We start from the raw sequence: 114,194 nt of genomic DNA on the forward strand, positions 1-114,194 counted from the left end.
GCCGGACTCGCGGCACCGACTCGCCGATGGCGAGTAACCTTCGGGGGCACCTGGGGCCACTCCGCCGGGCCCGGCACCCGCAGGTGGCGGGTAGACCCGGCCGCCGGGGCGCTCGCCGCGGCGGCCCTGCCCACGGTGCTGGCCCTGGTCTCGCTCGCACCGGCGCTACACGTGGCGCTGGTCGAGCCATACCGAACCCTCGGCGGCACCTGGCAGGGCCCGCCGCCGGAGTTGCTCCTGCCCGCACCCGCGGCGGCGGACCCGACGCACGTACTCACCGCGTTGCTGCTGACCGCCGCCGCCGCACTGGCTGCTGTCGGTTTCAGCGGCGGTCGACGCAGTCGGGCGGTGCCGGTCATCCTGCCGGGCGCGGCGGTGACCCTGCTGATCACGCCCGTGGCGCTGAACCTCGCCTGGCCCGCGAGCACGCTCGCCGGGCTCACCGTGTTCACCCTCGCCATGCTCGGACTCGCCCTCACACCGCCGCCCACCCTGGTGGAGCGAGCCCGCTCACTCCGGCTGGCCCGGGTACTCGTCTTCGGCATCGGCCTCGCCGCCGGCAGCGCGGGACTCGCCGGCAGCCTGGCCACCGAGAACCTGACCCTGGTCACGCTCGGCGGCGCGGTGGGCGTGGGCACGGTTGCCGCGCTCTTCGGTGCCACCGGGCACGCCCGCATCCTCGGCTGGCTGTTCGCCGCCCTGATGGCGCAGCTTTTCGTGCTCACCACCGGTCTGGTCGCCGGTCTGAGCGCGCGCTGGTCGGCGTTCGGCGTCCTGGCCGTCGGGGCGGCCCTCCAGGTCTTCGCGGCCACCCTGCCGCGCCTGCGTCGTCCGGAGGCGGGGCGGGAGGCGGCCACGGTGGAGTGGAGCGGCTTCGCCGCCGCGCTGATTGCCCTGGCGCTGGCCTACGACTCACCCCGGCACATCGCGGCCCTGCTCGCCGCCGGGGGCGCCATCCTCGGCGTGGCGGCGGCCCGACCCGGCCGCCGCGACATCGAGCGGCGGATCCTCTTCTGGGCGGTGGTGAGCTGCGAGATCACCGCGTGGTGGATTCTCATGTGGGTGGCGGACGTGGCCCTGCCCGAGGCCTACACCCTGCCGTTCGCTGCGCTGGCCCTGCTCGTCGGCGTACTGGAGCTTCGCCAGCGCTCCGCGCTCAGCAGCTGGGTGGCGTACGGACCGGCCCTGGTGACCGCCTTCGCTCCGACCCTGGCGATCGTGCTGGCCACCGAGAGCAGCATGCTGCGCCGGGTGCTGCTGTTGCTCGGGGCGGTCGCGGTGCTGGTCTTCGGCTCGCTGCGGCAGCAGCAGGCACCGGTGATTGTGGGTGCCACGGCCACCGCGATCACGGCGATCCACGCGCTGTTCAGTCTCGGGCCGTGGCTGCTGCTGATCCCCGCCGGTCTCCTCCTGTTGGTCCTCGGGGCCAGCAACGAACGTCGCCGGCGGGCCCAAGAACGCCTCCAGACCGCCCTACGCGGCATGCGCTAACCCGCTGCGGCAGCCCGCCCGGACCCGGCTCAGCGGGGTGCGCCCGGACTCAGCTCAGCGAGGCGCGCAGGGCCGCGTTCTTCTCCGCGACCACCTGCTCCAGATCGGACTGGTACGCCGTCATCCGGTCGCGCAGCGCCCGGTCCTCGACGCCGAGGATCCGGACCGCGAGCAGCCCGGCGTTGCGGGCGTTACCGATCGAGACGGTGGCCACCGGCACGCCGGCGGGCATCTGCACGATGGAGAGCAGTGAATCCATCCCGTCCAGATACTTCAGGGCCACCGGCACCCCGATCACCGGCAGTGGGGTGACCGAGGCGACAATGCCCGGCAGGTGCGCCGCGCCCCCAGCCCCAGCGATGATCACCTTTAGGCCGCGGTCAGCGGCGTCACGGCCATACTCGATCATGCGGACCGGTGTCCGGTGCGCCGAGACCACCTCGACCTCGTACGCGACCCCGAACTCGTCCAGTGTCTCGGCGGCGGCCCGCATTGTCGGCCAGTCCGAGTCGCTGCCCATGATCAACCCGACTGTGCTCATCCGTGCCCCTCCCGCAGCCAACGGGCCGCCCGCGCCGCCCGGCGGCGCACCTCATCCAGGTTGTCGCCGAGTACGGTGACATGGCCGATCTTGCGACCTGGGCGCACCTGCTTGCCGTACAGGTGCACCTTGGCGCCCGGCTCAGCGGCGAAGAGGTGGTGCAGGCGCTCGTCGAGAGAGATCCCGCCCGGCTCACCGCCCAGCACGTTCGCCATCACCACCACCGGCGCGGCCAACGACGTGTCCCCCATCGGATAGTCGAGCACCGCCCGCAGGTGCTGCTCGAACTGCGAGGTCCGGGCCCCCTCGATGCTCCAGTGCCCGGAGTTGTGCGGCCGCATCGCCAACTCGTTGACCACGAGGCGGCTGCCCGTCGCCTCGGCTGGGTCGGCCACCTCGAACAACTCGACGGCGAGCAGACCCACCACGCCGAGGTCGGTGGCGAGGTCGATGGCGAGTTGCTGCGCACCGACCGCCAGCTCCTCCGGCAGCTCCGGTGCGGGGGCCAGGACCTCGACGCAGATTCCGTCCCGCTGCACGGTCTCGACCACCGGGTACGCGGCGACCTGCCCGAACGGGGAACGGGCCACCTGCACGGCCAACTCCCGGCGCAGCGCCACCCGCTCCTCCGCGATCAGGCGCACCCCGGTGGCCAGCAACGTGGCCGACAGTTCGGCCGCCTGGGCGGCATCCTCGACCAGCCACACGCCCCGGCCGTCATAGCCGCCCCGGGCCGCCTTGAGCACCACCGGCCAACCCACGGCGGCACCGAAGGATTCGAGGTCGGCCGGGGTCTCCACCGGCCGCCAGGTCGGATTCGGCAGACCCAGCGCCGCGAGCCGTTCCCGCATTACCTGCTTGTCCTGGGCGTGCACCAGCGCCTCGGCCGGCGGAAAGAGCTTGACGCCCTCGCCGGTGAGGGCCTCGATGTGCTCGGTGGGAACATGCTCGTGGTCAAAGGTGACCACGTCGCAGCCCTTGGCGAAGGTGCGCAGCACCGCGAGATCGGTGTGCTCGCCATACTGCACGTCGGCGGCCACCAGGGCGGCACCATCCTCGGGGGCGAGTGCGAGCACCCGCAGCGACTGGCCGAGGGCGATCGCGGCCTGATGGGTCATCCGGGCCAGTTGGCCGCCACCCACCATGCCGACAACGGGCAGACCGGTCTGGGAATCCATAGCCAGGACAGCGTATCCGGCCAGCGGAGCCAGCCCGCTACCCGGGCCCGCCGCCCGCCTACCGGCCCGTCAGCCGCGCCACCAGATCGTCAACTCCGGTTACCGGCCGGTCGCAGACAAAACCCCGACAGACGTACGCGGTGGCCTGCCCGTCAACCAGCTGCCGGCCGGCGAGTAGCGGCACCCCGGGCTGGTCCGGCCGCCCCGCCACCACCACGGCACCCGGTGGGGCGTACCGGTGCGCCGCGTGTACCAACGGCTCACCGGCCGGATCGGGAGTCACCACCGCGATCTCGTACGGGCCGGTGAGGAGCGCCGCACCGGCGGTGGCCGCGTACCCGGTGAAGCGGGCGTGCGCGGCGACGATCGGCGCCACGGTGGCCAGCGCCGCCTCCGCCGCCTCCCGGTAGCGGGTCTCACCGGTCAACGCCGCGTACGCGACCAGCGCGGCGACGATCGCCGACCGGCCGGACGGGGTGGCGTTGTCGGTGGGGTCCGCGGGCCGGCTGACCAGACGCTCCGCGTCATCAGCGGTGTCGAAGAAGCCGCCCTGCGGTGCGGCGAACCGCTCCAGCGCCACGTCGAGGAGCTGCCCCGCCAGGGTCAGCCACCGTCCCTCGCCGGTCAGCTGGTGCATCGCGCAGAACGCCTCAGCCACGCAGCCGTAGTCCTCCAGGACTCCGGCGGCCTCCCCGACCCGGCCGTCCCGCGAGGTCCGCCGCAGCCGCCCGGCCACGACGTGCACTGTTGCCAGGTGCTCGGCCGCGTCCCGCATGGCGCCGTCGGCGACGATCGTCACGCCCTCCATCAGGTTGGCGTCCGGCCCCGGAGCGTCCTCCGCAAAGCTGGCCACGACCTGCTGGAACTCGGCGATCGCGGTGATCGCAAGCCCATTCCAGGCGGCTACCACCTTGTCGTCGCGGGCCGGCTGCGGGCGGGTGTCGCGGACCATCAGCAACCGGTGCGCGACCTCCTGCCAGCGGGACCGCACCGCCGGCGCCGCATCGTCAACGTCCCGGGCCAGCCGAAGCACGCTGGCTGACTGCTCGGTGGCCGCCGCCCCGGTACCGGCCGCCCCGGTCGACGCGGCGGCATGGGGGGTGAACGAGCCCTGCTCGGTGACCGCGAACAGGTCGGCGGCCCACCGGCCGTCCTGCTCGCCCAGGGCCGCGACGAGCTGGGCGGGAGTCCAGACGTAGGTCAGCCCCTCCACCCCGGCGGCGTCGGCGTCCAGCGCGGAGGCGAACCCCTCGCCCGGTCGGTGCAGCTCGTCGGCGAGGAAGCGGGCCGTGTCCCGGGCCACGCGACGGGCCATCGGGTCACCGGTCAGCCGCCACAGGTGGGTGTAGACCCGCAGCAGCAGGGCGTTGTCGTAGAGCATCTTCTCGAAGTGCGGCACCAACCACTGCCCATCCACGCAGTAGCGGGCGAAGCCCCCGGCGAGTTGGTCGTACAGGCCACCCCGGGCCATCGCCTCCGCGGTGTGTCGGACGATCTCCAGGCTCCGCTGGTCGCCCGTGCGCTGGTACTGCCGCAGCAGGAAGAGCAGGTTCAGGTGCGGCGGAAACTTCGGCGCCCCGCCGAACCCACCGTTCATCTCGTCGTACTCCGCGCCGAGCCGGTCGGCAGCGGCGTTGAGCAGGTCGGCGGTGAACGGGGCGGACGGACCCCCGACCGCCTGGGCACCGCCAATCGCCTCGACGACCGCGGCACCCTGCTGGAGCACGGCGCTGCGCTGGTCCCGCCAGGCGGTGGTGACCGACTGGAGCAGCCGGAGGAAGTTGGGCTTCGGGAAGTAGGTGCCGCAGAAGAACGGGGTTCCGTCCGGGGCGGCGAAGGCGGTCATGGGCCAGCCGCCCTGCCCGGTCATGGCCTGGGTCGCCGTCAGGTAGACGGCATCGATGTCCGGACGCTCCTCGCGGTCCACTTTGATCGCCACGAAGCCCTCGTTCAGCAGCGTCGCCACCTGCTCATCGGCGAAGGACTCGTGCGCCATGACGTGACACCAGTGGCAGGCGGCGTAGCCGACCGAGATCATGATTGGGACGTCCCGCCGGCGGGCCTCGGCGAACGCCTCCGCGCACCATGGCCACCAGTCGACCGGGTTGTCCTTGTGCTGGAGCAGGTACGGGCTGGTGGCGTCGGCGAGTCGGTTCACGGGACGACTCTATCGGCGCGGACGGTCAGGAGGCGCCATCGGCCCGGAGGGGAACAACCCGGGAGCGCGCCCCGTTGACCAGGCCGCCGAGGACCGGACCGATCTTGTCGGCCGGCATGGGTTTGAAGAAGTGGTAGCCCTGGGCGGCCGTACAGCCGAGCTCGGCCAGCGCGCTGCGCTGCTCGGCGGTCTCCACCCCCTCGGCGACCACCCGTAGCCCCAGCTGCTGGGCAAGCCCCACTGTGGTGCGCACGATCGCCGCCGCCTCCGGCGAGTCGGCCATCCGGAGCACGAAGGAACGGTCCACCTTCAACTCGTCCACGGTGACCCGGGTGAGGAAGGTCAACGATGAAAACCCGGTACCGAAGTCGTCCACGGCCAACTGCACGCCCATCGTGCGCAGCGCGCCGAGCACCTCGTCGATCACCGCGAGCTCGCTCATCACCACCGTCTCGGTGATCTCCAGGACGAGGCGCCGCGCCGGCACCCGGTGGCGGCACAGCGCGTCTGCGATCTCGGTTGGCAGCCGCCGGTCGAGCAGGCTGCGGGCGGAGAGGTTCACCGAGATCGGCAGGTCCAGTCCGTCTCGGGCCCACTGCGCCGCCACGCCGAGGGCCTTGTCCAGTACGTACCGGGTGAAGGTGCCCAGCTGCTCGCTGTTCTCCACCGGACGGATGAACTCGTGTGGGTTCAGCCAGCCGCGTCGGGGGTGCCGCCAACGGATCAGCGCCTCCACCCCGGTCGGCGCCCCGGTTTCCAGGTCCACCGCCGGTTGCAGGACCAGCACCAACTGGTCGTCGGCGGCCAGCGCCTCGCGCAGCTCGGCCAGGAGGGCGAGCCGGTCGGTGCTGGTGGCGTCCCGCGCGGAGTCGTACGCGGCGACGCAGCCGCTGCCCTCCTTAGCCTGATGCATCGCGATGTCCGCCCGGCGCAGCAGCTCCGCCATGTCGGCGGTGCCGGCGCCCGCGACCACCACCCCGACGGCGGCCTCCACAGACATCCGGACACCCGCCACCTCGGTGGGGGCGGCGAGCCGTTCGGTGATCTCCCGGGCCTGGCGCAGCGTGTAGGCCATCGGGGCGGCGCTGTCTCCGGGCACCGATGTCAACAGGAGGGCGAACTCGTCGCCGCCGAGCCGGCCCAGCAGGTCCCCGCCGCGGGCCAGCCCGCCCAGTCGGTCGGCGGTCAGCCGCAGTAGCTGGTCACCGGCGGCATGCCCGAGCGTGTCGTTGACCTCCTTGAACCGGTTGATGTCCAGCAGCAGCAACGCCACTGGCCGGTCCCGGGCCAGCCGCCGCAGCACCTGGTCCCCCTTGCAGAGCATGGCCGCCCGGTTGGCCAGGCCGGTCAGCGCGTCACTCACCGCCCCCTGCAGGGAACAGGCGGCCATCTTGCGCAGCTCCCGATGGCTCGCCACGTCGTGCAGGGCGACGGCGAGGGCGTCACCGTACGCCGCGAAGACGTCGCGATCGCGGTCGGTGGGCGGTGCCGCCCGGGGGAGACGAACGCGGAGCTGGCCGCCGGCGGCGGTCCCACCGATGAGTGGCCGAACCAGCTCGCGTTCGTCCCCGTCGGTCGCCTCGGGGCCACCGATCTCCCGGGTGGAGAGCTGACCGGCGGCGTCGCCCCGGAACCGATGCCACCGACCGTCGCCGTCGGCGATTTCCACAGTGACCAGCTCGGCGTGGAACAGGGTCAGTGCGCCGCTCACCGCCGCCGTCGCCATGCCCCGCTCGTCGCGGTGACGGAGCGCCGCGGTCGCCTCGGCGAAGGCCCGCCAGGCCCGTCGCTCCTGATCGGCGCGGAGCTGCTGACGGTAGGTCTGCTGGAGCAGCCAGAGCGGCAGCGGGAGGATCACCAACCAACGTGGGTCCACCTCGATGAGGGCGACCACGACCAGGCCCACCACCACGTTCCCGACGAACATCATCAGTTTGCCCCGCAGCGCCTCCTCCAGCACGGCACGGACTGGGACGCCGTGCTGCAGGTTGACGGTGACCGCACCGAGCCCGACGCTGACGAGCAGGTAGGTGACCGCACCCGCGACCATCGCCAGCGCGAGCGGTGGGGTCGGCGCCGCCAGCAGCGGCCGCCCCAACAGGGTGGTGACGAGCCCGGCCGCCGCCGTCGCCACGGTCAGCGACGACGCGATCCGGGCGATCTCCAACGGCGGCCGGCGGGTGCCGAGCAACGACATCCCCGACCAGGCCAGGCCGACGCCGAGGAGGGTGGCTGCCGGAATCCAGCCGGCGGGCACCTGGTGGAAGCAGATGACGAGCGCCGCCTCGCCCCAGGTGAGGCTGACCGCTCCAGCCGCAGCCCGGAACTGGAGTCGGGCGAGCTGCGCGAACGCGAACAGGGCGACGGCGATCCCGAAGCGCGCGGGGCCGCCCAGCGGGTCGTCGCTGGGCAGACCGCTCGGCCGGGTGACCGCCGCCACGGCTGCGACCAGGGCTGTCGCCAGCGCCGCCGCGGTGAGCACGCGGGCCCACTCCGACCGGTCGGGGGGACCAGTCCGCGACTGGCCGGGCACAGTGGCGGTCACCGCCCCGCTCCGGTCCCGAGCTCTACGGCAGGACGACGGGCAGCCTCAGCTGTGCTGATCATCGGCGCCCCCTCCTACCCCAGGCCGACGAAACTTTCCGTCCCCGGCGGGAAGGCTAAGCCAATACCGGTTACCGCAACAGGGGGCTAGGGCGCCGATAGTCGTGAATCATGCGGCCGAGACCCATTCAGGGCTGTTGGGGCCCGGTGCCGGAGTTCAGTGATGAATCCCGCGCCGGGGCACCACCGGCCGCCTCACTGCCTGCCCCAGCTTCCTGGCCAGCGCCGGACGCGACGGAGGCAGCCACAGCGGAGTCGCCGGCAGGCGGAAACTGGTTGGGCAGCCGGCGCAGGCGGGCGTTCATGTTGCGGATCAGTAAGACGGTGGCGATCGCCAGCACGAGGATCAGGAACAGACCCATCGGGCCGGCCAGCCCGCCCGTGCGGGTGTTCCCGAAGTTGTTTTGGGCGAGCACCTCAGCGGCGGTCAGCATGGCGTCCTCCGTTGCGCGAGTGGTGACCAGACTAGCCCGCCCCCGGAGCAGGGCCGATGGAACCCCTCTGCCCGAGTAGGCCGGCTAGGCAATACCGGCGAAGAGGTCCGACTCGGGCAAGGGGCTGTCGACCAGGGACCGGACGAGTTGGAAGTCCTCCGTGGGCCAGGCGCGCTGTTGTACCTCCATCGGCACCTGGAACCAGAATCCATCCGGGTCGATCTGAGTCGCGTGGGCGCGCAACGCGTCGTCGCGGACCGGGAAGTACTCGGCGCACCCCACCCGGGTGGTGATTCTGGGGCCCTTGTCCGTCCGACCCTCCCAACGCGTGAGCCACTCCTCGTACGGCGACTCGAAGCCGGCGGCGAGCAGCGCCTCGTGCAGCACCAGGATCTTGCCCCTGGAGAAGACGATGTCGTAGTAAAGCTTGAGCGGCTGCCAGGGCTCGCCGAGATCGGGGTAACGGCCGGGGACACCGGCGGCGTCGAAGGCCGCAACGCTGATCTTGTGAGTCATGATGTGGTCGGGGTGGGGGTAGCCGCCCTCCTCGTCGTAGGTGGTGACGACGTGCGGACGGAACTCCCGCATCAGGCGCACCAGCGGGCCGGCGGCCTCGTCCACGTCCTGCAGGGCGAAGCAACCCTCGGGTAACGGTGGCAGCGGGTCTCCCTCCGGCAGACCCGAGTCCACAAAACCAAGCCAGGCCTGCTCGACACCGAGAATCGCCCGCGCGGCGTCCATCTCGGCACGGCGGATGTCGGCGATGTTGGCCCAGACGTCGGGCCGGTCCATCTTCGGGTTGAGCACGCTCCCCCGCTCGCCGCCGGTGCACGTCACGACCAGGACGTCCACCCCCTCGGCCACGTACTTCGCGGTGGTCGCCGCGCCCTTGCTCGACTCGTCGTCCGGATGTGCGTGGACGGCCATGAGTCGCAGTCGCTCTGCCAACGTCGGCGCTCCTCATCTCTGCCTGGCGGCCCTACCCAGCCGCCCGACTACGGAACAATCCCCCGCCGTCGGCCCGCCCACCGCACACACCCGCACCCCTGGGCACTCCACCGGCGCTGACCTGCGATGCTTGCGGCGCGCTGCTGGAGCTCTCGCGATGCCGGACCTGCCCACGAGGCGCCCACAAGCGGAACGTGCCCACGGTGCTGAAGTGACCGGACGGCTGGGAGAATGAACCTGCCACTCTTACCAAGCCATTCTTGCTGATGCCCCCGACAACGATGCCAGGAGATACCCACCGGTGAGCGAGACGCACGCCACACATGTGACCGGCGCGCCGGTCTTCCCGCCCGGTCGGTACGGCCGTCGGCGGGAACGCCGCCGCCGTCCGGTGCTGACCGCGCTGGTGGGGCTCGCCCTGGTGGCGGCCCTCGGCACGATCGTGGTCCGGCTCTACCAGCAGTACGGCAGCCCGGAGTATGACGCAACCGTGATCACCTATACCGACATCACCGACTCACAGGTGCTGATCGACTTCCGGGTCGCCGTACCCCCGGGTGGATCCGCGGTCTGTGTGCTGCGGGCCCGGGACCGGGACGGTGCCGAGGTGGCCCGGGAGCAGGTCACGGTGACCGCCCAGCCCGACGAGCGAGAGGTACGCGCGCAGCACCGCCTGGTGACCGAGGGACGCCCTTTCATCGGCGAGGTACTTCGCTGTCGTCGCCCGGCCTGACCTGCCCTGACGGCCGTGGCGGGGCGGCTTGGGAGGGGCTGGACGTTGATCGTCGGGCCGACGGCGTCGGCCGGCACTGGTAACTTGGAATTTCACCTGCCGCCAGCACGACTGAGGAGATCGCCTGTGTCCACTGGCAACGAGGCGCCCGCCACCTGGCTGTCCCAGGAGGCGCACGACCGCCTCCAGGCGGAGCTCGACGGGTTGATCGCCAATCGGCCGGTCATCGCCGCCGAGATCAACGCCCGGCGCGAGGAGGGTGACCTTCGGGAGAACGGCGGCTACCACGCCGCTCGCGAGGAACAGGGCAAGGCCGAAGGACGGATCGTCTATCTGAAGGAGCTGCTGCGCACCGCTCAGGTGGGCGAGGCACCGACCGCCGACACGGTCGCGCCGGGCATGGTGGTGACGATCTACTTCGATGACGACAAGGATGACACCGAGCGCTTCCTGCTCGGTTCCCGCGAGATCTCGTCGACCACCGACCTGACGGTCTACAGTCCCGAGTCCGCCATCGGGCAGGCGATCCTGGGCTGCCGCCCGGGCCAGACCTGCACCTACACCGCACCCAGTGGCGCGGACATCAAGGTCACCGTGGTCGCCTTCGAGCCCTTTGGCGGCTGAACGCGGCGGCTGACCCACCGGTGGAGACGTGCCGGTGGCCCCGGGGGGGGCACCGGCACGTCGGCGTTTCGCGCTTCCGCAGAGCCCAAGCCGGCGGCCTCACGCCTCGCCGGAGAAGACCACCTGGTAGCCACTGGCCCGCAGCACGCTGATCAGCGTGTCCGAGTGCTCGGTGCCGCGGGTCTCCACCGACAGCGCCACCTCGACCTCGCCGAGCCGCAGGTGCGGGTTGGCCCGTTGGTGCTCGACATCCACGACGTTCGCCCGCTGCTCGGCGATCTCGTTGAGCAACAAGGCGAGTTGGCCCGGTCGATCTGAGCAGCGGACGGTGACCCGCAGGTAACGCCCGGCCGCCGCGAGCCCGTGCTCGATCACCCGCAGCATCAGTAGCGGATCGATGTTGCCACCGGAGAGCACCGTCACCACCGGCGCCTCGACGTCGACCACGCCGGCCAGCAGCGCCGCCGCCCCCACCGCACCGGCCGGCTCGACCACCTGCTTGCCCCGCTCCAACAACATCAGCAGCGCGCGGGAGATGTCCTCCTCGCGCACGGTCACGACCTCGTCGACCAACGCGCGGACGTGCTGGAAGGTCAGCTCACCGGGACGCCCGACGGCGATTCCGTCCGCGATCGTGCCGAACGACGGCAGCCGCACCGGCTCACCCGCGGCCAGCGAGGGCGGGAAGGCGGCGGCGCTGGCCGCCTGCACCCCGACGACCCGCACATCTGGGCGCAGCGCCTTCATCACGACCCCGATGCCGGAGACCAGTCCGCCGCCCCCCACCCCGGTGACGATCGTGCGGACCTCCGGGCACTGTTCGAGGAGTTCCAGCGCCACCGTGCCCTGTCCCGCGATCACATCGCCGTGGTCGAACGGGTGGATCAGCGTTGCGCCGGTGCGCTCGGCGTAGGTCTGTGCGGCCACCAGCGACTCGTCAACCGTGTTGCCGACGAGTTCGACCTGCGCGCCGTACCCCTTGGTGGCCTCCACCTTCGGCAACGGTGCGTTCACCGGCATGAACACGGTGGCGTGCGTGCCGACCAGGTCGGCAGCGAGCGCCACGCCCTGGGCGTGGTTGCCGGCACTGGCCGCGACCACACCGTTGGCGCGCTCCGCCGCCGACAGCCGGGAGATCCGAACGATCGCCCCCCGCACCTTGTACGAACCAGCCCGCTGGAGGTGCTCGCACTTGAGCCACACCGGCCCGCCGAGCGCCGCGCTGAGGGGACGGGACGGTTCCACCGGGGTGGTCCGAACGACACCAGCAAGCAACTCCCGTGCGGCCCGTACGTCGTCCAGGCTGACCAATGTCGTCATGCCCTGATGGTGCCACCCGCCCCGACCAGGGCCGGGCCTGGCCACCGCCGCCGGTCCCCGCCGTTGTGGTGGAACCGGCGGCGGGGTCACCCCGCGGCCGGCGAGGGCGTCCCGCCCCGGGGATAGCCATTTGCGTGCCGGGCCCAGGGGGCCTGCATCTCGAACTGGCCGGCCACACCGAGCAGCAGAAGTTCGGACCCGGGCGGACCGACCAGCTGGACCGCCACCGGTAGCCCGTCCGGTCGGCGGCCGACCGGCACCACCAGTGCGGGCAGTCCGGCGACGTTCCACGGCGCGGTGTACGGGGCGTAGCGGAGGTTGGCCAGCACGTTCGCCCGCCAGGAACGAGCTGACCAGCCGACCGCCGCCGGGGGGATGCTCGCCAGGGCCGGGGTGAGCAGCAGGTCGATCGAGTGGTCGGTGAAGAGTCCGATCGAGCGCTCTCGCCAGGCCTCCCGGTCGGCTGGGCGTACGTACCCCCGGCGCTGCACCCACTCCCCGAGCCGGACGTGCTGGCGGCTGCGCTTCTGCAGGCTCCGCCGGTCCAGGCCAGCGGCCTGAACATCCGCGGCAGCCGCGGCGAACCAGGTGGCGAGGCCCTGTAGGCCGAGCGCCGTGGAGTAGCCCGGGTCGGCGGGCACGGTGTCGTGCCCAGCGGCGGCGAGCAGTCGACCGGCGGCGGCGACCGCGTCCCGGTTCGACGCGTCCGGCGAGAGGCCCCGCACCGGGGAGCGCAGGGACACGCCGACCCGGAGCCGGGCCGGCGGGACAAGTTTCTCCTGCCGACGGCCGGCGAGCGTCTGAAAGCCGACCGCCGCGTCGGCGACGGTGGTGGTCAGCACCCCGTGCTCGGTGAGGCCGAACCAGTCGTCCGCGCCGAGTTGGCAGGGCACCACCCCACGCCCGGGCTTGAGGCCGACCAGACCGCAGCAGGCCGCCGGGATCCGGACCGACCCGAGCCCGTCGTTGGCGTGGGCGATCGGCACCAGCCCAGCGGCCACGGCCGCGGCCGACCCCCCGGACGAACCGCCGGGGGTACGGCCGCGGTCCCACGGGTTTCGGGTCACCGCGGTCGAGTCGTCGGTCACCCCCCACAGGCCCAGCTCCGGCATTCGGGTGACGCCGAGAATCACCGCACCCGCACCGCGCAGCCGCCGGACCACCTCGTGGTCGGCCTCCGCCACCGGGGTCCGGGCTGCGGCCGAGCCGTTCCAGGTGGGCAGCCCGGCGACAGCGGTGTTCTCCTTCACCGCCACCGGCACCCCGGCCAGCGGAAGGTCAGCCAGGTCCTCCAGCTCGTCGACCTTCTCCGCCTCGGTGACCGCCGCACCGGCCCGCACCCGTCGGAACGCGGCCAGGTCGGGGTCGACCCGGGCGACGTGGTCGAGATGGTCGGCGACGACCTGGGTGGCGGAGATGTCGCCGCGGCGTACGCCGCGAGCAATCTGCTTGGCGGTCGCCCCCACCCAGGTCGGCACGATGTCCTGCACGGCCACCCTCCCCCAGCCCCGCGATCAGCCCAGCGCCTGCTCCAGATCAGCCAGCAGGTCGTCTACCGTCTCAATGCCGACAGACAGTCGCACGAGATCGCCGGGAACTTCAAGCGGCGAGCCGGCCGCACCGGCGTGTGTCATCCGACCCGGATGCTCGATCAGGGACTCCACCCCGCCGAGCGACTCGGCGAGCACGAACAGCCTCGCCCGGTTACAGATCTGTACGGCCTGCTCCTCGCCGCCGACCGCACGGAAGGAGATCATCCCACCGAAGCGACGCATCTGCTTCACGGCCACCTCGTACCCGGGGTGGGTGGGCAGGCCGGGGTAGCTGACCGAGGCGACCGACGGGTGCCCGTCCAAAAAGGTGGCGATCCGCTCGGCGTTGTCGCAGTGGCGATCCATTCGTACGCCGAGGGTCTTGATCCCGCGCAGGGTGAGCCAGGCGTCGAACGGCCCGTTGATCGCACCCATCGCGTTCTGGTGATAGCCCAGCTCGGCACCGAGTTCGGGATCGGCGACGACCAGCGCCCCACCGACCACGTCGGAGTGTCCACCGATGTACTTGGTCGTCGAGTGCACGACGACGTCGGCACCGAACGTGATCGGCTGCTGCAGGTACGGAGAGGCGAAGGTGTTGTCCACCACGAGCAACGCCCCCGCCTCGTGGGCGATCGCCGCGAGGGCGGCGATGTCGGCGATGCCGAGCAACGGGTTGGTGGGCGTCTCCACCCAGACGATCTTCGTCTGGCCCGGTCGAATCGCGGCCCGTACCGCGTCGGGATCGGAGACCCGGGCCGGGGTGTACGTCAGGCCCCAGCGCTCGGTGACCCGGGCGAAGAGCCGGTAGGTGCCACCGTAGGCGTCATCCGGGATGACCACGTGGTCGCCGGGGGTGCAGACCGCTCGCAGCAGGGTGTCCTCGGCGGCGAGGCCACTGGCGAAGGCGAGACCGACGGCACCACCTTCCAGCGCGGCCAGGCACTCCTGCAGGGCGTCCCGGGTCGGGTTGCCAGAACGGCTGTACTCGTAGCCCTGGCGGGGCGCGCCGACGGCGTCCTGCGCGTACGTACTGGTCTGGTAGATCGGGGGGATCACCGCACCGGTGCGGGCCTCCGGGGCCTGGCCGGCGTGGATGGCGAGCGTCTCGAAGCCGTTACTCATGACCGGAACGTTAGTCGGGCCCCGCTCCCCGGGACGCCGGTAGCCGTCGCCCTCCGGCGGTGGAGCCCGCTACCAGCAGGTGCACCGTAGCCCAGGCGGGTGGACCCCGCCTGGGCTACCCTGCCGAGGGATGAGCGGATGCGTGTTCTGCGGGATCGTGGCGGGCGAGGTGCCGGCGGTGCGGGTCGTGGACGAGTCGGACGGGGTGGCCTTCCTGGACACCCGGCCGGTCTTCAAGGGGCACCTGCTCGTGGTGCCGCGTCCCCACCTGGTCACGCTGGCGGACCTGCCGACAGAGGCGCTACCGGGCTACGTCGAGTTGGTTCGCCGACTCGCCGTCGCGGTCGAAGCCGGGCTGGGTGCGGGCGGCACGTTCGTGGCGATAAACACCAAGGTGTCGCAATCGGTTCCCCACCTGCACACCCATGTGGTGCCGCGGACCAAGGGCGACGGGCTGCGCGGCTTCTTCTGGCCCCGCACCCGCTACCGGGACGACGCCGAGGCGGCCAACCACGCCGACCGGATCCGGGCGGCGCTGCCGGGTGGCGCCTGAGCGCCGTCGTCGCGGGTAAGGAGGCCGTCGTCGCGGGTAAGGAAGGCGGGCCCGCCGGCGTTGCAGCCGGGGAAGGGTATGAGAGGAGTCCCACCGTGTTTCTGCGCCGTACGAAGGCCCAGCTGATCAGCCCGGAGGAGGCCCTGCCCGGCCGCCCGGTCGCGACGCCGGTCACCGAACCGCACGAGGTCTTGGGCACCCCGCTGACGGGCCCGTTCCCCGAGGGGACCGAGGTCGCCGTCTTCGGGATGGGGTGTTTCTGGGGTGCCGAGCGGCTGTTCTGGACGCTGCCCGGCGTGCGCACCACCTCGGTGGGCTACGCGGGCGGCTACACGCCGAACCCGTCGTACGACGAGGTCTGCTCCGGCCGGACCGGGCACGCCGAGGTCGTCCAGGTCAGCTACGACCCAACCAAGATCACTTATGAGGACCTGTTGAAGGTCTTCTGGGAGAACCACGACCCAACCCAGGGCATGCGGCAGGGCAACGACGTGGGCACCCAGTACCGGTCGGCGATCTACTCCACCACCGACGAGCAGCTGACCGCCGCGCTGGCGTCCCGCGACGCGTTCGCACCGGTGGTGGCCCGCGCCGGCAAGGGCGAGATCACCACAGAGATCAGCCCCCTCGGCGACTACTACCTCGCCGAGGAGCACCACCAGCAGCACCTCGCCCCGACCAAGAATCCCGGCGGTTACTGCAACCACGGCCCCAATGGACTGAGCTGTCCGGTTGGTGTCGCTCGTACCACTGACTGATGCGGGTGCGGGCGGGCCGCTTGGCCACGACCCGCCCGACACATCGCATTCCATAAATGGGTAGATCATCACATCGGGTGACGGCGGCAAATCCTCGCAGAGTGACCGCGCGTGACACGAACTGCCACCCTCATCCCCACAAACCATCACTCTGAGCAATGAGGGGAAGGAATTCTAGCAACCCTTTTACACGACCGTCATAGTCTCAACAGGCTAATCGCAATATCCTCTGGCAGCATGGGCTGACATGTGCGGACTTGCGGGAGAGTTTCGCCGTGATGGTTCCCGGGCCGATGTGGCCGCGGTGGAGCGCATGGCAGCCACGATGAGTGACCGAGGGCCGGACGACAGCGGGGTGTGGGCACAGGGAGCGATCGCCCTGGGACACCGCCGACTGAAGATCATCGACCTCTCGGCCGCCAGCGGACAGCCCGTCGTGGACGCCGCAGCCGGCCTGACCGGCGTCTTCAACGGCTGCATCTACAACTACCGGGAACTGCGGACCGAGCTACAGGCCAAGGGGCACCACTTCTTCTCCTCCGGAGACAGCGAGGTGGTGGTCAAGGCGTACGCCGAATGGGGCCCTGACTTCGTTGACCACCTCGTCGGCATGTTCGCCGTGGCGATCACCGAGCGGGACACCGGCCGGCTCGTGCTGGCCCGGGACCGGCTCGGCATCAAGCCGCTCTACCTGGCCGAGTCGCCGGGAGTGGTCCGCTTCGCCAGCACCCTGCCGGCGCTGCTGGCCGGTGGTGGCGTCAACACCGAGATCGACCCGGTCGCGCTCGCGCACTACCTGAGCTTCCACAGCATCGTGCCGCCCCCGCGCACCATCCTGCGCGGGGTGGCCAAGCTCCCCCCGGCCACCATCCGGGTCTACGAGCCGGACGGCCGCAGCCACGAGCGGGTCTACTGGAATCCGTCCTTCACCCGGCACCCCGAACGCGCCGGCTGGTCGGCGGAGGACTGGCAGGATGCGCTGCTGGGCGCACTGACCACCGCCGTACGGCGACGGATGGTCGCCGACGTACCGGTCGGCGTGCTCCTCTCCGGCGGCCTGGACTCGAGCCTGGTGGTGGCCCTGCTTGCCGGAGAGGGCCAGCGCGGCCTCTCCACCTTCTCCATCGGCTTCGACTCGGTCGGAGGTCGGGAGGGCGACGAATTCCGCTACTCGGACCTGGTGGCGAAGACCTTCGACAGTGACCACCACCAGATCCGCGTCCCGTCGCAGGACCTGGTGCCGCCGCTGGAGGCGGCGGTCGCCGCGATGAGCGAGCCGATGGTCAGCCATGACTGCGTCGCGTTCTACCTGCTCAGCCAGGAGGTAGCGCGGCACGTCAAGGTCGTCCAGTCCGGTCAGGGCGCGGACGAGATCCTGGGCGGCTACCACTGGTATCCGCCGCTGGCGCAGGTTGCGCGGGAGGAGGCGCTCGAGACGTACGCCCATGCGTTCTTCGACCGGAACGCGGCCGGGCTGGCGCGCGTACTCAACCCGGCCTGGCTGGCCGACGGTGACCCGGCACGCGAGTTCGTCGCCGCCCACCTGGCCCAGGCCGGGGCGCAGACCGCGGTCGACGCCGGCCTGCGGATCGACACACAGATCATGCTGACCGACGACCCGGTGAAGCGGGTCGACAACATGACCATGGCACACGGGCTGGAGGCCCGGGTCCCGTTCCTGGACCACGAGTTCGTGGAGCTCGCCGCGACCTGCCCGCCGGAGCTGAAGCTGGCCCAGGGCGGCAAGGGCGTGCTCAAGGAGATCGGCCGGCGGGTCCTACCGCATGAGGTCATCGACCGGCCGAAGGGCTACTTCCCGGTTCCGGGCCTCACCCACCTGGAGGGCAAGCTCCTCGACCGGGTCCGCGACGCGCTCTCGGCGCCGGAGGCTCGTCGTCGAGGGCTGTACCGCACCGACTACGTCAACGCGCTGCTCGACGACCCGAACGCCGAACTGACCCCGTTGAACGGAAACAAGCTGTGGCAACTCGGACTCCTGGAAATGTGGCTCCAGAACCACGGAATCGGTTGACCGTGTCGGGAACCCTCGCGACCGGGGTAGCGCTGGCAGATCAGCTCCGCGGCCGGAGCCGTCGGTTCGAGCGGGTCGGCCCCGGCGGCGACCCGGTGGCCGCCGCGGCAACCCCCGCCAGCCCGGCCGTCGCACCCGCGGCGGAGCACGTCGCCGACGCGCCCGCAGCGGGCGTCGTGCTCGACTGCGGCTGGGGCCGGTTGGTGTTCGGCCAGACCTACGCCGACCAGGCGGCCGTCGCCGACGTGTTGCGCTCGGAGGCTGCCGGCGCCCGGGACATCTGCATCTACCTGGACGACCCGCACGTACTCGTCTCCCGGCTGCCGGACGAGCTGTTCATCGACCCGTCGCTGACCTTCCGGCTGCCGCTGCACGGCGAAGGGCTCGCGGCCCCGGAGATCCCCGGCCTGCGGATCCGGCCGCTGCGGGACGCGCAGGACGCCGAGGACGTCAACCGGATCTATGCGGCCAACGGCATGGTGACCGCTCCGGTGGAGGTACTGGTCACCAACGCCGCCACCGACACTTTCCTGCACCTGGTCGCCGAGAACGCGACCGGCGAGATCGTCGGCACCATCACCGGGGTGGACCACGTCGCCGTCTTCGACGACCCGGACGGCGGTGCCAGCCTCTGGTGCCTGACCGTGGACTTCAACGCCGCGCCGCCCGGCACCGGGCAGGCGCTGATCACTGAGCTGGCGGCCCGGTTGGTCGACCGGGGACGGGCGTACGTGGACCTCTCGGTGCTCGCCGAGAACGAGGGCGCGATCCGACTCTATGAGCGGCTCGGCTTCTACCGCGTCACCGCGCTCTGCGTGAAGCGGAAGAACCCGATCAACGAACGGCTCTTCCTTCCCGCCATGCCGGAGGGGTACGACGAGCTCAACCCGTACGCGCAGATCGTCGCGGACGAGGCGATGCGCCGGGGCATCCGGGTGGAGGTGACCGACCCGACCTGGGGTGAGCTGCGGCTGACCAGCGGCGGCCGGACGATTCTCACCCGCGAGTCGCTCTCCGAGCTGACCTCGGCGGTGGCGATGAGCCGCTGTGACGACAAGCGGGTCACCCGCCGGATCCTCGCCCAGGCCGGGCTCTCCGTGCCGCGGGGCCGGACAGCCACCGGGGACGGGGACGACACCGCGTTCCTGGCCGACGTCGGCGAGTTGGTGGTGAAGCCGGCCCGGGGCGAGCAGGGCAAGGGAATCACCGTCGGGGTACGCACCGCCGAAGCCCTACACACGGCCGTCGAGATGGCTGCCCGATACTGCCCGGAGGTGCTGCTCGAGGAGTTGCGCGCCGGTGAGGATCTGCGCGTGGTCATGATCGATCATGAGGTGGTGGCGGCCGCGGTGCGCCGACCAGCGTCGATCATCGGCGACGGGGTGCACGACATCGCTGAGCTGATCAAGCGGCAGAGCCGCCGTCGGGCCGCCGCGACCGGCGGCGAGTCCCGCATCCCACTGGACGAGATGACCCGCGAGGTGGTCGCCGAAGCCGGGTACGCCCTGGCCGACCTCCTGCCGGAGGGCGAGCTACTGGTCGTCCGCCGGACCGCCAACCTGCACACCGGTGGCACGATCCACGATGTCACCGCGGAGCTGCACCCGGAGATCGCCGAGGCGTGCGTGGCCGCGAGTAGGGCGCTGGACATCCCGGTGACCGGGCTGGACCTGTTGGTACCCGCCGCGGAGGACCCCGAGCACGTCTTCATCGAGGCGAACGAGCGACCCGGCCTGGCCAACCACGAGCCGCAGCCGACCGCCGAACGCTTCGTCGACCTACTCTTCCCCGGGACCCGGGCCCCGCAACGCCTCTGGTCCCCGGCGGGTGCGGCAAGCTCTGGAGTATGACCCCGAACCAGCCCACACCCCTCCCGCTCGACCTCGACTACCTACGCCACGTCCTGGTGGAGCTACTGGAGATCCCGAGCCCGTCCGGGCGCACCGACCACGTACAGCAGTACGTGGGCGAGCGGCTGGCGGCGCTCGGGATCCCGTCCACGCTGACCCGACGCGGCGCGCTCAGCGCCTACCTGCCGGGCCCCCGGACGACTGGGGCCGACCGAGCGATCGTGGTGCACACCGATGTCATCGGCGGGATGGTGAAGCGGCTCAAGGAGAACGGGCGGCTGGAACTCCAGCCGATCGGCACACACAGCGCACGCTTCGCCGAAGGCGCCCACGTACGGGTCTTCACCGACCACCTGGATCGGGTGGTCACCGGTCAGGTGCTGCCGCTGAAGGCCAGTGGGCACCGCTACAACGACGCGGTGGACTCCCAGGGCATCGGCTGGGAGCTGGTCGAGGTCCGGGTGGACGAACCGGTGGATGATGTCGCCGGCCTCCGCGCGCTGGGGGTGGACGTGGGTGACTTCGTGGCGCTCCTACCCAACCCGCAGGTCACCCCCGCCGGATACGTGAAGTCCCGCCATCTGGACGACAAGGCGGGCGTGGCGGCGGTGCTGACCGCCTGCAAGGCGTTGGTTGACGCCGGAGTCACCCCGGCGGTCAGTGCACACCTGTTGATCACGGTCACGGAGGAGATCGGCCACGGCGCCTCACACGGGCTGGATCCGGATGTAGCCGAGATCGTCTCGGTGGACGCGGCCGTGGTCGCCCCCGGCCAGCAGTCCCGGGAGGACGCGGCGACCCTGGCGATGGGCGACGGGGTGGGTCCGTTCGACTACCACCTGACCCGCAACCTGGCGGCGATCGCCCGCGAGAACGGCGTCGACCTGGTCCGTGATGTCTTCGACAACTACCGTTCCGATGTCGCGGCGGCGGTCGAGGCCGGAGCGCACGCCCGGGTGGCGCTGCTCGGGTTCGGGGTGGACGCCACCCACGGCCATGAGCGCACTCACCTGGACGGGCTACGCCATCTGACCCAGCTGCTCTGCCTCTACCTCCAGAGCGACCTGGTCTTCCCGGAGTGGGATGCGGAGCCCGCGGGTGAGCTCGCGAACTTCCCGTCGCTGGCCGTGCAACCCGCGCAGGAGGACGGACCGCGCCAGGGCCCGATCGGCCTGCACCGCCGCGCCTGAGGACGCCCCCACCCGGCCGGACCAGCACTGGCGGACTTCGCGAATCCGATTCGCCGCCCCGCCAGCTTGTGATCGAAATCCGTTGCCCCGGACCCAGCGCTCTGGATAGCGTGACGGTACACGGGAAAGGAGGTGGTCCAGACTTGTATAGCAATCGGACTCGTGAGGTGGCTGCCCGCTAGCCGCTGTCCTCGACAGTCGCCCACCCCGCCGGGTGGGCAGCAAAGATCGTCGAGACCGTGTGGCAGCGGTGCGGCGAATCCATGACAGCCACCCGACCCCCGGGGTGCCGGCCCAGTCCAGCCGGCCCGCGCGTCAGCGCGGAAGCCCCGGGGGTCGTTCATTCCCCGGCAGTGCCAGTGCGGTCCGCACCACCAAGACGGTTCGCGCAGCCGAGACAGTCCGAGCCGGGGCAATCCAGCCGGTCAGCTCAGTCGGGAGGGCGGCATGTCGATGCGGGAACTGGTGGTGCTCGGGACGGCCAGCCAGACGCCGACCCGCGCCCGAAACCACAACGGGTATGTCCTGCGCTGGGACGACGAGGTAATCCTCTTCGATCCGGGTGAGGGTAGCCAGCGGCAGTTGCTGTACAGCACGGTGACCGCCACCGACCTGACCCGGATCTGTGTCACGCACTTCCACGGCGACCACTGCCTCGGGCTTCCCGGCACGATTCAGCGGCTCTCCCTGGACCGGGTGCCCCACCCGGTCGCGGTCCATTTTCCGGCAGGCGGTACCGAGTACTTCGCCCGGCTGCGGCACGCGTCGAGTTTTTACGAGACCGCCGAGCTGGCAGTCGCGCCGGTTGACACGGACGGGCAGCAGATCGCGATCCGCGGCGGCACGCTGGAGGCCCGCCGGCTCCGGCACCCCGTCGAGACCTACGGGTACCGGCTCATTGAGCCGGACGGGCACCGGATGTTGCCGGAGCGGCTCGCCGCCCACGGTATCGCCGGCCCGGCCATCGGCGAGCTGCTGCGCATCGGCCACCTCGACGTGGCGGGACACCGCGTCACCCGGGAGCAGATGAGTGTGCCGCGGCCGGGCCAGCGGTTCGCGTTCGTCATGGACACCGGCCTCTGCGACGCGGTGTACGCCCTCGCCGACAAGGCCGACCTCCTGGTCATCGAGGCCACCTTCCTGGCCTCGGAGGCCGCGCTCGCCGCCGAGGTGGGGCACCTCACCGCGGGGCAGGCGGCGCAGGTCGCCACCGAGTGCGGGGTACGCCGCCTCGTGCTCACCCACTTCTCCCAGCGCTACCCGGACCTGAGCCGCTTTGTCGCCGAGGCCCGGGAGCACTTCGCGGGTGATCTGGTGGTCGCCGAGGACCTGATGACCGTGCCGGTCCCGCCTCGACGGGTACCCTCGGCACGGTGACTGTCACGCTCCGCCCCGGGAGGGCGGACGACCTGCTCGCGGTCGGGGCGCTACACCAACGTTCCCGAGCCGCCGCCTACGCCCCCTTCCTGACCACCGAGACGCTGGCCGAGCCGACCCCGGCGGCGCTGGGGCAGTACTGGCATGAACGTTGGAGCCACGAGCGGGCCGACCACCTGCTGACCGTGGCGGAACGGGACAGCCAGCTGGTCGGCTTCAGTTACCTGGGCCCGGACGACCAAAGGGACCCCGCCACCGGGCTGCTCCACGCGGTCCACCTGGAGCCGGCGGAGCGGGGCCGCGGGCTGGGCCGGATGCTGATGGCCGCCGCCCTGGCCGAGATGCGCGCCCGTGGCTGGCGAGTCGCGGCGCTCTGGGTGTTGCGGCAGAACGGGCCGGCCCGTCGCTTCTACGAGCAGGGCGGGTGGCGGCCGACCGGCGTCACCGAAGAAGAACTGGTCGGCTCGACCCCCGCCGTACTGCTCCGCTACCGGCGGGAGTTGTAGCTCCGGTAGGACGAGGTGTCCGGCAGGGCCCCTGCCCACGCCCAGGTCGGCGAGGGCCCTGCCGGCTGACCCAGCCTCCGTCAGTGGGAACCGAGGTGGGCGAGCAGGTCCTGCCGGGTGAGAACCCCCTTCGGTTTGCCATCGATCAGCACCAGAGCGGCGTCAGACTTCTCCAACAGGGCCACCGCCTCGCTGACCGGCTGCCCGCCGCCGATCATCGGCAGTGGCGCGGCCATGTGCCGCTCGATGGTGTCGTGCAGCTGCGCCTGGCCGGTGAAGAGCGCGTCGAGCAGGTCCCGCTCCGCGACCGACCCGGCCACCTCGCCGGTTACCACCGGCGGTTCGGCCTTCAGTACCGGCAGCTGGGAGACGCCGTACTCGCGCAGGTAGTCGATCGCGTCGCGGATCGTCTCGGTCGGGTGCACGTGCACCAGCTCCGGCAGCCCACCCGGCTTGCCAGCGAGCGTCTCGGCGATGGTCGGCTCGCTGCCAGAGTTGTCCAGGAAGCCGTATCGGGCCATCCACGAGTCGTTGAAAATCTTGGACAGGTAGCCGCGCCCCCCGTCCGGCAGCAGCACCACGATCACGTCGTCCGGACCGGCCGCACGGGCCACCTCCAGCCCCGCGACGACCGCCATCCCGCAGGAGCCACCGACCAGCAGCCCCTCGGTCCGGGCCAGCCGGCGGGTCATCTCGAACGACGCCTTGTCGGAGACCTCAACGATCCCGTCGGCGATCTCCCGGTCGTAGGTCTCCGGCCAGAAGTCCTCACCAACCCCCTCGACCAGGTACGGCCGCCCGGTGCCACCGGAGTAGACCGACCCCTCCGGGTCAGCGCCGATCACCTTGACCCGGCCCGCCGACGCTTCCTTCAGGTAGCGCCCGACACCGGAGATCGTGCCACCGGTACCGACCCCCGCGACGAAGTGGGTGATCCGACCCTCCGTCTGCGCCCACAGCTCCGGGCCGGTGGTCTCGTAGTGGGAGCGGGGGTTTGCCGGGTGGGCGTACTGGTTGGGCTTCCAGGCGCCGGGGATCTCCCGGGCCAGGCGATCGGAGACGTTGTAGTAGGAGCGGGGATCCGCGGGCGCGACAGCGGTCGGGCAGACGACCACCTCGGCGCCGTATGCACGCAGCACGTCCTGCTTGTCCTGGCTGACCTTGTCCGGGCAGACGAAGACGCACCGATAGCCTTTGAGCTGGGCTACCAGCGCCAGCCCGACCCCGGTGTTTCCACTGGTCGGCTCGACGATCGTGCCGCCCGGCCGGAGGATCCCCGCCTGCTCGGCGTCCTCCACCATGCGCAGGGCGATCCGATCCTTGACCGACCCGCCGGGATTGACGTACTCCACCTTCACCAGGACGGTCGCCTGGATGCCCTCGGTCACGTTGCGCAGGCGTACCAGCGGAGTGTTCCCGATCAACTCGACGACGTTGTCGTAGTACTGCACCTGGTTGTGCCCTTCTCCTCCGGTGCCGCCGGATGGCGGCCGGGCAGACGAATACGGATGTCGCGCTCAGCCTACGTCCCGTCAGCCCGCCATCTCGCCCGGGACGACCGAAGCCTGCCGTGCCTCCCACTCCAGAAACCGCTCGGTCTCGGCGAGTACGCTGCCGGCGAGCCAGGTGACCATGACCGCGTCGTCGGCCAGCCCGAGCAGCGCCAGCCCAAGCTCCGGCAGCACATCGACCGGCGAGACGATGTACGCCGCGGCGGCGGTCATCAGCGCCAGCCGAAGGCCCCCGTCATACCGTCCCCGGACGGTCGCCAGGATCATCCGAGGCAGCGCCGCCACCCGCGCCCCAACTCCGGGCCCACCTCGTACGCCGACCACGAGCGCCCGGGCCAACGCGAGAAACGCCGCCCGTCGGTGCAGTGTCTTCCCCATCTGCTCACTCCTTCCCCTACGCCAGCGTGCCGCCCCGGCACAAGCCGGCCTGGTGCCGTTCCCGGCAGCAGGGAGCCGTCACGGCGCGGTGTTCGGTGGCGGGTTCGCGTAATGTCGGTGCATGGGGATCGCTGATTCCGTTGTCCCGGCCGGTCCACGCTGGCAGGTCGCCTGGCGCGTCACCCGACTGGTCGTGCTCGGCGCGGTCACCACGGCCGCCGCCGCCGCGACCGCGGGCGGTGTCCTGATCGGCCAGGCCCGGCAGGCGCGACGAAGCATCCCGCCGGCCGAGGCACCGCCACCGCGCTGCGATGGAGTCTACGGGGCAAAGCTGCCCGGCCCAGCGGTCACCATGGTCGTACTGGGCGACTCCTGCGCGGCCGGCTACGGCGTGCACCGCCGGCGGGAAACCCCGGGCGCGCTGCTCGCCACCGGGGCTTCCCGCCGGCTACACCGACCGGTCCGGCTGCACCGGTTCGCCGTGGTGGGGGCGCTCTCCGCCGTGCTGCGCCACCAGGTCGAGGCGGCGCTCGAAGCCCGACCCGACGTCGCTGTCATCCTGATCGGCGGTAACGATGTCACCAACCGCACCCCGCCCGCCGTGGCCGTGCGTTACCTGATCGAGGCGGTGACCACGCTTCGCGCCGCTGGCTGTGCGGTGGTCGTCGGCACCTGCCCGGACCTGGGGGCGATCCGCCCCATCCAGCCGCCACTGCGCTGGCTCGCCCGCCGCTGGAGTCGCCAGCTCGCCGCCGCCCAGACGGTCGCCGTGGTCGAGGCGGGCGGCGCGACGGTCTCGCTCGGCGACCTACTCGGACCCCGGTTCACCGCCGAGCCGGGCCGAATGTTCGCGTGGGACCGATTCCACCCGTCGGCTGAGGGCTACGCGATGGCCGCGGCAGCGCTGCTGCCGACGGTCCTCTCCGCCCTCGGGGCAGGGCCGGAGCGGGGGGCTGAGCCAGCACGGACCCGAGGCGTACGGTCGCTGCCGGAGGCCGCCCAGGAGGCAGCGCGGCACGCGGGGACCGAGGTCAGCGGCGCCCAGGTTCGGGGCCACGACCGCGGTCCGGCGGGCCGGTGGGCGCAGCTGCGCCGACGGGCCTTCTTCGGTGCCGTGACCCAGTCCGACCCGGTCGTGGACCCACCCCCCAGTGGAGGGGATGGCATGCAGGAGCGGAGCAATGAGCACGGGGTGGTGGCACCGTGACCGGCCGCTTCCGCTCGGGCCTCTCCCGTCGGCTCGGGCGGGCCACGGCCGGCTGCTTCGTCGCCGCGGCGGTGGGGGGTGCCGCCCTCCTCACTGGACAGGCATTCGCCGCCCGACACCGGCGCTACGCCCAACCCGAGCTGGGGCTCGCCCTGCGCGCCACGGTCGGCCAAGCCGACGCTCCCCCGCTGCGGCTCGTGCTTCTCGGGGACTCGTCCGCGGTCGGGGTCGGCGTGCGCCGGCTGGCGGAGACCGTCGGTGGTCAACTCGCCTACCTGCTCGCTGAGGGGCCGGCCGGGCGGCTGGTGCACCTCTCCAGCGTGGGCGTCTCGGGCTCCCGCTCCGCGGATCTGGCCACCCAGGTCGCTCGGGCGCTGCTCGGGGAGCGACCCGACGTGGCGGTGATCCTGATTGGCACGAACGACGCCACCACTCTCCATCGATCGACTGACGCCGCTGCCTGCCTCGGGGTCACGGTGCACCGGCTCCGTGCGGCGCGGGTCGAGGTCGTGGTCGGGACCTGCCCCGACCTCGGCGCGGTACGCGCGATCGCGCCCCCGCTACGGCACCTGGTCGGCTGGTCCGGTCGGCGGACGGCGCGCGCACAGACCCTCGCGGTGCTCACCGCCGGTGGGACGGTGGTGGATCTCGCCACTGAGGCCGGTCCAGTCTTCCGCGCCGATGCGGGCACGTTCTGCCACGACGGCTTCCACCCGTCCGCCGACGGGTACCGGGTCTGGGCGCACGCTCTCTTCCCCGCGGTTGCCGCTGCCGCGACGATGGCGGCTCGGCACGGTCGGCCGCGGTGACATTTCGCGGGTCCGGCACCGCTTCCGGCCGATGTTACTGACCGATTAGGTTTGGCCCATGCCGATTGAGTCGTCCCGCGACGCTGTCATCGTCGCCACCGCCCGCTCCCCCATCGGCCGGGCCCGCAAGGGGTCCCTGCGCGAGTTCCGCCCCGATGACCTCACCGCCACCATCGTGCAGGCCGCCCTGGACAAGATCCCCCAGCTCGACCGGAGTGAGATCGACGATCTGTACCTGGGCTGTGGTCTGCCCGGCGGTGAGCAAGGCTTCAACCTGGCCCGCGTGGTCGCCACCCTGATGGGGCACGACGACCTGCCCGGAGCCACCCTGACCCGCTACTGCGCCTCGTCCCTGCAGACCACGCGGATGGCGATGCATGCGATCCGGGCAGGCGAGGGTGACATCTTCGTCTCCGCCGGCGTCGAGACCGTCTCCCGGCACGCCCGGGGCACCTCCGACGGTCTGCCGCCGGAGGCACAGACGCTGGTCGGTGGGGGCTGGGAGAACCCCCGCTTCAGCGCCGCGCGGGAGCGTTCGACGGCACGCGCCAAGGGCGGGGCCGAGGTGTGGACGGACCCGCGTGACTCCGGCGACCTGCCCGACATCTACCTGGCCATGGGGCAGACCGCGGAGAACCTGGCCCAGATCCACGGCGTGACCCGGGCCGAGATGGACGAGTTCGGCGTACGCAGTCAGAACCGCGCCGAGCAGGCGATCGCTGCGGGGTTCTGGGCTCGGGAGATCACCCCGGTGACCACCCCGGACGGCACCGTGGTCAGCGCCGACGACGGTCCCCGACCCGGTGTCACCCTCTCCGCCGTCGCTCAGCTGGATCCGGTCTTCCGGCCCGACGGCCGGATCACCGCCGGCAACTGCTGCCCCCTCAACGACGGCGCCGCCGCCGTAGTGGTCATGAGCGCGCAGCGGGCGAGTGAGCTCGGGGTCACCCCCCTGGCGCGAATCGTCTCGACCGGCGTGACCGCACTCTCGCCGGAGATCATGGGACTCGGCCCGGTCGAGGCGTCGAAGCAGGCCCTGAAGCGGGCTGGGATGACCATTGGCGACGTGGACCTGGTGGAGATCAACGAGGCCTTCGCCGCACAGGTGATCCCCTCCTACCGACAGCTGGGCATAGCGGAGGAGAAGCTGAACGTGATGGGCGGTGCCATCGCCGTCGGTCACCCGTTCGGCATGACCGGCGCGCGGATCACCGGCACCCTGCTCAACGCCCTGAGGTGGCACGACGCGACGATCGGCCTGGAGACGATGTGCGTCGGCGGCGGCCAGGGCATGGCCATGGTGATCGAACGTTTGAACTGAGGTTTCGGGAGCCGGCCCGCTGTGGGCCGGCTCCGCTGGTGGCCCTCCACTGACTGCCCTCGGCGGGTCGCGCGGGCTACCCTCAGAGGGCCGCGCGGGTCGCCGTGACCACGCTGGTGGCCTGCGCGAGTACGGCGTCCGATGCCGTTGCGGCAAGCAGATCGGCCGTCACGACCCGCAGCTGATCCGGCAGGGCAAGGTCGTGATCGAGTCGGGGCACGACCCGGCGCGGCCGCGCCTCAGCGTCGGCGGCCAGATTCGCGAGCTCCTGCACAAGCCGGTGCACGAGGTCGGCCCGGGAGACATTTCCGCCGGCAGCGCTGGCGGCCCACCGTGGCTGTTGCCAGTGCCCCACCTGGCGCACGATCAACTCCACCGTCCGCCTCAAGTCCCCGGCCTGGTCCACGCCGCCGAGTCTACGCCGGCCCCGTCGGCAACCTGCTCGGCAACGTCGCTGACCAGCTTCGTCGCTGTCGGGCTCCCCGGGGAGCAGCGGCCCGCGATCGACACGTGGAAACGGCGATGTCCGGCCCGCTCACGGGCCGGGCATCGCCGTTGCCCGCGGAGACGATCAGTCGTCGCCCTGGAAATAGCTCAACAGTCGAAGGATCTCGATGTAGAGCCAGATGAGGCTCACCAGGATGCCGAAGGCGGCGACCCAGGAGTAACGCTGCGGCAGCCCCATCCGGACGCCGTCCTCGACCTCCTTGAAGCTCAGCACGAAGCTGAGCGCCGCCACGACGATGACGACGAGGCTGAATCCGATCGCCAGCGGGCTGCCGTCGCGCAGCCCGGTGTTGATGCCGAAGAGCGACAACACCAGGTTGATCATGATGACCGCGAAGAGGCCGGCCATCACCGCGACCATGCCCTTGACGAACTTCGGGGTGGCCCGGATGGCCTTGGCCCGGTAGAGCATCGCCATCAGGAAGAAGACGCCGAAGGTGGCCACGACCGCTTGGAGCACGATGCCGTCGTAGAGCGTCTCAAAGTACTTACTGACGGCACCAACAAGCACGCCTTCGACGACGGCGTACGCGACAACCAGCGCCGGGTTCGCCATCCGCGAGAACGAAATGATCAGGCCGAGCACCAGGCCGACCATGGCGGCACCGATCCACGCGACGCCGAGCAACGCCTCCGGGATCATCACCCACGCGGCGGCGGCGACCACGCCGAGGATGCCGAGTAGGCTGACCGTCTTCACTACCACGTCGTCAACCGTCATGGTGTTGACGGTCGGCGGCGCGGCCGGGTAGCCGGCCTGCGTCGGGTACTGCTGGGGGTAGCCGGGCTGTCCGTACGGCCCGGTCGGGGCGTACCCGGTGGCCCGCTCACGCTCGGCCGCTTGGCCGAGCCGGGCGAGCACCGGGTTCGAGGTCTTCACTGTCAGGCCTCCCTCAGGGGGTCGTTGCACGTCAACGTGCAGCATCAAGGATAAACGGCCAACAGGATTCGTGGAGATCGCACAGTGTGGCGGCGTTGGACGACGCTCCGACGGCGGCTGACCGCAGGTGCCCGGGGCGGGGATCGAACCCGCATGCCTTGCGGCAGCCGCTTTTAAGGCGGCCGTGTCTGCCATTCCACCACCCGGGCGGGTGTCACCGGCACGCCGACACGCGACGGTGCAGTGCCACCGTAGCCGGTCTGCGGCCAGCAGGCGTACCCGCGGTCCCGGGCGCCCGGGCTTCGCCCGCCCGTCGCGGGCGCCGCGCCGCCCGCCGAGCCCTGCACCGCCGCTAGCGGGGGCTGACCGGCTGGGACGCCTCGACGAACTCCTCGCGCGGATCATGCAGCTGGCCGAGCGCGACAGCCTCACGCTTGAGGAAGAACGCCAACGTCCAGTCGGCGACCACTCGAACCTTTCGGTTCAGCGAGGGGATCCGGCTCATGTGGTAGGTCCGGTGCATGAACCAGGCGGGCAGGCCCTTCATCTTGATGCCGTACACCTGCGCGACCCCCTTGTACAGGCCGAGGCTGGCGACGCTGCCGGCGTGCTGGTGCCGATAGGGGACCGGCTCCAGGCCTCGGATGACGTTGACGATGTTGTCGGCCATCCGGTTCGCCTGACGTACCGCGTGCTGGGCGCTCGGCGAGCAGTAGCTGCCGGGCTCCTTCGTCAGATCCGGCACCGCGGCGCAGTCCCCCGCGCTCCAGGCGTCCGCCAGCACCTGATCACCGTCAACGACCTGCAGTGTGGGCCGACAGGTGATCCGCCCCCGCTCGTCGCGGGGGAAGTCGGTCGCGTCCAGCATCGGCGAGGGCTTCACCCCGGCCGTCCAGACGATCGTGTCGGCCGGGAAGCTGTCTCCGTCGGAGAGCTTTACCAAGCCGTCAACGCAGGACTCCAGCCGGGTACCCAACCGAATGTCCATTCTGCGCCGGAGGAGCTGCTGCACCGTGTAGGCACCCATGTCCGGATCAACCTCGGGCAGCACCCGCTGCGTCGCCTCGACGAGCACCCACCGCATGTCGTCCGGGTTCAGCTCCGGGTAGTACCGCAGCGCGCTCCGGGTCATATCCTCCATCTCGGCGAGCGCCTCGATGCCGGCGTAGCCGCCGCCGACGAAGACGAAGGTCAGGGCCCGCTGGCGCAGCGCTGGATCCGGCGTGGCGGCGGCGACATCGAGCCGGTCCAGCACATGGTTGCGCAGGTAGATCGCCTCGCCGATGGTCTTGAACCCGATGCCGGACTCGTGCAGCCCGGGAATCGGCAGGGTCCGGGAGACCGAGCCGGGGGCGATGACCACCTGGTCGTACCGGATCTCGCGGGACGGACCGGCGATCGGCTGGACCGACGCGGTCTTGGTGGCGTGGTCGATCCGAGTGACCGCGCCCACGACGACGGTGCACCGGCGCAGCTCCCGCCGCAGCGGCACCACCGAATGCCGGGGCGAGATGCTCCCCGCCGCCGCCTCTGGAAGGAATGGCTGATAAGTCATGTGGGGCTGCGGGTCAACCACGACAACCTCAGCCTCCCGCGGGCCGAGCTTCTTCGACAGCCGCAGCGCCGCGTAGAGACCGACGTGTCCGGCACCCACCACAAGGATCCGCTTCGGATTCACTCCACTATCTTTCCCCGCCGACCCGGTAAATCCCCGGCCGCGGAGCCTGTTGTGACTGAGCACAACCCATGAACCCACCTAAACCGAACATACACCCCCTCAGCGCCGGCGGAGTAGCCATCCCAGTAGCACAGTCACCAGCACCGCCACCACCAGCCCGGCCACCGTCACCACCTGTAGTCCCTGCGCTCCACCGACCCACGCCAGCTCAACCAGGAGCACGGCCAGCACCGCCGTGCCGAGCAGCACGGCGACCGCCCGCAGCAGCCAGCGCAGAACCAGAGCCGGACCCACCACCGCGTCGTACGGCAGCACGGCCACGAGCGCGCACAGGGTGTGGCTGAGATAGAGCGCCGCCGCCACGGCGAGCAGCCGCCAGAGCGCGACCGGCCGATCGTAGCCATCAATGGCCACCACCCATCCGCCCACGGTCAGCAGGGCGACGACGGTCGGCCAGAACCGCCGTGGCCCCACCGCCGGCAGCAGCGCCACCACCGGCGCCACCAGCGGCTGACCCCGCAGGACCTCCACCGGATACGCGAGCACCAACCCGACCAGCGCACTGAGGAAGATGCCCGCCCGGAGCAACAACGGCAGCAGGGTGATCCGGGCTACCGCGCGCCGGGTCACGCGGATCCGGCTGACCACGGCGCTCATCGTCGCCCGCCCTCGGCTCGGTCCAGCCGGCTCACCGGGCCCCCGCTCTCGGCGCAGTCGCCAGCCGGGCCACGTCCCGCAGCACCTCATCCAGGCTGCCCGCGCCGGCCCACCGCACCACCGGCACGCCGTGTTCCCGCAGCTGGCGCAGCATCGTGTCCCGATCCAGCCGCCACAGCCGGTGCGCTGCCTCCGACCAACGCCGCTCCCGCGACGGAGCCAGATCAGCGGGGAGCGTGTCCACCGCCACGACGAAGCGCCCCGACCAGGCCAGCCGGGCCAGCATCTGCGCGGATCGTTCGTCCAGCAATGGCGTGAGCACCACCACCAACGCATCCGAGGAGAGCAGCTGCGCTCCGAAAACCGAGTCGTACAGCTCGTGCGGGGAGGACTGGGGATGCACGTCGAGCAACCACTCCAGCACCGTCAGGTAGTGACGGCGGCCGGTGGCCGGACGTAACCGACGGCCGGCCGGACCGTACTCCAGCATCGACACCCGGTCCCCCCGGTGCAGGTAGTGCTCCGCGATCGCCGCAGCGGCCCGAACCGTCGTGTCCAGCACCGAGGCAGCACCCCCGACGCCACCGGAGCGGCCCGCCTCGGCGAGCACGTCGAGCAGCAGTACCACCTCGGCGTCCCGATCGGAGAGGGTGGCCGCGACGTGCAGCTGCCGGGCCCGCAGCGAGACCCGCCAGTCCACCCGACGCAGCCGGTCACCGGGGCCGAAGACCCGTACGCCGGCCAGCTCACCCCCTTCGCCGGGGCGGCGCGAGTGGTGCGCGCCGACCAGGCCCGCCGCGCGGGGCATCGCCTCCACCGCGTCGAAGGGATCAGTCACCGGGTAGGTACTGACCGAGACCGCCTCGGCCACCACCGTGCGGGAGACCAGTAGTCCGAGCGCGGCGCAGGCCTGGACCCCGACGGGTCCCAGCGGATGCCGTCCCCAGCGGCGCACGGTGCCGGCGAGGTCCACCTCGACCAGGGCACCAGCCGGTACGGCGCTCGCCAGGGGACGGTCGACGACCGACTGTCCGCCGCGCGACGCGGCGGCCACCGCCGTACCGGCGATGGTCACCCGATCGATCCGCAACCAGCGCGACGCTCGGCCCTGCAGCAGCACGAGGTCATAGTCGACCGGTTCCGGATTACCGACGGTGACCTGCCCGGAGAGCTCGCCCCCCTCCACCTGGTTCCCCTCGGCGGCGGAGAGCTGCACCTGCGGCAACGCGGCGGGCCGGCGGCGCAGGGCGTACGCCGTGCCGATCGCGAACGGGGCGGCCAACACGACCAGGTCAACCCGCCCGAGCAGCACGCCGGCGATCAGGAGCAGACCGGTCAGGAGCACCGCCCGGCCGAATGCCCAGGTCGGCGTCCAGCCACCGGTGCGCTCCGGCGGTGACGGCGCGGTGGACGAGGGCATCAGCGGACGGGCAGGCCGGTGGCGTAGCTGGGCAACGCACCGCTGGCCGGAGCCGGGGTGTCCGCCAGCACCTCGTCCACAACGACGGCCGGAGCGACCCGACGCAGCCACAGCTCCGGACGGAGTGTGATCCGGTGTGCCAGCGCCGGCACCGCCACCTCCTTGACATCCTCCGGCACCACATAGTCCCGCCCGGCCATCACCGCCCGGACCCGCGCCAGCAGCAGCAGCGCCAGCGAGCCGCGCGGGGAGGCACCGACCAGCACCGAGGGATGCTCCCGGGTAGCCCCGGCAAGCGCGACCAGGTATCGACCGATCGAATCCTCCACCACCACGTCCTCCAGCGCGGCCTGCATCGCGCGCAGCGTCGCGGCGTTCACCACCGGCGTGATCTCCGCCTCCTCACGGCGGCGGGAAATACGGCGGCGCAGCACCTCCCACTCCTCGCCGGGCTCGGGATATCCGAAGGAGACCCGCAGCAGAAAGCGATCCAGTTGGGCCTCGGGCAACGGGTACGTGCCCTCGTACTCGACCGGGTTGGCGGTCGCGAGCACATGGAACGGCTCATCCAGCCGGTAGGTGACGCCCTCCACCGAGACCTGCTTCTCCTGCATCGCCTCCAGCAGCGCGGACTGGGTCTTCGGCGGAGTGCGGTTGATCTCGTCGGCGAGGAGCAGGTTGGTGAAGACCGGCCCGGCGCGGAACGCGAAGTCCCCGCTGCGCTGGTTGTAGAGGAAAGAGCCGGTGACATCGGCGGGCAGCAGGTCCGGAGTGAACTGGAGACGCCGGAAGTCGAGCCCGAGGGCCTGGGCGAAGGACCGGGCGGTCAGCGTCTTACCCAGCCCGGGCAGGTCTTCGAGCAACACGTGCCCGCCGGCCAGAATCCCGGCGAGGACCAGCTCCAGCGCCTCCCGCTTTCCGACCACAACCTCACCCACGGCGTCCAGCACCGCGTGGGCGAGGTGGCCGACCTCCGTGGCGGGTAGCTTCCGGTCCACGTCGTTCATCACAGTTTCTCCAGTTCGGCGACGATCGCCGCGAGCTCGCGCGGCGGCGGCGGGCGGCGAGGCGGGTGCTCCAGGAAGGTCGACAGCCGAGCACCGAGCAGTACGCGGGCGCGAGCGGGATCCGACCCGCGGGTCACCCCGTGCCGCAGCCGGATCCGTTCGTCGGCCAACTCGCCGAGCCGGGGCAGGATGGTCCCGTTGAATCGCTCGGCCCGGCTGGCCGCCCAGCCCAGCGGATTCTCCCAACTGTTGATCGCCACGCGCAGCGCGTCATGCTGGTCGCCACGGCTCCCGGGGAGCTCGGCCGGGTCGAGCAGGGCCGGGGGGACGGCCGGCGACGCCGGCGGTGGACGGAGCGCCCGGACAACCTGGCGCACCGCGAAGAGCGCGAGTACGCCAGCGACCAACACCGGCAACGACACCTGGAGCCCGACCGCACGCAGACCGGCGACCACCACGACCACCACGGCCCCGACGCCAGCCAGGTTACCCAGCAACAGCCGCAGCGGCCGGCCGCGAGCCGAACGCCGGTGTGGGCTCCGCTGCGGGCGCCGCTCCTCCTCGACGCTGAGCAGGTCGTCGATGCTGGTGCCACTCACCGCGCCACCTCCTCGTACCCGGTCCGGAGCCGTCGGGTGGTCACGACGGCCCCTCCCCGCTCGCGTCGGCCAGCGCGGTCAGCTCCCCGCGGAGCCGGCGCAACGCGGCCCGCGCCTGGTCCCGGGTACGCTCGTCCACCGGCCGGGTAGCGTAACGCGCCTCCCGGTATACATGTGCGAATTCGGCCAGCACGTCGGCGCTGGCGATCGCGGGCACCCCGGCGGCCGGATCGCCCCGTAAGAGGCGAACCACCAGCTCGGTGGGGGTGTCGCCAGCCAGTTGACGCACCCCGGCGCCGGCGGCGGCCTCCTCCAGCCGGACCCAGCAGGCGATCACCACCGTACGCGGATCGGTGCCGGTGTCATCGAGGTCAACCAGGCCGGCGTCGAGCGCGGCGACGACCTCCCGGGCCGTGCCTTCGGCCGTGCGCGGGACCCGCCGCTCGGACCGGCGCCGAGCACTTCGGCGCAGCACACTGCGCAGGAGCGTCCCGGCAAGGAAGCCGGCGACGGCCAGCCCGGCCAGCCCGAGCAGCACAAGGAGTGCGGTTCGCAGCCAGTCGGGGCGTTGCTGGCTGTTCAGCTCACCCGCGTCGCGTGGCTCTACCGGTATCGATGCGACCGGCTCGACCGTCGGGTACTCCGGGACGAGCGGCAGCTGTTCGGCCGCGGGAGGGACGCGGCTCGCCCCGAGCGATGAATGGGCGGCAGCGGCGGTGGCGGCGGCCAGCAGGAGCAGCACCGCCGCGATCGGCCACCACCGGCGCAGCAGACCGCTGTCGGCGGGAACCGAGGGTACGGATCGGTGCGTCCGGTCCGTCATCCCATTGCCCCGCAGCCCTTACTCCACCCCGGCCAGTCGCTTCGCCCGGGCGAACACGTCGTCCAGCATCCCTGGTGTCAGCCGCCCGGTAAAGGTGTTCTGCTGGCTGACGTGGTAGCAGCCGAGCAGATCCGGTGCGGCGCTCCCGGACCAGTGTGCCCCATGCCTGAAAGCGGGTCGCGGGCTGGGCGGGGGCATCCCGTACACCCGGCGCAGGGTTGGCCACCAGGCGGCCCAGGCGAAGGCGCCCAACACGACCACCACCCGCAGGGTCGGCCGGAGCAACGCGACCTCGCGGTGCAGCCACGGCTGGCAGGTGTCACGCTCGCCCGGGGTGGGCTTGTTGCCCGGTGGCGCGCAGCGCACCGCCGCGAAGACTCGGGTGTGGCGCAGGGTCAACCCGTCGTCGGCGGCGACGCTGGTCGCCTGGTTGGCCAGCCCGGCCCGGTGCAGTGCGGCGAAGAGGACGTCGCCGGAGCGGTCGCCGGTGAAGACCCGGCCGGTCCGGTTGCCACCGTGCGCGGCCGGCGCGAGGCCGAGGAGGGCGATGCGGGCCCTCGGGTCGCCGAAGCCGGGCACGGGGCGCCCCCAGTACTCCTGCTCCCGGAAGGCCGCGCGTCGAGTGCGAGCCACCTCCTCCCGCCACTCGACGAGGCGGGGGCAGGCGAAGCAGTCGCTGATCGCCGCATCGAGCGCGGTGAGGCTGGTCGCCGCCGCCGCACTCCCGGTTACCTGCTCGGCGGTACGTGGCCCGGTGGCGACCACGGGTACCTGCGGCACGCCCCGTGTCCCGGCGGGTGTTCCGCCGGGACACGCCGATCCGTGGTCAGCCAAGCTTCGCCCGGAGGAGTTCCAGAGTGCGGGCCCACGCCGTGGCGGCGGCCCGTTGGTCAAAGTTCTCCGGCCGGTCCTCGTTGAAGAAGGCGTGCGCGGTGCCCGGGTAGTCGTAGGTCCGGCAGGTGCCGCCACCGGTCTCGATCGCCCGACGAACGAACTGCACTCCCGGGTCGGCGGAGGTGCCGTCGGCGTCACAGCAGTGGATGGCGGCGGCCCTGCCCGCGTACTCCGTCCACTCCGGGCGCATCCCCTTTCCGGGCAGCCGGGGATAGAAGGCTGCGGTCGCCGCGATCCGCTCGGTCCGGGTAACGGACCAGAGCGCCAGGCTGCCGCCGGCACAGAAGCCGACGCAACCGATCTTGCCGGCAACCTCCGGCCGGCCTGCGAGGTAGTCCGCCGCGGCGGCGACGTCCGCCGCGGCGGCGTCCAACTGCCCGCTGTTGAGTAGTTGCCGGGGTTCGTCCGGCTTGTTGGCCGGCCCGCCATGCCGCAGGTCCGGGGCGAGGGCGACGAAGCCGGCCTCAGCGAAGCGGTCAACGACCGCTCGGACGTGCGATGCCAGGCCCCACCAGTCCTGGATCACAATGACCGCCGGGCTGGCCGTACCGCCGGGCGGTACCACGAGATACCCCTCGCCCGTACCATCGTTGCACCGGTACGTCACCATGTCGCCCATCGGCCGTCCTCCTAGCGGTCAGTCATCGTTGGCTGGTCGCCCAGTGGTCCTACGTGCCGGTAGCCTGCCACGCCACGCGGGCCCCGGGAAGACGCCGGAGAAGTGGCGTTCACCTCCCAAATACCAGTCGATGACCCCGGTACGGCGACGGCGGCGCGGTGTACCGCGCCGCCGTCGTCGTACTCCCGAACGTCGCTCAGGAGTTGGTGGTCAGGCAGAGCAGATAGCCCGTCTCGCCCGGCACGATGTTGCTGAAGATGTAGTATTCCTCGTTCTCCTGGAAGAACTGGTCACACGCTTCGCCGGACTCGGCCTGCGCCTCGGTCTGATCGTCCACCCGCCCGACCACCTTGTACGTCGCCTCGGCGGAGGCACAGTCGACGACCTTGCCACCGTCGACCTCCTCCAGCTCGTCGCCGATGGTCGTGGGTAGTTCGGCGATGCAGTCACCAGCCTTGGCTTCCGCGGTCTCGTCTGCCCCACCGAGCACCGTGCCGAGGCCGAACTTGAGGCCAACGATCACCAGGAACGCGGCGATCGTACCAACGATGCCGAGAACCTTCTTGCGGCCAGACTTGGGAGCTGGCTCTGGCGCCGGGGCCGGGGCCGGGGCCGGGTCACCAGCCTGGGCTGCGCCGGTTGGCGGCTGGGCGCCAACCGGCTGCGGGGCGTCGGGTTGGGCGGGGGGTACGACCTGCTCCGGCACGAGTTTTCCTTCCAGGGGTTAGTAGTGCGGAGGACACCGTAGACGATCAACAGCGCTGGTATTGACCCCACAGCCTCGTCCCTTCGGCCATTTCATCGCGGCGAGCGGTGGCAACCGCCTTTGGGACCGACGCTTCCGGAACGCTCATCCCGTTGGCGTGAGTGCGGGGGTGGGCGTAGTCGGTGGCGTCTCGGGTGTGGTCGGTGAGGCAGCGGACTCCGGTTGGACGGTGCCAGGTGGAGCGGGGAGGACCGGCGGGGACGGGCCAACTGTGGGCTGCGGCCTGAACGGCGCCGCCTCCGGGCAGTACGGGTAGCCGCGCAGCAGTGGATTGGCGTTGCCACTCAGGTTCTGCAGGTCAGGGCAGTCTGGGTAGCCGAGCCGGATCGGATCGCCGTTCTGGTCGAACAGCCGCGCGTACTCCACCAGCCGCCCCTCGCTGTCGTACACGAAGACGTCGCGGATGTGGTCGTACTGACTGTCAACGGAGATCGGGGCGTAGTAGTCACCCTCAACACGCCGATCCTCCAGATAGACCAGCGCCGCCAGCCCGAACCCGACGAGCACCAGGTTGCCGAGGACCAGCAGTCGTCCTGGCCAGGTTCGCGACCGGGCCTCCCAGCGACCGAGCATGACCGAGGCGACGACCAGGGCCGCCAGGGTCATCAGGCCAACCGACAGGTGGCCTTCGAACCTGGGCAGTAGTCCGATACTGCCATTGAGACCAGTAGTGAACACGGCCAGCAGCATCGCCGCGAGGTAGCCGCGCAGAATCCACCAGCCCGGGGCGAGAAGGTGCAGGAAGGCCCGCACCGTCGGATACCCGAGGCGTCGGCCGAGCTGCCGGTCGAGCGTGTTCAGCCGGGCATGGACCCGGTCGACGAAGGCGATCGGGTCTCCGGTCGCCGACCGGCGATCGGCTCCGACCCCGGCGGCGATGCGCAGCTCAACTGCGTATGCCTCCGGCTCGCCGAGCCGTTCGACCAGCGTCCCACCGGACTCGGCGGCCACCACGGCGAGGTGCTCTGGCAGATCTTCGGTCAGCTCGTCTCGGATCGCCGGCGGCAGGTCGGTCAGGGCGTCGCGTACCCGGACGACGTAGTCGGCTATCTCCTGCTCAGTGACGGTCATGCCGCCCTCCCCCGATCGTCGAGCAGCGTGTCCATGGTGGCGGCGAACGTGCGCCAGAGCTTGCCGGAGCGGGCGAACTGCTCGCGACCGGCGTCGTTCAGCGAGTAGTACTTACGGTGCGGACCGGACTCGCTGGGCACCACGTACGTGGTGAGCAAGCCCGCCGCGAAGAGACGGCGCAACGTGCCGTAGACCGAGGCGTCGCCCACCTCCGCCAGGCCGGCGTCGCGCAACCGGCGCAGAATGTCATAGCCGTAGCCATCCTCGTCCCGAAGCACCGCGAGAACAGCCAGGTCCAGCACGCCCTTCAAGAGCTGTGTGGTATCCACACAAAAAACAGTAGTGCTTAATGCACAGTAGTGTCAAACCAGGTGCTCCGACTGAACTCCACGCCAGGCCCCCGAGGTCAGGCGCACGACCCGCTCCTACCGCAGGCTGTAGCCGATACCGTCGAGAATGTCGTGCTCGGACGCGACCACGACATCCTTGCCCGCACGCTCCATGATCACGCGCAGCACCAGGGCACCCGCCGCGATCACATCCGCCCGGCCCGGATGCATCACCGGGATCGCCAGCCGCTGCGCACGGGTCGCGTTCAGCAGGTCGGCCGTCACCTCCGCCACCGCCCGATACGACACCCGGGCGTGGTGGATACGCTGCGGGTCGTACCCAGTCAGCCCTTCGGCGATGGCGACGACCGTGGTGACGGAGCCAGCGAGCCCGACCAGCGTGGCGGCTTGCCGACCGGGCACCGCGTCGAGCGCCCGGTCCACGGCAGCCACGATGTCCGCCTCGGCCGCCCTGATCTCGGCAGGATCCGGTGGGTCACCCTGCAGATGCCGCTCGGTCATCCGGACACAACCAATGTCCACCGAGATCGCTGCCGCCACCCCACCGGTGGGGGTGCCCACGACGAACTCCGTCGAACCGCCACCGATGTCGACCACCAGGTACGGCTCCCGGGTCGAGCCGGGCAGGCCACGAACTGCCCCGGTGAACGAGAGTCGCGCCTCCTCCTCCCCGGTCACCACCTCCGGGGCGACCCCCAGCGTCCGCTCCACCATGTCGCGAAAGTCGGCGGCGTTCTCCGCATCCCGGGAGGCCGACGTGGCACACATCCGCACTCGATCGACGCCCAACTTCTCGATCTCAGCGGCGTACTCCGCCAGCGCCACCCGGGTCCGCTCGATCGCCTCCGGGGCCAACCGGCCGGTGCGGTCGACTCCCTGGCCCAGCCGAACAGTCTCCAGTTGGCGGCTCAGCTCGACCAGGGGCGCGTCCGCTCCAGCGCCCGGATCCGGCAGATCGGCGACCAACAGGCGAATCGAGTTGGTCCCGCAGTCGATGGCCGCCACACGCGTCGTCACGCCCGCAACCCTACGGCAGCCCGGACGGCCCGCTCAGAGCCGCAGCAGCATTCGGGTGTTGCCGAGCGTATTCGGTTTGACCCGCTCCAGGTCGAGGAACTCCGCGACACCCTCGTCGTACGAGCGCAGTAGCTGTTCGTAGACCGGGTGCGGCACCGGCGCCCCATCGATCTCGGTAAACCCAAACATGCCGAAGAAGCGAGTCTCGAAGGTGAGCACGAAGATTCGCGCCACGCCCAGCTCCCGGGCCGCGTCGATCAGGTCGGCCACGATCCGGTGCCCGATCCTGCCGCCCCGACAGGCCGGGTCAACCGCCACCGTACGGATCTCCGCCAGGTCCTCCCACATGACGTGCAGGGCGCCACAGCCGACCACGTCGCCAGCGGGTGTCACCGCGACCCGGAACTCCTGCACCTGCTCGTACAGGGTCACGGTCGCCTTGCTGAGTAGCCGCCGGCCGTCGGCGTACGTGTCGATCAGCCGCCGAATTCCCCGAACGTCCGCTGTCCGGGCCCGCCGAAGTACGATCCCGCCGGCAGCGGTCATCTCACTCGTCCGCCGGCGCGGCCACGCATGGTCCTCCCGCCCACCACGGCTCGATCAGCCTCAGCACCTCGTCCCCGAACGGATTGACGCCGGGACCGGCGGCGAGCGCATGCCCGAGGTGCACGTGCAGGCACTTGACCCGATCCGGCATCCCACCGGCGGAGATTCCGGCGATCTCCGGTACATGACCGATCGCCTCCCGACGCCGGAGGTAGTCCTCGTGCGCGGCGCGGTAGCGCGCGGCCAGCTCCGGATCCGCCGCGAGCCGGTCGGCCATCTCCTTCATCAACCCGGCTGACTCCAGCCGGCTACAGGCCGCCGTCGCCCGGGGGCAGGTCAGGTAGAAAAGCGTCGGGAAGGGCGTGCCGTCGGCGAGCCGCGGTGTCGTCTCCACCACGTCCGGCGAGCCGCACGGACAGCGGTGGGCCACCGCCCGGGTGTCCCGGGGTGGGCGGCCGAGCTGTCCCGCCACCGCGGCCAGGTCGGCTGGGGTGGCCGGCTCGCGTCGCGGCAGGGGTACGGAGGAGGCCGCCGGCTCCTGCGGTGGTACGACTGTCACGGTGTCCTTCCTGGTTCGGTGGCGGCGCTCACTCGCCGGGCGATTCCTGATCCGCGGCCGTCACGCTCGACCACAGTGTGTCGTACCACCGGTCTTCCCCGGCCAGGCCGGGCGGCTGATCCGCCGCCTCGGCCTCCCCCGGCGGGGTGGAGAGCACGATCAACAGCTGCTCGCCCTCTCGGCCCATGAAGAAGCGTTCCCTGGCCTTGGCCTCAATGTACTTCTGGTCCTGCCACTTCGCCGCCTCGGCGGCGAGCTCCTCGATCTCCGCCCGCTGCGCCGCCTGGGCGGCCTCCATCCGGGCGATATCGGCCTGTTGATCAAGGTAGACCCGGACCGGGTAGGTGTAGCCGAGAGCGAGGGCGACCAGCACCGCGACCAGCACGGTCGCCCGCCCGGTGCCCCAACGGGGGCGGGGTGCGGAGAGCCGCTTCACCGCACCACCGGGAGCCGACCGCCGAACGGCGGGCCGGTTCGCCGAACGGGCTCCGTCGGCGCCCCGGACCGCGCCCGGGGTGCGGCTGTCGGTCGCCCGCGACTCGGCGCGAACGCCGCCCGCACGGACCGGCCGGGCACCGCCCGCCCGACCGGCCTGACCTGGCCGACGGGCCGGACGCTGTCCGCCCGGCGTGCGGCGCTGCTGCATCCTCTGGCCCCTCCCCCCGAAGGTTGCGCGTCTGTCAGGCAGAACGGTAACGCGGGAACGCGCCCGCCCCGGCGTACCGCGCGGCGTCAGCCAACTCCTCCTCGATCCGCAGCAGCTGGTTGTACTTCGCGACCCGGTCAGAGCGGGCCGGTGCACCGGTCTTGATCTGGCCGCAGCCGGTGGCGACCGCGAGGTCGGCGATGGTGGTGTCCTCGGTCTCGCCGGAGCGGTGGCTCATCATGCAGCGGAAGCCGGCCCGGTGAGCCAGGTCCACCGCGTCCAGGGTCTCGGTGAGCGAGCCGATCTGGTTGACCTTCACCAGGACCGAGTTGGCGGCGTTCTCGGCGATACCACGCGCGATCCGCTGCGGGTTCGTGACGAACAGATCATCACCGACGATCTGAATCCGGTCCCCGACGGAGGCCGTCAGCGTGCGCCAACCGGACCAGTCATCCTCGGCCAGCGGGTCCTCGATCGACACGATCGGGTACGCGTCGGCGAGCTTGGTGTAGTAGCTGCTCATCTCCTCCGCGGTCTTCGCGGCGCCCTCGAAGGTGTAGGTGCCGTTCTCGAAGAACTCGGTCGCCGCCACGTCGAGCGCGAAGACGATGTCGGTGCCGAGCCGGTAGCCCGCCTTCTCGACCGCCTCCGAGATCAGGTCCAGCGCGGCGGCGTTCGTCGGCAGGTTTGGCGCGAAGCCACCCTCGTCGCCGAGGCCGGTGGCGAGACCCTTCTTCTTCAGCACCGACTTCAGCGCGTGGTACACCTCGGTGCCGGAACGCAGGGCCTCCCGGAACGTCGGCGCACCGATCGGCGCGACCATGAACTCCTGGATGTCGACGTTGGAGTCCGCGTGCGCCCCACCGTTGAGGATGTTCATCATCGGAACCGGCAGCAGGTGCGCGTTCGGGCCGCCGAGGTAGCGGAAGAGGTTCAATTCGGCGGCGCCAGCAGCAGCCTTCGCCACCGCCAGGGAGACGCCCAGGATCGCGTTGGCACCGAGCTGGCTCTTGTTGTCCGTACCGTCGATGTCGAGCATCTTCTGGTCGATCAGCCGCTGCTCGCTGGCCTCGTACCCGATCAGCTCGTCAACGATCTTGTCTTCGATGTTCGAGACCGCCTGGGCAACGCCCTTGCCGAGGTAGCGGTCCTTCTCACCGTCGCGCAGCTCGATCGCTTCGAAGGCGCCGGTGGAGGCGCCCGAGGGCACCGCAGCGCGGGCGATCGTGCCATCGTCGAGCCCCACTTCGACCTCGACGGTCGGGTTGCCCCGTGAGTCGAGAATTTCCCGGGCGACGATTCCCTCGATGGTTGCCACTGAGTCGCTCCTCGTGTGTGTGCCGATCGTTAGTGGCCGCGACGGTGCGGCGGGAAAGGTGTTGCACGCAGCGTATCGGGCAGCGATGGGGCGCGACGCGGCACCCGGCGGTTGAATCCCCGGCCGCGCCGTCGAATGCCGACCCTTTCCGTCGAACAGCATGCCCGACATTCCCGTGCTCTCCGATGTCAACCCGGCGTCGAAGTTTGCACGCACTCGATCCGATCGGCGAGGCTGGTCGTCATGTCCGCCATGTCGACCCCGCTCCGCCTGCTCGCCGCTGCCGCCATCGCGTCGCTCACCGTTACCGGTTGCCAGAGCCTCGACGAGGCCGGTCAGACCATCAGCCACGCCGGTCTGGTCAACGACCTCGCGAACCGGCTGGACGGGTCCCTGAGCCGGACCTACACAGCCGACTACCAGCTCACGTCCGGGCAGACCGCGACCATCGCGCAGGCTCAGGAGCCGGCTCGCGCCACGTACCACTGGACGGGCGGTCAGCTGACCGCCACCGAGGAGGCGACCACCCGGTGCGAGACCGCCGATGGGCGGACGGCCTGCACGGTCGAACCGCCGCCGGCCACACCGGCAAAGCCGGCAGTGGCTGTCTTCACCGCCGCCGAGAGGCAGGGTTTGGTCACCCCGCCAGCGGTGCTGGAGCTGTTGACCACCGCCGCCCTGGATCCGGAGTCCACCATCACCAGCAGGGACACCACTCTGGCCGGGCGGCAGGCGACCTGCGTCGAGGTGCGCCGGCCGGCCGGCGACCTCACCGCCTGCATCACCGCCGAGGGGGCGTTGGGCAGCTTCACCGGTCACCTTGATGGCGCGCTGGTCACCGTCACGCTGACCAGCTACCGGGAGGCCGCGGACGGCCCGATGTTCGCGCTGCCGGCGGAGGCCGACGTGGTGGACCGTTCGGCGAGCCCAGCACCCTAACCACATTTGTGGCACATATTCGCTTTCATGTCCTTCTGAGGCTAATGCCGGTTTAGCCTGCTGGCGACTGCTACCGCCGACCCGGTAGCCGAGGAACCTGGCCCCACCCGGGTTGGCGGTGCTCCTCGCCGTTCACGGGGAAAGGACACCGACACCGCGATGAACCATCAGCACCACACCCAATATCCCGATCCCCCAGGCCGAAACTGGGCGCGGTCACGCCGGCGGTGGTGGGCCGCCGGGCTGGCCGGCGTGACCGGCCTGACCCTCACCACCACCATCGCCGCCGCCAGCCCGGCCGCTGGCTCCGTCACCCACGCCCAAGCCATGATCAATAAGCCGACGAAGCCCGCTGCCGACGACCGGGGTGGGAGCCCCGACAGCCGCAGGGGAGAGAAGCCGAAGGGCACCCCCGTGCCCTGCGACACGGATGCCCTGATCGCCGCGATATCCCTTGCCAACGCCCGTGGCGGCGCCATCCTCGATCTGGCCACAGGCTGCACCTACCTGCTCACCACCGACATCCTCGGCGCCGGCCTGCCCGCCGTCACCTCCCCCATCACCCTCAACGGTGGCACACACACCACCATCGAACGCGCGGCCGCCGCTGACCAGTTCCGCATCCTCACCGTCGACACCGGCGGCGACCTCACCCTCAACAAGCTGAAGATCACCGGCGGGCACACGCTCCTCGACGGCGGCGGCGGAATCCTCGTCAACCCCGGTGGAGCGTTGACCACGAACCACAGCACCATCACCCGCAACATATCCGGCGGCAACACCAACGGCGGCGGCATCGCCAACCTCGGCACCACCCGAGTCAGATACTCCACGGTCAGCCACAACACCGCCACCGACGTCGGCGGCGGCATCGCCAGCCTCGGCTGGCTGGAAAGCACCGAATCCACGTTAGACAAGAACATCGGAGTCGTCGGTGGTGGCCTTTTCGCCGTCAACGCCGCCGTCAGCGGCGGAAGCATCTCCAGGAATCACGCAATCAGATCTGGCGGCTTGTCCGTCTTCATGGGCGCCAGCCGGGTTGTTGGCACTCGAATCTCGGAGAACACCGCCGACGCCATCGGCGGCGTCGGGGTGGAGGGAGGCGGACAGCTGACCCTGCGACACGTCAGTCTCACCGACAACACCGCTCAGAACGTCGGTGGTGTGTTCGTCCAAGGAGGCATGGGTGTCGACAGCGATGCAGTAATTGAGGACAGCACCATCAAGGGGAACTCCACGAACGCCCTCGGCGGAGGGATCCTCAACGAGGGGCAGACGGTGTTGCGGCGCACCCACGTCATCGGCAACCAGGCCGACCAGGGTGGCGGCATCCTCAACAATGTCATCGGCCGGCTCACCCTCTTCACCACGAAGGTCGTTGGCAATATCGCCGTCACCGAAGGCGGTGGAATCGTGAACCAACCGGGTGGCACCGTGGACCTGAACACCGCCACCGGCACCATTGTCACCAAGAACCGACCGGAAAACTGCATCAACGTCACCGGGTGCTCGGGGTAACCCACCGCCCCCACAACACCACGGGATCCGTCCCGCCGCGAAAGCTGGCGGGACGGATCTCAGCCACCGGTGCTGCCGGCACGTTCGGCATGTCGAACGACCTCGGCGTAGGCGAGGGCGGCGCGGCGCAGGGCCGCCTCCGGATCCAGCCCGGAGGCGCGGGCGGCGGCCACCGCGGCCAGCAAGTCGGCGCCGAGCCGAGCCTCCGGGTCGGTCTGCGACTGCGCCGGCGGAGGCGTGACGGCGAGCCGCACCCGGCCGACCCGGTCAATGATCTTGGCGGCCAGGGCGAGGGCGGGCTGACTCAGGGCGATGCCGTCCAGCACCGAGTCACGCGCCTTCTCCGCCCGCTTGATCCGCTCCCAGTTCTCCTCGATCTCGGCAAGGGTGCCGGCCGGCTCCTCGGCGAAGACGTGCGGATTGCGCCGCACCATCTTGTCGACCAGGCCACCGGCCACGTCGTCCACACTCCACCGCTCGCCCTCGGGCAACTCCTCGGCGAGCCGGGCATGCAGCAGCACCTGGAGCAGCACATCCCCCAGCTCCTCGCGGAGCGCGTCGGTGTCCCCGGCGCTGATCGCGTCGTACGCCTCGTAGCACTCTTCCAGCAGGAAGCCGGCCAGGCTGCGGTGGGTCTGCGCCCGCTTCCACGGGTCACCCCCGGGCGAGGCGAGCCGGTCCAGCACCGCCACCGCGTCGAGCAGCCGCGCTCCGGGCGGATCCCATGATCCGTACAGCAGCTCCAACTCGGCGAGCCCCGGCTCCCGGGCCAGGCGCAGGCCCAGCTCCCGAGCGAGTGACTCGTCCCCCGCCGGGCCGGCGAGCCAGACCGCACCACCGCGGGTGGTGGCGGTGTCGAGCAACGCCGGGGTGGCCGGGCCGGCCACGACGGTGACCTCGGCGCCCGCGGCCCGAAGCACCGCCGTCAGCTCGCTCTCCGCCCCGGCCAGGACGGGATTCTGGCGTACGACGTCCCACGCGGCTACGGTGAGCAGCCCGGCCGGCAGCCGTGGCGAGGTGACGAGCAGAGTGATCCGCGCCGCCATGCTCAGGCCGGCCGGTCCGCTCCGGTCGGCGGCAGCGGCTCCGGGCTGGAGACGTCGGTGACCGCGTCCGAACCGGGCTCACCCAGGAGCACACTCACCGCCGCGACATCCTGCGAGAAGTTCAGCACCGGGAACTCCAGCGGCCGGTAGCGGGGGTTGACCGTGACGTCGTACTCCCCAGCAGCCTCAGCAAGTGCCCGACGGCTCGCCAGCCCGTTGCGTAGCTGGGGACCGTCGAGCTGACCGGCGACCACGTCATCCGGAGTATCCGGAGGAATCACTCCGGCCGTCCGCCCAGCGGCGATCACGTCTGCCAGCTCCTGCTCGGTCGGCGCGACCGAGTCGTCCACCGGCAGCCCGGAGAGGCAGGTGTAGAGGGCGGCCAGATGCCGCACATACTCCGACTCCCGGGGCAGACCGAACTGACCGGCGACCTGAACCGGCTCCACCCGCTCCCGCGGCTGGTAGCCCCGCTCAGCGGAGACCCGGTCACACACCGTGCCGAGCACCAACGCGCTGACGACCTCGGACCGAGCCGGCGGCTGCGGGGCCAGCCCACCGAGCTCGGGCGCCTCCGTCGCGGCGGTGGCCCGCAGCTCGTCGAGGAGGCTGTCCACGGTGTTGTCGGTGATCTGCTGGTCACCCACGTACGCGGCGACACCCGGCTCGGTACGACATCCGGTGAGGGCGACGAGGCCGACCACCAGGCTGACGGCGGCGACAAGACGGCGAGCACGCATGACAGCAACTCTCTCACGGTGGCGGCGCAGGACCGGACGCCCCCCACACCCCGCGTCCGCCGGCTGGAGCTGCGGCACCTCACCGCCCGCCATGCGCCGTGGAGGTGGCGGCACCGGCCGACTCCCGGGGCGGGCCGAGCACGTCGGCGAGGAGCTGCCCACACCACTCCAGCAGCGCCTGGTCGCGCAGGGGCTCGCCGCCGACCCGACGGGTGCTCGGCCGGGGCACACTGACCTGTTCCAGCGCCTGCTTGTAGACCGCGTCCGGATGGTAGCGCTTGAGCCGCAGCTGTTTCGAGTCCGGTAGCGGCAACGGGCCGTACCTGATGTTGCGACCCTGCATGCTGACGTCGGTGAGCCCGTACTGCCGGGCGAGCAGCCGGAACCGGGCCACCGCCACCAGGTTCTGCACCGGGGCGGGCGGCTCGCCGTAGCGGTCGGTCAGCTCGGCGACCACCGCGCGCAGCCGCTCCTCGTCCCGGGCCTCGGCGAGCTTGCGGTACATCTCCAGGCGCAGCCGCTCCACCCCGACGTAGTCGTGCGGCAGGTGGGCATCCACCGGCAGATCGACCTTGATCTCCGGCTCCTCCTCCGGGCGCTCTCCCTTGAAGGCCTGCACCGCCTCCCCGACCATCCGCACGTACAGGTCGAAGCCGACGCCCTCGATGTGACCGGACTGCTCGCCGCCGAGCAGGTTTCCGGCGCCCCGGATCTCCAGATCCTTCATCGCCACGTACATCCCGGCACCCAGCTCGGTGTGCTGGGCGATGGTCGCCAACCGCTCGTGGGCGTGCTCGGTCAGCGGCTTGTCGGACGGGTAGAGGAAGTACGCGTACGCCCGCTCCCGGCCCCGGCCGACCCGGCCCCGGATCTGGTGTAGCTGGGCCAGACCGAGCAGGTCGGCCCGCTCGACGATCAGGGTGTTGGCGTTCGGGATGTCGATGCCGGACTCGACGATCGTGGTACAGACCAGGACGTCGAACTCCTTCTCCCAGAAGCCGACCATGACCCGTTCCAGGGCCTCCTCACCCAGCTGGCCGTGCGCCACCGCGACCCGCGCCTCGGGGACCAGCTCCCGCAGCCGCCGCGCCGCCCGCTCGATCGACTCCACCCGGTTGTGCAGGTAGAAGACCTGGCCGTCCCGGAGCAGCTCACGGTGAATGGCGGCGGCCACCTGCCGCTCGTCGTACGCCCCGACCGCGGTGAGCACCGGGTGCCGCTCCTCCGGCGGGGTGGCGATGGTGGACATCTCCCGAATGCCGGTGATCGCCATCTCCAGGGTCCGGGGGATCGGGGTGGCCGACATGCTCAGCACGTCAACCGAGGCCCGCACCGACTTGAGCTGCTCCTTGTGTTCGACCCCGAAGCGCTGTTCCTCGTCCACGATGACCAGCCCCAGGGAGCGGAACCGGGCGGACGCCTGCAGTAGCCGGTGGGTACCGATGACGATGTCGGCGGTGCCGGCCGCGGCCATCTCCAGGGTCTGCTCGGCCTCCTTCGGCGTCTGGAACCGCGACAGCTGGCGAATCGTCGCCGGGAACTGACTCATCCGCTCGGCGAAGGTGTTGTAATGCTGCTGCACCAGCAGGGTGGTGGGCACCAGCACCGCCACCTGCCGGCCGTCCTGGATCGCCTTGAACGCCGCCCGAACCGCGATCTCGGTCTTGCCATAGCCGACATCGCCGCAGATCAGCCGGTCCATCGGGACGGTCTGCTCCATGTCCCGCTTGACCTCCTCGATCGCGGCGAGCTGGTCCGGCGTCTCCTGCCAGGGGAAGGCGTCCTCCAGCTCCTGCTGCCACGGGGTGTCCGGGCCGAACGAGTGCCCCTTGGACGCCTTGCGGGCGGCGTAGAGCTGGATGAGCTGCGCGGCGATCTCCCGGACCGCCTTGCGGGCCCGGGCCTTCGACTTCTGCCAGTCCGAGCCGCCCATCTTGTGCAGGGCCGGCTGCTCACCGCCGACATACCGGGAGAGCTGGTCGAGCTGGTCGGTGGGGACGAAGAGCCGGTCGCCCGGCTGGCCGCGCTTACTCGGGGCGTACTCGATAACCAGGTACTCCCGGCTGGCCCCGTTGACGACGCGCTGCACCAACTCGACGTAGCGGCCGATGCCGTGCTGCTCGTGCACCACGTGATCGCCGGCCCGCAGCTCCAACGGGTCGATGGTGTTACGCCGCCGGCTCGGCAGCTTACGCATGTCCCGCGTTGACGCGCCCCGGCCACCGGTGACGTCGCCCCCGGTGAGCAGGACGAAACGGGATGCCTCAGCAACAAAACCACCGGTCAGTGACCCACAGCTGACCAGGACCTGGCCGGCGGTCGGCGCCGAGATCACCTCGTCAACCAGGCGCGCACCGAGCCCGGCGTCGTGCAGCACCTCGACGGCCCGCTGGGCCGGGCCGTGCCCCTCGAAGACCAGCGCGACCGACCAGCCCTCGCCGGCCCAACGCTTCAGTTCCTCCACCACCCGCGCCGTCTCACCGTGGTAGAGCGGCGCGGGCTGGGCCGCCACCGTCACCGCGATCGCGTCGTCCGGGGTGACGTCGACCTCGTCCGGCTCGTCCTCCCACGGCTGGCCGGCGAGGGCCGGCTCGGCCAGCCCGAACGGGGAGATCGTCCACCACGGCTGCCGCAGCTCGCGGGCCCGCGCGCGGACGTCGGCGAGCGTCCGGAAGGCGGCCGCGCCGAGGTCGATCGGGGCCGCGCCGCCAACCGCTGCCGCGGCCCAGCTCGCCTGGAGGAACTCCGCCGAGGTACGCACCAGGTCGTGCGCCCGGGTGCGAATCCGCTCCGGGTCACAGAGCAGCACGTGGGTCCCCGCGGACATGGTGTCCAGCAGCAGCTCCATCGAGTCGGCACCGATCAGCGCCGGAGCGAGCGACTCCATTCCCTCGACCGGAATGCCTTCGGCCAACCGGTCGAGGATCTCCGCCAGCTCCGGGTGCTCCGCCGCCAGCACGGCGGCCCGCTTCCGGACGGCCGGGGTGAGCAGCAGCTCCCGGCAGGGCGGGGCCCAGAGTTGGTCAACCTGCTCGATCGTGCGCTGGTCGGCCACGGCGAAGGTACGGATCTCCTCCACCTCGTCGCCCCAGAACTCGACCCGGGACGGATGCTCGTCGGTGGGGGGGAAGACATCGAGGATGCCGCCGCGCACCGCGAACTCACCGCGCTTGGTGACCAGGTCCACCCGCGCGTACGCCATGTCGGTGAGCCGGCGGGCCACGTCCTCGAGGTCAGCCTCGTCGCCGGCGGACAGCCGCACCGGCTCCAGCTCCCCCAGCCCCTTGAGCTGAGGTTGCAGCAGGGACCGGACCGGAGCGACGACCACCCGCAGCGGGCCACTCCGCCCCTGCGCGTCGGTCACCTCGGGGTGGGCGAGACGACGGAGCACCGCCAGCCGGCGGCCCACCGTGTCGGAGCGCGGCGAGAGCCGCTCGTGCGGCAGCGTCTCCCAGGACGGAAAGACCGCCACCTGGTCGGTGGGGATCAGGCTGCCCAGCGCGGCGGCGAGGTCGTCCGCCTCCCGGGTGGTCGCGGTGACCGCCAGCACCGGGCGCGCCGCGCCCCCCACCGGCTCGTCGGCCGCCACGGCGGCGACCGCGAATGGACGCAGCGCCGGCGGTGCGGTCAGGTCGAGCCCGTCGACCTGGGCTGCGCCGGATCGCGCCAGGTCCCGGGCTCGGGCCAGGGCCGGGTCGGCGAGGGCGGCGGCGAAGAGTCCGGTGAGCATGTGATCACTTCCACGGCGACGGCACGACGAGCGCCCCTCGTCCGGCTGGACGAGGGGTTGACCCGTTGACCCTATCGCTCCGGGAGCGGGTCGACGGCCACGTGATGCGGATCCCGGCGGGCCGAAGCGACTCGCCAAGAGTGAACAAGGACACCCCGTGGGTTCCGCCCGGTTCCCGCGGTTACCATCCTGGGAGTCGGACAGCGCTGTCCTTCGTACTCGCGTAAGGAGCGCATCGTGACCGACCAGCACGACCACGACGGCCCCGACGCCGCACTCCGCGCCGACATCCGCCGCCTCGGCACCCTGCTCGGCCAGACCCTCGCCCGACAGGAGGGGCGGCCCCTGCTCGACCTCGTCGAGGAGATCCGCGCCCAGGTTCGCACCGACGCCCCGGCCGCCGCGCAGCGGCTCGCCGGGTTGGATGTCGCCACCGGCACCCGGCTGGCCCGCGCCTTCTCCACGTACTTCCACCTGGCCAACATCACCGAACAGGTCCACCGCGCCCGGGATATGCGGCGCCGTCGGGCCGTTCAGGGCGGCTGGCTGGACCAGACCGCCAAGATGATCGCCGAGCGCGGCGTTCCCGCCGAGGAGATCGCGGCGGCGGCGCGGCGGCTGGCCATCCGTCCCGTCTTCACCGCCCATCCCACCGAGGCCGCCCGCCGCTCGATCCTGAGCAAGCTGCGCGCGATCGCCGACGAGCTGGACACCGAGACCACCAACGCGGTCCTCTACGGCGCCAGTGACGAGGGCCCGGCCAACCGCCGCCTCGCCGAACTACTCGACCTGATGTGGCAAACCGACGAGCTGCGGCTCGACCGGCCGGACCCGACCGACGAGGCGCGCAACGCCATCTACTACCTACGCGACCTCTACGCCGAGGCGGCGCCACAGGTGCTCGACGACCTCGCCGACACGCTCCGCACCCTCGGGGTGGAGACCTCACCCACCGCCCGGCCCCTCACCTTCGGCACCTGGATCGGAGGCGACCGGGACGGGAACCCGTTCGTCACGCCCACGGTGACCCGGGAGGTCCTCGGCATCGCGCACGAGCACGGCCTCGCCGCCACCGAGAAGGCCATGGACCAACTGATCAACGAGGTCTCCGTCTCCCGGCGGCTGCGCGGCGTCTCGCTTGACCTCTCTGCGAGCCTCGCCACCGACCTGGATGCGCTGCCCGAGGTGGCGCCCCGGTTCCGTCGGGTGAACGCCGAGGAGCCGTACCGGCTCAAGGCCCGGTGTGTGAAGTCGAAACTCGCCAACACCCGGCAGCGGCTACGCCAGGGCACGGCGCACACGCCGGGACGGGACTACCGCGGATCGGGTGAGCTGATCGCCGACCTGGAGTTGCTGCGCGCCTCGCTGGCCCGCAACTCCGGTCAGCTCACCGCCGTGGGCCGGCTCGCCTCGACCATTCGTACAGTCTCCGCCTTCGGCCTGCACCTCGCCACCATGGACGTCCGCGAGCACGCCGAGAAGCACCACGAGGTGTTGACCCAGCTCTTCGGTGCGGTGGGCGAGGTGTCCGACTACCCGGCGCTGAGCCGGCTGGAACGTACCAAGCTCCTCGCCGACGAGCTGGCCGGGCGCCGACCCCTGTCTACGCTCGACACTCCGCTGACCGAGTCGGCCCGCCGGACCTTCGATGTCTTCAGCACCATCCGGGAGGCCCAGGACCGGTTCGGAACCGAGGTGATCGAGTCGTACATCATCTCGATGACCCTCGGCGTGGACGATGTCCTCGCCGCCGTCGTGCTGGCCCGCGAGGCGGGGCTGGTGGACGTGCACAGCAGCCGGGCCCGGATCGGCTTCGTACCGCTGTTGGAGACTCCCGCCGAGTTGAACGCCGGTGGTGACCTGCTGGACGAGCTACTCTCGCTGCCCGCCTACCGGGCCCTGGTCAGCGCCCGCGGCGACGTCCAGGAAGTGATGCTCGGCTACTCCGACTCCAACAAGGAGGCGGGAATCACCACCAGCCAGTGGTCCATCCACCGGGCGCAACGCGCCCTGCGGGACGTGGCCGCTCGGCATGGTGTGCAGCTGCGGCTCTTCCACGGCCGGGGTGGCACTGTCGGCCGAGGTGGTGGGCCGACCCACGACGCGATCCTGGCCCAGCCATACGGGACCCTCGACGGCGAGATCAAGGTGACCGAGCAGGGTGAAGTGATCTCCGACAAGTACAGCCTGCCGGCGCTGGCCCGGGAGAATCTGGAGCTGACGGTCGCCGCGGTGCTCCAGTCGACGCTGCTGCACACCGCGCCCCGGCAGCCGGCCGAGATGCTGGAACGCTGGGACGCGACGATGGACGTGGTGAGCGCGGCGGCCTACCGCTCGTACCGGGACCTGGTCGAGGATCCGGACCTGCCGGCGTACTTCTGGGCGTCCACCCCGACCGAGCTGCTCGGCGCGTTGAACATCGGCTCCCGACCGGCGAAGCGGCCGAACACGGGTGCCGGGCTCGCCGGCCTGCGGGCCATCCCGTGGGTCTTCGGTTGGACCCAGACCCGACAGATCGTCCCCGGCTGGTTCGGCGTCGGCTCCGGGCTGGCGGCGGCCCGCGCCGCTGGCCACGGGGACGTGCTCGCCGAGATGCACCGCAGTTGGCACTTCTTCCGGACGTTCCTGTCAAACGTGGAGATGATGCTGACCAAGACCGACCTGACCATCGCTCGGCGATACGTGGAGACGCTGGTACCGAAGAAGCTGCACCCGATATTCCACAAGATCGAGCAGGAGTACGAGCTGACCCGGCGGGAGGTACTCGCCGTGACCGTCTCCCCGGAGCTGTTGCAGAACGCGCCGGTGCTCCAGCGCACACTGGCGGTACGGGACACCTACCTGGAACCGCTGCACCACCTCCAGGTGGCGTTGTTGCGGCAGTACCGGGACTCCGGCGCACCGGGCCGGGCGGTGGTGACGGCACCGGGCAGCCGTCGGGCGCCCAGCGACGGCACCGCCCTGGAACGCGCCCTGCTCACCACGGTCAACGGCATCGCCGCTGGCATGCGCAACACCGGCTGAGCGCCGTGGACGGGCCACTGTGCCCGCCCACGGCGGAGGCAGGCCGCCACCACCTTCGATCCACCCGACGCCGGTCGGTCGTACTTGTTTGGGATGCTCGGCGACATGGAGTTTCCGACGCTGGCCGTGATGCTCGTCTGCCTCGCGGCGGGAGGCGCGGTGGGGTGGTACGCCGCCCGGGCCCGGTCCGCCACCGAGCTGGCCCGGCTGGAGGCCACGCTGGCCGCCGCGCAGGCGGGCGAGGGTCGGCTGGAGCAATCTCTGCGGACGCTGGGCTACGAGGCCACCGCGCAGTCCCAGGAGGCGGTGGCCCGCGCGGTGGCCCCCCTGCACGACACCCTCCACCGCTACGAGCAGCGGGTCGCCGAGTTGGAGCGGGACCGGGTTGACGCCTACGCCGAGCTGCGCGAGCAGGTGCGCGCCATGAGCACGGTCTCCGGTGAGCTGCGCACCGAGACCAAACAGCTCGTCGCGGCGCTGCGGGCGCCGCAGGTCCGGGGGCGGTGGGGCGAGCACCAACTGCGCCGCATCGTCGAGGCGGCCGGCATGTTGGAACACTGCGACTTCGCCGAGCAGGTAACAGCCACGACCGATCAGCAGACAGTCCGCCCCGACCTGGTGGTTCGCCTGCACGGGGGGCGGTCGGTGGTGGTGGACGCGAAGGCGCCCTTCGAGGCGTACCTGACCGCGATGGAGGCCCGCGACGAACGGGGACGCAACGCACACCTGGACGCGCACGCGAAACATCTGCGGGCCCACGTGGACGCGCTGGCCGCGAAGGCGTACTGGACCGCCTTCGACCCGGCACCGGAGTTCGTGGTGCTCTTCGTGCCCGCCGACCCGTTCCTTGACGTCGCCCTGCAGCGCGATCCGACCCTGCTGGAGCATGCCTTCACCCGCAACGTGGTGCTAGCAACCCCGGCCACCCTCGTCGCTCTGCTGCGGACGGTCGCCTACGCGTGGCGGCAGGCGGCGCTGGCCAGCAACGCGGTGGCGGTGCACTCGCTCGCCCGGGAACTACACGGCCGACTCGCCACGCTCGGCGAGCACGTGGGCCGGCTGGGGTCCGCGCTCGGTGGAGCGGTATCGGCGTACAACCGGGCGGTCGGTTCGCTGGAGTCGCGGGTGCTGGTCAGTGCCCGCAAGCTCGCCGAGCTGGGCGTCTCCGACGAGGAACTGGCCCCGCCGGCGCAGGTGGAGCTCGCCCCCCGCCAGCCGCAGGCCCCGGAGCTGTCCGAGCCAATTCCAGAGTGGATGCAGTTACGCCCGCACGTGGACGGCGAACGCGCCGATTCGGTGTGACAACACCAAGCCGGGAAGTCACGAGATGGCCACAACGCTCCCATCGATAGTGACAACCGGCATCGATAGCCGAAGGATTTCGCTCACGCGTGCCCTGGAACTGAGGGCCCTGTTCTCCGGAGGAGAGAACGTGAGCAAACCCCGAAAGCTGAGCCGGCGCACCTCCGCCGGGCTCTTCGCCTCGGTCATGGCCGCCAGCGCCGTGACCGTTGCGGGCGGCGCCGCCACAGCGAGCGCCGCGCCTGACACGCCATCCACCCCCGTCGAGGTGCTGGGTTCGCACGACGCCAAACTCCTGGCCGAGGCGGAAGCGAAGAAGGCCGACACCGTAACCCTGATCGTCGCGACCGAGCAGGACGAGGCGAAAGAGGTCGCTGGCGACCTGAGCGAGCTCGGTGCGGCCGTCACGGACCGATACGACACCATCGGCTACGTCCTGGCCACCGTCCCGACCAACAAGGTAATCGAGGCCGCCACCCTGCCCGGGGTCAACGCGGTCGACCTGGACGAGACGATTCAGCTCGCCGACCCGCGGCCGGCGACCAACGGACCGCAGGCCGCACCGCAGGGCCGCACGCCCAGCGGTCCCGGTGCCGACACCCGCGCGGACAACCCCTACCTGCCGGCCGGCGAGACCGGCGCCGTCACGTTCGTTGACCGGAATCCCGAGTGGGACGGCCGGGGGATCACCATCGGCATCATGGACTCCGGCGTGGACCTGGACCACCCGGCGCTCCAGCACACCACCACGGGCGAACGGAAGATCGTCGACTGGGTCACCGCGACCCACCCGTTCGAGGATGCCACCTGGCGCCCGATGATCACCGAGGTCACCGGCCCATCGTTCGAGTCGGCCGGCGGGACCTGGACGGCGCCGGCGGGCAGCTACCGCTTCAACGTCTTCCGGGAGGCGATCACCACGGGCAGTGACGTGCTCGGTGACGTCAACCGGGACGGCGACACCTCCGACGAGTGGGGCGTGCTCTACGATCCCACCACGAACGACATCCTGATCGACGTTGACCTCGACGGAGACTTCACCGACGAGACCGTCATGCGTCCGTACCAGGAGAAGTTCGACATCGGACACTTCGGCACGGACGACCCGGCAACCACCGTCCGCGAGCAGATGCCCTTCGTGGTCGAGTTCCGGGAGGACGTCGACACCACCCCGGTCGGCGGCCCCGGCCTGGTCGACTACGTCAACATCGGCATCGTCTCGGATGCGCACGGCAGCCACGTCGCCGGCATCACCGCCGCCAACGACATGTTCGGCAACGAGGTCTTCGACGGGGCCGCGCCGGGCGCCCAGCTCGTGTCGTCCCGCGCCTGCTCCTGGGGCGGCGGCTGCACCGCCTCGGCGCTCACCAGCGGCATGGCCGACCTGGTCATCAACCGCAATGTCGACGTGGTCAACATGTCGATCGGTGGTCTGCCGGCGCTCAACGACGGCGACAACGCCCGCACCGAGCTGTACAACAACCTCATCACCACCTACGGCGTCCAACTCGTCATCTCCGCCGGCAACTCCGGCCCCGGCCTGAACACCATCGGCGACCCGTCGGTCGCCCAGCACGTCATCAGCGTCGCGGCCAGCGTCAGCAAGGACACCTGGCTGGCCAACTACGGCTCGGTGGTGCGGACCAAGAACGCGTTGTTCAACTTCTCGTCCCGGGGCCCACGCGAAGACGGCGGCAGCAAGCCGAACATCACCGCACCCGGCGCGGCGATCTCCACCATCCCGCTCTGGCAGGCGGGCAGCCCGGTCCCCGAGGCCGGCTACGCGCTGCCGCCCGGCTACGGCATGTTCAACGGCACCTCGATGGCCTCTCCCCAGGCCGCCGGTGCCGCCGCGCTGTTACTCTCGGCCGCCCGGGCGACCGACCGCGGGGTCACCCCGCAGATGCTGCGCCGCGCGCTGTACAGCTCGGCAAAGCCGATCAAGGATGTGCCCACGTACGGCCAGGGCTACGGCATGGTGGACGTGTCGGGCGCGTGGAAGCTGCTGCGCAAGGGCGTGCAGACCCGCTCGTACACCTCGGTGGCCCCGGTCTGCACCGTCCTCTCCGACCAGCTGGGGACGCCGCACCGCGGTACCGGCGTCTACAACCGGTGCGCCGCCGGCGAGGGGGGTCACCGGATCGACCAGAAGAAGACCTACCGGGTCAAGATCACCCGTACCAGCGGGCCGACCGGCACCGTCAAGCACGACATCGCGCTGCGCGGCAATGACGGCACCTTCCGGGCGCCGAAATCCGTCGCGTTGCCACTGAACCGGACCGTCACCGTCCCCGTCGTCGCTCGGCCGGATGCGGGCGCACACGGCGCGATCATGACGGTGGATGACCCGGCGACCAACACGATCGACTTCGAGGTCTCCCTCGTGGTCGTGGCCAGCAACGACACCCGCAAGCCGAATTTCTCCTTCTCGGCCGAGGGGTCGGTCGACCGGAACGGCGTCGAGTCCTACTTCGTGACCGTTCCGCCGGGTACCGAGGCCCTCCAGCTGAACCTCGGCGGCATCGCCACCGGCTCGCAGACCCGGTTCATCGCGTTCAACCCGTACGGCGTACCGACGGAGAGCACCTCCAGCCGGGTCTGCTTCACCAACTACTCCGACCCCGACACCTGCAACCCGCAGGAGCGGGACTACCAGAACCCGCTCCCCGGGGTCTGGGAGATCGAGGTGGAGTCGCGGCGCACCTCGCCGTCGTTGAACAACCCGTACCGGCTGACGGCGCGGATCCAGGGAGTGGCGTTCGAGCCGGCCGTGGTCGAACTACCGGCGGTTGACGCCGGTACGCCGACCCCGGTCGAGTGGAGCCTGACCAACACCTACGGCCCGGTCACCGTCACCGGCCAGGGTGGCCCGCTCGCCAGCGTCCACACTGACCGCCCGACCATCGCCGAGGGCGCCGCGCAGGAGTTCCTCGTGGAAGTGCCGGCCGACGCGGCGGAGTTCGCGGCCCGGATCGGCAACCCGGCAAACGCCGGGGCCGACCTGGACCTGTACGTCTACCGGGGCACCGCACTGCTCGGCTCTTCCGCTGACGGGGACTCGGAGGAGGCGGTGACGCTGTCGAAGCCGGCTCCGGGCACCTACCGGATCGTGGTCGAGGGGTACTCGGTGGACGGCCTTGGTGGCAGCACGGCGTACGACTACCGAGACTCCTTCTCCGCCCCGGAGCTCGGCACCCTGTCGGCACCGTCAACCCCACTCACCCTGGGGCACGGCGACACCGACGCCTTCGGCGGCACGGTGACCGCCCTGGCTGGCCCGGCCGCTGGCCGGGAGCTGCAGGGTGAGCTGACCGTGGTGACGGCGGAGGGCGCGGTCGTCGGCCGCAGCGCCGTCGCCATCGGCTCGGTGAACTGACCCGTACGCGACACCAGCAGGAGCCCGTCCCCGGTGACCGGGGGCGGGCTCCGTCGGTGTCGGCGGACGGGTCAGCCTTGCCGGGACGCCGTCTCCACCAGGAAGGGAACGCCCTGCTGGCAGGTGGTCACCAGGTCCGACTGGATCTTCCCGGTCACCAGCACCGACGCGCCGGGGACCAACACCGCACGGGGCCCACCGACCAGCAGGTATCCATCCAGCAGCAGACATCCGGACTCCACCCCGGCCTGCACGGTGCCGGTCAGGGTGGCGGCGCCGACCGGTGGCGGCTTACTCGGTCCCGCCGGCTCCTTGGGGGTTCGCGTCGGCACGGGGGCCGACGTTGACCCCGGGGCGGCCGGGGTGGAGGACTCGGGATCGGCGGCCGTCGGTTCCGGATCAGTGGGGGTCGTCACGGGCGTCGCTCCCAGCTCGGTCGGGGGGCCAACACCCGCGCCCTGGCCGCTGCCACAGGCACTGAGCGCCAGGCAGACGGCCAACGCCGGGGTGGCGAGCCAAGGGGTTCTCATACAGTTTCGGACGCGCCGGCCCGTCGGTTCGTTCCCGCCACGCCACTGCCGCCCCACGGCCCGGACCCCGTCCGATCGAAGCGGGACCCCCACGCTCAACCGCGGGCCGCCGCGGCCCGCATGTCCCGCTTCAGCTCCTGCGGCAGCGAGAAGGTCAGCCGCTCGTCCGCGGTCACCACCTCCTCGACCTCGGTGAAGCCCCGCGCCGCAAGGTGCGCGAGCGCCTCCTGGACCAGCTCCTCGGGGACGCTGGCCCCCGAGGTCAGGCCGACCGTCCGGGCACCCTCGAGCCACGCGTCGTCGATCTCCCGGGCGAAGTCGACGAGGTGGCCGGCCCGCGCACCCGCGTCCAGGGCCACCTCGACCAGCCGCACCGAGTTCGACGAGTTCGTGGAGCCGACCACGATCATGACGTCGCAGTCCGCCGCGATCTGCTTGACCACGTGCTGCCGGTTGCTGGTGGCATAGCAGATGTCGTCGCTCGGCGGCGACTGGAGCAGCGGCAGCCGCTTCTTCAGCCGGGCCACCGTCTCCAGCGTCTCGTCCACCGACAGGGTGGTCTGGGACAGCCACACCACCTTGTTCGGATCCCGGACGGTGACCCGCTCGGCGTCCTGGGGACCATCGACGAGCTGGATGTGCTCGGGTGCCTCGCCGGCGGTGCCGATGACCTCCTCATGCCCCTCGTGCCCGATCAGCAGGATGTCGTAGTCCTCGGCGGCGAACCGTTTCGCCTCCTGGTGCACCTTGGTGACCAGTGGGCAGGTCGCATCAATTGCCTTCAGCGAGCGGCTGCGCGCCTGCTCGTGGACCTCGGGGGCGACGCCGTGCGCGGAGAAGACGACGGTCGCGCCCTCCGGCACCTCCTCGTTCTCCTCCACGAAGATCGCGCCCTTGGCCTCCAGGGTCCGCACCACGTGCCGGTTGTGCACGATCTGCTTGCGGACGTAGATCGGCGCGCCATAGAGCTTGAGCGCCTCTTCGACGGTCTGCACCGCCCGGTCGACGCCCGCGCAGTAACCACGCGGCTTCGCCAGGATCACACGCTTACCGGTCCGGGTCGCTTCAGCCTCACTCACCCGCCCATCGTACGTGCCGACCCACCACCCGCCAGCGGGCTGCGACCCGCAGGGACGGTCCATAGGGTGGGCGGGTGAGTTCGGATGGCAGGGTTACCCGCAGCACGCCCGAGGAGCCATGGCCGGTCCGGGTGGTCAGCCAGAAGATCAGTGCCTGGATCGCCCGGCTGGGCTGGGTGTGGGTGGACGGGCAGGTCGCGCAGATCAGTCGCCGGCCCGGCGCGAGCACGGTGTTTCTCACCCTCCGGGACCCGTCGGCCGACCTCAGCCTGACCGTGACCACCCACCGCGACGTGCTCGACTCCGGCGCACCACAGCTACGCGAGGGCGCTCGGGTCGTGCTGCACGCCAAGCCCGACTTCTATGCCGCCCGGGGCACGTTGAGCCTGCGCGCCGACGAGATCCGCCAGGTGGGGCTGGGCGAGTTGCTGGCCCGGCTGGAGAAGCTGAAAAAGCTGCTGGCCGCCGAGGGGCTCTTCGACCCCCGACGGAAGCGACGCCCGCCCTTCCTCCCGCACCGGATCGGGCTGATCACCGGCCGGGCCAGCGCTGCCGAGCGGGACGTGCGTACCAACGCCAGCCGGCGCTGGCCGGCGGTGGCGTTCCGGACGGTCAACGTGGCCGTGCAGGGGCCGTCGGCCGTGCCGCAGATCGTGGACGCGCTGCGGGTGCTGGACGCCGACCCCACCATCGAGGTGATCGTGATCGCCCGGGGCGGCGGCAGCATCGAGGACCTACTGCCCTTCTCCGATGAGGCGCTGTGCCGGGCGGTGTTCGCCTGCCGCACGCCGGTGGTCAGCGCCATCGGCCACGAGACCGACGCGCCGCTGCTCGACTATGTCGCGGATATCCGCGCCTCCACCCCGACCGACGCGGCCAAGCGAGTCGTCCCGGACCTCACCGAGGAGATACGCCTGATCGGGCAGGCCCGGTCCCGACTCGAACGCGCGGCGCGCAACCTGGTTGACCGCGAGGCACACCGGTTGGAACTGCTGCGATCCCGGCCGGTGCTGGCCCGACCAGAGGTGATGATCGAACAACGGGCTACCGACATCTCCGGGCTGCGCCACCGGGCCGACCGCTGTCTCGCCCACCGGTTGACCGCCGCCGAGGACGACCTTCGGCACACCCGGGCCCGACTCCGGGCCCTTTCCCCGGCCGCCACCCTCGACCGGGGGTACGCGATCGTACGGCGCGCCGACGGCACCGTCGTCCGCGCGGTCTCCGAGGTCGCCGTCGGGGACCCGGTGCGGGTCCGGCTGGCCGACGGGGAGTTGGCGGCGACCATCGACGCGGGAGAGAACCACCCGGAGGCCCAGCGGCGGTAGCGGTTCCTCCGCCGGTAAGGCCGGACCCGGGCACCGGTGTCGGACAGACACCGGTGGCGCACCGGACACGGCGGGGGTAGCCCGGAGGGGTAGATGTGGTGGGATGTGAGCGATGACCGAGGAGACGAAGGACGAGCGGCTCAGCTACGAGCAGGCCCGCGCCGAGTTGGCGTCGGTGGTCGAACGGCTGGAGGCCGGCGGCACCACGCTGGAGGAGTCGCTGGCCCTCTGGGAGCGCGGTGAACAGCTAACCGGGGTCTGCCAGGCATGGCTGGACGGTGCCCGGGCCCGCCTGGATGCCGCCCGGCAGGAACCCAGCGACTGACACGGCCCGCCCACAACCGGTTGGTCCCGGGCCGAGTTCAGCCCAGCGCCCCGGCCAACTCCCGCAGCTCGGTGTCTCGGGCATCACCGACCACGATTACTGTCCGGTCCGGCTCGAGGAGCACGAACGCCTGCTCGTTGCCGCGGGCCGTGTACCGCTGCCAGGTGCGTCCCGCAAGGTCGGTCCGGCCCTGGGGCTGCCCCTGATCGGTCAGCTCGGTGGGGAGCAACCGCTCCGGCGGCACGCTGCTCTGCACGATCTGAGCCCCCCGCCCCTCCGGGGTCAGGTAGCCCAGGCGCAGAGTCGACCCGTCCTCGACGGTCCGGAAGTCGGCCCGGACGGTACGCCACCCCGCCTCCAGCCCCTGTGGCTGACTGACCGGAAAGGCCGCCGCCGCCTGCGCCGAGTCCACCGCGGGTGCCGGGTCCACGACGGTTGCCTGGTCTCCCCCGAGGAAGCCCCGGTAGAAGGCGAGCAGCAGGGCGATCGGGATCAGCAGCACGAGGAGCGAGATGGCCATGTCCTTCGGCGAACGCTCCGAACGGGTGGTGTCGGCCGCAGCGGGCGGTGCCGGCGACTCGCCGGCCTCCCGCGCAGCACTGGTCTCCCCCGCGCCGCTGGTCTCCCCGGCGCCGTTGGTCTCGGTCGGGCCGCTGGCTGTCGCCGGGTCGGTGGCGGGCTCGACCAACGCCGGCTCCTCAGCGGTCGCGGGCGCGGCCGGGCCGGGGGGCGCCGGCTCGACCGGCGAGAGCTCCGGCGCGGTCTGGTCGGCAGGGACGCGGTCGGCGGGCTGTGCGGGTTCCACCCCGCTATCTTCGCAGCCACCCGATCAGACGTGACCAAGCCATCACCGCCCCACCACCACGCAGTGTGGCCGATCATGTGAGGATCAGCGACAAAGCCGGCAGCGACCACGCCTGCCGGACCACCCCGCACCGTCGCGAGGAGGAGCCGTCATGACGAACACCACGACGCGGACCCCACAGAATCTCGATCGCAACCTCGCCCTCGACCTGGTCCGGGTGACCGAGGCCGCGGCGATGGCCGCGGGCCGGTGGGTTGGCCGGGGTGACAAGGAGGGCGGCGACGGCGCCGCCGTCAACGCGATGCGCAAATTGATCAACTCGATTCCGATGCGCGGGATCGTGGTGATCGGCGAGGGCGAGAAGGACAACGCGCCGATGCTCTTCAACGGGGAAGAGGTCGGCGATGGGACCGGGCCGGAGGTTGATGTCGCGGTCGATCCCATCGACGGCACCACGCTGATGAGCAAGGGCATGCCGAACGCCCTGGCGGTGCTGGCGGTCGCCGAGCGTGGGGCGATGTTCGACCCGAGCGCCGTGTTCTACATGGAGAAGCTCGCCGTCGGCCCGGCCTACGCCGACGTGGTGGACATCAACGCCGGCGTGGCCGAGAACGTACGCCGAATCGCGAAGGTCAAGGGCACCGACGCCTCCGAGGTGACGGTCTGTGTGCTGGACCGGTCCCGACACGACGGGCTGGTGGACCAGGTCCGGCGCAGCGGGGCCGGGATCCGCTTCATCTCGGACGGGGACATCGCCGGCGCGATCGCCGCTGCCCGCGGGGAGTCGGACGTTGACGTGCTGATGGGCATCGGCGGCACCCCCGAGGGGATCACCGCGGCCTGCGCCCTGAAGTGCATGGGCGGTGCCCTTCAGGCCAAGCTCTGGCCGCGCGACGAACAGGAGCGGGAGAAGGCCATCGCCGCCGGCCACGATCTGGACCGGGTGCTCGGCACCGACGACCTCGTGACCGGTGACAACTGCTTCTTCGTCGCCACCGGCGTCACCTCCGGCGACCTGCTCCGCGGCGTCCGGTACAAGGCCGGCGGGGCCTACACGCAGTCGATCGTGATGCGCTCGAAGAGCGGCACGATTCGCGTGATCGACTCGTATCACCGGTTGGAGAAGCTGGCGCTGTACTCGGCGGTGGACTTCGACGGTCGTCCCCTCGCCGAACAGGAGTGAGCCGTGCCGGGGGCGCTGCACCGGCCACCCCGGCCCGCCGGCTGGTCGGGGTGGTGCTCGCCACCGTTGCCGGAGTCGCCGTCGCCGGGCAGTCCCGGATCAACGGCGAGTTGGGCGCACGCCTGGCCGACGGGGTCGCCGCGGCGGTCATCTCGTTCGGGTTGGGCCTGCTGGTGCTGCTGGTGCTGGTGCCGGCGACCTCCGGCGGACGGCGCGGGCTGACCGCCCTCCGCACCGCGCTGACCGCCGGCGCGCTGCGCCCGTGGCAGTGCCTCGGCGGACTCTGCGGGGCGTTCCTCGTGGCGACGCAGGGCCTCACGGTCGGCACCCTCGGTGTCGCCGTCTTCACCGTGGCGGTGGTAGCCGGCCAGTCCGCCACCAGTCTGCTCGTTGACCAGGCCGGCATCGGTCCAAGCGGACGCCAGCCGGTTACCGGTCGGCGCCTGTTCGGGGCGGCGCTCACCGTGCTCGCGGTCGGGCTGGCCGTCGGCGGGCGGCTCGACGACCCGGCCACGCTGACGCTGGCGGTGCTGCCGCTGCTCGCGGGGATCGCGGTGGCCTGGCAGCAGGCAGTCAACGGGCTGGTCGGTCGGGCGACCGGCAGCCCACTGACCGCCACGCTGGTCAACTTCACGGTGGGCACCGTTGCCCTGTTGGCGGTCTTCGCAGTCGACATCGTGGTACGCGGGCTGCCCGCCGGTTCGCCGCCGGCCGAGCCGTGGCTCTATCTGGGTGGGCCGATCGGGGTCGCCTTCATCGCGATCGCCGCCGCTGTCGTCGAGTTCACCGGAGTCCTACTCCTCGGCCTGGCCACGATCGCCGGCCAGGTGGTCGGCGCTGTCCTACTGGACGTGGTCCTGCCGACCGCGGCCTCCCGCCCGGACGCCACCACCCTGCTCGGCGCGGCACTGACCCTGGTCGCTGTCCTCTTCGCCACCCGGCGTTAGGAGCTGAGCCTCACCGAGCCGGCACCGGGGTCCCGGCGCAGCGCGCTGAGGGTCTCGGCGAGGGCCTCGTCGAGCGCGGTCGGCGCGATCCCGAGGACCCGCTGGGTGATCGAGGAGTCCAGCACGTACGGGCGATCGAACTGATATGTCGTCTCCCGCAGCTCCCGGAGTAGCGGACTGACCAGGCCGCCGAGCCAGAGCGCCGGATAGGGCAGGCGGGTCAGCCGCGGTGTGGGTGCGCCGGCCAGGGTCGCGGCGCGGGTCGCCAACTCCCGCAGACTGAGCGCGGGCGGGCTCGGCACGTGCCAGGCCCGTCCCCAGGCATCCGGGTCGGTGGCGGCGGCGACCACGGTTCGGGCCACGTCGCCGACGTAGGTGGTGGTGTGCGGGGCGTCGAAGTCGACCGGCAGGACCACTCGGCGGCCGGCCAGTACGTTCGGCAGGACCTGGGTGGTGATCGAGTTGGTCCCGAACCCGAGGTAGTCCGAGCTGCGAACCTCGGTCGTCCGGGCCCGGCCTGCCTCATGGGCGGCCAGCGCATCCATCCACATCTGGCTGCGTACCCGCCCCTTGACACCGGTCGCGGCCAGCGGGGTGGCCTCGGTCATCGCCCCGTCAACCGGGCCGTACCCATAGAGATTGCCGATCGTGGCAAGCACCGCACCGGTCTGCTCGGCGGTGGTGAGCAGAGCGGTTGCCAGCGGCGGCCAGTCGACGGCCCATCGGTGATACGCAGGGTTGGCACAGTTGTAAAGGGCAACGGCGCCGGCCGTCAGGCGGATCAGGCGGGCGGTGTCGATGGCATCCGCAGCGATGAGTTCGATGGCCGGATGCTCGGGGCCGACGCCGCGGCGGCTGACCAGCCGGACCTGCTCCCCCCGCTGGGCGAGGAGGCGGGCGGTCGCGGTGCCGACCGGGCCGGCACCGACGATCACGTGAGTCGACATCAGGGCTTACCTTTCGAATCAGGAGATCACTTCGAGAGCAGCGCTCGCACGGAAAGCGTGTCGGCAGTTGCCGAACCTGTCAAGAGCACTGCTCTCGAATTGGATCAGCGCCCTAGTCGTGGCAGAGTACGGAGATGGTCGCCAACTCACTCCGAGCCCGGGTGCGGGCCGAAATGATCGACGAGATCAAGGCCGTGGCGCGCCGCCATCTGGCCACCGACGGCGCCAACCTGTCGTTGCGGGCGGTCGCCCGAGACCTGGGCATGGCCTCTTCGGCGATCTACCGTTACTTTCCCAGCCGGGACGACCTGCTCACCACGCTCATCCTTGAGGCGTACGTGGCCCTGGGCGACGCGGTCGAGGCAGCAGACGACGCCGTGGACCGCGACGACCTGCGCGAACGGTGGTTCGCCGGGTGTCGGGCGGCCCGCGCCTGGGCCCTCGCCAACCCCGCCGAGTACGCGCTGCTCTACGGCAGCCCGGTTCCCGGCTACGCGGCGCCCGACGACACTGTCGAGCCGGCTATGCGCCCACCACTGACACTGATCGGCATCGTTCGCGACGGGCTTGCCGCCGGACAGCTCACCCCACCCCCCGCCGCCGACCTCCCCCAACCCGTCCGAGACGACCTCGCCGACATCGCGGCGAGCCTCTCCCCGGGGATGCCGGCAGCGCTGCTCGCCCGGGGGATGGCGGGGTGGACCCAGCTCTTCGGGCTGATCAGCTTCGAGCTCTTCGGCCGAATCAAAGGGGGTCTGCCGCACCGCGACGACTACTTCGATCACCAGATCGCGTTGATGGCCGACCTCATCGGCCTACCCCGGTAAGCCGGTCACCCGAGGGGTCAGGTCCCGTCGGAGGAGTGCCCGGGGAAGAGGTGCGCCGCCGGATCGAGCACCACGGCCGCGTTGTTCACCGCGGTCGCGGCCTCACCGAAGCCGGTGGCGATCAGGCGCACCTTGCCCGGGTACTCGGTGATGTCCCCGGCCGCGAAGACCCGCGTCAGGTTGGTTGCCATGGTGCTGTCCACCACGAGGTGCCGGCGGTCCAGGCGCAGGCCCCACTCCGCCAGCGGGCCGAGGTCGGCGGTGAAGCCAAGCGCCGCGACGACGGTGTCGACCGGCAACAACTCAGCCGCACCGCCCCGGACGGTGATCTCGGCACCGCTCACTGCGCCGCCCCCGTGTAGCCTCGTCACCTCCGCGTTCACCACGACCCGCACCGGCAGGGCGCGGACCCGGGCGACGGTGGCGGCGTGGGCTCGGAACTTCTCCCGGCGATGCACGAGGGTCACCGAACGGGCCAGCGGCTGGAGGGTTGACGCCCAGTCGAAGGCGGAGTCCCCACCACCGACGATGAGCACGTCCTGCCCGGTGAGCTCCGCCGGCTGCGGCACGAAGTAGACAATTCCGGTACCGACGAAGCGCTCCGCGACCGGCAGCGGGCGGGGCGTGAAACTACCCAGCCCGCCAGTGATCACTACCGCGCCGCAGCGGAGCTGCTCGCCCCCGGCCAGGCCGAGCACCGGCCGACCATCGGCGTAGGACAACTTCTCTGCCCGCGTGCCGAGCAGGTAGCGCGGGTCGAACGGGGCAGCCTGGGCAACCAGGTTGGCCACCAGATCCCGGCCCTTGATGGCCGGGAAGCCGGCGACATCGTGAATCAACTTCTCCGGGTACATCGCCGTGATCTGGCCACCGGGCTCGGGTAACGCGTCCACTACTGCTACCGAGAGCCCGCGAAATCCGGCGTAGTACGCGGCGAAGAGGCCGGCGGGCCCGGCCCCGACAACCGCGACATCGACCTCGTGCATGCGCGTACCGTCGCTTTCCGCTTCCGGCTCCACCGACGCTGATCCCTGACGGTAGAGGGGCCGGAGCCGCCGGGCAAGGATGTCCGACAGTCGGTCGTCGCCGCTCCGGTCAGCCGAAGATGCGGGTCGAGTCGGAGTAGTGCGAGCCACCCAGGTCCGGTCGACGCCGCCGGAAGATGATCGCGGCAACCACCCCGCCCAGCAGCCCGAAGAGGTGCCCCTGCCAGGAGATCCGCTCGTCGGTGGGGAGAATGCCGACGAGTTGCCAGCCATAGAGGAGGCCGACCAGGAGAACGACCGCGAAGTTCCACCAACTCCGCTCGACGACGCCCCGGGTGAGCAGGATGCCCAGGTAGCCGAAGATGACGCCGCTCGCGCCGACCACGATCGAGTTCGGGGAACCGGTGAACCAGATGCCGAACCCGCTGACCAGAATGATGATCAACGTGGACCAGAGGAAGCGACGCGCACCCGCCGCGAGCACGAAGGTACCCAGCAGGATCAGCGGGATGCTGTTGCTGTAGAGGTGATCGAAGCCGTGGTGCAGAAAGGGTGAGAAGAAGACGCCATCGAGGCCGTCGAGGCGCTGCGGGATGATGCCGGCCGCCGGATCGAGCCCGAACGCCAGGCCCTGGTCAACGGCCTCGATGAGGAAGAGGAACGGCACCACTGCGCACATGGCGACGAAGGCCCGGCCGATCGCGGCGTAGAACGCCTCGGTGCCGAACCGACGCGGGTCACTGCCCTCCGGTAGCAGGCTCACCCGTCAACAGCTATCAGGTAGCGGCGACAGCCGCCACCTGGCCGGCGGTCACACTCGAACCGACGGTGCCGGGGTGTGACCAAGCACACCCCGGCACCCGACGATCAGTACCAGCCCGTACTGGAGATCAATACCAGCCCACGTCCTGCATGTAGGCCCAGGCCTTGCAGGGCGTTTGGTACCGACCCTTGATATAGCCAAGCCCCCACAGGATCTGGGTCTTCGGGTTCGTCTCCCAGTCGTCGCCCTTCGAGGCCATCTTGTTACCGGGTAGCGCCTGCGGAATTCCGTAGGCGCCGGTTGACGGGTTGCGGGCCTTGTGGTTCCATCCGCTCTCCTTGGTGAAGAGCTTGTCCAGACAGGGGAACTGATCGATGTCGAAGCCGGCGTTGAGCATCTCCGCGCAGCCGATCTGCCGGTTGCCGGTGAACTCCGCACACGACTCCGGGATCGGGCCATCGTACGGCTTCTCCGCTGCCGCCTTGGCCGCCGCCTCAGCCTCAGCCTCAGCCTCGGCCTTGGCCTTGGCCTTGGCGAGCTCTGCCGCCGCCTCGCGGACCGTCTTCCGCGACGCCGCAGCAGCCTCCTCCCGGCGCTTCCGCTCCGCGGCCGCCTCGGCGACCGCGGCAGCGCGCACCCTCTCCCGGTATTCGGTAGCCTGCTCCTTCGCCGGATGCACCTGCGGTGTGTGCAGCGCAACCTGCTCAACTCCGGCGGTGTCCGGCAGGCGCTGGCCCTGATCCCGGTTGTCGCCCAGTTGGAAACCTCCGACGACGCCCGCGGAGAGCAGCGCCACCGCGGCGGTCCGGGCACCCAACCGGCTCCACAGCCGATTCACGAGGCGGTCCCTTCCTTTCGGGGCACGGACACGGTGCAGACCACACCCGGATGGGGTGGGGTCACACCGTGAGCGCTCCGACCGCGCGAGTCCCCCGACAGCTCCGCCAACGGGGACGCGGGCGAACGATCACCGGCGATCCGCCGGATGTGCGAGCGCTCGGGGACACGATCGCGCACGGTAGGGCGGATGGGAAACCATAGCCCTCAATTGTGACCTGCGCCACTCTCAAAGCTGACCTTCGATCACTCAGGGTCACGACGACAGTCTGTGCGTGCAGGCCGGATCAGAGCCACCCGACGTGGGCAGCCGCCGAGCGGACGCTCCGACTCAGATCCGCTCGATCATAGGAGCGGAACATTTGTCCAAGACCCCACAGCATTGCGCTTGCAACGCTTGCGGCCTGTCCGCGCGACAGAAGACGAACCAATCACCACCTCGAGTCCGGGAGGGCAACATGAGGGGCAAGGCTCCATTGGGCACTCGCATCCTGCGCGACACCCTTGACTGGGAGGCTATGACCGACGATCAGGTGATCGCCGCCCGGGACAAAGCCAACCGCAAGGCATCGTCACGGGTCGGACGGATCGTCACCGGGCTGCCGGATCGTCGCGCCCGGATCGAGGAGACCACCATCAACCTTCCGGGCCGCCGACTGATGCTACGGACGTACCGCCCGAAGAGCACCGACCGGCGGCTACCACTGATCGTCTCGTTCCACGGAGGAGGTTTCATCTCGGGCACGGCCGCGCAGAACGACTGGCTCAACAGTCACCTCGCGGCCCGCTGTCCAGCCGTGGTCGTCTCAGTGGAGTACCGGCTCGCTCCGGAGCATCCACTGCCCCGGCCGGTTGACGACGGCTACGACACACTCCTCCGGCTTGTCGACGGAGCCGTCGGCCAGGGCATCGACCCCACGGCGATCGCGGTCATGGGCGAAAGCGCCGGCGGCATGATCGCCGCGCTCGTTGCGTTGCGCGCCCGCAAGGACGGCCCACTGCTAGACGCCCAGGTGCTGAACTATCCGACTACGGACTGGACCGAGACCATGACCGACTATCCCTCAATGGTGGAAAATGCCGACAACCCCGCGCTGCCACTGTCGCGATTGCGCGCGGGACGCAAGCTGAGCTTGCCCTCGGCCCTCGACCCCCGCAGCGTGTCTCCGCTGAAGTTCGACAGCCTGGCTGGTCTACCACCGACGTTGGTCGTCATCGCCGCACTGGATCCGGTGGCCGACCACGGTCGCCGGTACGTCGAACAGCTCCGCGAGGACGGCACCGAGGCTCACCTGTCCTGTTACCCGCGGGCCACCCACTCCTTCCTCAGCACACCGGGGCTGGTTCCCGCCGCCCGACCCGCACGCCGCGAGATCCTCGCCTTCCTGCGCGGCCAGCTGTATCAGGCTCTCCCCGGCTAACCGGACCACCCTGGTGTTCAGGGAACCACCTCGCTCCGAGCAACGCCCGATGTCGCTCGTACCATGGCGACATGCGACCTGCCGAGCCGCTTCCAGCCGGCGTACCTGCCTGGGACATCGCGGTCCCATCACGGCCGAGCCGGCTGGCGGGGGTGACCATGGCAGGTTTCAGCGACCGCGCGAACGGCCTCATCGAGGTCGACGCGATCCCGCCCCCTGCTGTCGTGGTGGTCATCAGCCTCGGCGACCAACCAATCGTTGTCAACGACGGTACTGGTCAGCAACGGCGGGAACGAATCGTCACCGGACTCGCACCCCACGGCGTTCGGGGGCAGGGGCTAGCCGGAAGCTTCGAGTGCCTACAGATGCGATTGTCGCCGGTGGTCGCGCACACGGTCCTGGGCACCGCATCGGAGTTGGGCAGAGCGGTAGTCGCCCTCGATGATCTCTGGGGGCACGATGCCGCGCGGATCCAAGAACAACTGCGCGCTGCCACGTCGTGGGATGAACGGTTCGCGATCGCGGAGGTGGTGTTGGCTCGACGTCTCGACAGCGGCCGTGTGGTTGACCCGGAAGTCGTCTACTGCTGGAGACAGATGGTGGCCAGTCGGGGACGCGTACGGGTCGAGTGGCTGGCGACTGAGGTCGGATGGAGCCGCCAGCGTCTGTGGTCCCGGTTCCGATCGCAGATCGGCCTCACCCCCAAGCGCGCCGCCCAGCTGGTCCGCTTCGACCATGCAGCCCACCGCCTCGCCGCAGGTCACAGCACCGCTGTGGTGGCGGCAGACAGCGGTTACGCCGACCAGTCCCACCTCCACCGGGACATCATGGCCTTCGCCGGGGTGACGCCTGCCGCCGTTGCGATCGCGCCGTTCCTCGCTGTCGACGATGTCGCGTGGGCCGACCGGCCGAGGCGGTGAGGTTCGTCGTGGCATTCTGCGTCGGCAGGCCCGGTCACCCGCTTCGCCGAACCAGCGTGCCGGTCGGGTGTCGACCACCAGCAGGAGCCACCGCCGAGCCGGTCGGGTGTCGACCACCGATCGGAGCCGCCGAGCCGGTGTAGGTGGTGCCGGGCCGGGCCATCGGTGGCGCGATGCGCTTGCGAACCGGATCCACCGGTGGCGGACCGGCGAGCGCGGACGCGATCGCCGCCTGGGCGTCGCGCCGACGCCGGTTCCAGGCGCCGCGGTCACCGTCGAAGTAGCCCTGCCGATAGCCGAACCGGTAACCGATCCGGTAGCTGAGCTGACCATGCAGACGACCTGCGGCGTAGCTGGTGGCGGTCAGGACGCAGACGAGGAGCAGGGCGAGGAGTGGGCTCATCCGGCCACTCCGGATGGTGGGCAGTGTGGACTCATTGTTCCTCCGGCTCAACCGGGGTGGGATTCACGACGAGTAGCTGGTCGAGGTCAGCTGTGCTGACCTGTTCGACCAGCTCGACGCTGATCCGGCACCCGTCCAGGACAACCTCGGCCACCGACGAGCGGCGGATCTCACCGCCCGCGTCGTAGACGCGGACGCTGAGCTCCGGACAACCGAGGTGGGTACGCCAGGCGTGCCACTCCGCCCGGTCCCCGACGCTGAGCGAGAGGTAACGGGAACCCCGGGCGAGGTAGAGGCGCCAGGGCGCACTCAAACCGGTGGCTACCCCGGCGGCGATCAGGCCGAAGGCCTGAGCTCGGGTGGCGAGTTCGGTCACCAGGTCCCCCTCGTGCCGGAGATATCACGCATGGGAGCAAGCAGTCGTCGTCTCCTGCACGGACACACGGTAGAGTGTCCCGCAAACGTGACAGTATCAGCTTTTCGTCTGATTCCCCCAACCGCACGCCCACCCATTCACCCCAGGTAGAGCCCGGGTATGTGACATCCTCCCGGACAGGGAAAAGCTGAGAGTGTCGTCACATTAGCGTGACAACTGCGCGCCAGGAGACCACTCGAAGGCTCCATGGCCGTACGGTCACCAGGTGACCGAGACGGCCAACGCACGGAAGATCGCCTTCGCCACCTTTGTCCGTCGCGCGCTAGACGAGGCCCGGGCCACCCGAGCCTGGAGCGGCACTGAGGTCTCCCGACGCACCGGCGTCTCCCGGCAGACCATCAACCGATGGGTCCGGGGCGACTGGGCCAGCGACCCCGAGGCAGAACGCGTCGTGGCGTTCTGTGAAGGACTCGGGCTGGCCCCGGCAACCGCCTTCACCGCCCTGGGCTGGGACCGGCGGAACACCCCCCACCAAACCGGGACGATCCTGCCTCCGATGGACCCCGATGTCGAGGCGCTGCTGCGCCGACTGGTTGATCCCGAAGTGTCGGACGCGGAAAAGTTCCACATTCGAGAAACAATTCGTTACCTCGCGTATCGCCCAACTCTCCCAGTAGCAGCACCAAACCGGGGCAAACAGGTTGGATGATCCTCAGATAGCGAAAGAACAGCAGGTCAGACTCATTCGTTTCGCTCCCGGGCCCGAATCGGCACGCTAGCGTCCGTACTCGTACTGCTTGGGCTCGTCGTCGGCGGGGGGACGGGAAGGCCGAACCCAGCCCTGCGGGACAGAAGGAGGGGTCTGTCCATGACCCTGAAGTGGTTGGCAGTCGTGGTCGGCACCGTGTCCCTGACACTGTGCGTGACTGGGAACGCGGTGACCCTGGCGGTCAACGGCGGGCAGCTTCCCCTGCTCGTCAACCTCGCCGCGCTCACCGCCACCGGCACCGCCGTCGTCTTGGCCGTGCTCGCCGAACTGAACGACCGACTCAATGACCGCATCAGCGCGCTCACCGAGTTCCTGGTGGCCAGGCTGAACGAGATCGAATCCCACACCGGTGACCGAAACTCCGGCTTCGTCGAGGGCTACCTGCTCAGTCACCGCCGGGAAGCCACCGTCGTCCCCATCGGGCGTCGGGGACGGGAAGCCGCCGAACGCTGAACACCGCCGCAAAGCCCGTCGTCCACCCGCCGCCCGGCCCGGTGGCCGGGTACCTCACGGCCACGATTGAGCCGCTCCGAGCGGGGTACGCTGTCGCGCGTGCCGCCGTTGAATCTGGGCAAGCAGCCGCCGAAAACCCCGTTCACCGCCGACCTCGCCTGGCAGACAACCGCTGCCCGGGCCGCCGGGACCGTCCTCTTCTTCGACTTCGATGGCACCCTCGCACCAGTGCGGGACGACCCGACGGCGGTGCACCCCGCACCGAGGGTGCTCACCGCCATCGAGGCACTCGCTCCCGTCGTCCGTCGGATCGCGATCGTCTCCGCACGCCCGGTCGACTTCCTCCGCGAGCGACTCGGCGATCTCGCCGGTGTTGACCTCTACGGCCTCTACGGGCTGGAGCACAGCCACTCCGGCGGCGAAACCGTCACCGAACCGGCGGCGCTGCCCTGGGTGCCGACCATGGCGGAGCTCGCCGACAAGGCCCGTACCGAGCTGCCCGCGGGCACCCTGGTGGAGTACAAACGGCTCTCCGCGGCGCTGCACTGGCGGACCGCCCCACAGCTCGGCCCGGCGGTAACCCGGTGGGGTCGCGCCCAGGCCGAACAGCTCGGCCTTCGGGTCCAGGCCGGACGGATGGTCCTGGAACTGAAGCCTCCGGTCGACCGGGACAAGGGCATGGTCATCGACGAGGTGGTGCGGGACGCGGAGGCCGCCTGGTACTTCGGCGACGACGTGTCGGACATCAAAGCCTTCGCGGCGCTGCGCGCCCGTGCCGCCGTCGACCCGCACTTCTTCGGCGTCTGCGTCGCCGTCGCCAACCCGGAAACCGGCGAGGAGGTTGCCGCCGCCGCGGACCTGACCATCGACTCGCCCGCAGACCTCGGCGACTTTCTCACCGCCGCCGCGCGTCGGCTGGCCTGACTCCCATGCTCCGGCGCCCCGGCCGCCGGAACGCACCCCGCCCCCGGGGCTGATCCGCCGCCGACCATGTGCGCGGTCGCCCCGGGCCGGCGAGGGCGGTCGCTGGGGCGATCAGATGCCGAAGCGACGCTGCCGGTTGGCGTAGGAACGCAGCGCGCGGAGAAAATCAACCCGGCGGAAGTCCGGCCAGTTCAACTCGCAGAAGTAGAACTCCGAGTGGACGGACTGCCAGAGCAGGAAACCGGACATGCGCTGTTCGCCGCTGGTCCGGATGATCAGATCGGGGTCCGGCAAGCCCCGGGTGTAGAGGTGCTCGGTGATGTGCTCGACATCGAACGTCTCGGCCAGCTGCTCGATGCCGGTGCCGGCCTTCGCGTGCTCGTGCAGGAATGATCGCACCGCGTCGGCGATCTCGCGCCGGCCGCCGTAGCCCACGGCGATGTTGACTTGTGCGCCACCAACTCGGTCCCGGGTCCGCTCCGCCGCGGCCTTGAGCGCCGCCGCGTGCTGCGCCGGCAGCACGTCGAGCGCCCCGACCATCCGCAGCCGCCAGGGGTTGGCCTCCTCGGCCAGCTCGCTTGTCAGGTCCTCGATGATCTGCAACAACGGGTCAAGCTGAGCGGCGGGACGGGTAAGGTTGTCGGTCGAGAGCAGCCAGAGCGTCACATGCCCGACGCCGGCCGCGTCGCACCACCGCAGCAGCTCCTTGATCCGCTCGGCACCGACCCGATGGCCGTCGTTGGGGTCAACGAACCCCATCTCCCGCGCCCACCTGCGGTTACCGTCGCACATCACGCCGACATGCTGAGGCACCGGCTTGCCCGCCAGCTTGGCCGTGAGCCGGCGTTCGTACACCGAATAGACAACGTCCCGCAGAGTCATCACCTGCCAGGGTAGCGACCGGAGCGACGGCTCACGGCTGGGGATGCCGATCCACGGCGGTCAGACCACGCCCAATCATGGCCAACGTCCGGATGTCCAACCGGCCGTCGCCGAGCCCCAACTCCACCACTGCCCGATACACCTGGTCATCGCGGTTGGCCGCCCACACCGCCGCATCCACCACCGGCCGCCGCCGGGCAAGCCAGGCCGCAACCGAGCTGTGCCGCAGATGGCCACCGAGGCGACGACGAAGCGACGCGCTGTAGCGCCGAGCGGCCTGCTCCGGCGTACGGCTCGCCGCGGCACCGGCGAGTGCTCCGGAGAGCAGCGCGTAGAAGATCCCCTCCCCGGTAAACGGGTTGATCAACGAGAGCGCGTCGCCCGCCAGCACCGCCCGGCCGCGCCCCGGCACCGGTCGGTGGGTGGAGAGTGGCAGGTGGTGGGCCCGCAGGGCGGTAACGGCAGCCGGATCAACGCCGGGCAGCAACGCTGGAATCCGCGCGACGAGGTGCTCCCTGGTCAGCGACTCGCCCCGGAGTACCTCCCCGTACCCGACGTTCGCCAGTCCGTCGCCGATCGGGAAGGACCAGGCGTACGCCGGCCAGCGGGCGGCTGACGTGACGATGAGCTGCTCTGGTGGGCCGGGCTGTGCGGGCGCGTAGCCCCGGATCGCCAGGGCCAGGTGGCGGTCTGGGTTCGGGGGGTGCCCCAGCGCCCGGCGCACGATTGAGCTCGCACCATCGGCACCCACCACGGCCCGCCCGGCGATGTTTCCGTCGAGCACGACCCGGTCCGCCCGCACCTCGACCCGGCGTACCACGTGCCGGCGCAGCTGGGCGCCGGCCGCGACCGCCGCCGCGACCAGCCGAGCATCGAAAACGGTTCGGGGTACCGTGTACGCCGGGCGGGGCAGCGCCCGCGCCACCGCCGGGCCGCCCGGGGCGACCAGGCGAAGCGCGGGCAGCGGGGCGTAGCCGGCTACCGGGTCGGGTACGCCCAGCACGGCCAGGACATCCAGCGCGTGCGCGGCGATCCCGTCCCCGCAGGCCTTGTCCCGGGGAAAGTCGGCCCGATCCAGCAGGAGCACCCGGGCTCCCGTCTGGCGGGCGGCGAGGGCGGCGGCCGAACCCGCCGGCCCCGCCCCCACCACCACGACATCGAACTCGTCGTCCCCGTCAGCCGGCCCGGTCGCCACGTCGCGTCCCCTCTCCGCCGCCGAGCCACTGCTCTCGGCGGCCGTTGCAGGGATCATCCATCGCCCGCGGCCCCGGCCCAGCTACTTCCGCTACTTCTGCGGCTCCGCGTCGAGCCGAGCACGCAGTGCGTCCAGCTCGGCCCAGAGGACACCGGGCAGCTTGTCCCCGAACTTCTCAAACCACTCGGTGACCAACGGCAGTTCGGCCTGCCACTCGTTCGCGTCGACCTTCAGCGCGATCCGAATGTCTTCCGAGGTCATGTCCAGGCCCTCGACATCCAGCGCATCCTCGGCGGGAACCATGCCGATCGGGGTCTCCACGGCGTCGGCCCGGCCCTCGAGCCGCTCGACGATCCACTTCAGGACCCGGGAGTTCTCGCCGAACCCCGGCCAGAGGAAGCTGCCCTCGGCGTCCTTGCGGAACCAGTTGACGTAGTAGACGCTCGGCAGCTTCGACTCGTCGCCGCCGGCGCCCTTGCCCATCTCGATCCAGTGCCGGAAGTAGTCACCGGCGTGGTAGCCGATGAAGGGCAGCATCGCCATCGGGTCCCGACGCACGACACCGACCGCGCCCGAGGCCGCGGCGGTTGTCTCCGAGGAGAGCGTCGCACCCAGATAGACGCCGTGCACCCAGTCCCGCGCCTCGGTGACCAGTGGAACGGTGTCCCGCCGCCGGCCCCCGAAGAGGATCGCGTCAATCGGTACGCCGTTGGGGTCGTAGTAGTCCTCGGCCAGGATCGGGCACTGGGTGATCGGGGTGCAGAACCGGCTGTTGGCGTGCGAGGAGAGGCTGTCGCTCTCCGGCGTCCAGTCGTTGCCCTTCCAGTCGATGAGGTGCGTCGGGGGCTCGCCCATGCCCTCCCACCAGATGTCACCGTCGTCGGTGAGGGCCACGTTGGTGAAGATGGAGTTGCCGCGATCCAACGTCCGCATCGCGTTGGCGTTGGTCTTCCAGTCGGTACCGGGGGCGACCCCGAAGAGGCCGTACTCCGGGTTGACCGCGTAGAGGCGTCCGTCCGGGCCGAACCGCATCCAGGCGATGTCGTCGCCGATGGTCTCGACCTTCCAACCCGGAATGGTCGGCTCCAACATGGCGAGGTTGGTCTTGCCACAGGCCGACGGGAACGCCCCGGCGATGTGGTAGTCCTTCCCCTCCGGCGAGGTGATCTTGAGGATCAACATGTGCTCGGCGAGCCAGCCCTCGTCCCGCCCCATCACGCTGGCGATCCGCAGCGAGTAGCACTTCTTGCCGAGCAGCGAGTTGCCACCGTAGCCGGAGCCGTAGGACCAGATCTCCCGGGTCTCCGGGAAGTGCGAGATGTACTTCGTCTCGTTGCACGGCCAGGACACGTCCTGCTGACCCGGCGCGAGCGGCGCGCCAAGCGAGTGCAGCGCGTGTACGAAGTCCGCATCGTCGCCCATCGCCTCCAGGATCTTCGCGCCCATCCGGGTCATGATCCGCATCGAGGCGACCACGTACGGACTGTCAGTGATCTCGATGCCGAACATCGGCTTCTCGGCCTCAACCGGCCCCATGCAGAAGGGGATGACGTACATCGTGCGACCGCGCATGCAGCCGCGGTACAGCTCCGTCATCGTCTGCTTCATCTCGGCCGGCGCCATCCAGTTGTTGGTCGGGCCAGCGTCTGCCTCGTCCACCGAGCAGATGAAGGTGCGCTCCTCGACCCGCGCCACATCCGTCGGGTCGGTACGGGCGTAGAACGAGTTGGGCTTCTTCTCCGGATTGAGTCGGACCAGAGTGCCGGCCTCCACGAGTTCGTCGGTGAGACGACGCCACTCTTCTTCTGATCCGTCCGCCCAGACCACTCGGTCCGGGGTGGTCAGTTCCGCGATCTCACGGACCCAGGCAAGCAGTTTGGGGTGGGATGTCGGGGCCTGATCGATACCCCGAACAGTCGCCGGAGCAACCATGACACATCTCCTTGTGGTCGACACTGACCGGTCTATGGGATGCACGAGGCTTGACGGCGCGGTGCGTCGCCTACGTGAAACCTGGGATTGGCCTCAGCGTAAACCGGCTTGCGCCACCAGTCAGTGGGACTGGTTGTGAAGAACTGCACAAGGTACGGCCCGGCTGCGGCATCGCGAGCTAATACCCGCTTTCACGCGCAGTTTCACGCAAATCCGGTGACGAAACATCTGGCCCGTCGTCGTTCGGTCCGTCGAGTACCCGGCCCGCGCTTGGCGGGATCGCTCGGGAGACTCCGCTCGGCGCTGTTCCGCTCCGCTCATCACCACTGTCCGGATCAGCCATGCCGGCCGGTGCTACCCATGCCACGGGCCCACACCCGGTACGCTCGCTCGGTGGCAGCGACGATGACCGGGGAGCCCGGCTCCCGGCGGACCCGGCCGGGTCTGATCCACTCCCTGCTAGACCGGTTCGGTCACCTCGTCCACGAGTTGAGCAAGTTCGCCACTGTGGGCGGCGTCGCCTTCCTCGTCGACTTCGCCCTCTTCAACTTCCTGACCTCGATGCAGGAGGTCGAGCAGGTGACCGCGAAGACCATCTCCACGGTGGTGGCGGCGACCTTCGCCTTCCTCGGCAACCGGTTCTGGACGTGGCGACACCGCCGGGGCGGCAACCCAGCCCGCGAGTACGCGCTCTTCTTTATTTTCAACACCGTGGGCCTCGGTATCACCGTGGCGGTCCTGGCGGTCAGCCGCTACGGCCTGGGCCAGATCTGGCCGGAGGTCTTCCAGACCCCGCTGGCGGACAACATCGCCAGCTATCTCGTCGGCACCGGGCTGGCGACCCTCTTCCGGTTCTGGTCCTATCGACGGTTCGTCTTCGTACCAGCGGGAACTCCGGCCGCACCGGAAGCGAAGCACGACCGATACCGGGCGTGACCTGGCGCCCATCTCGCCAGGCCGGGACCGTCCCGGCCCAGTCAACTCGCCTAAGGTGTTCCGCATGCGTCTTGTCCGCCTCCTGCCCGAGCGCTGGCAGAAGTTCATCCACGAGGCGCTCAAATTCGGCATCGTCGGGGGCGTCAACACCGTCATCAATTACGCGGTGTTCAACGCCCTCGCACTCACCGTCTTCCAGGGCGGTGCGCTGAAGGCAACGGTCGTCGCCACCATCACGGCGACGATCACGTCGTACCTGATGAATCGTCACTGGACGTACCGTGATCGCCCGAAAACCGCGGTTCAGCGCGAATACATCCTTTTCTTCCTCTTTAACGGCGCAGGGCTCCTCATCGAGCTGGGCGTGCTGGCCGCGGCCAAGTACGGCCTCGGCGTGACCAGCCTGCTCGCCCTCAACCTCGCCAAGACGGCGGGTATCGTGCTGGCGACGCTGTTCCGGTTCTGGTCCTACCGGACGTTCGTCTTCCAGCCGGCGCCAGCGCCGGCCACGGACAACTGGCACAGCCTCCCCCGCGACGAGTGGGACACGATGGCCGAGATGGACCCGGTTGCAGAGCTGGCGGAATCGGTATCGGAGCTGGAAGAGAGCGCCCCACCACCGGGAACCCACCAACCGCACCGCACGCCGATCCAAGGCCTGACCATCCCGTTGGACGCCCGCCTCGACCTGGACCGGGAGCTGGCGGCCGAGCTCGCCGCGGAACTCCAGGCGAGCACCCGCCGATCCCGTCGCCCCTGACCGGACCCGTCGCCCCTGACCGCACCGGTTCCGGAGCCGGTGCGGCTCGGCCCACCCCGCGACGAGCCCACTCAGCCCGGTTCCCGTAGCGGCCCGCCGTCCTGGACCTCGGTCAGCCCCTCCCGAAGCTCGGCGTCGTCGGACGGCTGCCGGTCGTACTGTGCCTCCACCAGCTCGTAAAGGGTGGTCTGCACCCGCCCCACCTGCGGCACATCACCCAACACCGACCGCCCGCGTTCCCCAGCGGAGTCGATGGTCAGGGTGCCGCAGCCGAGCAGCCGCTCACTGAAGCGCTGCTGCATCGCATGGTCGGTGACCCGGGTGAGCGGGATGTCCCGGCGGCCCCGGGAGAGCACACCCCGCTGGATGAGCACCCGCTCGTTGGTGAACAGGTAGTGGGTCGCCTGCCAGACCAGCACCGGCCAGAGCGCGAACCAGAGCACGCCCACCAGCGCCAACCCGCCGAACAGCACCAACGCCACCGCCCGGCCAGCACCATCGGGAGTAAGCACCAGAACTGCCACCACCACCGCGATGGCAAGAACCGTCACCGCGACCGGCCGGACCAGGGCCTTCCAGTGCGGATGCAGGTGCAGCACGACGTGCTCGTCCTCGGTGAGCACGTCCTCAGGAAACGCCACGGGTACCTCCAGCGCAGATCGGACGCGCAGACCGTAACCGCTCACACCACCCCCACGACATCAGCCGCGCGGGCCGGACGACGACGGCCACTGCCGAGCGTGGGCTCCGCCGGGTCAGCAGGGGCCGTTCAGCGCAGGTGCAGAATGTCGCCGGCGGAGAGGTGTCGGGTGGCTTCCGGGGTGGCCACCACCAGCTGGCCGTCGGAGTCAACGTCGGTCGCCGTGCCGGTCAGCTCGCCACCATCGGGCAGCAGCACCCGGACCGGACGGTCCACGGTGGCACAGACGGCCAGGTACGCCGCTCGCAGGCCACTCGCCACCGCACTGCCGTCAGCAGCCCGCCAGCGCCCATACCAGTCAGCCAGCGACCGAAGCAGCGCCCGCAGCAACGGATCCCGATCGGTCGCCGCGGCACCGGCCAACTGCAGTGAGGTCGCCGGCAGACCGAGTGGGTTCGCCGGCAACTCCTCAGCACGAAGAGTCACGTTCAGACCGATGCCGAGAACGATCGCAGGGGGCGCGGCCCCGCCCGCCACCGGCACCCCCTCGGCCAGGATCCCGCCGCACTTCGCCGCACCGACGAGTAGATCGTTCGGCCACTTCAGGGTGGCCTCCAGCTCGGCCAGCCGGGTCACCGCCTCCACCAGCGCCACTCCGGAGAGCAGCGGCAGCCACCCGTACGCCGACGGTGGCACCGGTGCCCAGCCCCGCTCGGCCACCGCCTCCCCCGGCCGCAGCAGGACGCTGGTGGCGATGCCCGCCCGAGCCGGCGACTGCCAGTCGCGGCCCCGCCGGCCCCGCCCCGCACGCTGCCGCTCCGCGACCAGTACCAGGCCCTCCGGCTCCCCCGAGCGGGCGTACTCGGCCACGTCTGCATTGGTCGAACCGGTCTCGGCGAGAAGCTCCAGCCGGGCCCACGGACCATGCGGCGCGACCAACGCGCGGCGCAGCCGCACCACCGACAGCGGTGGGCGGTCCAGATCCGTGTACGGGGAACCCAGCATCCCGCCAGCCTACGGCCCTCCCGATGACAGGTGGTGAGGCGTACTGCACAGCGGCACCGAGCTGAACCATCGCTATATTCCCTTGGTGACTACCGAGACCGGGACCAACATCCACAGCACCGCGGGCAAGCTGGCGGACCTGGAGCGTCGGATCGACGAGGCGGTGCACGCCGGATCGGCGCGCGCCGTGGACAAACAGCACGCACGGGGCAAGAGGACCGCGCGGGAGCGGATCGAACTACTCCTCGACCCCGGCTCCTTCGTCGAACTGGACGAGCTGGCCCGACACCGGTCCACCAACTTCGGACTGGGGAAAACCCGCCCCTACGGCGACGGCGTCATCACCGGCTACGGGACCATCGACGGCCGCCAGATCTGCGTCTTCGCGCAGGACTTCACGGTCTTCGGCGGCTCCCTCGGCGAGGTCTTCGGCGAGAAGATCGTCAAGGTGATGGACCTGGCCATGAAGATCGGGTGCCCGGTCATCGGAATCAACGACTCCGGCGGTGCCCGAATTCAGGAGGGCGTCGCCTCGCTCGGCCTCTACGGCGAGATCTTCTTCCGCAACGTACGGGCCAGTGGCGTCATCCCACAGATCTCGCTCATTCTCGGCCCGTGCGCGGGCGGCGCCGTCTACTCACCGGCGGTCACCGACTTCACCGTGATGGTTGACCAGACCTCGCACATGTTCATCACCGGCCCAGACGTGATCAAGACCGTCACCGGTGAGGACGTCGCCATGGAGGAGCTGGGCGGCGCCCGTACCCACAACTCGCGTAGCGGCAACGCGCACTACCTCGCCACCGACGAGGAGGACGCGATCGAGTACGTCCGGGCGCTGCTGTCGTACCTGCCGTCGAACAACCTGGACGAGCCGGTCACGTACCCGGTCGACATGGATCTCGAGATCAGTGACGAGGACCGGGAGCTGGACACCCTCATCCCGGACTCGGCGAACCAGCCATACGACATGCACCAGGTCATCGAGCACGTCCTCGACGGGGGTGAGTTCCTCGAGGTACAGCCGCTGTACGCACAGAACCTGATCGTCGGCTACGGCCGGGTCGAGGGCCGCCCGGTCGGCGTGGTCGCGAACCAGCCCATGCACTTCGCCGGCACGCTGGACATCGCCGCGTCGGAGAAGGCCGCGCGCTTCGTCCGCACCTGCGACGCGTTCAACATTCCGGTTCTCACCTTCGTGGACGTACCCGGCTTCCTCCCCGGCACCAGCCAGGAGTGGGAGGGCATCATCCGCCGGGGTGCGAAGCTCATCTACGCGTACGCCGAGGCCACCGTCGGCAAGGTCACCGTCATCACCCGCAAGGCGTACGGCGGCGCGTACGACGTCATGGGCTCCAAGCACCTCGGCGCCGACCTGAACTTCGCCTGGCCGACCGCACAGATCGCGGTGATGGGGGCGCAGGGGGCGGTCAACATCCTGCACCGGCAGGAGCTGGCCGGCGCCGCCGACCCGGCGGCACGGCGTGCTGAGCTGATCACCGAATACGAGGACACACTCGCCAACCCGTACATCGCCGCGGAGCGCGGGTACATCGACTCGGTCATCCCGCCGCACGAAACCCGGGCGCAGATCGTCCGCGCGCTGCGGGTGCTGCGCACCAAGCGCGAGACCCTTCCCCCGAAGAAGCACGGCAACATCCCGCTGTAGGTGTGCGGTCCGTCGGGGCTCAGCAGGGCGGGCTGGCAGCGATGCACATCCGACGGGCTGCCACGTCGGCGAGGCGGACCAGTTCCGCCTCGCCGGCCATGCTGACGAAAAGCACCGTCACCAGGTCACCGACGCGCAGCACGACCCGCAGCTCCGGTGAGTTCACCACGGTCTGCAGCTCACCGGTTGCGGGGTTGGGGAGCAAAGAGGACGAGTGCCGCAGCAGAAGCGACTCGTCACCGGCGAAGCCCACCCGCGGGGTGTCCCAGCGGTGCACCGTCCGCACGTTGAGCCCACTGCCTTCGTAGTCGGCCGCCCAGACCTCGCCCTGCTGAGGGCAGGCAACGATCGTCTGCCGGAACTCGGCGAAGAAGCGCGCCGCGCCATCGTCGCGGAACCGATACAGATCCTGCACGACCAGGATGTCACCGAGCCGGTCGGGGCCGCCGGCCGACCACCGCAGCAACGTCTGCGACCGGCTCATCCATGCCTCCGCCTCCGGGCCCGGACCACATCGGTCGCGCCCGAGCCCCAACGTGACGGTCCCGCCCGCAGCGGCCTCGTTGAGGCGCAGGTCGGTGCGCACCACCAGGTCCGACTGTTGGATGAAGAGCTCGGGCGGAAGGCCGGAGCGCACCACCGCAACCTGCCCGGCGGGCGACGCCGGGGTGCTGCCCACCGCCGCCGGAGCCGGAGCCGGAGTGGACGTTTGGTAGCCCGAGGGACGGTTGACCACCGCGATGGTGGCCACCGCCAGGGTCCCCACCAGGACGGCCCCCGCCAACAGGGCGGTACGTCGGCTGCGACGGCGAGCCCGGGCACGGAGCTCCGCCGCCTGCGGCCAACGGACGTCGCGCAGGGCACGTTGCATCGGCTCGACGACGCTCATCTCGTCACGCATCGACCGCCTCCTCCAGATCGGCGACGGCAAGTAGCCCGGCGAGAGCGGCCCGGCCGCGAGACAGCCGGGCCTTTACGGTGCCGACCGGGGCGTTGGTCTCCCGGGCGACCTCGACGACGGGCATTCCCACCAGGTAGTAGAGCGCGATCGCGATGCGCTGCTCCTCGGGCAGCCGGCGCAGCGCGGCGACCACCGCCACCGTGTCGGTGCTTGGTGCCGGGACGCTCTCGGCGGCACCGTGCCGCAGGTACGCCCGAGCGCGGCTGCGTAGGCTGCGCCATCGGCTGACCGCGATCCGGCTCGCCACCACCCGTACCCACGCCTCCGGGTCGTCGTACCCGCTCACCGTTGACCAGCGCTGCCAGGCCCGGATGTACGCCTCCTGGACCGCGTCCTGGGCCTCGGTGAGATCACCGGTGAGCATGTACACGAAGCCGAGCAGCCGCTGCCGGCTCCCCCGATAGAACTCGTCGAACCCCTCGACATCTGGCACCTGGCTACCTCCCGTGGCGGTCGCAGGGGACACGCACCAGCGCCGGCCCCGGGTTGCCGGCAGCCCCCGACGATTCCGCCGCGACTGGGCCATCCCGGCCGGTCTGGCTCAGCCGGTCAGCCCGTACCCGGTCAGGACCGGGCCGGCCAACAGAGCCGCGCCGAAGCCCAGCACGGCCAGGTTGACCAGGGCGAACACCGTGACCCAGAAGAACGCGGGGAAGGGGGTGATACCGGCGAGTTGGTCGGCGTCGGAGGCGGGCATCCGGCCGCGGGCGCGTAGCCGTTGCAGCTCGACCACCGGGCGGAGACCGCCGAGCAGCAGGAACCACACCCCGGTGTACGCGAACGCCGCCTGCACCTGCGGTGCGGCGTACCAGGAGACGGCGAGTACGAGCCCCCCGGTGACCAGCAACGACAGCACTCCGAAGACGTTGCGGATCAGGACCAGCATGGCCAGCAGCAGCGCCACGGCGATCCACAACAGCAGGGTGATCCGGTTTCCACCGAGGATCCCGGCGCCGGCGAGCCCGACCAGCGGTGGGGCCAGGTACCCGGCGAGCAGGGTGATCGCCATGCCAAGACCGGTGGGACGGCCGGCGGAGAGGGTGAGCCCGGAGGTGTCCGAGTGCAGCCGGATGCCGTGCAGGCGACGGCCGGTGCACAGTGCGGCCAGGGCGTGCCCGCCCTCGTGGGCGATGGTCACCGCGTTGCGGGCGATCCGCCAGGGTCGACCGGTGCTGACCACGACCAGCGCCCCCAGCCCGGTGAGCAGCACCAGCAGCGGCGGCGGGTCCGGTTGCGCGCTGAGCAGCGTGTCCCAGATACCGGTCAGACCGTCGATCGACACCATGGGCGGGGAGCCTACCGCCCTCGTCCCGGCCGGCTCCCGGCCCGATCTGGCCGCCCTTGGCCGCCCGGGACGAGATCAGCTACGCACCGGCACAAACCCGGCGGCGATGATCTCAAAGATCGACTCGTTCGCCGCCCAGTCGCTCTCCGGGCAGTCCCAGCGGATCGCGTACCCCTTGTCGGGCGCGGTCACGAAGCCACGATTGCGGACGTGCATCTGACGTCCGTAATCGTCATCGAAGATCCACTCCCAGTCGGCGGCCTCATCCCAGTAGTTGATGGAAACAATCTTGACGTGCTGGTAGCCGCGGTAGGTACCGCGTCGGGCAGCCTCCTGCTTACGCCAGTCGGCCTCGGCATCGTCCAATGGCGTCGTCGTCTGGTCGATAAGCAGGGCTCGCCCCTGACCATCGGAGAACCGGACCCGATAGTCCTCCGACCCTCGACCCCATTGCCGGCGATAGTCCAGGTGAAACCCCGGCGGCACCGGCACCACGAATCCCGTGGCGTCCTGGTGTAGCTTCCAGCCGGCCGGTAGGGCTGCGCCCGCCGTGCCGTTCGGCGTCGGGCTGGCGCTGGTCGGCGCGGGCCTCGTTGCCGCCGGGGCGCTCGAAGCCGAGCTGGCCGGAGGCGTGGTGGTCGCGGCACCGGTCGCGACGGCACCCGGATCCGCTCCGTCATCCTCCGTGGCGAGCTGGGGATAGGCCACCACGAGACCGAGCAGAAGCAGGACCACCACGGCACCGATCACCACGTTACGACGGGTGGCGTAACGCCTCGTACCGACGGCGGGCCCACCGGGCGGGGGCACGGGTGATGCCGGGGCAGCCGACAGCACACCGAGCTTCGCGGTCGGGGCGGCGTCAGCTCGGTCCACCGGCGGGGTGACCGGCGCGGTCGGGCCGGCGTCAGCTCGGTCCACCGGCGGGTTGACCGGCGCGGTCGGGCCGGCGCCGGTGACCTTCGCGGTGGGGGCGGCATCGGCCGGCGGCTCGACCGCCGGTTGCGCTGCCGGGGATGACGGCGGAGCTGCCGGTGGGGCCGGCACCGGGGTTTCGGGCAGCTTCGACGCCGGTCGCGGCGCCGGCACCACCGCCGGCCCCCGCCCCTCGCGACGGTTCGGCCCGGGCCGGCGTACGCCGGACAGCAGCGGGATGAGCTGCGAACGCTTGCCGCCGGCTCGGCGCAGTAACCGCTCCGTCACCTCGGCGGTGATCCGATCGGTCGGATCCTTGCGCAGCAGGCCGTTCAGTACCGGGCGCAGCGGGCCGGCGTTCTTCGGTGGTGGCGGCGGCTCAGTGGCCAGCGCCGCGAGGGTGCCGATCGCCGAGGGGCGCGCATACGGCGACTTGCCCTCAACCGCCGCGTACAGGGTCGCGCCCAGCGACCAGAGGTCCGCCTCCGGCCCAGCGGTGCCGTCCCGCGCCCGCTCCGGGGCGATGTAGGCGGGCGAGCCGAGCACCATGCCGGTGCGGGTGACGTTCGGGTCGCCTGGGACGGTGGCGAGCCCGAAGTCGGTCAGCACCACCCGCCCGTCATCGCCGAGCAGGACGTTGCCGGGCTTGACGTCACGGTGCATCACACCCGCCTTGTGCGCCGCCCGCAGCGCACCAAGCACCCCGAGGCCGATCTGCACCGCCTGGGCCGGCGGCACCGGCCCCTGCTCGGTGAGGGTGTCCTGGAGGGACTTCGACGCCACGTACTCCATCACGATCCACGGGTCGCCGTCGGTGCGCAGCACGTCAAAGATGCGGACGACGTTGACATGATTGAGTCGGGCGATGGCCCGCGCCTCGCGGAGCGAGCGCTCCCGCATCTCGCGGCGCTCCTCGTCAGTGAGGCTGGGCGGCGGAACCAGCTCCTTGATCGCCACAGTTCGGTGCAGCACCTCGTCTTGCGCCTTCCACACCCGACCCATGCCGCCCTGGCCAAGCGGCGACATAAGCCGGTATCGGCCAGCGACAAGCTCTGGAAGTGCGTTCGACATCGCTGAAACGGTACCCGGCGGCGGCGGCGGTAACTCGGGCGGCACGCCACCACGCAACGAAGATCCAAACTCCACGCGTACGCTGACGCCATGTCTGCCGAGGAGCCACTGTTCCGCGTCGTTCACGGCACGCCGACGGCCGAGGAGTTGGCCGCCCTGGTGGGCGCGATCGTCGTTCGTCCCAGGCCGGCGACAACCCCCGCCCCAGCTACGGTTTCGGCCTGGGCACGCGGCGCCCGTCCCGCCAGCACCGGCCACGCCGCCGGCCCGGACGCCTGGCGCGCTTCCGGCCTGCCCCGCTGACGACGACCCACGCCACGGCAGTACCACGAGGCGATTCAGCCCGGACGTCTCGTCCGATATGCACCGACTCCCCGGGCTGCAACTCCCATACCGCACCCGCTACCCTCACTCATGGAGACGGCGCGGTAACGGACAGGGAGGGACGATGGTCGAGGAGGGTGAGGGTCGTCCAACGCCCCGGTCCGCCGCGGCAGACCCGAGGTCAGCTCCCCCCGGGCCCCTCGCACCCCCGTCGCCAACGCCGCCCGGAGCTGCCCCCAACCCCACGCCGGCACCGTCGAAGAACCGGGCCACTCCGATGCCCGGCAGCACCGACCCGAGCCCGGGATCGGGATGCCCCTCCCCCAGCGACGGCCCGCCGCGCCGCCCCCGCAGCGGAGTGATCGGCGGTGGCGGCGCGGGCACCGCACCGACCGGCGGAGCCGGTTCGCGCCCGGGGGGTGGCAAGGGCCTCCCCAGCGGGCCTGCCATCCCGCCCTTCGGGGCCGCACCGGGACCCTCGACACCGACTGACCCCCCGCGGGGGCCGGCGGACCACGCCAACTCCGAGGGGGCGCCGCGTACCGAGGATCTCGATCATCAGCGGGAGACAGACCAGGGGGTGGATCCGGCGCTCCGTCCACCGAAGGACGAAGGGCCGACCGGCACCGGCCCCGCCATCGGCTGCACCAATTGATGGTGCTGACCGCCCGTCCCGGTCTCGTCGCGGTGATCCCGCCGGCAGGGGCATCCGCTTCCCCAGCGCCGGAGACGAAGCGGGTAACGTCGGCGTCGTGCCTGGATCTCCGCCGCTTCGTCTCGTCCTCGCCTCCGCGAGCCCTGCCCGCCGTAAGACCCTCCAGGCAGCCGGGATCGAGCCGGAGGTGTTGGTCAGCGGCGTTGACGAGTCCCTCGTGGCCAGCGATCGCGCGGATGGACTCTGCCTTGAGCTGGCCCGGTTGAAGGCGCAGGCGGTCCTGCCCCGGCTGCTCCCGGCCCAGGACCAGCGCACCCTGGTGATCGGATGCGACTCGGTGCTGGACTTCGACGGCCAGATTCTCGGCAAGCCCGCCGATGAGACCGACGCCATCCGCCGGTGGGGGCGGATGCGGGGGCGCAGCGGAGTCCTGCACAGTGGGCACTGCCTCATTGACGTAGCGGCCGACCGACGGGCGGAGGCCGTCGCCGCCACCACCGTGCACTTCGCCGCGGTGAGTGACGACGAGATCGCCACGTACGTCAACACGGGGGAGCCCCTGGCAGTGGCCGGCGCGTTCACGATCGACGGATTGGGTGGGCCGTTCGTGGAGCGGATCGAGGGCGATCCCGGCACGGTGGTGGGCCTCTCCCTGCCGCTGCTGCGCCGTCTCCTGGCCGAGCTGGATCTGCAGATCACCGACCTGTGGAGCCGGAGCACATCGAGCGCCGCGCGCTAGTCGCCTCGGCTGCCGCAGAGCCACACCCTGGAGCCTGACCGGCGAGAGTATCGCCGTCGAGAACACGAAGGAGCAGCGTTGACCACCAAGTCCATCCCGTTGACGTCGGAGTTGCACGCGTACCTGGTCGCCCACGGGGGCCCACCGGATGAGGTCATGCTCGACCTGATCGAGGAGACCCGGGCGCACCTGCCGGAGGACGCGCAGATGCAGGTGGCACCGGAGCAGGCCGCGTTCCTGACCTTTCTGACCCGGCTGCTGGGGGCGCGACGGGCGGTCGAGGTCGGCACCTTCACCGGGCTCTCCGCGCTGGCGATCGCCCGCGGACTGACCGAGGACGGGCAGCTGACCTGCCTCGACATCTCGGAGGAGTTCACCGGGATCGCTCGGCGCTACTGGACCCGGGCCGGGGTGGACGACCGGGTGCAGCTGCGGATCGGCCCCGCCGGGGAGACGCTGCGGGAACTACCGGCCGACCGCCACCTCGACTTCGCTTTCATCGACGCGGACAAGATCGGTTACTCGGCCTACTGGGCGGAGTTGGTGCCCCGGATGCGACCCGGCGGAGTCATCGCCGTTGACAACGTCCTCCGCGACGGCCGGGTGCTCGCCCCGCAGGACGCCGACGACCGGGCCATCGCCGCGTTCAACGACGAGGTGCTGGCCGACGTCCGGGTCGACCCGGTGATGCTGCCCCTCGCCGACGGGCTGACCCTGGCCCGGGTGCGCTGACCGCCCGCAGCGGCACGCCGCAGGGCGGTCGGTAAACGGGCAGTGTGGCATCCCACACTTAGCGCTCGTTAGGGAGCTCCGGCGGGGCCGTTACACTCCCCGTCAACGAACTCCCCGGGAGGAGCCCCCAAGGTGCGCAAGGTACTCATCGCCAACCGCGGCGAGATCGCTGTCCGCGTCATCCGCGCGTGCCGCGATGCCGGCCTGGCCAGCGTCGCCGTCTACGCGGACTCGGACCGCGACGCCCTGCACGCCACCCTCGCCGACGAGGCGTACGCGCTCGGCGGTGACACCGCTGCCGACAGCTATCTGCGTATGGAGAAGCTGATCGATGTCGCGACGCGCGCGGGTGCCGACGCGGTGCACCCGGGCTACGGCTTCCTCTCCGAGAATGCCGACTTCGCCCAGGCGGTGATCGACGCCGGGCTGACCTGGATCGGGCCACACCCGCAGGCGATCCACGACCTGGGGGACAAGGTAACCGCCCGGCACATCGCGCAACGCGCGGGCGCACCGCTGGTCCCCGGCACCCCGGACCCGGTCGGCAGCGCCGACGAGGTGGTGGCCTTCGCCGTTGACCACGGCCTGCCGGTCGCCATCAAGGCGGCCTTCGGCGGCGGCGGTCGCGGCCTCAAGGTGGCCCGGACGATGGAGGAGATCCCCCACCTGTTCGAGTCGGCCACCCGGGAGGCGGTCGCCGCGTTCGGCCGGGGTGAGTGTTTCGTCGAGCGCTACCTGGACCAGCCCCGGCACGTCGAGGCCCAGGTCCTCGCCGATCAGCACGGCAACGTCATTGTGGTAGGCACTCGGGACTGCTCCCTCCAACGCCGGCACCAGAAGCTGGTCGAGGAGGCGCCGGCGCCGTTCCTCACCGACGCTCAGCGACAGCAGATCCACGACTCGGCCAAGGCCATCTGCCGGGAGGCCGGCTACCACGGTGCCGGCACCGTCGAGTATCTGGTCGGCGCCGACGGCACCATCTCCTTCCTGGAGGTCAACACCCGACTTCAGGTGGAGCATCCGGTGACCGAGGAGACGGCCGGTGTCGACCTGGTCCGGGAGCAGTTCCGCATCGCGGACGGGGAGAAGCTGCGGCTCACCGCGGACCCGTCGCCCCGGGGGCACTCCATCGAGTTCCGGATCAACGGTGAGGACCCGGGCCGAAGCTTCCTGCCCGCCCCGGGCGCGATCACCGCGCTGCGCCTGCCGACTGGTCCGGGCGTACGGGTCGACACCGGTGTCTCCGCTGGCGACGTGATCGGCGGCAACTTCGACTCGCTCCTCGCCAAGGTGATCGTGACCGGCGAAACGCGTACCGAGGCCCTGGAGCGGGCCCGTCGCGTGCTGGACGAGATGGTGGTCGAGGGCATGGCCACCGCGCTGCCGTTCCACCGTCTGGTGGTCCGGGACAAGGCCTTCACCGCCGAGCCGTTCACGGTGCACACCCGGTGGATCGAGACCGAGTTCGACAACACCGTGCCGGCCTTCACCGCCACCGCCGGCCCCGCCGAGGTTCCGGCGGAGCGCGACACCGTCGTGGTGGAGGTGGGCGGCAAGCGGCTGGAGGTCAGCCTCCCGGCCGGCTTCGGCGCCGGTACGGCCGCCGCCACGCCCACGGCGAAGAAGCCGGCCCGTCGGCGCGGCGGGGCGAAGGCCGGGGCCGCGGTCAGCGGTGACACGCTCACCTCCCCCATGCAGGGCACGATCGTGAAGATTGCGGTCGCCGACGGCGACATCGTGGCCGAGGGCGACCTGGTGGTGGTCTTGGAGGCGATGAAGATGGAGCAGCCGCTGCACGCGCACCAGGCGGGCACGGTCAGCAGCCTCGCCGCCGAGGTCGGCGCGGTCATCACCGCTGGTGGAGCGATCTGCACCATCGCCTGAGGGGCGCTGGCGCAGACGTACACCGACGACCGGCCGCCCGCGCTCGGCGCTGCGGGTCGTCGGTGGGCCAGCCCCCAGCGGGATGTTGTCCGACCCGGGGAACGCGAGTCGGAACAGCCAGTCATGATGGCCGGGTGCGGTTCCTTCACGGCGCGGTCCCCGCGCACGACCTGACCTACAACGACGTCTTCATGGCCCCGGCCCGCTCCGAGGTCGCGTCCCGGCTCGACGTGGACCTGTCGACCGGTGACGGCACCGGCACCACCATCCCGTTGGTGGTGTCGAACATGACCGCGGTGGCGGGCCGCCGGATGGCCGAGACCGTAGCCCGGCGGGGCGGCATCACGGTCATCCCGCAGGACATCCCGATCGAGGTGGTCGCGAACGTCGTCGCCTGGGTCAAGCAGCGGCACCTGGTGTACGACACCCCGATCACCCTGGGTCCGACCGATACGGTCGGCGATGCCATCCACCTGCTGCCGAAGCGGTCACACGGCGCGGTGGTGGTGGTGGACGAGTCCGGCCGGCCGGTCGGGGTGGTCACCGAGGCGGACACGGTGGGCGTGGACCGGTTCGCGCAGCTACGGCACGTGATGTCGGTGGAGTTGCACACGGTTTCGGCGGACGCCGACCCACGGAGCGGCTTCGATCGGCTCTCGGCCGGCCGGCGTCGGCTGGCACCGGTGGTGGACGAGCAGGGACGGCTGGTCGGCGTACTGACCCGATCGGGTGCGCTGCGCGCCACGCTGTACCGTCCGGCGCTCGACGACCGGGGCCGGCTGCGCATCGCCGCGGCGGTGGGCATCAACGGCGACGTCACCGGCAAGGCGCGAGCCCTGCTGGAGGCCGGGGTGGACACCCTGGTCGTGGATACGGCGCACGGCCACCAGGAACGGATGGTCTCCGCCCTCCGGGCGGTACGCGCGCTCGACCCGGCCGTTCCGGTCGCGGCCGGCAACGTGGTCACCGCCGACGGCGTACGCGATCTCGTTGCGGCGGGTGCGGACATCGTGAAGGTCGGCGTGGGACCGGGGGCGATGTGCACCACCCGAATGATGACCGGGGTGGGCCGGCCCCAGTTCTCGGCGGTCCTGGACTGTGCCGCCGCGGCGCGGGCACTGGGCCGGCACGTGTGGGCAGACGGCGGGGTCCGGTACCCCCGCGATGTGGCGCTGGCGCTGGCCGCGGGGGCCTCGAACGTCATGATCGGTTCCTGGTTCGCCGGCACCTACGAGTCCCCGGGCGACCTCTACTCCGACGCCGACGATCGCCGCTACAAGGAGAGCTTCGGCATGGCCTCGGCCCGGGCGGTCAGCGCGCGGACGGCGGAGGACTCCGCGTACGACCGCGCCCGGAAGGCGATCTTCGAGGAGGGCATCTCGTCGGCGCGGATGTACCTGGACCCGGAGCGGCCGGGCGTGGAGGACCTCGTAGACGAGATCATTTCCGGGGTACGCAGCGCCTTCACCTATGCCGGGGCGCACAACCTCGCCGAGTTCCACGAGCGGGCGCTGGTCGGGGTGCAGAGCGCGGCTGGCTACACCGAGGGGATGCCGCTGCCGACGAGTTGGTGACCCGAACGCCATTCGGTGCCGGCGGCCCACCGCGGTCTAGCGGGCCGGGCTGCCCGCCGGCTGTGGCGTCGGCGCCGGCTCCGCCACCCCGGGCCGGTCCCGGGGCAGCCGGGCGCAGGCGATCAACCCGATGAGCAGGAAGCCGGCGGCGGCGAAGGCCGCGTACCGGGTGGCGTCGGCGAAGGCGGCCTTCGCCTCCTCGGCGATCGGCGCGGTGCGGGGGCCGGCGGCGAGCCCGGCGATCGCCGCTCCGCCACTCTCCCGGACCTCGGTCACCACCTGTTCGCGCTGGGTGGAGTCGAGCTCGGAGCGATCAGCGAGCCGCGCGCCGAGAAGCCCGCTGAGCCCGGCGAAGAGAACCGTGCCGAGCACGGCGATGCCGAGGGCGGAGCCGACCTGCCGCGCGGTGCTCTGCACCCCGGACCCCTGGCCACTGCGCCGGACCGGCACCTCGCGCAGCGACACCCCGGTGAGCTGGGCGGTGGCCAGACCGACACCGACGCCGTAGACGAAGAGCAGGCCGAGCGGAGCCCACCAACGGGTGTCGGGGGCGACCACGAGGCCGAGTCCGGCGATACCGGCGATCTCCGCGGCCACGCCGAGCTGCACCACCCGGGTGGTGCCCCACCGTTTGACGAGAAGCGCTCCGAGGGCACTGGACAGGAAGCTACCGACGGCGAGGGGCAGCAGCGCCAGACCGGTGTGGAAGGCGCTGTAGCCGAGCACGTTCTGGTACCAGAGCGGGAGAGCGAAGAGAAGACCGAACTCGCCCAGGCTGACGATCGCGGCGGCGGTGACGCCGGTCCGGAAGGAGCGGATCCGAAACAGCGACAGGTCGATCAGCGCCGGCCGACCGATCCGGTTACGGCGCACCTGGTGGGTGACCAGAAGTGCCAGGGCGGCCAGACCGGTCAGCCCGACGACCGGCACCGGGGAGATCGCGGCGGGCCAGTCCAGACCGAAGAGATTGGTCGGCTTCGTCGACCCCCACCAGCCATACGTGCGCCCCTCGATGAGGGCGAAGACGACGCCGGTCATGCCGAGCACCGACAGCAGCGCCCCGACCAGGTCGATGCCGCGCTCCACCCGGTCGTCGCGGGATTCGGGGACCAGCGCGAGCGTGGCGGTGACGACCAGCACGCCGATCGGGAGGTTGATGCCGAATGCCCACCGCCAGGAGAGCTCGGTGGTGAGCCAGCCGCCGAGCAGCGGGCCGAGCGCGGCGGCCCCGCCGATGGTGGAGCCCCAGACCGCGAAGGCGATCGCCCGCTCTCGCCCGACGAAGTTCGCGTTCAGCAGGGACAGTGAGGTGGGCAGCATCATCGCGCCGCCGAGCCCCTGGAGCACCCGCGCCCCGATCAGCTCCGCACCGGAGCCGGCGGAGGCGGCGAGCAGGCTGGCGACGACGAAGACCAGCACGCCGACGACGAACATTCGCCGCCGGCCGGCGCGGTCAGCGAAGCGGCCGGCGATCAGGAGCAGTGCGGCGAAGACGAGGGTGTACGCCTCCTGGACCCACTGCGCCCCGGCGGAGCTGACGCCGAGGTCAGCGATGATCGCCGGGACGGCGACGTTGACGATCGTCACGTCGACGATGATCGTGGCGACTCCGAGGCTGATGGCGAGCAGCCCCCACCATCGGCCGCGTCCCTGCTCCGGCATAATCGCTCCGATCGCTAGTTTATCTAGCTACCTGAGCTGCTAGCTTCGTCCCGTGGACAGCGTCACGTCAACCACCGGTGGCTCGCGTCGCGGGCCGTACAGCGAAGCACCCTCCACCAGCCGCACCGCCCGGGCGTTGCGCGAGGTGATCCGGGCTGCCAGCGACACCCGGGGGGCGCTGGCCCGCCGGCTCGGGATCGGGGTCACCGACGCCGCCGCCATCGACCACCTCGCCGCCAGCCCGGACCCGCTCGGCCCGGTGGAGTTGGGCAACCGTCTCGGCATCCGGTCCGCCTCGGCCACCGCGCTGGTGGATCGGCTGGTCCGAGCCGGCCACCTGGCGCGCACGCCGCATCCGCAGGATCGCCGCCGGGTGGCGCTGCGGGTCACCGACGATGGGTACGACGAGGTCTCGGCGGCACTGCGGCCGATGCTGGCCGGCATCGAGCAGGCGGTCGACCGGCTCACGCCGGAGCAGGCGGCCGCTACGGCCACCTTCCTCCAGGAGGTGGCCGAGGTTATGCGGGAGTACGTGGTGACCGCGCAGGAGGAGCCGCCTGACCTCGCGCGTCAACGTCAGCCACGCGGGATCCGAACAGCCGACGAATGACGACGCGTGCGGCCTCCCGCGGATCATCCCCCGCCTCGTCCGGCAGGGCGCCCGCTTTCCACAGGGTGGCGAAGCCATGCACGATGGACCAGGCGGCGAGCGCGTCCCCGGCGGCACCGCCCACCGCGCCCGGCCCCGGCGGCAGGTCAGCCACTGCCGAGCGCAGGACCGCACGCGATCGTCCTCGGGCCGCCACCACCTCCGGGGCGTCGGCACGGTAGAGGTCGGGGCTGTACATCACCTCGAAGTGCGCCCGACGCCGGACGGCGAAGTCCACGTAGGCCACCCCCATCTCGAGCAGACTGTCGCCGGTCTGCAGGGCCGCGGCGAGCAGGTCGAAGCCCTCGACCGCGAACGCGGTGAGCAACCCCGGCTTGTCGCCGAAGTGATGGGCGGGTGCCGCATGCGACACGCCGGCTCGGCGGGCGAGGTCCCGCAGGCTCAGGGCGGCGGGCCCGGACTCCTCGATCGCCACCGCGGCGGCGGCGAGCAGGGCCCGCCGCAGATCGCCGTGATGGTAGCCACGTGCACCGGTCATCCAGGGAGCATATCTTGCCGTTGACAAGATATGCGGACGGAGGGCAGTCTTGCCACCGACAAGATCTGGCGTGGAGGTCCCGATGGTTCCATTGATCACACTGGTGGCCGGCACCGGGTTGGCCCGGCTGGCCGGTCTGGTCGGCGTGGCTGCGCTCGACGGCTGGCACCCCGCCCTGCGGGTGGGTCTCGCCCTGATGCTCACGGTCACCGGCCTGGCGCACTTCAGCCCACGACGCCGGGCCGACCTCGTCGCGCTGGTGCCACCACGACTCCCCCACCCCAGATTCCTGGTCACCCTCACCGGGGTGCTGGAGCTACTCGGCGCGGCGGCGCTCCTCGCTCCCCCCACCGCTCGGTGGGCCGCCGCCGGGCTGGCCGTCCTGATGCTGGCGATGTTCCCGGCGAACGTGTCCGGAGCACGGCGCAAGCTCACCCTGGCCGGCCGGCCCGTCACCCCGCTGGCCGCCCGTACCGCCATGCAGGGAGTCTTCGTCGCCACCGCCGTCGCCATTTCGGTTGGCACCTGACGATCCGACCACTAACCTGCCCGAGTGAACGTAACCCCCCGCCAGGACCCGCCGCACCGGCGCTGGTCACGCTGACCGCCCGGGCCGACCGAGGCGAACCCCACGGAGAGCCGGCGTGCTGATCCAGCTGCTACGCACCTACCTACGCCCCTACCACCGCCCGCTGGCAGCCGTGGTCGCCCTCCAGTTCGTCGGCACCATCGCCTCGCTGTACCTGCCGAGCCTCAACGCCGACATCATCGACCTTGGGGTGGCCCGCGGCGACACCGGCTTCATCCTGCGCACCGGGGCCTGGATGCTCGTCGTCAGCCTGGTACAGATCGTCTGCTCGATCGCCGCCGTCTACCTCGGCGCCCGCACCGCGATGGCGTACGGCCGGGATGTCCGGGCGGCACTCTTCGCCCACGTCAACACGTTCTCCGCGCGTGAGGTCGCCCACTTCGGCGCACCGTCACTGATCACTCGCAACACCAACGACGTGCAGCAGGTGCAGATGCTGGTGCTGATGAGCTGCACGATGCTGGTCGCCGCGCCGATCATGAGCGTCGGCGGGGTGGTGATGGCGCTCCGTGAGGATCTCGGGCTCTCCTGGTTGCTGCTGGTCAGCGTCCCCGTCCTGGCGCTCGGTCTGGGCCAGGTGATCCGGCGGATGGTGCCCGGATTCCGGCTTATGCAGACCCGCATCGACACGGTCAACCGGATCCTCCGCGAGCAGATCAGTGGCATCCGCGTGGTACGGGCGTTCGTCCGGGAACCGGACGAGACCCGACGCTTCGCCGCCGCCAACACCGACCTGACCGCGACCGCCCTACAGACCGGCCGACTGGCAGCGCTGATCTTCCCGATCGTGATGCTGATCCTCAACGTCTCCAGCGTCGCGGTGCTCTGGTTCGGCGCCGGACGGGTGGACGCCGGCGCCATCGAGGTCGGCTCCCTCACCGCCTTCCTCCAGTACCTGATGCAGATCCTGATGGCGGTCATGATGGCCACGTTCATGCTGATGATGGTGCCGAGGGCGGCGGTCTGCGCCGAGCGCGTCAGCGAGGTGCTGGCGACCGAGACCTCGGTCACGCCCCCACCGGAGCCGGTCACCGCGCCGCCGGGCCGCACCGAGGTGGAGCTGCGCACGGTGCGGTTCCAGTACCCGGGTGCGGCCGAACCGGTGCTGCGGGACGTGTCGTTCCGGGTGACCCCGGGCACGACCACCGCGATCATCGGCAGCACCGGCGCCGGCAAGAGCACCCTGCTCGCCCTGATCCCACGACTGATCGACGTCACCTCCGGTGCGGTGCTGGTGGACGGGGTCAACGTCCGGGATCTCGCGCCGGAGGCGCTGTGGCAGCGGATCGGCCTGGTGCCCCAGCGCCCATACCTGTTCACCGGCACGATCGCCACCAACCTGCGGCACGGCAACCCGGACGCGACCGAGGCCGAGCTGTGGGCGGCGCTGGAGGTGGCGCAGGCACGCGACTTCGTCGCCGCGCTGCCGGACGGGCTGGACGCGCCCGTAGCGCAGGGTGGCACCAACCTCTCCGGAGGGCAGCGGCAGCGGCTGGCCATCGCCCGGGCGCTGGTCCGCCGACCAGAGATCTACCTCTTCGACGACTCCTTCTCCGCCCTTGACCTCGGCACCGACGCGCGGCTACGGGCGGCGCTGCGCCCGGTCACCGCCGACGCGGCGGTGGTGGTCGTGGCGCAGCGGGTCGCCACCGTGGCCGACGCCGACCAGATCGTGGTGCTGGAAAACGGGGGCGTCGTGGGGATCGGCCGGCACACCGAGTTACTGACGACCTGCCCCACGTATGCGGAGATCGTCGCATCACAGCAGAGCACGGGAGTGACGGCATGAGCGCTCCGGCCGTATCGAAGAAGAACCCACCCGGTGAGGGGCCCACGCCCCCGCGGTTGCCGTCCGACGGCCAACGCGGCAGCGGGCCGTCCTGGCCGGGGGCCGGCATGCCCGCCGAACGGTCGATGTCCTTCGGGCCGTCGGCTCGGCGCCTCCTCGGACGGCTACGCCCGCACCGCCTCCCCCTGATCGGGGTGATCGCCCTGACGGTGCTCGGTGTCGGGCTGAACGTGGTCGGCCCGAGGGTCCTCGGCCACGCCACCGACCTGATCTTTGCTGGGGTGCTGGGGAGGCAGCTCGAACCCGGCACGACAACGGAGGCCGCCGCCGCGGCGGCGCGTGCGGCGGGCAACGACAGCTTCGCCGACATCATCACCCGGATGGGCGTGGTGCCCGGCGCCGGGATCGACTCGGCCGCGTTGGCCCGGGTGCTGCTGCTGGCGCTCGCCCTCTACGTCGCGGCGTCCCTGCTCATCTGGGGGCAGGGTTGGCTGCTCACCGGGATTGTGCAGCGGACCGTGCACCGGCTGCGCGAAGACGTGGCAGCCAAGCTGAACCGGCTGCCCCTGCCCTACTTCGACCGCCAGCCCCGGGGCGAGCTGCTCAGCCGGGTCACCAACGACATCGACAACATCTCGACCAGCCTGCAGCAGACTCTGAGCCAGCTACTCACCGCGCTACTCACCGTGGTCGGGGTGCTCGCCATGATGTTCTGGATCTCGCCGCTGTTGGCCCTGATCGCACTGGTGGCGGTGCCCCTGTCGGTCCTCGTCACCCAGCAGATCGCGAAGCGGTCCCAGCCAAAGTTCGTCGCCCAGTGGACGCACACCGCTGAGCTCAACGGCCAGATCGAGGAGGCCTTCACCGGCCACGAGCTGGTCAAGGTCTTCGGCCGGCAGCGGGCCGTGCAAACCTCCTTCGCGGCCAAGAACGAGGAGCTGTTCCAGGCCAGCTTCGGGGCGCAGTTCATCTCCGGAATCATCATGCCGACGATGATGTTCATCGGGAACCTGAGCTACGTGGCGCTCGCCGTGGTCGGCGGGCTCCGGGTGGCCTCGGGAACGATGACCCTCGGCGACGTGCAGGCCTTCATCCAGTACTCCCGCCAGTTCACCCAGCCGCTCACCCAGCTCGCCGCGATGACGAACCTGCTCCAGTCCGGGGTCGCCTCCGCCGAGCGGGTCTTCGCGGTGCTCGACGCCGAGGAGCAGACTCCGGAACCGACCGTCCCGGCCCGACTGACCGCACCCCGCGGACAGGTCGCGTTCGAACACGTCTCCTTCCGGTACACCGCGGACGAGCCGTTGATCGAGGACCTGTCGCTGACCGCCGAGCCCGGCCAGACGGTGGCGATCGTCGGGCCGACCGGGGCCGGCAAGACCACGCTGGTCAACCTGGTGCTGCGCTTCTACGAGCTGACCGCCGGCCGGATCACCCTCGACGGAGTGGACATCACCGAGCTGCGCCGGGACCACCTGCGCGGCCGGATCGGCATGGTGCTCCAGGACACCTGGCTGTTCGCCGGCACGATCCGGGAGAACATCGCCTACGGCCGACCCGACGCCACCGAGGAGGAGATCCTGGCGGCGGCCCGGGCGACCTTCGTGGACCGCTTCGTCCGCAGCCTGCCCGATGGCTACGACACCGTGATCGACGAGGAGGGGAGCAACATCAGCGCTGGCGAGCGGCAGCTCATCACCATCGCCCGCGCCTTCCTCGCCGAGCCGTCGCTGCTGATCCTCGACGAGGCCACCAGCTCCGTGGACACCCGGACCGAGGTGCTGCTCCAACGGGCGATGGCGGCCCTGCGTTCCGACCGCACCAGCTTCGTGATCGCGCACCGGCTCTCCACCATCCGCGACGCCGACCTGATCCTGATGATGGTGGACGGACGCATCGTCGAACAGGGCACCCACGACGAGCTGATCGCGGCCGACGGCCCATACGCCGGCCTGCACCGATCCCAGTTCACGCAGGGCCGGCCGACCGAGTCCGATCCGGTCCCGGCTCCGTAACCGCCGGCGGGGCAGCGGGGTGGGACCGCGGCAGGTCGAGCCCCGCACCGGCAACCCGGATCACCCGGGTTGCCGGCGGCCCTCGGCGTGCCGCTCAACCCGGCGGGAGGAGCTGCGGCGAGCGGGTCGCGACGACCCGGGCAACCAGGGCGAGGGCCTCGGCGGCGGGCAGCGGGGCCAGGTGCTGGCCGTCCCGCAGCCGCAGCGACACCCGTCCAGCCGCGACCTCCCGCGGGCCCACCACCGCGGCGTACGGAATCCGGGCCCGTGCCGCGTCGCGGATCCGCCCGCCCAGCGAGCCACTCCGGTCCACCTCGGCCCGGAGCCCGGCCGCCCGCGCGGCGGCGACGACCTCGTCGGCCGCGCCGTCCTGCTCGGCGGCGACCGGCAGGACCACCAGCTGAACCGGCGCGTACCAGGCGGGGAAAGCCCCCTCGTGTACCTCGATCAGGTAGCTGAACAGCCGCTCCATGCTCCCGACGAGGCTGCGGTGCACCAGCACCGGCCGGCGCCGGGCACCACCGGAGTCGAGGTACGACAGATCGAACCGCTCCGGCTTGTCGAAGTCGAGTTGGACGGTGGAGAGCGTCCACTCCCGACCGGCGGCGTCCACCACCTGGATATCGATCTTCGGTCCGTAGAAGGCCGCGGCACCGACATCCTCGGTGTACTCCACCCCGTCGAGCGCGACCCGGAGCAACTCCTCGGCCCACGCCCAGTCATCCTCCGCGCCGACGTAGCGCTGACCCGGTCCGCGCAGCGACAGGCGGAAACCCGCCGGCCGTACGCCGAGCGCGGCGTGTGCCGCGCGGATCAGCCGAAGGATCTCCGCGACCTCCGCCCCGACCTGCTCCAGGGTGCAGAAGTTGTGGGCGTCGTTGAGCGAGATCGCCCGTACCCGGGCCAGCCCGCCCAACACACCGGAGCGCTCGGCCCGGTACATGCCGCCCAGTTCGGCGATCCGCAGTGGCAGGTCCCGCCACGATCGTCCCCGGCACCGGTAGACCAACGCGTGGTGCGGGCAGAGCGCCGGTCGGAGCAGGAGCTCGTCGTCGGCCGACAGCCGCATCGGTGGGAACATCTCCTCGGCGAAGTGGCCAAGGTGCCCGGAGCGCTCGAAGAGTTCCCGCCGACCGAGGGGCGGGGTGACGACGTGCTGGTAGCCGGCCTGGCGTTCGAGGTCCCGGAGGTACTCCTCAACGGCGTGCCGGGCCGCCGCCCCCGCCGGCAGCCAGAGCGGCAGCCCCGCGCCGGCGAGCGGGTCGGAGGTGAACAGGCCCAACTCCCGGCCGAGCCTACGGTGATCGATCATGTCGCGCTCCTGGTTCGGGTACGGCGCTCGGAGCGATCGGTACCGGGAACGCAACCGAGACCCCGGGCGGTTCGCCCCGGGCCTCGTTGACGGTGAAGTCAGTGCGGTATGCCGGGGTTCCCCGGCGTCGTGTTCCCTACCGCAGCCTGCATGGGGCGAGGTTACGGCGAGCAGTGTCGAGCCCGCACCCGAATTTGGCCCACCTCCGGTCGCGATGACCCACTGCCGGCCAGACTCACCGTCGAGCCCGCGAACGATCAGAAGGCACCCAACAGCCCTGGCCAACCGAGGTGAGGTAGTCGTAGGCGGTACTGGTCGGCCTACATGGCCACCCACAGCCGCAGACCGGGCACTGGTCGACGCGTGGCCAGTGCTCGACGATGATCCGCCGAGCGGACAGGATCATCCGGTTACGCAACTGCACCGCCGAGAGGCCGTTCGCCACCGGTCGCCGGCCGCCCGTGGCCATCACCGGGAGCAGGAACGTTGGCGGGCCAATGGAGTCATCAACGGTCGCGAATCGAAAATCACGGTCGACTGATCACAGAGCGGGGAGTAGGCGCCCGCCCGCGCCGCGTACCGGGTAGCAGGGCCTAAGGCATCCAAACCTGCGTAGCGGCGCTTTCGGCGGCGTGCGCCCGGCACTGCCGGTGCAAGCTGGCCAATGAACCGTCGCCAGGCGTTGCGGATCGAAGTCACAGTCGCCTCCCTCGTCGCTGGACGTGGCAGGCAGGCGTAAACATCGCCTGGGCAATACGACTCTCCTGCCGCCACCGCGCAGGACGGTAAGCCGCGCCGAGTCGCCCGAAGGGGTACATGACGTACCCGGTGACAGGACGTACCTAGTTGACAACGCCTATGCGTTGAGCAAGATCCATTGCTTCCGCCCGGACTGAGGCCGGCGCTTCTCGTGCCAGCCGCCCCAGCATGTCCTGTGCTGCCGGCGAGTACCGCACAGTCTCTGGGCTGGTGGCCTCAGCCCTGGTCAACAGATGCAGCGTCGCCTCACGCGCCCCTTCCAGGTCAGCCGATCTGGCCAACTCCACATAGTGCCGCCCGCGGCGTTCAGTCGACGGAATCGATGCCGGGTCGAGGGCATGGGCACGACGCCGGGCTTCGTCCGGGTCACCCAGGTCCACGGCGCACATCACCGCGTAGACGTCAACCAGCGGACGGGATACCCGGGTGCGTAGCCCGACGAAACCACTGGGCAGTGCCCGCTCCACGACCTGACGGGCGGTGTCCCAGTCAGACCAGGCACCCTGATCCCCCATTCGCGCCTTGGTCAGTGCGGTACAAAGATGCAAATCGGCAAGCATTTCCGCCCACTCGACACCGCCATCCGTCACATGCGGCTCGATCAACGCACGTGCCTCACCCAACCGCTCCAAAGCATCGTCTCCACGACCGGTGGCGCGGAGCAGGTGAGCCGCATACCAAATGGACTGCCCAACTGCCAGCAGGTCGTCGGCATCCAGAGCGGCGGTCATACCACGGTCAACCGCGAGCCAGCACAGCTCGCGGTCACCATGCCAGGCCAGGTATGCCTGGGCGAGGTGGTATGCCTGGGCGAGCAGCGCCAGGGAGGCACGTCGATCCGCTTGTCAACGGCGGATTGGAACTGACCCCCTATCGACGTTTTGGGATTGACCCCCCGGAGGTCGTTTCGTGCTACTTGTTGCGGTCCTTCGCGAGGAGTTCTCGGCGGGCTCTGGTGCGGTAGGACTCGCCTGCGAGGGTGAGGACCTCGGCGTGGTGCACGAGGCGGTCGATCATCGCGGCGGCGACGACTTCGTCGCCGAAGACCTCGCCCCACCGCCCGAACGGCAGGTTCGAGGTGACGAGGATGGAGCCGGCCTCGTAGCGAGATGCGACGAGTTGGAAGAACAGGTTCGCTGCGTCGGTGTCGAAGGGGATGTAGCCGACTTCGTCGACGATGATGAGCTTGTAGCGGCGGATCTTCTTCAGCTCGGCTTCCAGGGCGCCGCGGTGGTGGGCGCGGGCGAGGCGGTCGATCCAGTTCGTCGCGGTGTCGAACAGGACCGAGTAGCCGGACTGGGTGGCCTTGATCCCGAGCCCGATGGCCAGGTGGGTCTTGCCCAGGCCGGGCGGGCCGAGCAGGATCACGTTCTCCGCCTTCGGGATGAACGTCGCCGTGGCCAGGTGCGCGAGCACGTCCTTGCGGAGGCTCGGCAGGTGGTCGAGGTTGAAGTCTTCCAGGGTCTTGATCGCCGGGAAGTGCGCGGTGCGGATCCGCATCGTCGTGCCGGCGGACTCGCGGTCGGCGACTTGCCGTTCCAACACGGCGGCGAGGTACTCCTCGTGCGACCAGTTCGCCTGTCTGGCCTGGTCGGCCAAGGTCTCCCAGGTCCGCCCGATCGTGGGCGTCTTGAGGACTCTGGTGAGGTAGGCGAGCTTGGATCCCAGCCCGTCCGGCGCCGGTCTGGTCTTCGTTATCGTGGTCATCTACTTCCCCTCAGCTGCGCTTTTCTGGACCGCCTCGACGTCGGGGCGGGGGTCGAAGTCCACGCCGAACAGGGCGTCGTAGTCCGGCAGGGCACGGATCGCCACGACGTGTCCATCAGCGTGCGAACGAGTCGAGGCCTGCCGCCGGCGGGCAGCCAAGTCCTGGCGCAGCAGCCGGGCGGTGGCCTGATGTTCGGGATCGGTGATCGTGCGGGCATGGCCCCAGTCACGGTCGTGATCAGCCACGACCTGCCCGGCGCACGAGGCGACCATCCGGGCGGGGGTGGCGAGCACGTCGATGAACCTGCCGATGCACCGAGGGTCCACGGAGTAGTCGTTGCCGTCGATACGCACGTAGTAGTCCCGCCCCAGCCGCACCCGATGCGTGAGCCCGATCGCCGGCGCCACCGGCGGCAGAGCCACCATCGCGGCCCGGTCCGCCGCCCACCTAGCCGTGGGCGTCGTCAAGCCGATCGCGCGCAGGACGCGCGTGTTCGCGCGTTGCACGAGCCAGTCGCTGATCTGGACGTTGAAGTCGAACGGCGAGGTGAACACACGCCCAGGCAGGAACGAGGTCTCGAAGAACCCGTTGCGCCGCTCGACCAACCCCTTGAACTCCGGATCCCTGGGCGGGGCCAGGCGAATACGCACCCCGATCGTCCCGGCGAACGCCGCCGCCTCCGTCGTGAGCTTCCCGGTGCCACCGATCGCGGCCTCCCGATCCCAGACCAAGGTCCGTGGACAGGCACCCCACCCGGCCACGATCTCCCACATCCCCGCCAGGATGTCTCCGGCCTTGCGACTGGGAATCATGACCGCGTCCGTGACCCGCGAGTACCCGCAGGTCATCGCGAGCACCGGCAGGATCCGCTCAGCCCCGCCACCAACCGGGATCGGCTGAGGTGGGAACCACAGATCACACTGGGCGACCTCACCCGGGTCGTACTCCACTCGGTCGGTCGGGTCCGGCGGAACGAACAACGGACGCAGCTCCCGAACCCGGTCCTTGAGGATCGTCAGCGACTTCGTCCACCCGATCCGCTCAGCGATCACCGTCGCCGGCATCCGCGGGAACTCCGCGAGCAACGCCCGGACCTGCGGCTCGACCCCATCCACACACGAACCGCGAGGGCCGCGCTCACGCGACGGCGGCGCCTCGGCCCGAAGCGCCGAACGGACCGTGTTACGCGCCAAACCCAACCGACGCGCAATCTCCTTGATCGGAACACCCTCAGCCCGATGCAACCGACGGACCTCAGCCCAGTCTTCCAATGCGATCACCCCTCCAGCCTCGGAGGGGTCAGTCCCAATCCGCCGCTAGAGGGTCAGTCTCAGCGCGTCGTCGACACCGCTCCCCGGTGCAACCGGGTGGCGCGTTGAGTCGCCTCCAGTAGCCCCGGTAGCAACTGACCGGCCTCAGTACGCTGGTGGCGGCTGGTGTGCCACGTCTGCCAGGCAGCGTCAATCGCGCCACGCAGGTAGTCAGTGGACTCGGGCTCACCAGTAACAGTGACCTGCCAAGCGGTAAGCGCCCGACGGACATCGTCAACGGCGGGGTGGCTGGGCCGGCCATCCAGGGATAAGGAAACCTGAGGGCCAAACAGATCGCCGAGGTCACGGACGCCAAGGTGCGGAGCAAGTTGCTGCGCCGCCCGCAAGGTCAGCGATCGCCGGCCGTTCTCGATGAATTTCACGGTAGTCGCGCTGAGACCCGCAAGACCAGCGAGGCGTTCGCGGGACAGCCCCGCTGCCCGACGAAGCCGTTCAACCCGCTCTCCGGGAATGAGCTGCTGATCAACCACAGGGCCACCTCCGTGCTGGGTACACGATGTACCACAACGATACCCTTCCCTAGAACGGAGAGCCGTCCGCAACGGACAGGGAGACAGACCAAAGCCCCGACCCGTGCGAGTCGGGGCTTTGGCGGTGGGATGTGGATCAGAGGTACGACGGGTAAAACACGACGTGGACCCGTCACTCTGGTTCGTGCAGCATCAACTGCCGGGCGGCCTCGGTGACGGAGCCGGAGAGCGAGGGGTAGATGGTGATGGTCTGCGCCAGCTCGTTGACCGTCAGATGGTTCTCCACCGCCATCGTGATCGGCAGGATCAGCTCACTGGCCTTCGGGGCCACCACCACGCCACCGATCACCTGACCGCTGGCGGGCCGGCAGAAGAGTTTGACGAAGCCGTCGGGGACCTCGTCCATCTTCGCCCGGGCGTTGCCGGCGAGCGGCAGCATGACCTGCCGGGCCGGCACCTTCCCCGCGTCCACCTCGTCCTGGGAGACGCCGACCGTGGCCAGCTCCGGGTCGGTGAAGACGTTCGCAGCGACCGTACGCAGCCGCAGGGGCCGAACCGCCTCGCCGAGCGCGTGCCACATCGCGATCCGGCCCTGCATCGCGGCCACGCTGGCCAGCGGCAGCATCCCGGTGCAGTCCCCGGCCGCGTAGATGCCGGGCACGTTGGTCCGGGACACCCGGTCGACCGCGACGTACCCACCCCGGGCCAGCTCGACGCCGTACTCGGCCAGCCCCAGGTCGGCGGTGTTGGGAATGGAGCCCACCGCGATCAGCGCGTGTGAACCGTGCACCCGGCGCCCGTCGGAGAGCTCGACCTCGACACCGTCGGCAGTCCGGCGGACGGCGTCGGCCCGGGAGTTGTTCAGGATGCTCATCCCCCGGCTGCGAAACACCCGCTCGATCGCCATCGCCGCGTCGGCGTCCTCGTGCGGCATCACCCGGTCCCGGCTGGAAACGAGGGTGACCTCGATCCCCATCGCCAGGTAGGCGCTGGCGAACTCGGCGCCGGTGACGCCGGAGCCGACCACGACCAGGTGCCGGGGTAGCTCGGGAAGGTCGTACACCTGACGCCAGGTGAGGATGAGCTCACCGTCCGGGACCGCGGTGGGGAGTTGGCGCGGGGTCGCGCCGGTGGCGATCAGGACGGTGGTGGCATCGATCCGGTACTCCGCGCCGCCGTCCGCCGGCGTGACGATCACCCGGTGGTTGTGACCGAGCGTGTCCTCACCGAGCCGGGCGCTGCCGGCCACGAACGTCACCCCGGCCTTGACCAACTTGGCGTGGATGTCGGCAGACTGCGCGAGCGCGAGCCGCTTGACCCGTGCGTGCACCGCCGGGGCGTCAACGGTGACCGCCGCCAGCCCGTCCGAGTGGATCCCGAACTCCTCCGTGTCCCGATATCCGGTCACCAGCTGTGAGCTGGCGATGAACGTCTTCGACGGCACACAGTCGGACAGCACGCAGGCGCCGCCGGCGCCGTCTGCCTCCACCACGGTGACACCGGCGTCCAGCTGGGCGGCGACCAACGCCGCCTCGTAACCGGCCGGCCCCCCGCCGATGATCACGATCCGGCTCACAACGCTCACTCCCCGTCCATGCTCACAGTGACTTTCTTCTCCCGAACGCATCCGACACGCACCGTCGTATTCTCCCCCACCCGTCGGCCGGGCTATCGTCATCGTTGTGCGTCATTACGCCGCCTACGGCTCAAACCTCGACCCTGCCCGGATGCGCGCCTACTGTCCGCATTCGCCGATGGTGGGCACCGGCTGGCTCGAAGGCTGGCGGCTCACCTTCGCCGGTGAAGGCGTGATCGGCTGGGAGGGCGCGGTCAGCACCGTGGTGGAGTCTCCCGGAGATCGCGTCTTCGTGGCGCTCTACGACATCCACGCGTACGACGCGGGGCAGCTCGACGAGATCGAGGGCGTGACCTCCGGCACCTACCGGAAACTCCACCTGCGGGTGTCGGCCCTGACCGGCGATGTGACGGCGTGGATCTACGTCTTCGACGGTTACGAGGGCGGTCTGCCGACCTCGTGGTACCTCTCGGAAATCGCCAACGCCGCCGAGAAGGCGGGCGCACCGGACGACTACGTCACGGGACTGCGCTCCCGCCCCACCGGCACCGCGTCGGCCTGACGGCCGGCAGTCTGTCGGGGCATGTCGCACGACCCCCAGTCTGCTATCGCCCCCATGGGGGCAACGAGCCGGCCCCGCCGTGCGTCGTCAATCACACATCTGGGTGTCGGCCGGCCCCGTGTGGGTCGGCCTCCTCCTCAGCGAACGCCTCGAGGGCGGCCTCCACCTCGCCGGTCCGGCGCCGCGCGACGATGACCGCCCGTTCGGCTGCCCGCCGCGCCGACTTCGCCCGGCTCAGCTCCTCTTCGGCAACAGCCCGCTGCCGCTCCACCTCGGCGAGTTCGATCTCGATCGCGGCGAGGCCGTCCACCCCGCCCTGCTCGGCCTCCGCGGCACCGGCCAGCTCCGCCTCGGCCCGTTCCTGATCAGTACGTGCCTTCGCCAACTCCGTCGCCAACGCCCGGCGTCGCCGTTCCGACTCGACGCGGGCGGCCCGCTCCGCCTGCCGGGCACGGGGTGCTGACCGGTCGCCGCCCGGGGTCCGGGACGGCGGCGCCGGCTCCTCGGTGACCAGCCGCAGCTGCGGTCGTGGCACCTCGCCGAAGCCGGCATAGCTGGCGGCCCGGAGCAGCCGGCCGGAGCGCACCTGCTCGGCGACCTCGACGTCGGAGAGCGCGGCGTTGAGGGTCGACTCCACCGCACCGAGCGGTAGCTTGCCGGGCGGTGGGGCACCGGGCACCGCGGTCGCCAGGCTGCGGACCTCCGCGAGCAGCGCGCCGACCACCGCCCGCCGTTGGGTGGAAAGCTCCCGCAGCTGCGCGCCGCGAAGCTCGCGCTGGGCCGACCGGAGTGACTCCGCGAGCTGCCCCAGATCGGCGACGAGCTCCGGTCGCTCCAACGCAAGCAGGTTCACCAGCCACGCTGCGACCGTGGGGCGACGGAGCCGGGCGATCTCCCGCGCGGCAGGTACATCGCCCGCCCGCCGCGCCTCGGCCACCGCCTCGTCCCGGGCGGCCACAAACCGGTCGGGCGGCGTGCGATAGAGCTGCCGCAGCAGTTCCCGGGACAGACCAGGCATGCGGTTCAGGCGTCCACCAGGGTGCCCGGTACGAGCCGCCGGTAGTCCACGTCGGAGAGGCGGGCGAAGTTGTTGTTCAGCACGTCCAGGCCGCGGTCGTTGAGCAACCCGTCGTGCAGCGCGTACGCCCGGCGGGGCGCGACGGCGCGGAGGAAGTCCAGCGACTCGGCGAACTTCGCCCAGGGCGCGTGGATCGGCAGGAACAGCGTGTCAACCGGCATGTCCTGCGGCACGACGAAGGAATCGCCGGGGTGGTAGACGACGTCGTCGATCAGGTACCCCAGGTTCTCCACCACCGGAAGGTCGGAGTGGATCACGGCATGCCGGCCGCCATAGGCACGGACCGGGACGCCGGCGGCGGTGAACTCCGCGCCCGCCTCGACCGCGACGAACGCGGCGGCCAGGCCATCCAGCACGGCCGCCAGCGACGGCGGCCCGTAGAGGACAAAGGGCCCCCGGTCGTGCTGCTCGGTCAGGGCCGCCACGTCCACGTGGTCCGGGTGCTCGTGGGTGATCAGCACAGCGTCCGCCCCGTCCAGCGCGACGCGCTCGCTGTAGACGCCGGGATCAACGACCAGCACCCCGCCTTCGTCCTCCACCCGGATGCAGGAGTGCGTGTACTTGGTCAGCCGCATTCGTGACTCCTCGAGAATCGAATCGTGACCTCCTCAGCGCAGTCTGCCCGAAGGGACGCCGCATCGCGTCCCGACTGACCGATCGTCCCTGCCGTCCGGGTCACGCCCCGGGCGGGAGCAGATGAGTGTTACGGATCGGAGCGGACATGTATCGATGTGCAGCGCGCCGCCGAGGGGCGGCGCTGGTGGCGATACTGATCTCCGGGTTGAGCAGCGTGCCATCGTCTACACCGGTGCGATGCGCGTGCAGGTGCCCGATGTCGAGCAGGCCGCCCGCGAAGCGATCGCCCTGACCACCACGGCCGGCGGTTTCGTCGGTAGTGACCAGCGACGCAGTGCGGCCGGCAACGCCACCGCCGAGCTGACGCTCCGGGTGCCGGCCGCGAAGTTCGCCAGGGTGGTGGAGCAGATCGCCGAACTCGGCAAACGGCAGCGACAGGAGATCTCCACCGAGGACGTCACCGAGGCGGTGATCGACCTGGACGCCCGGATCACCACGCAACGGGCCCGGGTGGAGAACGCCCGGCGGCTGCTCGGCGAGGCACAGTCGATCAGCGATCTGGTGTCGTTGGAGAACGAGTTGGCGCGCCGCGAGGCCGACCTCGCCTCGCTGGAGGCGAAGCAGCGCCGGCTGGCGGACCTGACCGCGCTCTCCTCGGTCATCGTGTCGCTGGTCGGCCCGGACGCCACCACCGAGGACGACGCTTCCGCCTTCGGCTTCGTGGCTGGTCTCAAGAGCGGGTGGAGGGTCTTCCTGATCTCGTGGACCGTCCTGCTGACCGTGCTCGGAGCGGTACTACCGTGGCTGCTCCTGCTCGGCGTGCCACTGGGCGCGTTGGTGTGGTCGCTGCGCCGCCGCCCGCGGCCGGCCCTGGTCGCTCCGCCCGCGGACGGCACCGGGAGAGGGCCGGCCGACCCCACCGGCGGCGGGGTCGTGCCGCCCGCGGTCAGCCCGCCGCCGCAAGCGCCTGGAGCGCGGTCTGCACCATGAGCCGAACGCCGACCGGGATGGCCCGCTCGTCCGGGTCGAACGACGCGCGGTGGAGGTCAACGTTCGGGCCCGAGCGGCCGACGCCGAGTCGGGCCAGGGCACCGGGGACGTACTCCAGATACCAGGAGAAGTCCTCACCCCCCATGCTCTGCGGGGTCTCCGCGATGCCGGCCGGCCCGAGCGCGGCGGCGGTCGCGGCGGCGAGGACCTGGATGGCCTGGGAATCGTTGCTGACCGGTGGTCGGCCGCGCTGATAGTCCAGGTCCACGGTGGCACCGGTGGGGGCGATCACGTCTTGGACCACCTGGGCGACGACCTTGGGGGCCATCGCCCAGGTGTCCCGATCCATCACGCGCAGTGTCCCGGAGGCGCAGGCCTCCGACGGGATGACGTTGTAGCGGGTGCCGGCCGAGGCGTGGCCGAACACCAGCAGTAGTCCACTGTTGGCCGGCACCCGCCGGGCGACCAGGGCCGGCACCTCGGTGATCAGCCGGCCGAGGGCGTCAACCAGATCAACGGTGAGGTGCGGGCGGGCAGTGTGCCCGCCGGGACCGGTCAACCGAACGCTGACGTTGTCGGCGGCAGCGGTGATCGGACCGACCCGGAGGCCGACCTCGCCGACCGGCAGGTTCGGATCGCAGTGCAGCGCAAAAATCTGCACCACCTCGTCGAGACCGCCGGCCTCGATCACCTCGAGCGACCCACAGGGCAGGATCTCCTCCGCCGGCTGGAAGATCAGGCGCACCCGGCCCGGCAGTTCATCCGCTTCGGCGAGGCGGGCGAGGAGCATTCCCAAGCCGAGCATGACCGCGGTGTGCACGTCGTGGCCACAGGCGTGACAGACCCCGTCAACGGTGGAGCGGAAGGGCACGTCCTTGCTGTCGGTCAACGGCAGCGCGTCGATGTCGGCCCGGAATGCGATCACCGGGCCGTCTGGGCGGCCGTCGATGTCGCAGATGACTCCGTTGCCCTTGGGGAGCAGCCGGGGCCGCAACCCGGCCCGGGTCAGCTCCCGAGCGATCAGAGCGGCCGTCTCGAACTCCTCGCCGGAGAGCTCCGGATGCGAGTGAATCCGCCGACGGGTGGCGATCAGGCCCGACACCCGGAGCGCAAGGAGCTGGTCCAGGTCGAGGGGTAAGGGCTGGGAGCCGGCGGGCGCCTCCGTCCAGGACGACGCCAGCTGGCCACTACTCGGCAGCGTCAACGCACTCGTCACGTCGAATTCTCGATCACTAGAAATGGATGGATCTTCCGGAACCGCCGACAGCCTAGACCTCCGACGGTGACGCTGCGCAACCTCGTTCTGGTAGCGATCGGGCCGCTCTGCGTCACGTACGCCCTGCTCGGGACGCTCGTTCATCGGCGGGACAGCAGGTAGATCGCGGTTGAACGCTGCCATCTGCCCCACACCTCCTACAACGCGTAACCGATTCACGAGTGAGGAAAATTTCCCCAACACTCGAGACCCGTCATCCGAATTGTGGCATTAGTCCGTTCTACTAACGGACACTCCAACAACTAGCAACCACATTCACGACCGGGCCCGCAGACATTCACACGTTCACCCGGTAACCGACCACACACAGTGTGCGTCGACCTCACTCGAACGGGTTACCCACGGTTGCTGGCCGCTACGCGCCGAGACCGCCACCCGCCCCGCAGCGGGCAGCGGGCAGCAACCGCCAGTGGTAGCGGGCAGCGGCGAAGGGGGCGCGGGCGCGGTCAGAAACGGTCAGCGGGGCGGTACATGCCCCAGACCTCTCGCAGCGTGCCGCAGACCTCGCCAACCGTGGCACGGGCCCGCAGCGCCTCCTTCATCGGGTAGAGCACGTTACCGCCCCCCTCGGCGGCGGCCCGCAGCTGCGCCCGGGCGTGCTCGACCGCACCGGAGTCCCGTTCCGCCCGCAACGTCGCCAACCGCTCGGCCTGCGCGACCTCGATCGCCGGGTCAACCCGCAGCGGCTCGTACGGCTCCTCCTCGTCCACCGCGAACCGGTTGAGGCCCACCACGACCCGCTCGCCGGAGTCGATCTGCTGGGCGATCTGGTACGCCGACTGCTCGATCTCCCGCTTCTGGAACCCGACCTCGATCGCCTCAACCGCCGAACCGTGCTCGAAGACCCGCTGCATCAGCCCCTCCGCCGCGGCCTCGATCTCGGCCGTCATGGCCTCCACCACGTACGAGCCGGCGAACGGGTCAACGGTGCCGGTCAGGTCCGTCTCGTAGGCGAGCACCTGCTGCGTCCGCAGCGCGAGCCGGGCGGCCTTCTCCGTCGGCAACGCGATCGCCTCGTCGAAGCTGTTGGTGTGCAGCGACTGCGTTCCGCCGAGCACCGCGCCGAGCCCCTGCACCGCCACCCGGACCAGGTTCACCTCCGGTTGCTGGGCGGTGAGCTGCACGCCGGCGGTCTGGGTGTGGAAGCGGAGCATCATGG

General features: G+C 70.7%; 104 protein-coding genes, 1 tRNA gene and 2 pseudogenes (2 of these 107 running past the window's edge). 42 read left to right on the forward strand and 65 right to left on the reverse strand.

All coding sequences use genetic code 11. The features are described from left to right. Positions 1-1,491: the final stretch of an SCO7613 C-terminal domain-containing membrane protein gene (locus SALPAC6_RS0114560; protein ID WP_018254129.1), read on the forward strand. It extends 3,411 nt beyond the left edge of the window; the window shows 1,491 of its 4,902 coding nt (coding positions 3,412-4,902); its start codon lies off the left edge, out of view; its stop codon occupies positions 1,489-1,491. Positions 1,492-1,540: 49 nt separating this feature from the next. Here SALPAC6_RS0114560 and purE read toward each other — a convergent pair whose 3' ends face one another. The 6 genes from purE to mca form a co-directional block, all read right to left on the reverse strand. Then, positions 1,541-2,032 (reverse strand): 5-(carboxyamino)imidazole ribonucleotide mutase, encoded by a 492-nt coding sequence (gene purE, locus SALPAC6_RS0114565; protein ID WP_018254130.1) that lies wholly within the window; start codon positions 2,030-2,032, stop codon positions 1,541-1,543. Further along, a complete protein-coding gene (locus SALPAC6_RS0114570; RefSeq protein WP_018254131.1) occupies positions 2,029-3,210 on the reverse strand; it encodes a 5-(carboxyamino)imidazole ribonucleotide synthase in 1,182 nt (393 codons plus the stop codon). Before SALPAC6_RS0114570 ends, purE begins: the two co-directional genes overlap by 4 nt. A gap of 58 nt (positions 3,211-3,268) precedes the next feature. Continuing rightward, complete coding sequence (locus tag SALPAC6_RS0114575) at positions 3,269-5,368, reverse strand: thioredoxin domain-containing protein (protein WP_018254132.1); 2,100 nt, start codon at positions 5,366-5,368, stop codon at positions 3,269-3,271. A gap of 25 nt (positions 5,369-5,393) precedes the next feature. Then, complete coding sequence (locus SALPAC6_RS0114580; protein ID WP_397538992.1) at positions 5,394-7,901, reverse strand: putative bifunctional diguanylate cyclase/phosphodiesterase; 2,508 nt, start codon at positions 7,899-7,901, stop codon at positions 5,394-5,396. A gap of 199 nt (positions 7,902-8,100) precedes the next feature. After that, on the reverse strand, positions 8,101-8,406 hold the full coding sequence (locus SALPAC6_RS0114585; protein WP_018254134.1) for a hypothetical protein: 306 nt from the start codon (positions 8,404-8,406) through the stop codon (positions 8,101-8,103). Between the two features lie 84 nt (positions 8,407-8,490). Continuing rightward, positions 8,491-9,333 (reverse strand): mycothiol conjugate amidase Mca, encoded by an 843-nt coding sequence (mca, locus tag SALPAC6_RS0114590; RefSeq protein ID WP_018254135.1) that lies wholly within the window; start codon positions 9,331-9,333, stop codon positions 8,491-8,493. 322 nt (positions 9,334-9,655) lie between these two features. Here mca and SALPAC6_RS26035 point away from each other — a divergent pair, with 322 nt between their 5' ends. Together SALPAC6_RS26035 and greA are read left to right on the forward strand one after the other, a co-directional pair. After that, on the forward strand, positions 9,656-10,087 hold the full coding sequence (locus SALPAC6_RS26035; protein ID WP_018254136.1) for a DUF4307 domain-containing protein: 432 nt from the start codon (positions 9,656-9,658) through the stop codon (positions 10,085-10,087). Between the two features lie 126 nt (positions 10,088-10,213). After that, positions 10,214-10,711, forward strand: a complete 498-nt coding sequence (gene greA / locus SALPAC6_RS0114600; RefSeq protein ID WP_011904834.1) for a transcription elongation factor GreA — start codon at positions 10,214-10,216, stop codon at positions 10,709-10,711. Between the two features lie 99 nt (positions 10,712-10,810). Here greA and ilvA read toward each other — a convergent pair whose 3' ends face one another. The 3 genes from ilvA to SALPAC6_RS0114615 form a co-directional block, all read right to left on the reverse strand. Next, positions 10,811-12,031: a threonine ammonia-lyase gene (ilvA, locus tag SALPAC6_RS0114605; protein WP_018254137.1), complete on the reverse strand. Its 1,221-nt coding sequence runs from the start codon at positions 12,029-12,031 to the stop codon at positions 10,811-10,813. An 86-nt stretch (positions 12,032-12,117) separates the two neighbouring features. Further along, positions 12,118-13,527, reverse strand: a complete 1,410-nt coding sequence (locus tag SALPAC6_RS0114610) for an amidase (RefSeq protein WP_018254138.1) — start codon at positions 13,525-13,527, stop codon at positions 12,118-12,120. Positions 13,528-13,545: 18 nt separating this feature from the next. Continuing rightward, positions 13,546-14,688, reverse strand: a complete 1,143-nt coding sequence (locus SALPAC6_RS0114615) for a cystathionine gamma-synthase (RefSeq protein WP_018254139.1) — start codon at positions 14,686-14,688, stop codon at positions 13,546-13,548. A 142-nt stretch (positions 14,689-14,830) separates the two neighbouring features. Between SALPAC6_RS0114615 and SALPAC6_RS0114620 the strand changes: the two genes are divergently transcribed. From SALPAC6_RS0114620 to SALPAC6_RS0114650, 7 genes are all read left to right on the forward strand, one after another. Next, the gene (locus SALPAC6_RS0114620; protein ID WP_018254140.1) at positions 14,831-15,241 is read left to right on the forward strand and encodes an HIT family protein; all 411 of its coding nucleotides are present in this window, start codon (positions 14,831-14,833) and stop codon (positions 15,239-15,241) included. Positions 15,242-15,336: 95 nt separating this feature from the next. Next, positions 15,337-15,999 (forward strand): peptide-methionine (S)-S-oxide reductase MsrA, encoded by a 663-nt coding sequence (gene msrA / locus SALPAC6_RS0114625; RefSeq protein WP_018254141.1) that lies wholly within the window; start codon positions 15,337-15,339, stop codon positions 15,997-15,999. A gap of 247 nt (positions 16,000-16,246) precedes the next feature. Further along, positions 16,247-18,031, forward strand: coding sequence for an N-acetylglutaminylglutamine amidotransferase (locus SALPAC6_RS0114630; protein WP_026189682.1), 1,785 nt, complete (start codon positions 16,247-16,249; stop codon positions 18,029-18,031). A gap of 2 nt (positions 18,032-18,033) precedes the next feature. Continuing rightward, on the forward strand, positions 18,034-19,881 hold the full coding sequence (gene ngg, locus SALPAC6_RS0114635; RefSeq protein WP_018254143.1) for an N-acetylglutaminylglutamine synthetase: 1,848 nt from the start codon (positions 18,034-18,036) through the stop codon (positions 19,879-19,881). Further along, positions 19,878-21,071 carry an osmoprotectant NAGGN system M42 family peptidase gene (locus SALPAC6_RS0114640; RefSeq protein ID WP_018254144.1) on the forward strand — a complete coding sequence of 398 codons (1,194 nt, stop codon included), beginning with the start codon at positions 19,878-19,880 and terminating at the stop codon, positions 21,069-21,071. The genes ngg and SALPAC6_RS0114640 overlap by 4 nt, the downstream gene beginning before the upstream one ends. Before the next feature lie 447 nt (positions 21,072-21,518). Beyond that, the gene (locus SALPAC6_RS0114645; RefSeq protein ID WP_018254145.1) at positions 21,519-22,448 is read left to right on the forward strand and encodes a ribonuclease Z; all 930 of its coding nucleotides are present in this window, start codon (positions 21,519-21,521) and stop codon (positions 22,446-22,448) included. Then, positions 22,445-22,954, forward strand: a complete 510-nt coding sequence (locus tag SALPAC6_RS0114650; protein WP_018254146.1) for a GNAT family N-acetyltransferase — start codon at positions 22,445-22,447, stop codon at positions 22,952-22,954. The genes SALPAC6_RS0114645 and SALPAC6_RS0114650 overlap by 4 nt, the downstream gene beginning before the upstream one ends. Before the next feature lie 80 nt (positions 22,955-23,034). Here the strand turns inward: SALPAC6_RS0114650 and SALPAC6_RS0114655 are convergent, their stop codons facing one another. Together SALPAC6_RS0114655 and SALPAC6_RS0114660 are read right to left on the reverse strand one after the other, a co-directional pair. Next, positions 23,035-24,405: a cystathionine beta-synthase gene (locus SALPAC6_RS0114655; protein ID WP_018254147.1), complete on the reverse strand. Its 1,371-nt coding sequence runs from the start codon at positions 24,403-24,405 to the stop codon at positions 23,035-23,037. 81 nt (positions 24,406-24,486) lie between these two features. After that, on the reverse strand, positions 24,487-24,843 hold the full coding sequence (locus SALPAC6_RS0114660; protein ID WP_018254148.1) for a DUF1232 domain-containing protein: 357 nt from the start codon (positions 24,841-24,843) through the stop codon (positions 24,487-24,489). A gap of 121 nt (positions 24,844-24,964) precedes the next feature. Between SALPAC6_RS0114660 and SALPAC6_RS0114665 the strand changes: the two genes are divergently transcribed. From SALPAC6_RS0114665 to SALPAC6_RS0114675, 3 genes are read left to right on the forward strand one after another with little or no spacing between them, the layout of a single operon-like run. Then, a complete protein-coding gene (locus tag SALPAC6_RS0114665; RefSeq protein WP_018254149.1) occupies positions 24,965-26,050 on the forward strand; it encodes an SGNH/GDSL hydrolase family protein in 1,086 nt (361 codons plus the stop codon). Then, positions 26,047-26,859: an SGNH/GDSL hydrolase family protein gene (locus SALPAC6_RS0114670; protein WP_018254150.1), complete on the forward strand. Its 813-nt coding sequence runs from the start codon at positions 26,047-26,049 to the stop codon at positions 26,857-26,859. Before SALPAC6_RS0114665 ends, SALPAC6_RS0114670 begins: the two co-directional genes overlap by 4 nt. 58 nt (positions 26,860-26,917) lie before the next feature. Then, on the forward strand, positions 26,918-28,180 hold the full coding sequence (locus SALPAC6_RS0114675) for an acetyl-CoA C-acetyltransferase (RefSeq protein WP_018254151.1): 1,263 nt from the start codon (positions 26,918-26,920) through the stop codon (positions 28,178-28,180). Between the two features lie 82 nt (positions 28,181-28,262). Here SALPAC6_RS0114675 and SALPAC6_RS0114680 read toward each other — a convergent pair whose 3' ends face one another. The 19 genes from SALPAC6_RS0114680 to eno form a co-directional block, all read right to left on the reverse strand. Continuing rightward, entirely contained in the window at positions 28,263-28,586 is a 324-nt protein-coding gene (locus SALPAC6_RS0114680) for a hypothetical protein (RefSeq protein WP_018254152.1), read from the reverse strand. A gap of 165 nt (positions 28,587-28,751) precedes the next feature. Further along, entirely contained in the window at positions 28,752-29,567 is an 816-nt protein-coding gene (locus SALPAC6_RS0114685; protein ID WP_018254153.1) for a Bax inhibitor-1/YccA family protein, read from the reverse strand. 128 nt (positions 29,568-29,695) lie between these two features. After that, a tRNA-Leu gene (locus SALPAC6_RS0114690) sits at positions 29,696-29,776 on the reverse strand. A gap of 143 nt (positions 29,777-29,919) precedes the next feature. After that, positions 29,920-31,245 carry an NAD(P)/FAD-dependent oxidoreductase gene (locus tag SALPAC6_RS0114695; protein WP_018254154.1) on the reverse strand — a complete coding sequence of 442 codons (1,326 nt, stop codon included), beginning with the start codon at positions 31,243-31,245 and terminating at the stop codon, positions 29,920-29,922. Between the two features lie 99 nt (positions 31,246-31,344). Continuing rightward, entirely contained in the window at positions 31,345-31,902 is a 558-nt protein-coding gene (locus SALPAC6_RS0114700) for a hypothetical protein (protein ID WP_018254155.1), read from the reverse strand. A gap of 31 nt (positions 31,903-31,933) precedes the next feature. Beyond that, a complete protein-coding gene (locus SALPAC6_RS0114705) occupies positions 31,934-33,322 on the reverse strand; it encodes a DUF58 domain-containing protein (RefSeq protein WP_018254156.1) in 1,389 nt (462 codons plus the stop codon). Then, positions 33,322-34,329, reverse strand: coding sequence for an AAA family ATPase (locus tag SALPAC6_RS0114710; protein WP_018254157.1), 1,008 nt, complete (start codon positions 34,327-34,329; stop codon positions 33,322-33,324). Before SALPAC6_RS0114710 ends, SALPAC6_RS0114705 begins: the two co-directional genes overlap by 1 nt. Next, a complete protein-coding gene (locus tag SALPAC6_RS0114715) occupies positions 34,329-34,928 on the reverse strand; it encodes a hypothetical protein (protein ID WP_018254158.1) in 600 nt (199 codons plus the stop codon). The genes SALPAC6_RS0114710 and SALPAC6_RS0114715 overlap by 1 nt, the downstream gene beginning before the upstream one ends. Positions 34,929-34,968: 40 nt before the next feature. Then, positions 34,969-35,751 carry a DUF4129 domain-containing protein gene (locus SALPAC6_RS0114720; RefSeq protein ID WP_018254159.1) on the reverse strand — a complete coding sequence of 261 codons (783 nt, stop codon included), beginning with the start codon at positions 35,749-35,751 and terminating at the stop codon, positions 34,969-34,971. Positions 35,752-35,769: 18 nt separating this feature from the next. Continuing rightward, positions 35,770-36,531 (reverse strand): uracil-DNA glycosylase, encoded by a 762-nt coding sequence (locus SALPAC6_RS0114725; RefSeq protein ID WP_018254160.1) that lies wholly within the window; start codon positions 36,529-36,531, stop codon positions 35,770-35,772. Positions 36,532-36,577: 46 nt separating this feature from the next. Next, positions 36,578-37,264 (reverse strand): dienelactone hydrolase family protein, encoded by a 687-nt coding sequence (locus SALPAC6_RS0114730; protein WP_018254161.1) that lies wholly within the window; start codon positions 37,262-37,264, stop codon positions 36,578-36,580. A 196-nt stretch (positions 37,265-37,460) separates the two neighbouring features. Then, on the reverse strand, positions 37,461-37,970 hold the full coding sequence (locus SALPAC6_RS0114735; RefSeq protein ID WP_018254162.1) for an LppU/SCO3897 family protein: 510 nt from the start codon (positions 37,968-37,970) through the stop codon (positions 37,461-37,463). Between the two features lie 144 nt (positions 37,971-38,114). Continuing rightward, positions 38,115-39,101 carry a DUF1700 domain-containing protein gene (locus tag SALPAC6_RS0114740; RefSeq protein ID WP_018254163.1) on the reverse strand — a complete coding sequence of 329 codons (987 nt, stop codon included), beginning with the start codon at positions 39,099-39,101 and terminating at the stop codon, positions 38,115-38,117. Beyond that, positions 39,098-39,430: a PadR family transcriptional regulator gene (locus SALPAC6_RS0114745; RefSeq protein WP_026189686.1), complete on the reverse strand. Its 333-nt coding sequence runs from the start codon at positions 39,428-39,430 to the stop codon at positions 39,098-39,100. Before SALPAC6_RS0114745 ends, SALPAC6_RS0114740 begins: the two co-directional genes overlap by 4 nt. A 96-nt stretch (positions 39,431-39,526) precedes the next feature. Beyond that, the gene (locus SALPAC6_RS0114750; RefSeq protein ID WP_018254165.1) at positions 39,527-40,456 is read right to left on the reverse strand and encodes a Ppx/GppA phosphatase family protein; all 930 of its coding nucleotides are present in this window, start codon (positions 40,454-40,456) and stop codon (positions 39,527-39,529) included. A 45-nt stretch (positions 40,457-40,501) separates the two neighbouring features. Then, on the reverse strand, positions 40,502-41,014 hold the full coding sequence (locus tag SALPAC6_RS0114755; protein WP_018254166.1) for an amino-acid N-acetyltransferase: 513 nt from the start codon (positions 41,012-41,014) through the stop codon (positions 40,502-40,504). 1 nt (position 41,015) lies between these two features. Further along, a complete protein-coding gene (locus SALPAC6_RS0114760) occupies positions 41,016-41,573 on the reverse strand; it encodes a DUF501 domain-containing protein (protein ID WP_018254167.1) in 558 nt (185 codons plus the stop codon). 28 nt (positions 41,574-41,601) lie between these two features. Next, complete coding sequence (locus SALPAC6_RS0114765) at positions 41,602-42,219, reverse strand: septum formation initiator family protein (RefSeq protein WP_018254168.1); 618 nt, start codon at positions 42,217-42,219, stop codon at positions 41,602-41,604. A gap of 34 nt (positions 42,220-42,253) precedes the next feature. Continuing rightward, positions 42,254-43,537 (reverse strand): phosphopyruvate hydratase, encoded by a 1,284-nt coding sequence (gene eno / locus SALPAC6_RS0114770; RefSeq protein ID WP_018254169.1) that lies wholly within the window; start codon positions 43,535-43,537, stop codon positions 42,254-42,256. Positions 43,538-43,780: 243 nt separating this feature from the next. Here eno and SALPAC6_RS0114775 point away from each other — a divergent pair, with 243 nt between their 5' ends. Together SALPAC6_RS0114775 and SALPAC6_RS0114780 are read left to right on the forward strand one after the other, a co-directional pair. Continuing rightward, positions 43,781-44,476, forward strand: coding sequence for a hypothetical protein (locus SALPAC6_RS0114775; RefSeq protein WP_018254170.1), 696 nt, complete (start codon positions 43,781-43,783; stop codon positions 44,474-44,476). Between the two features lie 159 nt (positions 44,477-44,635). Next, entirely contained in the window at positions 44,636-45,994 is a 1,359-nt protein-coding gene (locus SALPAC6_RS0114780) for a hypothetical protein (protein WP_018254171.1), read from the forward strand. 59 nt (positions 45,995-46,053) lie between these two features. Here the strand turns inward: SALPAC6_RS0114780 and SALPAC6_RS0114785 are convergent, their stop codons facing one another. The 3 genes from SALPAC6_RS0114785 to mfd form a co-directional block, all read right to left on the reverse strand. Continuing rightward, positions 46,054-47,040 (reverse strand): nucleoside triphosphate pyrophosphohydrolase, encoded by a 987-nt coding sequence (locus SALPAC6_RS0114785; RefSeq protein WP_018254172.1) that lies wholly within the window; start codon positions 47,038-47,040, stop codon positions 46,054-46,056. Between the two features lie 2 nt (positions 47,041-47,042). Then, on the reverse strand, positions 47,043-47,780 hold the full coding sequence (locus SALPAC6_RS0114790; protein ID WP_018254173.1) for a hypothetical protein: 738 nt from the start codon (positions 47,778-47,780) through the stop codon (positions 47,043-47,045). A 79-nt stretch (positions 47,781-47,859) separates the two neighbouring features. Then, positions 47,860-51,510 carry a transcription-repair coupling factor gene (gene mfd / locus SALPAC6_RS0114795; protein ID WP_018254174.1) on the reverse strand — a complete coding sequence of 1,217 codons (3,651 nt, stop codon included), beginning with the start codon at positions 51,508-51,510 and terminating at the stop codon, positions 47,860-47,862. Between the two features lie 237 nt (positions 51,511-51,747). Here mfd and ppc point away from each other — a divergent pair, with 237 nt between their 5' ends. The 3 genes from ppc to SALPAC6_RS0114810 all read left to right on the forward strand — a co-directional run bounded on the left by ppc (position 51,748) and on the right by SALPAC6_RS0114810 (position 59,212). Further along, positions 51,748-54,534, forward strand: coding sequence for a phosphoenolpyruvate carboxylase (ppc, locus tag SALPAC6_RS0114800; RefSeq protein WP_018254175.1), 2,787 nt, complete (start codon positions 51,748-51,750; stop codon positions 54,532-54,534). Positions 54,535-54,627: 93 nt separating this feature from the next. Next, complete coding sequence (gene rmuC / locus SALPAC6_RS0114805) at positions 54,628-55,836, forward strand: DNA recombination protein RmuC (RefSeq protein ID WP_018254176.1); 1,209 nt, start codon at positions 54,628-54,630, stop codon at positions 55,834-55,836. A gap of 130 nt (positions 55,837-55,966) precedes the next feature. Further along, on the forward strand, positions 55,967-59,212 hold the full coding sequence (locus SALPAC6_RS0114810) for a S8 family serine peptidase (RefSeq protein WP_018254177.1): 3,246 nt from the start codon (positions 55,967-55,969) through the stop codon (positions 59,210-59,212). Positions 59,213-59,283: 71 nt separating this feature from the next. On the opposite strand, the gene SALPAC6_RS0114815 is transcribed toward SALPAC6_RS0114810, so the two are convergent. Together SALPAC6_RS0114815 and SALPAC6_RS0114820 are read right to left on the reverse strand one after the other, a co-directional pair. Beyond that, positions 59,284-59,742, reverse strand: coding sequence for a hypothetical protein (locus tag SALPAC6_RS0114815; protein ID WP_018254178.1), 459 nt, complete (start codon positions 59,740-59,742; stop codon positions 59,284-59,286). A 95-nt stretch (positions 59,743-59,837) separates the two neighbouring features. Continuing rightward, a complete protein-coding gene (locus SALPAC6_RS0114820; protein ID WP_018254179.1) occupies positions 59,838-60,821 on the reverse strand; it encodes a 4-hydroxy-3-methylbut-2-enyl diphosphate reductase in 984 nt (327 codons plus the stop codon). A 74-nt stretch (positions 60,822-60,895) separates the two neighbouring features. Here SALPAC6_RS0114820 and xseA point away from each other — a divergent pair, with 74 nt between their 5' ends. Both xseA and SALPAC6_RS0114830 read left to right on the forward strand, forming a co-directional pair. Beyond that, positions 60,896-62,149: an exodeoxyribonuclease VII large subunit gene (gene xseA / locus SALPAC6_RS0114825; protein WP_080636062.1), complete on the forward strand. Its 1,254-nt coding sequence runs from the start codon at positions 60,896-60,898 to the stop codon at positions 62,147-62,149. Positions 62,150-62,261: 112 nt separating this feature from the next. Then, positions 62,262-62,474 (forward strand): exodeoxyribonuclease VII small subunit, encoded by a 213-nt coding sequence (locus SALPAC6_RS0114830; protein WP_018254181.1) that lies wholly within the window; start codon positions 62,262-62,264, stop codon positions 62,472-62,474. A 37-nt stretch (positions 62,475-62,511) separates the two neighbouring features. Here SALPAC6_RS0114830 and SALPAC6_RS0114835 read toward each other — a convergent pair whose 3' ends face one another. Beyond that, positions 62,512-63,279 carry a DUF4245 domain-containing protein gene (locus tag SALPAC6_RS0114835; protein WP_018254182.1) on the reverse strand — a complete coding sequence of 256 codons (768 nt, stop codon included), beginning with the start codon at positions 63,277-63,279 and terminating at the stop codon, positions 62,512-62,514. 151 nt (positions 63,280-63,430) lie between these two features. Here SALPAC6_RS0114835 and glpX point away from each other — a divergent pair, with 151 nt between their 5' ends. Together glpX and SALPAC6_RS0114845 are read left to right on the forward strand one after the other, a co-directional pair. Then, positions 63,431-64,462, forward strand: coding sequence for a class II fructose-bisphosphatase (gene glpX / locus SALPAC6_RS0114840; protein WP_018254183.1), 1,032 nt, complete (start codon positions 63,431-63,433; stop codon positions 64,460-64,462). Further along, positions 64,459-65,409 (forward strand): DMT family transporter, encoded by a 951-nt coding sequence (locus SALPAC6_RS0114845; protein WP_018254184.1) that lies wholly within the window; start codon positions 64,459-64,461, stop codon positions 65,407-65,409. The genes glpX and SALPAC6_RS0114845 overlap by 4 nt, the downstream gene beginning before the upstream one ends. Here the strand turns inward: SALPAC6_RS0114845 and SALPAC6_RS0114850 are convergent. Next, entirely contained in the window at positions 65,406-66,356 is a 951-nt protein-coding gene (locus tag SALPAC6_RS0114850; RefSeq protein ID WP_018254185.1) for an NAD-dependent epimerase/dehydratase family protein, read from the reverse strand. The genes SALPAC6_RS0114845 and SALPAC6_RS0114850 overlap by 4 nt on opposite strands. A 134-nt stretch (positions 66,357-66,490) precedes the next feature. Between SALPAC6_RS0114850 and SALPAC6_RS0114855 the strand changes: the two genes are divergently transcribed. After that, complete coding sequence (locus SALPAC6_RS0114855) at positions 66,491-67,183, forward strand: TetR/AcrR family transcriptional regulator (RefSeq protein WP_018254186.1); 693 nt, start codon at positions 66,491-66,493, stop codon at positions 67,181-67,183. Positions 67,184-67,200: 17 nt separating this feature from the next. Here SALPAC6_RS0114855 and SALPAC6_RS0114860 read toward each other — a convergent pair whose 3' ends face one another. The 3 genes from SALPAC6_RS0114860 to SALPAC6_RS0114870 form a co-directional block, all read right to left on the reverse strand. Then, on the reverse strand, positions 67,201-68,169 hold the full coding sequence (locus SALPAC6_RS0114860; protein ID WP_018254187.1) for an NAD(P)/FAD-dependent oxidoreductase: 969 nt from the start codon (positions 68,167-68,169) through the stop codon (positions 67,201-67,203). Positions 68,170-68,278: 109 nt separating this feature from the next. Continuing rightward, a complete protein-coding gene (locus SALPAC6_RS0114865) occupies positions 68,279-68,932 on the reverse strand; it encodes a rhomboid family intramembrane serine protease (protein WP_018254188.1) in 654 nt (217 codons plus the stop codon). Between the two features lie 127 nt (positions 68,933-69,059). Next, positions 69,060-69,770 (reverse strand): aggregation-promoting factor C-terminal-like domain-containing protein, encoded by a 711-nt coding sequence (locus tag SALPAC6_RS0114870; protein ID WP_018254189.1) that lies wholly within the window; start codon positions 69,768-69,770, stop codon positions 69,060-69,062. Between the two features lie 517 nt (positions 69,771-70,287). On the opposite strand from SALPAC6_RS0114870, the gene SALPAC6_RS0114875 reads away from it, so the two are divergent. Continuing rightward, entirely contained in the window at positions 70,288-71,190 is a 903-nt protein-coding gene (locus tag SALPAC6_RS0114875) for an alpha/beta hydrolase (protein ID WP_018254190.1), read from the forward strand. Positions 71,191-71,261: 71 nt separating this feature from the next. Further along, positions 71,262-72,110: an AraC family transcriptional regulator gene (locus tag SALPAC6_RS0114880; RefSeq protein WP_018254191.1), complete on the forward strand. Its 849-nt coding sequence runs from the start codon at positions 71,262-71,264 to the stop codon at positions 72,108-72,110. 34 nt (positions 72,111-72,144) lie between these two features. Here the strand turns inward: SALPAC6_RS0114880 and SALPAC6_RS0114885 are convergent, their stop codons facing one another. After that, a complete protein-coding gene (locus tag SALPAC6_RS0114885) occupies positions 72,145-72,513 on the reverse strand; it encodes a hypothetical protein (RefSeq protein ID WP_018254192.1) in 369 nt (122 codons plus the stop codon). A gap of 31 nt (positions 72,514-72,544) precedes the next feature. After that, positions 72,545-72,889, reverse strand: a complete 345-nt coding sequence (locus tag SALPAC6_RS0114890; protein ID WP_018254193.1) for a hypothetical protein — start codon at positions 72,887-72,889, stop codon at positions 72,545-72,547. A gap of 265 nt (positions 72,890-73,154) precedes the next feature. On the opposite strand from SALPAC6_RS0114890, the gene SALPAC6_RS0114895 reads away from it, so the two are divergent. The 3 genes from SALPAC6_RS0114895 (at position 73,155) to otsB (ending at position 75,035) form a co-directional block, all read left to right on the forward strand. Next, positions 73,155-73,598, forward strand: coding sequence for an XRE family transcriptional regulator (locus SALPAC6_RS0114895; RefSeq protein ID WP_018254194.1), 444 nt, complete (start codon positions 73,155-73,157; stop codon positions 73,596-73,598). Between the two features lie 159 nt (positions 73,599-73,757). Further along, positions 73,758-74,111 carry a hypothetical protein gene (locus SALPAC6_RS0114900; protein WP_018254195.1) on the forward strand — a complete coding sequence of 118 codons (354 nt, stop codon included), beginning with the start codon at positions 73,758-73,760 and terminating at the stop codon, positions 74,109-74,111. A gap of 99 nt (positions 74,112-74,210) precedes the next feature. Then, positions 74,211-75,035, forward strand: coding sequence for a trehalose-phosphatase (gene otsB / locus SALPAC6_RS0114905; protein WP_018254196.1), 825 nt, complete (start codon positions 74,211-74,213; stop codon positions 75,033-75,035). Between the two features lie 111 nt (positions 75,036-75,146). On the opposite strand, the gene SALPAC6_RS0114910 is transcribed toward otsB, so the two are convergent. Genes SALPAC6_RS0114910 through SALPAC6_RS0114920 form a run of 3 tightly spaced genes read right to left on the reverse strand, consistent with a single transcriptional unit; the run spans position 75,147 to position 79,044 of the window. Next, a complete protein-coding gene (locus SALPAC6_RS0114910; protein WP_018254197.1) occupies positions 75,147-75,917 on the reverse strand; it encodes an isoprenyl transferase in 771 nt (256 codons plus the stop codon). Between the two features lie 31 nt (positions 75,918-75,948). Then, the gene (locus tag SALPAC6_RS0114915; protein ID WP_026189689.1) at positions 75,949-77,169 is read right to left on the reverse strand and encodes a geranylgeranyl reductase family protein; all 1,221 of its coding nucleotides are present in this window, start codon (positions 77,167-77,169) and stop codon (positions 75,949-75,951) included. A gap of 33 nt (positions 77,170-77,202) precedes the next feature. Next, positions 77,203-79,044, reverse strand: coding sequence for a phosphoenolpyruvate carboxykinase (GTP) (locus SALPAC6_RS0114920; RefSeq protein WP_018254199.1), 1,842 nt, complete (start codon positions 79,042-79,044; stop codon positions 77,203-77,205). A 135-nt stretch (positions 79,045-79,179) separates the two neighbouring features. On the opposite strand from SALPAC6_RS0114920, the gene SALPAC6_RS26040 reads away from it, so the two are divergent. Continuing rightward, complete coding sequence (locus tag SALPAC6_RS26040; protein WP_033666392.1) at positions 79,180-79,980, forward strand: GtrA family protein; 801 nt, start codon at positions 79,180-79,182, stop codon at positions 79,978-79,980. Between the two features lie 64 nt (positions 79,981-80,044). Beyond that, entirely contained in the window at positions 80,045-80,740 is a 696-nt protein-coding gene (locus tag SALPAC6_RS0114930) for a GtrA family protein (RefSeq protein ID WP_018254201.1), read from the forward strand. A 71-nt stretch (positions 80,741-80,811) separates the two neighbouring features. Here the strand turns inward: SALPAC6_RS0114930 and SALPAC6_RS0114935 are convergent, their stop codons facing one another. After that, positions 80,812-81,381, reverse strand: coding sequence for a PH domain-containing protein (locus SALPAC6_RS0114935; protein ID WP_018254202.1), 570 nt, complete (start codon positions 81,379-81,381; stop codon positions 80,812-80,814). Between the two features lie 128 nt (positions 81,382-81,509). Beyond that, positions 81,510-82,385: a biotin--[acetyl-CoA-carboxylase] ligase gene (locus SALPAC6_RS0114940; RefSeq protein ID WP_018254203.1), complete on the reverse strand. Its 876-nt coding sequence runs from the start codon at positions 82,383-82,385 to the stop codon at positions 81,510-81,512. A gap of 85 nt (positions 82,386-82,470) precedes the next feature. Here SALPAC6_RS0114940 and SALPAC6_RS0114945 point away from each other — a divergent pair, with 85 nt between their 5' ends. Beyond that, the gene (locus SALPAC6_RS0114945) at positions 82,471-84,054 is read left to right on the forward strand and encodes an acyl-CoA carboxylase subunit beta (protein WP_018254204.1); all 1,584 of its coding nucleotides are present in this window, start codon (positions 82,471-82,473) and stop codon (positions 84,052-84,054) included. 19 nt (positions 84,055-84,073) lie between these two features. Here SALPAC6_RS0114945 and SALPAC6_RS0114950 read toward each other — a convergent pair whose 3' ends face one another. The 4 genes from SALPAC6_RS0114950 to SALPAC6_RS0114965 form a co-directional block, all read right to left on the reverse strand. Next, a complete protein-coding gene (locus SALPAC6_RS0114950; RefSeq protein ID WP_018254205.1) occupies positions 84,074-84,955 on the reverse strand; it encodes a hypothetical protein in 882 nt (293 codons plus the stop codon). Beyond that, on the reverse strand, positions 84,948-85,448 hold the full coding sequence (locus SALPAC6_RS0114955) for a SigE family RNA polymerase sigma factor (RefSeq protein ID WP_018254206.1): 501 nt from the start codon (positions 85,446-85,448) through the stop codon (positions 84,948-84,950). Before SALPAC6_RS0114955 ends, SALPAC6_RS0114950 begins: the two co-directional genes overlap by 8 nt. A gap of 108 nt (positions 85,449-85,556) precedes the next feature. Next, the gene (locus tag SALPAC6_RS0114960; RefSeq protein WP_018254207.1) at positions 85,557-86,300 is read right to left on the reverse strand and encodes a M50 family metallopeptidase; all 744 of its coding nucleotides are present in this window, start codon (positions 86,298-86,300) and stop codon (positions 85,557-85,559) included. Positions 86,301-86,375: 75 nt separating this feature from the next. Further along, complete coding sequence (locus tag SALPAC6_RS0114965; RefSeq protein ID WP_026189690.1) at positions 86,376-88,286, reverse strand: serine/threonine-protein kinase; 1,911 nt, start codon at positions 88,284-88,286, stop codon at positions 86,376-86,378. Positions 88,287-88,376: 90 nt separating this feature from the next. Between SALPAC6_RS0114965 and SALPAC6_RS27845 the strand changes: the two genes are divergently transcribed. The 5 genes from SALPAC6_RS27845 to SALPAC6_RS0114990 all read left to right on the forward strand — a co-directional run bounded on the left by SALPAC6_RS27845 (position 88,377) and on the right by SALPAC6_RS0114990 (position 94,194). After that, positions 88,377-88,589: an acyl-CoA carboxylase subunit epsilon gene (locus tag SALPAC6_RS27845; RefSeq protein ID WP_026189691.1), complete on the forward strand. Its 213-nt coding sequence runs from the start codon at positions 88,377-88,379 to the stop codon at positions 88,587-88,589. Positions 88,590-89,362: 773 nt separating this feature from the next. After that, the gene (locus SALPAC6_RS26045) at positions 89,363-90,004 is read left to right on the forward strand and encodes a Maf family protein (RefSeq protein ID WP_080636064.1); all 642 of its coding nucleotides are present in this window, start codon (positions 89,363-89,365) and stop codon (positions 90,002-90,004) included. 78 nt (positions 90,005-90,082) lie between these two features. Further along, complete coding sequence (locus SALPAC6_RS0114980; protein WP_018254210.1) at positions 90,083-90,736, forward strand: O-methyltransferase; 654 nt, start codon at positions 90,083-90,085, stop codon at positions 90,734-90,736. Positions 90,737-90,868: 132 nt separating this feature from the next. Beyond that, on the forward strand, positions 90,869-92,620 hold the full coding sequence (locus tag SALPAC6_RS0114985) for an acetyl/propionyl/methylcrotonyl-CoA carboxylase subunit alpha (RefSeq protein WP_018254211.1): 1,752 nt from the start codon (positions 90,869-90,871) through the stop codon (positions 92,618-92,620). Positions 92,621-92,754: 134 nt separating this feature from the next. After that, positions 92,755-94,194: a GuaB1 family IMP dehydrogenase-related protein gene (locus SALPAC6_RS0114990; RefSeq protein WP_018254212.1), complete on the forward strand. Its 1,440-nt coding sequence runs from the start codon at positions 92,755-92,757 to the stop codon at positions 94,192-94,194. A gap of 36 nt (positions 94,195-94,230) precedes the next feature. Here SALPAC6_RS0114990 and SALPAC6_RS0114995 read toward each other — a convergent pair whose 3' ends face one another. Next, positions 94,231-95,856, reverse strand: coding sequence for a DHA2 family efflux MFS transporter permease subunit (locus SALPAC6_RS0114995; protein WP_018254213.1), 1,626 nt, complete (start codon positions 95,854-95,856; stop codon positions 94,231-94,233). 52 nt (positions 95,857-95,908) lie between these two features. On the opposite strand from SALPAC6_RS0114995, the gene SALPAC6_RS0115000 reads away from it, so the two are divergent. After that, a complete protein-coding gene (locus SALPAC6_RS0115000) occupies positions 95,909-96,466 on the forward strand; it encodes a MarR family winged helix-turn-helix transcriptional regulator (protein WP_018254214.1) in 558 nt (185 codons plus the stop codon). On the opposite strand, the gene SALPAC6_RS0115005 is transcribed toward SALPAC6_RS0115000, so the two are convergent. Further along, positions 96,375-97,004 (reverse strand): TetR/AcrR family transcriptional regulator, encoded by a 630-nt coding sequence (locus tag SALPAC6_RS0115005; protein ID WP_018254215.1) that lies wholly within the window; start codon positions 97,002-97,004, stop codon positions 96,375-96,377. The two genes, SALPAC6_RS0115000 and SALPAC6_RS0115005, sit on opposite strands and share 92 nt — an antisense overlap. Before the next feature lie 82 nt (positions 97,005-97,086). Between SALPAC6_RS0115005 and SALPAC6_RS0115010 the strand changes: the two genes are divergently transcribed. From SALPAC6_RS0115010 to SALPAC6_RS0115020, 3 genes are all read left to right on the forward strand, one after another. Beyond that, a complete protein-coding gene (locus tag SALPAC6_RS0115010; protein WP_025620363.1) occupies positions 97,087-97,533 on the forward strand; it encodes a DoxX family protein in 447 nt (148 codons plus the stop codon). Positions 97,534-97,648: 115 nt separating this feature from the next. Beyond that, a complete protein-coding gene (locus tag SALPAC6_RS0115015) occupies positions 97,649-99,382 on the forward strand; it encodes an ABC transporter ATP-binding protein (protein ID WP_018254217.1) in 1,734 nt (577 codons plus the stop codon). After that, positions 99,379-101,397 carry an ABC transporter ATP-binding protein gene (locus SALPAC6_RS0115020; protein ID WP_026189692.1) on the forward strand — a complete coding sequence of 673 codons (2,019 nt, stop codon included), beginning with the start codon at positions 99,379-99,381 and terminating at the stop codon, positions 101,395-101,397. Before SALPAC6_RS0115015 ends, SALPAC6_RS0115020 begins: the two co-directional genes overlap by 4 nt. Before the next feature lie 94 nt (positions 101,398-101,491). Here SALPAC6_RS0115020 and thrS read toward each other — a convergent pair whose 3' ends face one another. The 8 genes and pseudogenes from thrS to SALPAC6_RS0115065 all read right to left on the reverse strand — a co-directional run bounded on the left by thrS (position 101,492) and on the right by SALPAC6_RS0115065 (position 108,553). After that, positions 101,492-102,709, reverse strand: a complete 1,218-nt coding sequence (gene thrS, locus SALPAC6_RS0115025; protein WP_018254219.1) for a threonine--tRNA ligase — start codon at positions 102,707-102,709, stop codon at positions 101,492-101,494. Positions 102,710-102,944: 235 nt separating this feature from the next. After that, entirely contained in the window at positions 102,945-103,178 is a 234-nt protein-coding gene (locus SALPAC6_RS30245) for a hypothetical protein (protein ID WP_026189693.1), read from the reverse strand. Continuing rightward, positions 103,178-103,408 (reverse strand): hypothetical protein, encoded by a 231-nt coding sequence (locus SALPAC6_RS30250; RefSeq protein ID WP_026189694.1) that lies wholly within the window; start codon positions 103,406-103,408, stop codon positions 103,178-103,180. Before SALPAC6_RS30250 ends, SALPAC6_RS30245 begins: the two co-directional genes overlap by 1 nt. A gap of 143 nt (positions 103,409-103,551) precedes the next feature. Next, positions 103,552-104,307 (reverse strand): annotated as a pseudogene (locus SALPAC6_RS26050) (XRE family transcriptional regulator); the annotation flags it as partial. Between the two features lie 73 nt (positions 104,308-104,380). Further along, complete coding sequence (gene istB, locus SALPAC6_RS0115045) at positions 104,381-105,175, reverse strand: IS21-like element helper ATPase IstB (RefSeq protein ID WP_018252763.1); 795 nt, start codon at positions 105,173-105,175, stop codon at positions 104,381-104,383. Further along, on the reverse strand, positions 105,176-106,456 hold the full coding sequence (gene istA / locus SALPAC6_RS0115050; protein WP_018252762.1) for an IS21 family transposase: 1,281 nt from the start codon (positions 106,454-106,456) through the stop codon (positions 105,176-105,178). 71 nt (positions 106,457-106,527) lie between these two features. Beyond that, positions 106,528-106,977: pseudogene (locus tag SALPAC6_RS26055) on the reverse strand (helix-turn-helix domain-containing protein); the annotation flags it as partial. 172 nt (positions 106,978-107,149) lie between these two features. Continuing rightward, positions 107,150-108,553 (reverse strand): NAD(P)H-quinone dehydrogenase, encoded by a 1,404-nt coding sequence (locus SALPAC6_RS0115065; protein ID WP_018254223.1) that lies wholly within the window; start codon positions 108,551-108,553, stop codon positions 107,150-107,152. Between the two features lie 106 nt (positions 108,554-108,659). Here SALPAC6_RS0115065 and SALPAC6_RS0115070 point away from each other — a divergent pair, with 106 nt between their 5' ends. Beyond that, positions 108,660-109,115: a gamma-glutamylcyclotransferase gene (locus SALPAC6_RS0115070; protein ID WP_026189696.1), complete on the forward strand. Its 456-nt coding sequence runs from the start codon at positions 108,660-108,662 to the stop codon at positions 109,113-109,115. Positions 109,116-109,206: 91 nt separating this feature from the next. On the opposite strand, the gene SALPAC6_RS0115075 is transcribed toward SALPAC6_RS0115070, so the two are convergent. Together SALPAC6_RS0115075 and SALPAC6_RS0115080 are read right to left on the reverse strand one after the other, a co-directional pair. After that, positions 109,207-110,133: a hypothetical protein gene (locus SALPAC6_RS0115075; RefSeq protein WP_018254225.1), complete on the reverse strand. Its 927-nt coding sequence runs from the start codon at positions 110,131-110,133 to the stop codon at positions 109,207-109,209. A 5-nt stretch (positions 110,134-110,138) separates the two neighbouring features. Then, positions 110,139-110,768, reverse strand: coding sequence for an MBL fold metallo-hydrolase (locus SALPAC6_RS0115080; protein WP_018254226.1), 630 nt, complete (start codon positions 110,766-110,768; stop codon positions 110,139-110,141). 121 nt (positions 110,769-110,889) lie between these two features. Here SALPAC6_RS0115080 and SALPAC6_RS26060 point away from each other — a divergent pair, with 121 nt between their 5' ends. Next, on the forward strand, positions 110,890-111,759 hold the full coding sequence (locus SALPAC6_RS26060; RefSeq protein WP_050563448.1) for a DUF4349 domain-containing protein: 870 nt from the start codon (positions 110,890-110,892) through the stop codon (positions 111,757-111,759). Here the strand turns inward: SALPAC6_RS26060 and SALPAC6_RS0115090 are convergent. Both SALPAC6_RS0115090 and SALPAC6_RS0115095 read right to left on the reverse strand, forming a co-directional pair. Further along, positions 111,716-112,975, reverse strand: a complete 1,260-nt coding sequence (locus SALPAC6_RS0115090; RefSeq protein WP_018254228.1) for an amidohydrolase — start codon at positions 112,973-112,975, stop codon at positions 111,716-111,718. The genes SALPAC6_RS26060 and SALPAC6_RS0115090 overlap by 44 nt on opposite strands. 506 nt (positions 112,976-113,481) lie before the next feature. Then, positions 113,482-114,194, reverse strand: partial view of an acyl-CoA mutase large subunit family protein gene (locus SALPAC6_RS0115095; protein WP_018254229.1) — the 3' portion only. It continues 871 nt past the right edge of the window; only the last 713 of its 1,584 coding nucleotides appear in the window; its start codon lies beyond the right edge, outside the window; it ends in the stop codon at positions 113,482-113,484.

Source organism: Salinispora mooreana (assembly GCF_000379065.1).
Taxonomy (GTDB): domain Bacteria; phylum Actinomycetota; class Actinomycetes; order Mycobacteriales; family Micromonosporaceae; genus Micromonospora; species Micromonospora mooreana.

What these genes read in the sequence shown, in the direction of transcription:
- purE (WP_018254130.1), bottom strand. Translation starts at nt 2,032, where the DNA reads ATGAGCACAGTCGGGTTGATCATGGGCAGCGACTCGGACTGGCCGACA.
- SALPAC6_RS0114570 (WP_018254131.1), bottom strand. Translation starts at nt 3,210, where the DNA reads ATGGATTCCCAGACCGGTCTGCCCGTTGTCGGCATGGTGGGTGGCGGC.
- SALPAC6_RS0114585 (WP_018254134.1), bottom strand. Translation starts at nt 8,406, where the DNA reads ATGCTGACCGCCGCTGAGGTGCTCGCCCAAAACAACTTCGGGAACACC.
- mca (WP_018254135.1), bottom strand. Translation starts at nt 9,333, where the DNA reads ATGGCCGTCCACGCACATCCGGACGACGAGTCGAGCAAGGGCGCGGCG.
- ilvA (WP_018254137.1), bottom strand. Translation starts at nt 12,031, where the DNA reads ATGACGACATTGGTCAGCCTGGACGACGTACGGGCCGCACGGGAGTTG.
- SALPAC6_RS0114615 (WP_018254139.1), bottom strand. Translation starts at nt 14,688, where the DNA reads ATGAGTAACGGCTTCGAGACGCTCGCCATCCACGCCGGCCAGGCCCCG.
- SALPAC6_RS0114630 (WP_026189682.1), top strand. Translation starts at nt 16,247, where the DNA reads ATGTGCGGACTTGCGGGAGAGTTTCGCCGTGATGGTTCCCGGGCCGAT.
- SALPAC6_RS0114640 (WP_018254144.1), top strand. Translation starts at nt 19,878, where the DNA reads ATGACCCCGAACCAGCCCACACCCCTCCCGCTCGACCTCGACTACCTA.
- SALPAC6_RS0114645 (WP_018254145.1), top strand. Translation starts at nt 21,519, where the DNA reads ATGTCGATGCGGGAACTGGTGGTGCTCGGGACGGCCAGCCAGACGCCG.
- SALPAC6_RS0114660 (WP_018254148.1), bottom strand. Translation starts at nt 24,843, where the DNA reads ATGGGGAAGACACTGCACCGACGGGCGGCGTTTCTCGCGTTGGCCCGG.
- SALPAC6_RS0114665 (WP_018254149.1), top strand. Translation starts at nt 24,965, where the DNA reads ATGGGGATCGCTGATTCCGTTGTCCCGGCCGGTCCACGCTGGCAGGTC.
- SALPAC6_RS0114675 (WP_018254151.1), top strand. Translation starts at nt 26,918, where the DNA reads ATGCCGATTGAGTCGTCCCGCGACGCTGTCATCGTCGCCACCGCCCGC.
- SALPAC6_RS0114700 (WP_018254155.1), bottom strand. Translation starts at nt 31,902, where the DNA reads ATGAGCGCCGTGGTCAGCCGGATCCGCGTGACCCGGCGCGCGGTAGCC.
- SALPAC6_RS0114705 (WP_018254156.1), bottom strand. Translation starts at nt 33,322, where the DNA reads ATGCCCTCGTCCACCGCGCCGTCACCGCCGGAGCGCACCGGTGGCTGG.
- SALPAC6_RS0114710 (WP_018254157.1), bottom strand. Translation starts at nt 34,329, where the DNA reads ATGAACGACGTGGACCGGAAGCTACCCGCCACGGAGGTCGGCCACCTC.
- SALPAC6_RS0114720 (WP_018254159.1), bottom strand. Translation starts at nt 35,751, where the DNA reads ATGACGGACCGGACGCACCGATCCGTACCCTCGGTTCCCGCCGACAGC.
- SALPAC6_RS0114730 (WP_018254161.1), bottom strand. Translation starts at nt 37,264, where the DNA reads ATGGGCGACATGGTGACGTACCGGTGCAACGATGGTACGGGCGAGGGG.
- SALPAC6_RS0114740 (WP_018254163.1), bottom strand. Translation starts at nt 39,101, where the DNA reads ATGACCGTCACTGAGCAGGAGATAGCCGACTACGTCGTCCGGGTACGC.
- SALPAC6_RS0114755 (WP_018254166.1), bottom strand. Translation starts at nt 41,014, where the DNA reads ATGACCGCTGCCGGCGGGATCGTACTTCGGCGGGCCCGGACAGCGGAC.
- SALPAC6_RS0114765 (WP_018254168.1), bottom strand. Translation starts at nt 42,219, where the DNA reads ATGCAGCAGCGCCGCACGCCGGGCGGACAGCGTCCGGCCCGTCGGCCA.
- SALPAC6_RS0114775 (WP_018254170.1), top strand. Translation starts at nt 43,781, where the DNA reads ATGTCCGCCATGTCGACCCCGCTCCGCCTGCTCGCCGCTGCCGCCATC.
- SALPAC6_RS0114780 (WP_018254171.1), top strand. Translation starts at nt 44,636, where the DNA reads ATGAACCATCAGCACCACACCCAATATCCCGATCCCCCAGGCCGAAAC.
- SALPAC6_RS0114785 (WP_018254172.1), bottom strand. Translation starts at nt 47,040, where the DNA reads ATGGCGGCGCGGATCACTCTGCTCGTCACCTCGCCACGGCTGCCGGCC.
- SALPAC6_RS0114790 (WP_018254173.1), bottom strand. Translation starts at nt 47,780, where the DNA reads ATGCGTGCTCGCCGTCTTGTCGCCGCCGTCAGCCTGGTGGTCGGCCTC.
- mfd (WP_018254174.1), bottom strand. Translation starts at nt 51,510, where the DNA reads ATGCTCACCGGACTCTTCGCCGCCGCCCTCGCCGACCCGGCCCTGGCC.
- rmuC (WP_018254176.1), top strand. Translation starts at nt 54,628, where the DNA reads ATGCTCGGCGACATGGAGTTTCCGACGCTGGCCGTGATGCTCGTCTGC.
- SALPAC6_RS0114815 (WP_018254178.1), bottom strand. Translation starts at nt 59,742, where the DNA reads ATGAGAACCCCTTGGCTCGCCACCCCGGCGTTGGCCGTCTGCCTGGCG.
- SALPAC6_RS0114830 (WP_018254181.1), top strand. Translation starts at nt 62,262, where the DNA reads ATGACCGAGGAGACGAAGGACGAGCGGCTCAGCTACGAGCAGGCCCGC.
- glpX (WP_018254183.1), top strand. Translation starts at nt 63,431, where the DNA reads ATGACGAACACCACGACGCGGACCCCACAGAATCTCGATCGCAACCTC.
- SALPAC6_RS0114850 (WP_018254185.1), bottom strand. Translation starts at nt 66,356, where the DNA reads ATGTCGACTCACGTGATCGTCGGTGCCGGCCCGGTCGGCACCGCGACC.
- SALPAC6_RS0114855 (WP_018254186.1), top strand. Translation starts at nt 66,491, where the DNA reads ATGGTCGCCAACTCACTCCGAGCCCGGGTGCGGGCCGAAATGATCGAC.
- SALPAC6_RS0114860 (WP_018254187.1), bottom strand. Translation starts at nt 68,169, where the DNA reads ATGCACGAGGTCGATGTCGCGGTTGTCGGGGCCGGGCCCGCCGGCCTC.
- SALPAC6_RS0114875 (WP_018254190.1), top strand. Translation starts at nt 70,288, where the DNA reads ATGACCGACGATCAGGTGATCGCCGCCCGGGACAAAGCCAACCGCAAG.
- SALPAC6_RS0114880 (WP_018254191.1), top strand. Translation starts at nt 71,262, where the DNA reads ATGCGACCTGCCGAGCCGCTTCCAGCCGGCGTACCTGCCTGGGACATC.
- SALPAC6_RS0114885 (WP_018254192.1), bottom strand. Translation starts at nt 72,513, where the DNA reads ATGAGCCCACTCCTCGCCCTGCTCCTCGTCTGCGTCCTGACCGCCACC.
- SALPAC6_RS0114900 (WP_018254195.1), top strand. Translation starts at nt 73,758, where the DNA reads ATGACCCTGAAGTGGTTGGCAGTCGTGGTCGGCACCGTGTCCCTGACA.
- SALPAC6_RS0114910 (WP_018254197.1), bottom strand. Translation starts at nt 75,917, where the DNA reads ATGACTCTGCGGGACGTTGTCTATTCGGTGTACGAACGCCGGCTCACG.
- SALPAC6_RS0114915 (WP_026189689.1), bottom strand. Translation starts at nt 77,169, where the DNA reads ATGATCCCTGCAACGGCCGCCGAGAGCAGTGGCTCGGCGGCGGAGAGG.
- SALPAC6_RS0114920 (WP_018254199.1), bottom strand. Translation starts at nt 79,044, where the DNA reads ATGGTTGCTCCGGCGACTGTTCGGGGTATCGATCAGGCCCCGACATCC.
- SALPAC6_RS0114930 (WP_018254201.1), top strand. Translation starts at nt 80,045, where the DNA reads ATGCGTCTTGTCCGCCTCCTGCCCGAGCGCTGGCAGAAGTTCATCCAC.
- SALPAC6_RS0114940 (WP_018254203.1), bottom strand. Translation starts at nt 82,385, where the DNA reads ATGCTGGGTTCCCCGTACACGGATCTGGACCGCCCACCGCTGTCGGTG.
- SALPAC6_RS0114950 (WP_018254205.1), bottom strand. Translation starts at nt 84,955, where the DNA reads ATGCGTGACGAGATGAGCGTCGTCGAGCCGATGCAACGTGCCCTGCGC.
- SALPAC6_RS0114960 (WP_018254207.1), bottom strand. Translation starts at nt 86,300, where the DNA reads ATGGTGTCGATCGACGGTCTGACCGGTATCTGGGACACGCTGCTCAGC.
- SALPAC6_RS0114965 (WP_026189690.1), bottom strand. Translation starts at nt 88,286, where the DNA reads ATGTCGAACGCACTTCCAGAGCTTGTCGCTGGCCGATACCGGCTTATG.
- SALPAC6_RS27845 (WP_026189691.1), top strand. Translation starts at nt 88,377, where the DNA reads ATGTCTGCCGAGGAGCCACTGTTCCGCGTCGTTCACGGCACGCCGACG.
- SALPAC6_RS0114995 (WP_018254213.1), bottom strand. Translation starts at nt 95,856, where the DNA reads ATGCCGGAGCAGGGACGCGGCCGATGGTGGGGGCTGCTCGCCATCAGC.
- SALPAC6_RS0115005 (WP_018254215.1), bottom strand. Translation starts at nt 97,004, where the DNA reads ATGACCGGTGCACGTGGCTACCATCACGGCGATCTGCGGCGGGCCCTG.
- SALPAC6_RS0115010 (WP_025620363.1), top strand. Translation starts at nt 97,087, where the DNA reads ATGGTTCCATTGATCACACTGGTGGCCGGCACCGGGTTGGCCCGGCTG.
- SALPAC6_RS0115020 (WP_026189692.1), top strand. Translation starts at nt 99,379, where the DNA reads ATGAGCGCTCCGGCCGTATCGAAGAAGAACCCACCCGGTGAGGGGCCC.
- thrS (WP_018254219.1), bottom strand. Translation starts at nt 102,709, where the DNA reads ATGATCGATCACCGTAGGCTCGGCCGGGAGTTGGGCCTGTTCACCTCC.
- SALPAC6_RS30245 (WP_026189693.1), bottom strand. Translation starts at nt 103,178, where the DNA reads ATGGCCACGGGCGGCCGGCGACCGGTGGCGAACGGCCTCTCGGCGGTG.
- istB (WP_018252763.1), bottom strand. Translation starts at nt 105,175, where the DNA reads ATGACCACGATAACGAAGACCAGACCGGCGCCGGACGGGCTGGGATCC.
- SALPAC6_RS0115075 (WP_018254225.1), bottom strand. Translation starts at nt 110,133, where the DNA reads ATGCCTGGTCTGTCCCGGGAACTGCTGCGGCAGCTCTATCGCACGCCG.
- SALPAC6_RS0115080 (WP_018254226.1), bottom strand. Translation starts at nt 110,768, where the DNA reads ATGCGGCTGACCAAGTACACGCACTCCTGCATCCGGGTGGAGGACGAA.
- SALPAC6_RS26060 (WP_050563448.1), top strand. Translation starts at nt 110,890, where the DNA reads ATGAGTGTTACGGATCGGAGCGGACATGTATCGATGTGCAGCGCGCCG.